General features: G+C 51.3%; 116 protein-coding genes, 1 other RNA gene, 1 pseudogene, 1 riboswitch and 1 other annotated feature (1 of these 120 running past the window's edge). Of the genes and pseudogenes, 91 read left to right on the top strand and 27 right to left on the bottom strand.

The window, feature by feature from the left end:
* The 11 genes from dnaJ to PGX44_RS00540 all read left to right on the top strand — a co-directional run.
* On the top strand, window positions 1-955 hold the 3' portion of the coding sequence (dnaJ, locus tag PGX44_RS00590; protein ID WP_186502166.1) for a molecular chaperone DnaJ. 272 nt of this gene lie to the left of the window's left edge; the window shows 955 of its 1,227 coding nt (coding positions 273-1,227); the start codon falls outside the window, past its left edge; the stop codon is at window positions 953-955.
* 125 nt (window positions 956-1,080) lie between these two features.
* Window positions 1,081-1,162: riboswitch (ZMP/ZTP riboswitch) on the top strand.
* 51 nt (window positions 1,163-1,213) lie between these two features.
* On the top strand, window positions 1,214-2,389 hold the full coding sequence (locus PGX44_RS00585) for a phosphoribosylaminoimidazolecarboxamide formyltransferase (RefSeq protein ID WP_498853822.1): 1,176 nt from the start codon (window positions 1,214-1,216) through the stop codon (window positions 2,387-2,389).
* Between the two features lie 187 nt (window positions 2,390-2,576).
* Window positions 2,577-2,897: a YlxM family DNA-binding protein gene (ylxM, locus tag PGX44_RS00580; protein WP_186502162.1), complete on the top strand. Its 321-nt coding sequence runs from the start codon at window positions 2,577-2,579 to the stop codon at window positions 2,895-2,897.
* Between the two features lie 27 nt (window positions 2,898-2,924).
* Window positions 2,925-4,277, top strand: coding sequence for a signal recognition particle protein (gene ffh, locus PGX44_RS00575; protein WP_498853821.1), 1,353 nt, complete (start codon window positions 2,925-2,927; stop codon window positions 4,275-4,277).
* A 46-nt stretch (window positions 4,278-4,323) separates the two neighbouring features.
* Window positions 4,324-4,590: a 30S ribosomal protein S16 gene (gene rpsP, locus PGX44_RS00570; protein ID WP_186502159.1), complete on the top strand. Its 267-nt coding sequence runs from the start codon at window positions 4,324-4,326 to the stop codon at window positions 4,588-4,590.
* A gap of 15 nt (window positions 4,591-4,605) precedes the next feature.
* Window positions 4,606-4,833, top strand: a complete 228-nt coding sequence (locus tag PGX44_RS00565; protein ID WP_186502157.1) for a KH domain-containing protein — start codon at window positions 4,606-4,608, stop codon at window positions 4,831-4,833.
* An 8-nt stretch (window positions 4,834-4,841) separates the two neighbouring features.
* On the top strand, window positions 4,842-5,249 hold the full coding sequence (locus PGX44_RS00560) for a YlqD family protein (protein ID WP_186502155.1): 408 nt from the start codon (window positions 4,842-4,844) through the stop codon (window positions 5,247-5,249).
* A 6-nt stretch (window positions 5,250-5,255) separates the two neighbouring features.
* Window positions 5,256-5,759 carry a ribosome maturation factor RimM gene (gene rimM / locus PGX44_RS00555; RefSeq protein ID WP_498853820.1) on the top strand — a complete coding sequence of 168 codons (504 nt, stop codon included), beginning with the start codon at window positions 5,256-5,258 and terminating at the stop codon, window positions 5,757-5,759.
* Window positions 5,756-6,493 carry a tRNA (guanosine(37)-N1)-methyltransferase TrmD gene (gene trmD, locus PGX44_RS00550; RefSeq protein WP_498853819.1) on the top strand — a complete coding sequence of 246 codons (738 nt, stop codon included), beginning with the start codon at window positions 5,756-5,758 and terminating at the stop codon, window positions 6,491-6,493. Before rimM ends, trmD begins: the two co-directional genes overlap by 4 nt.
* Entirely contained in the window at window positions 6,490-7,062 is a 573-nt protein-coding gene (locus tag PGX44_RS00545; protein WP_498853818.1) for an RNA methyltransferase, read from the top strand. Before trmD ends, PGX44_RS00545 begins: the two co-directional genes overlap by 4 nt.
* A 16-nt stretch (window positions 7,063-7,078) precedes the next feature.
* Window positions 7,079-7,819 carry a YebC/PmpR family DNA-binding transcriptional regulator gene (locus PGX44_RS00540; protein ID WP_498853817.1) on the top strand — a complete coding sequence of 247 codons (741 nt, stop codon included), beginning with the start codon at window positions 7,079-7,081 and terminating at the stop codon, window positions 7,817-7,819.
* A gap of 106 nt (window positions 7,820-7,925) precedes the next feature.
* On the opposite strand, the gene PGX44_RS00535 is transcribed toward PGX44_RS00540, so the two are convergent.
* The gene (locus PGX44_RS00535; protein WP_498853816.1) at window positions 7,926-8,621 is read right to left on the bottom strand and encodes a ferredoxin--NADP reductase; all 696 of its coding nucleotides are present in this window, start codon (window positions 8,619-8,621) and stop codon (window positions 7,926-7,928) included.
* Between the two features lie 338 nt (window positions 8,622-8,959).
* Here PGX44_RS00535 and PGX44_RS00530 point away from each other — a divergent pair, with 338 nt between their 5' ends.
* The gene (locus PGX44_RS00530) at window positions 8,960-9,595 is read left to right on the top strand and encodes a flavodoxin family protein (protein WP_498853815.1); all 636 of its coding nucleotides are present in this window, start codon (window positions 8,960-8,962) and stop codon (window positions 9,593-9,595) included.
* Window positions 9,596-9,668: 73 nt separating this feature from the next.
* Here the strand turns inward: PGX44_RS00530 and PGX44_RS00525 are convergent, their stop codons facing one another.
* Complete coding sequence (locus PGX44_RS00525; protein WP_498853814.1) at window positions 9,669-11,153, bottom strand: amino acid permease; 1,485 nt, start codon at window positions 11,151-11,153, stop codon at window positions 9,669-9,671.
* Window positions 11,154-11,843: 690 nt separating this feature from the next.
* Here PGX44_RS00525 and PGX44_RS00520 point away from each other — a divergent pair.
* The 6 genes from PGX44_RS00520 (at window position 11,844) to PGX44_RS00495 (ending at window position 18,467) form a co-directional block, all read left to right on the top strand.
* Entirely contained in the window at window positions 11,844-12,728 is an 885-nt protein-coding gene (locus tag PGX44_RS00520) for a LysR family transcriptional regulator (RefSeq protein WP_498853813.1), read from the top strand.
* Between the two features lie 136 nt (window positions 12,729-12,864).
* On the top strand, window positions 12,865-13,701 hold the full coding sequence (locus PGX44_RS00515; protein ID WP_498853812.1) for an SDR family oxidoreductase: 837 nt from the start codon (window positions 12,865-12,867) through the stop codon (window positions 13,699-13,701).
* Window positions 13,702-13,897: 196 nt separating this feature from the next.
* On the top strand, window positions 13,898-15,064 hold the full coding sequence (locus PGX44_RS00510; RefSeq protein WP_498853811.1) for an iron-containing alcohol dehydrogenase: 1,167 nt from the start codon (window positions 13,898-13,900) through the stop codon (window positions 15,062-15,064).
* Window positions 15,065-15,258: 194 nt separating this feature from the next.
* Entirely contained in the window at window positions 15,259-16,092 is an 834-nt protein-coding gene (locus tag PGX44_RS00505) for a pyridoxamine kinase (RefSeq protein WP_498853810.1), read from the top strand.
* A 72-nt stretch (window positions 16,093-16,164) separates the two neighbouring features.
* Complete coding sequence (locus tag PGX44_RS00500; protein ID WP_498853809.1) at window positions 16,165-17,271, top strand: MBL fold metallo-hydrolase; 1,107 nt, start codon at window positions 16,165-16,167, stop codon at window positions 17,269-17,271.
* Window positions 17,272-17,426: 155 nt separating this feature from the next.
* Window positions 17,427-18,467: a mechanosensitive ion channel family protein gene (locus tag PGX44_RS00495; RefSeq protein ID WP_186502131.1), complete on the top strand. Its 1,041-nt coding sequence runs from the start codon at window positions 17,427-17,429 to the stop codon at window positions 18,465-18,467.
* 176 nt (window positions 18,468-18,643) lie between these two features.
* On the opposite strand, the gene PGX44_RS00490 is transcribed toward PGX44_RS00495, so the two are convergent.
* A complete protein-coding gene (locus PGX44_RS00490; RefSeq protein ID WP_498853808.1) occupies window positions 18,644-19,057 on the bottom strand; it encodes a peptide deformylase in 414 nt (137 codons plus the stop codon).
* Between the two features lie 99 nt (window positions 19,058-19,156).
* Here PGX44_RS00490 and PGX44_RS00485 point away from each other — a divergent pair, with 99 nt between their 5' ends.
* The 18 genes from PGX44_RS00485 to PGX44_RS00400 all read left to right on the top strand — a co-directional run bounded on the left by PGX44_RS00485 (window position 19,157) and on the right by PGX44_RS00400 (window position 41,427).
* On the top strand, window positions 19,157-19,711 hold the full coding sequence (locus PGX44_RS00485) for an NAD(P)H-dependent oxidoreductase (protein WP_498853807.1): 555 nt from the start codon (window positions 19,157-19,159) through the stop codon (window positions 19,709-19,711).
* Window positions 19,712-19,955: 244 nt separating this feature from the next.
* A complete protein-coding gene (locus tag PGX44_RS00480) occupies window positions 19,956-23,351 on the top strand; it encodes a hypothetical protein (protein ID WP_498853806.1) in 3,396 nt (1,131 codons plus the stop codon).
* Window positions 23,352-23,690: 339 nt separating this feature from the next.
* Window positions 23,691-26,837 carry an autotransporter domain-containing protein gene (locus tag PGX44_RS00475; protein WP_498853805.1) on the top strand — a complete coding sequence of 1,049 codons (3,147 nt, stop codon included), beginning with the start codon at window positions 23,691-23,693 and terminating at the stop codon, window positions 26,835-26,837.
* Between the two features lie 303 nt (window positions 26,838-27,140).
* Complete coding sequence (locus tag PGX44_RS00470; RefSeq protein ID WP_498853804.1) at window positions 27,141-27,767, top strand: TetR/AcrR family transcriptional regulator; 627 nt, start codon at window positions 27,141-27,143, stop codon at window positions 27,765-27,767.
* 2 nt (window positions 27,768-27,769) lie between these two features.
* Window positions 27,770-28,777 (top strand): aldo/keto reductase, encoded by a 1,008-nt coding sequence (locus tag PGX44_RS00465; RefSeq protein WP_498853803.1) that lies wholly within the window; start codon window positions 27,770-27,772, stop codon window positions 28,775-28,777.
* Between the two features lie 73 nt (window positions 28,778-28,850).
* Window positions 28,851-29,300 carry a flavodoxin gene (locus PGX44_RS00460; RefSeq protein WP_186502113.1) on the top strand — a complete coding sequence of 150 codons (450 nt, stop codon included), beginning with the start codon at window positions 28,851-28,853 and terminating at the stop codon, window positions 29,298-29,300.
* Between the two features lie 44 nt (window positions 29,301-29,344).
* A complete protein-coding gene (locus PGX44_RS00455; RefSeq protein WP_186502111.1) occupies window positions 29,345-29,659 on the top strand; it encodes an ArsR family transcriptional regulator in 315 nt (104 codons plus the stop codon).
* An 81-nt stretch (window positions 29,660-29,740) separates the two neighbouring features.
* Window positions 29,741-30,625, top strand: coding sequence for a radical SAM protein (locus tag PGX44_RS00450; RefSeq protein ID WP_498853802.1), 885 nt, complete (start codon window positions 29,741-29,743; stop codon window positions 30,623-30,625).
* Between the two features lie 14 nt (window positions 30,626-30,639).
* Complete coding sequence (locus PGX44_RS00445) at window positions 30,640-31,611, top strand: NADH:flavin oxidoreductase (RefSeq protein ID WP_498853801.1); 972 nt, start codon at window positions 30,640-30,642, stop codon at window positions 31,609-31,611.
* A 438-nt stretch (window positions 31,612-32,049) separates the two neighbouring features.
* Window positions 32,050-32,844 carry an enoyl-CoA hydratase/isomerase family protein gene (locus tag PGX44_RS00440; RefSeq protein ID WP_498853800.1) on the top strand — a complete coding sequence of 265 codons (795 nt, stop codon included), beginning with the start codon at window positions 32,050-32,052 and terminating at the stop codon, window positions 32,842-32,844.
* A gap of 23 nt (window positions 32,845-32,867) precedes the next feature.
* On the top strand, window positions 32,868-33,611 hold the full coding sequence (locus PGX44_RS00435) for a CoA transferase subunit A (protein WP_498853799.1): 744 nt from the start codon (window positions 32,868-32,870) through the stop codon (window positions 33,609-33,611).
* Window positions 33,611-34,267 carry a 3-oxoacid CoA-transferase subunit B gene (locus PGX44_RS00430; protein ID WP_498853798.1) on the top strand — a complete coding sequence of 219 codons (657 nt, stop codon included), beginning with the start codon at window positions 33,611-33,613 and terminating at the stop codon, window positions 34,265-34,267. Before PGX44_RS00435 ends, PGX44_RS00430 begins: the two co-directional genes overlap by 1 nt.
* 165 nt (window positions 34,268-34,432) lie before the next feature.
* Window positions 34,433-35,308: a DMT family transporter gene (locus PGX44_RS00425; protein ID WP_498853797.1), complete on the top strand. Its 876-nt coding sequence runs from the start codon at window positions 34,433-34,435 to the stop codon at window positions 35,306-35,308.
* A gap of 214 nt (window positions 35,309-35,522) precedes the next feature.
* Window positions 35,523-37,001 carry a [FeFe] hydrogenase, group A gene (locus PGX44_RS00420; RefSeq protein ID WP_498853796.1) on the top strand — a complete coding sequence of 493 codons (1,479 nt, stop codon included), beginning with the start codon at window positions 35,523-35,525 and terminating at the stop codon, window positions 36,999-37,001.
* 286 nt (window positions 37,002-37,287) lie between these two features.
* Window positions 37,288-38,604 carry an S-layer homology domain-containing protein gene (locus PGX44_RS00415; RefSeq protein WP_498853795.1) on the top strand — a complete coding sequence of 439 codons (1,317 nt, stop codon included), beginning with the start codon at window positions 37,288-37,290 and terminating at the stop codon, window positions 38,602-38,604.
* Between the two features lie 291 nt (window positions 38,605-38,895).
* Complete coding sequence (locus PGX44_RS00410; protein WP_498853794.1) at window positions 38,896-39,021, top strand: hypothetical protein; 126 nt, start codon at window positions 38,896-38,898, stop codon at window positions 39,019-39,021.
* Between the two features lie 123 nt (window positions 39,022-39,144).
* Entirely contained in the window at window positions 39,145-40,464 is a 1,320-nt protein-coding gene (locus PGX44_RS00405) for an S-layer homology domain-containing protein (protein WP_498853793.1), read from the top strand.
* Between the two features lie 195 nt (window positions 40,465-40,659).
* Window positions 40,660-41,427: an EFR1 family ferrodoxin gene (locus tag PGX44_RS00400; protein ID WP_498853792.1), complete on the top strand. Its 768-nt coding sequence runs from the start codon at window positions 40,660-40,662 to the stop codon at window positions 41,425-41,427.
* A 101-nt stretch (window positions 41,428-41,528) separates the two neighbouring features.
* On the opposite strand, the gene PGX44_RS00395 is transcribed toward PGX44_RS00400, so the two are convergent.
* On the bottom strand, window positions 41,529-41,942 hold the full coding sequence (locus PGX44_RS00395; RefSeq protein ID WP_498853791.1) for a flavodoxin domain-containing protein: 414 nt from the start codon (window positions 41,940-41,942) through the stop codon (window positions 41,529-41,531).
* Window positions 41,943-41,962: 20 nt separating this feature from the next.
* A complete protein-coding gene (locus tag PGX44_RS00390) occupies window positions 41,963-42,520 on the bottom strand; it encodes a DUF3793 family protein (protein WP_289001756.1) in 558 nt (185 codons plus the stop codon).
* 313 nt (window positions 42,521-42,833) lie between these two features.
* Between PGX44_RS00390 and PGX44_RS00385 the strand changes: the two genes are divergently transcribed.
* From PGX44_RS00385 to PGX44_RS00375, 3 genes are all read left to right on the top strand, one after another.
* Entirely contained in the window at window positions 42,834-43,613 is a 780-nt protein-coding gene (locus PGX44_RS00385; protein ID WP_498853790.1) for a ZIP family metal transporter, read from the top strand.
* Between the two features lie 306 nt (window positions 43,614-43,919).
* Window positions 43,920-44,123: a hypothetical protein gene (locus PGX44_RS00380; protein WP_289001758.1), complete on the top strand. Its 204-nt coding sequence runs from the start codon at window positions 43,920-43,922 to the stop codon at window positions 44,121-44,123.
* A gap of 383 nt (window positions 44,124-44,506) precedes the next feature.
* A complete protein-coding gene (locus PGX44_RS00375) occupies window positions 44,507-45,238 on the top strand; it encodes a hypothetical protein (RefSeq protein WP_498853789.1) in 732 nt (243 codons plus the stop codon).
* Between the two features lie 82 nt (window positions 45,239-45,320).
* Here PGX44_RS00375 and PGX44_RS00370 read toward each other — a convergent pair whose 3' ends face one another.
* Both PGX44_RS00370 and PGX44_RS00365 read right to left on the bottom strand, forming a co-directional pair.
* A complete protein-coding gene (locus PGX44_RS00370) occupies window positions 45,321-47,426 on the bottom strand; it encodes a heavy metal translocating P-type ATPase (RefSeq protein WP_498853788.1) in 2,106 nt (701 codons plus the stop codon).
* Between the two features lie 34 nt (window positions 47,427-47,460).
* A complete protein-coding gene (locus PGX44_RS00365) occupies window positions 47,461-47,817 on the bottom strand; it encodes an ArsR/SmtB family transcription factor (protein WP_288200856.1) in 357 nt (118 codons plus the stop codon).
* Between the two features lie 453 nt (window positions 47,818-48,270).
* On the opposite strand from PGX44_RS00365, the gene PGX44_RS00360 reads away from it, so the two are divergent.
* The 8 genes from PGX44_RS00360 (at window position 48,271) to PGX44_RS00325 (ending at window position 55,217) form a co-directional block, all read left to right on the top strand.
* Window positions 48,271-48,486, top strand: a complete 216-nt coding sequence (locus tag PGX44_RS00360; RefSeq protein ID WP_186502083.1) for a 50S ribosomal protein L9 — start codon at window positions 48,271-48,273, stop codon at window positions 48,484-48,486.
* A gap of 78 nt (window positions 48,487-48,564) precedes the next feature.
* Entirely contained in the window at window positions 48,565-48,843 is a 279-nt protein-coding gene (locus PGX44_RS00355; protein WP_289001761.1) for an HMA2 domain-containing protein, read from the top strand.
* A 6-nt stretch (window positions 48,844-48,849) separates the two neighbouring features.
* Window positions 48,850-49,497: an HMA2 domain-containing protein gene (locus tag PGX44_RS00350; RefSeq protein ID WP_498853787.1), complete on the top strand. Its 648-nt coding sequence runs from the start codon at window positions 48,850-48,852 to the stop codon at window positions 49,495-49,497.
* A 1-nt stretch (window position 49,498) separates the two neighbouring features.
* Window positions 49,499-51,580, top strand: a complete 2,082-nt coding sequence (locus PGX44_RS00345) for a heavy metal translocating P-type ATPase (RefSeq protein WP_498853786.1) — start codon at window positions 49,499-49,501, stop codon at window positions 51,578-51,580.
* A 335-nt stretch (window positions 51,581-51,915) separates the two neighbouring features.
* Window positions 51,916-52,209 (top strand): DUF2325 domain-containing protein, encoded by a 294-nt coding sequence (locus tag PGX44_RS00340; RefSeq protein WP_186502079.1) that lies wholly within the window; start codon window positions 51,916-51,918, stop codon window positions 52,207-52,209.
* A gap of 86 nt (window positions 52,210-52,295) precedes the next feature.
* On the top strand, window positions 52,296-52,541 hold the full coding sequence (locus tag PGX44_RS00335; RefSeq protein WP_498853785.1) for a FeoA family protein: 246 nt from the start codon (window positions 52,296-52,298) through the stop codon (window positions 52,539-52,541).
* Between the two features lie 2 nt (window positions 52,542-52,543).
* The gene (gene feoB, locus PGX44_RS00330; RefSeq protein ID WP_498853784.1) at window positions 52,544-54,934 is read left to right on the top strand and encodes a ferrous iron transport protein B; all 2,391 of its coding nucleotides are present in this window, start codon (window positions 52,544-52,546) and stop codon (window positions 54,932-54,934) included.
* A 118-nt stretch (window positions 54,935-55,052) separates the two neighbouring features.
* The gene (locus PGX44_RS00325) at window positions 55,053-55,217 is read left to right on the top strand and encodes a FeoB-associated Cys-rich membrane protein (RefSeq protein WP_289001766.1); all 165 of its coding nucleotides are present in this window, start codon (window positions 55,053-55,055) and stop codon (window positions 55,215-55,217) included.
* A 180-nt stretch (window positions 55,218-55,397) separates the two neighbouring features.
* On the opposite strand, the gene PGX44_RS00320 is transcribed toward PGX44_RS00325, so the two are convergent.
* A complete protein-coding gene (locus tag PGX44_RS00320; protein WP_498853783.1) occupies window positions 55,398-56,639 on the bottom strand; it encodes a YkvI family membrane protein in 1,242 nt (413 codons plus the stop codon).
* A gap of 76 nt (window positions 56,640-56,715) precedes the next feature.
* Window positions 56,716-56,960: a binding site (T-box leader), on the bottom strand.
* Window positions 56,961-57,156: 196 nt separating this feature from the next.
* On the opposite strand from PGX44_RS00320, the gene PGX44_RS00315 reads away from it, so the two are divergent.
* From PGX44_RS00315 to PGX44_RS00270, 10 genes are all read left to right on the top strand, one after another.
* Window positions 57,157-57,546, top strand: coding sequence for an HI0074 family nucleotidyltransferase substrate-binding subunit (locus PGX44_RS00315; protein ID WP_498853782.1), 390 nt, complete (start codon window positions 57,157-57,159; stop codon window positions 57,544-57,546).
* A gap of 12 nt (window positions 57,547-57,558) precedes the next feature.
* Window positions 57,559-57,864, top strand: coding sequence for a rhodanese-like domain-containing protein (locus tag PGX44_RS00310; RefSeq protein WP_289001768.1), 306 nt, complete (start codon window positions 57,559-57,561; stop codon window positions 57,862-57,864).
* A 199-nt stretch (window positions 57,865-58,063) separates the two neighbouring features.
* A complete protein-coding gene (locus tag PGX44_RS00305; protein WP_186502072.1) occupies window positions 58,064-59,227 on the top strand; it encodes an alanine dehydrogenase in 1,164 nt (387 codons plus the stop codon).
* A gap of 40 nt (window positions 59,228-59,267) precedes the next feature.
* Window positions 59,268-60,653: a sodium/glutamate symporter gene (locus tag PGX44_RS00300; protein ID WP_498853781.1), complete on the top strand. Its 1,386-nt coding sequence runs from the start codon at window positions 59,268-59,270 to the stop codon at window positions 60,651-60,653.
* Between the two features lie 178 nt (window positions 60,654-60,831).
* Window positions 60,832-61,077 carry a DUF1858 domain-containing protein gene (locus tag PGX44_RS00295; RefSeq protein WP_186502070.1) on the top strand — a complete coding sequence of 82 codons (246 nt, stop codon included), beginning with the start codon at window positions 60,832-60,834 and terminating at the stop codon, window positions 61,075-61,077.
* A gap of 13 nt (window positions 61,078-61,090) precedes the next feature.
* Entirely contained in the window at window positions 61,091-61,684 is a 594-nt protein-coding gene (locus tag PGX44_RS00290) for a hypothetical protein (protein ID WP_498853780.1), read from the top strand.
* A gap of 17 nt (window positions 61,685-61,701) precedes the next feature.
* Complete coding sequence (locus PGX44_RS00285; RefSeq protein WP_498853779.1) at window positions 61,702-62,262, top strand: hemerythrin domain-containing protein; 561 nt, start codon at window positions 61,702-61,704, stop codon at window positions 62,260-62,262.
* 351 nt (window positions 62,263-62,613) lie between these two features.
* On the top strand, window positions 62,614-62,775 hold the full coding sequence (locus PGX44_RS00280) for a hypothetical protein (RefSeq protein ID WP_186502067.1): 162 nt from the start codon (window positions 62,614-62,616) through the stop codon (window positions 62,773-62,775).
* Window positions 62,776-62,974: 199 nt separating this feature from the next.
* Window positions 62,975-64,384 carry an MATE family efflux transporter gene (locus PGX44_RS00275; RefSeq protein WP_498853778.1) on the top strand — a complete coding sequence of 470 codons (1,410 nt, stop codon included), beginning with the start codon at window positions 62,975-62,977 and terminating at the stop codon, window positions 64,382-64,384.
* A gap of 64 nt (window positions 64,385-64,448) precedes the next feature.
* On the top strand, window positions 64,449-65,483 hold the full coding sequence (locus PGX44_RS00270; RefSeq protein ID WP_498853777.1) for an MmcQ/YjbR family DNA-binding protein: 1,035 nt from the start codon (window positions 64,449-64,451) through the stop codon (window positions 65,481-65,483).
* A gap of 39 nt (window positions 65,484-65,522) precedes the next feature.
* Here the strand turns inward: PGX44_RS00270 and PGX44_RS00265 are convergent, their stop codons facing one another.
* Window positions 65,523-66,419, bottom strand: a complete 897-nt coding sequence (locus PGX44_RS00265) for a hypothetical protein (protein WP_498853776.1) — start codon at window positions 66,417-66,419, stop codon at window positions 65,523-65,525.
* A 150-nt stretch (window positions 66,420-66,569) separates the two neighbouring features.
* Here PGX44_RS00265 and PGX44_RS00260 point away from each other — a divergent pair, with 150 nt between their 5' ends.
* The 34 genes and pseudogenes from PGX44_RS00260 to PGX44_RS00095 all read left to right on the top strand — a co-directional run bounded on the left by PGX44_RS00260 (window position 66,570) and on the right by PGX44_RS00095 (window position 101,085).
* A complete protein-coding gene (locus PGX44_RS00260; RefSeq protein WP_498853775.1) occupies window positions 66,570-67,400 on the top strand; it encodes an EFR1 family ferrodoxin in 831 nt (276 codons plus the stop codon).
* A gap of 39 nt (window positions 67,401-67,439) precedes the next feature.
* Entirely contained in the window at window positions 67,440-68,141 is a 702-nt protein-coding gene (locus PGX44_RS00255; RefSeq protein ID WP_498853774.1) for a tRNA (adenine(22)-N(1))-methyltransferase, read from the top strand.
* Window positions 68,117-69,235 carry a Nif3-like dinuclear metal center hexameric protein gene (locus PGX44_RS00250; protein WP_498853773.1) on the top strand — a complete coding sequence of 373 codons (1,119 nt, stop codon included), beginning with the start codon at window positions 68,117-68,119 and terminating at the stop codon, window positions 69,233-69,235. The genes PGX44_RS00255 and PGX44_RS00250 overlap by 25 nt, the downstream gene beginning before the upstream one ends.
* Before the next feature lie 21 nt (window positions 69,236-69,256).
* Window positions 69,257-69,919, top strand: a complete 663-nt coding sequence (thiE, locus tag PGX44_RS00245; protein WP_498853772.1) for a thiamine phosphate synthase — start codon at window positions 69,257-69,259, stop codon at window positions 69,917-69,919.
* A 47-nt stretch (window positions 69,920-69,966) separates the two neighbouring features.
* Window positions 69,967-70,313: RNase P RNA component class A (gene rnpB / locus PGX44_RS00240), an RNA gene on the top strand.
* Between the two features lie 202 nt (window positions 70,314-70,515).
* Window positions 70,516-71,739, top strand: coding sequence for an aspartate kinase (locus PGX44_RS00235; RefSeq protein WP_186501847.1), 1,224 nt, complete (start codon window positions 70,516-70,518; stop codon window positions 71,737-71,739).
* Between the two features lie 7 nt (window positions 71,740-71,746).
* Window positions 71,747-72,046, top strand: coding sequence for a hypothetical protein (locus PGX44_RS00230; RefSeq protein ID WP_186501846.1), 300 nt, complete (start codon window positions 71,747-71,749; stop codon window positions 72,044-72,046).
* A 58-nt stretch (window positions 72,047-72,104) separates the two neighbouring features.
* Window positions 72,105-72,464: a holo-ACP synthase gene (acpS, locus tag PGX44_RS00225; protein ID WP_498853771.1), complete on the top strand. Its 360-nt coding sequence runs from the start codon at window positions 72,105-72,107 to the stop codon at window positions 72,462-72,464.
* An 89-nt stretch (window positions 72,465-72,553) separates the two neighbouring features.
* Window positions 72,554-73,477, top strand: coding sequence for a M23 family metallopeptidase (locus PGX44_RS00220; RefSeq protein ID WP_288200869.1), 924 nt, complete (start codon window positions 72,554-72,556; stop codon window positions 73,475-73,477).
* A gap of 24 nt (window positions 73,478-73,501) precedes the next feature.
* A complete protein-coding gene (locus tag PGX44_RS00215; protein ID WP_498853770.1) occupies window positions 73,502-75,163 on the top strand; it encodes an NAD(P)H-hydrate dehydratase in 1,662 nt (553 codons plus the stop codon).
* Between the two features lie 205 nt (window positions 75,164-75,368).
* Window positions 75,369-76,529, top strand: a complete 1,161-nt coding sequence (locus PGX44_RS00210) for an N-acetylmuramoyl-L-alanine amidase family protein (RefSeq protein WP_498853769.1) — start codon at window positions 75,369-75,371, stop codon at window positions 76,527-76,529.
* A gap of 175 nt (window positions 76,530-76,704) precedes the next feature.
* Window positions 76,705-77,265: a shikimate kinase gene (locus PGX44_RS00205; RefSeq protein WP_186501841.1), complete on the top strand. Its 561-nt coding sequence runs from the start codon at window positions 76,705-76,707 to the stop codon at window positions 77,263-77,265.
* The gene (gene pfkA / locus PGX44_RS00200; protein WP_186501840.1) at window positions 77,262-78,224 is read left to right on the top strand and encodes a 6-phosphofructokinase; all 963 of its coding nucleotides are present in this window, start codon (window positions 77,262-77,264) and stop codon (window positions 78,222-78,224) included. Before PGX44_RS00205 ends, pfkA begins: the two co-directional genes overlap by 4 nt.
* Window positions 78,225-78,400: 176 nt before the next feature.
* Window positions 78,401-79,066, top strand: coding sequence for an amino acid ABC transporter permease (locus PGX44_RS00195; protein WP_186501839.1), 666 nt, complete (start codon window positions 78,401-78,403; stop codon window positions 79,064-79,066).
* Window positions 79,053-79,772 carry an amino acid ABC transporter ATP-binding protein gene (locus PGX44_RS00190; RefSeq protein WP_186501838.1) on the top strand — a complete coding sequence of 240 codons (720 nt, stop codon included), beginning with the start codon at window positions 79,053-79,055 and terminating at the stop codon, window positions 79,770-79,772. The genes PGX44_RS00195 and PGX44_RS00190 overlap by 14 nt, the downstream gene beginning before the upstream one ends.
* Window positions 79,773-80,099: 327 nt before the next feature.
* Window positions 80,100-80,582: pseudogene (purE, locus tag PGX44_RS00185) on the top strand (5-(carboxyamino)imidazole ribonucleotide mutase); the annotation flags it as partial.
* 135 nt (window positions 80,583-80,717) lie between these two features.
* Entirely contained in the window at window positions 80,718-82,136 is a 1,419-nt protein-coding gene (gene purF / locus PGX44_RS00180) for an amidophosphoribosyltransferase (protein ID WP_498853768.1), read from the top strand.
* Entirely contained in the window at window positions 82,123-83,184 is a 1,062-nt protein-coding gene (purM, locus tag PGX44_RS00175; RefSeq protein ID WP_186501835.1) for a phosphoribosylformylglycinamidine cyclo-ligase, read from the top strand. The genes purF and purM overlap by 14 nt, the downstream gene beginning before the upstream one ends.
* Window positions 83,177-83,791 (top strand): phosphoribosylglycinamide formyltransferase, encoded by a 615-nt coding sequence (purN, locus tag PGX44_RS00170; RefSeq protein WP_289001783.1) that lies wholly within the window; start codon window positions 83,177-83,179, stop codon window positions 83,789-83,791. Before purM ends, purN begins: the two co-directional genes overlap by 8 nt.
* A 12-nt stretch (window positions 83,792-83,803) precedes the next feature.
* Entirely contained in the window at window positions 83,804-84,409 is a 606-nt protein-coding gene (locus tag PGX44_RS00165; protein WP_498853767.1) for an IMP cyclohydrolase, read from the top strand.
* Entirely contained in the window at window positions 84,409-85,683 is a 1,275-nt protein-coding gene (gene purD, locus PGX44_RS00160; protein ID WP_498853766.1) for a phosphoribosylamine--glycine ligase, read from the top strand. The genes PGX44_RS00165 and purD overlap by 1 nt, the downstream gene beginning before the upstream one ends.
* 70 nt (window positions 85,684-85,753) lie before the next feature.
* Complete coding sequence (locus PGX44_RS00155; protein WP_498853765.1) at window positions 85,754-87,373, top strand: acyl CoA:acetate/3-ketoacid CoA transferase; 1,620 nt, start codon at window positions 85,754-85,756, stop codon at window positions 87,371-87,373.
* Between the two features lie 3 nt (window positions 87,374-87,376).
* Window positions 87,377-88,762, top strand: coding sequence for a class II fumarate hydratase (gene fumC, locus PGX44_RS00150; RefSeq protein ID WP_498853764.1), 1,386 nt, complete (start codon window positions 87,377-87,379; stop codon window positions 88,760-88,762).
* A gap of 112 nt (window positions 88,763-88,874) precedes the next feature.
* A complete protein-coding gene (locus tag PGX44_RS00145; protein WP_186501829.1) occupies window positions 88,875-89,744 on the top strand; it encodes a phosphoribosylaminoimidazolesuccinocarboxamide synthase in 870 nt (289 codons plus the stop codon).
* Between the two features lie 123 nt (window positions 89,745-89,867).
* A complete protein-coding gene (gene rpsO, locus PGX44_RS00140) occupies window positions 89,868-90,134 on the top strand; it encodes a 30S ribosomal protein S15 (protein ID WP_186501828.1) in 267 nt (88 codons plus the stop codon).
* A gap of 169 nt (window positions 90,135-90,303) precedes the next feature.
* Complete coding sequence (locus PGX44_RS00135; protein WP_498853763.1) at window positions 90,304-92,460, top strand: polyribonucleotide nucleotidyltransferase; 2,157 nt, start codon at window positions 90,304-90,306, stop codon at window positions 92,458-92,460.
* A 9-nt stretch (window positions 92,461-92,469) separates the two neighbouring features.
* A complete protein-coding gene (locus PGX44_RS00130) occupies window positions 92,470-92,919 on the top strand; it encodes a dCTP deaminase/dUTPase family protein (protein ID WP_498853762.1) in 450 nt (149 codons plus the stop codon).
* A 61-nt stretch (window positions 92,920-92,980) separates the two neighbouring features.
* Entirely contained in the window at window positions 92,981-93,541 is a 561-nt protein-coding gene (locus PGX44_RS00125; protein ID WP_289001789.1) for an NUDIX hydrolase, read from the top strand.
* A 14-nt stretch (window positions 93,542-93,555) separates the two neighbouring features.
* A complete protein-coding gene (locus PGX44_RS00120) occupies window positions 93,556-94,734 on the top strand; it encodes a phosphopentomutase (protein WP_498853761.1) in 1,179 nt (392 codons plus the stop codon).
* 4 nt (window positions 94,735-94,738) lie between these two features.
* Complete coding sequence (locus tag PGX44_RS00115) at window positions 94,739-96,046, top strand: thymidine phosphorylase (protein WP_498853760.1); 1,308 nt, start codon at window positions 94,739-94,741, stop codon at window positions 96,044-96,046.
* Window positions 96,047-96,063: 17 nt separating this feature from the next.
* Window positions 96,064-97,449, top strand: a complete 1,386-nt coding sequence (rlmD, locus tag PGX44_RS00110; protein ID WP_498853759.1) for a 23S rRNA (uracil(1939)-C(5))-methyltransferase RlmD — start codon at window positions 96,064-96,066, stop codon at window positions 97,447-97,449.
* Window positions 97,450-97,804: 355 nt separating this feature from the next.
* Complete coding sequence (locus PGX44_RS00105) at window positions 97,805-98,704, top strand: nucleotidyltransferase domain-containing protein (protein ID WP_498853758.1); 900 nt, start codon at window positions 97,805-97,807, stop codon at window positions 98,702-98,704.
* Window positions 98,705-98,713: 9 nt separating this feature from the next.
* Entirely contained in the window at window positions 98,714-99,298 is a 585-nt protein-coding gene (locus PGX44_RS00100; RefSeq protein WP_196595748.1) for a Cap15 family cyclic dinucleotide receptor domain-containing protein, read from the top strand.
* Between the two features lie 176 nt (window positions 99,299-99,474).
* Complete coding sequence (locus tag PGX44_RS00095) at window positions 99,475-101,085, top strand: AAA family ATPase (RefSeq protein WP_498853757.1); 1,611 nt, start codon at window positions 99,475-99,477, stop codon at window positions 101,083-101,085.
* A gap of 94 nt (window positions 101,086-101,179) precedes the next feature.
* Here the strand turns inward: PGX44_RS00095 and PGX44_RS00090 are convergent, their stop codons facing one another.
* The 18 genes from PGX44_RS00090 to PGX44_RS00005 form a co-directional block, all read right to left on the bottom strand.
* A complete protein-coding gene (locus PGX44_RS00090) occupies window positions 101,180-102,745 on the bottom strand; it encodes a recombinase family protein (RefSeq protein ID WP_498853756.1) in 1,566 nt (521 codons plus the stop codon).
* On the bottom strand, window positions 102,678-103,163 hold the full coding sequence (locus tag PGX44_RS00085; protein ID WP_498853755.1) for a hypothetical protein: 486 nt from the start codon (window positions 103,161-103,163) through the stop codon (window positions 102,678-102,680). Before PGX44_RS00085 ends, PGX44_RS00090 begins: the two co-directional genes overlap by 68 nt.
* Before the next feature lie 3 nt (window positions 103,164-103,166).
* Window positions 103,167-104,726, bottom strand: coding sequence for a recombinase family protein (locus PGX44_RS00080; RefSeq protein WP_498853754.1), 1,560 nt, complete (start codon window positions 104,724-104,726; stop codon window positions 103,167-103,169).
* A gap of 51 nt (window positions 104,727-104,777) precedes the next feature.
* A complete protein-coding gene (locus tag PGX44_RS00075) occupies window positions 104,778-105,011 on the bottom strand; it encodes an SHOCT domain-containing protein (RefSeq protein ID WP_444216059.1) in 234 nt (77 codons plus the stop codon).
* Between the two features lie 169 nt (window positions 105,012-105,180).
* Window positions 105,181-105,567, bottom strand: a complete 387-nt coding sequence (locus PGX44_RS00070; protein ID WP_456085503.1) for a phage holin family protein — start codon at window positions 105,565-105,567, stop codon at window positions 105,181-105,183.
* 5 nt (window positions 105,568-105,572) lie between these two features.
* On the bottom strand, window positions 105,573-105,890 hold the full coding sequence (locus tag PGX44_RS00065) for a phage head closure protein (protein ID WP_053078155.1): 318 nt from the start codon (window positions 105,888-105,890) through the stop codon (window positions 105,573-105,575).
* Window positions 105,890-106,165 carry a head-tail connector protein gene (locus tag PGX44_RS00060; RefSeq protein ID WP_022382094.1) on the bottom strand — a complete coding sequence of 92 codons (276 nt, stop codon included), beginning with the start codon at window positions 106,163-106,165 and terminating at the stop codon, window positions 105,890-105,892. Before PGX44_RS00060 ends, PGX44_RS00065 begins: the two co-directional genes overlap by 1 nt.
* Before the next feature lie 18 nt (window positions 106,166-106,183).
* Window positions 106,184-107,380: a phage major capsid protein gene (locus PGX44_RS00055; protein ID WP_498853753.1), complete on the bottom strand. Its 1,197-nt coding sequence runs from the start codon at window positions 107,378-107,380 to the stop codon at window positions 106,184-106,186.
* Window positions 107,381-107,394: 14 nt separating this feature from the next.
* Window positions 107,395-108,105 carry a head maturation protease, ClpP-related gene (locus tag PGX44_RS00050; RefSeq protein WP_498853752.1) on the bottom strand — a complete coding sequence of 237 codons (711 nt, stop codon included), beginning with the start codon at window positions 108,103-108,105 and terminating at the stop codon, window positions 107,395-107,397.
* Window positions 108,102-109,355 (bottom strand): phage portal protein, encoded by a 1,254-nt coding sequence (locus PGX44_RS00045; protein WP_498853751.1) that lies wholly within the window; start codon window positions 109,353-109,355, stop codon window positions 108,102-108,104. Before PGX44_RS00045 ends, PGX44_RS00050 begins: the two co-directional genes overlap by 4 nt.
* Window positions 109,352-110,953, bottom strand: a complete 1,602-nt coding sequence (locus PGX44_RS00040; RefSeq protein ID WP_498853750.1) for a terminase large subunit — start codon at window positions 110,951-110,953, stop codon at window positions 109,352-109,354. The genes PGX44_RS00045 and PGX44_RS00040 overlap by 4 nt, the downstream gene beginning before the upstream one ends.
* Before the next feature lie 77 nt (window positions 110,954-111,030).
* The gene (locus PGX44_RS00035) at window positions 111,031-111,258 is read right to left on the bottom strand and encodes a DUF4314 domain-containing protein (RefSeq protein ID WP_144269439.1); all 228 of its coding nucleotides are present in this window, start codon (window positions 111,256-111,258) and stop codon (window positions 111,031-111,033) included.
* The gene (locus PGX44_RS00030; protein WP_498853749.1) at window positions 111,242-111,946 is read right to left on the bottom strand and encodes a hypothetical protein; all 705 of its coding nucleotides are present in this window, start codon (window positions 111,944-111,946) and stop codon (window positions 111,242-111,244) included. The genes PGX44_RS00035 and PGX44_RS00030 overlap by 17 nt, the downstream gene beginning before the upstream one ends.
* A gap of 88 nt (window positions 111,947-112,034) precedes the next feature.
* On the bottom strand, window positions 112,035-112,310 hold the full coding sequence (locus PGX44_RS00025) for a prevent-host-death protein (protein ID WP_144269288.1): 276 nt from the start codon (window positions 112,308-112,310) through the stop codon (window positions 112,035-112,037).
* 1 nt (window position 112,311) lies between these two features.
* Window positions 112,312-112,860 carry an N-acetylmuramoyl-L-alanine amidase family protein gene (locus tag PGX44_RS00020; RefSeq protein ID WP_498853748.1) on the bottom strand — a complete coding sequence of 183 codons (549 nt, stop codon included), beginning with the start codon at window positions 112,858-112,860 and terminating at the stop codon, window positions 112,312-112,314.
* Entirely contained in the window at window positions 112,860-114,089 is a 1,230-nt protein-coding gene (locus PGX44_RS00015; RefSeq protein ID WP_498853747.1) for a site-specific DNA-methyltransferase, read from the bottom strand. Before PGX44_RS00015 ends, PGX44_RS00020 begins: the two co-directional genes overlap by 1 nt.
* A gap of 2 nt (window positions 114,090-114,091) precedes the next feature.
* Window positions 114,092-114,658 (bottom strand): P27 family phage terminase small subunit, encoded by a 567-nt coding sequence (locus PGX44_RS00010; protein ID WP_048514392.1) that lies wholly within the window; start codon window positions 114,656-114,658, stop codon window positions 114,092-114,094.
* Between the two features lie 132 nt (window positions 114,659-114,790).
* Window positions 114,791-115,168, bottom strand: a complete 378-nt coding sequence (locus tag PGX44_RS00005; protein ID WP_498853746.1) for an HNH endonuclease — start codon at window positions 115,166-115,168, stop codon at window positions 114,791-114,793.
* Between the last annotated feature and the right edge of the window lie 175 nt (window positions 115,169-115,343).

Below are 115,343 nucleotides of genomic sequence, written 5' to 3'. Positions count from 1 at the left end.
CGGCTTTGGCGGTTTCGGTCAGGGCGGCTTTAGCCAAGGTGGCTTTGGCGGTTTTGGCGATATCTTTGATTCCTTCTTCGGTGGCCAGGGCAGCCGTCAGTCTAACGGTCCGGAACGGGGGGCAGACCTCCGTTTCGACGTAGACATTTCTTTCAAACAGGCTGCTTTTGGGACGGAAATGGAAATCCAAGTACCAAAAGATGAAATCTGTGATCACTGCCACGGCGAAGGCGCCGAACCGGGCAGCAAGGTAGATACTTGCCCTGTCTGCCACGGCACAGGCCAGCAGCGGGTCGTACAAAATACGCCCTTTGGCCAGATGGTCAATGTCCGTACGTGTTCCCATTGCGGCGGCACAGGCAAGGTGATTCACGAAAAATGTAAGAAATGCCATGGCGAAGGCAAGGTCAATGTACGCAAGAAATTGCAGATCAAGATTCCTGGCGGCGTCGATAACGGCTCGCGGCTGCGCGTAGCCGGTGAAGGCGAAGCAGGGGTTCGTGGCGGTGGCTACGGCGACCTGTACGTCTATATCTTCGTCCGCGAAGATCCGAACTTTACGCGCCAAGGCAACGACATCGTATCGCGCCAGACCATCAGCTTTGCCCAGGCGGCACTGGGCTGCACCATCCGCGTCGATACGCTGGACGGCAAGGTAGATCTGAAAATCCCGGCAGGTACGCAAACCGGTACGGTCTTCCGCATCAAAGGACATGGCGTACAAATTCTCGGCAGCAGCGGCCGGCGCGGTGATCACCACGTACAGGTCAACATCAACACGCCAAAACGCATGAATGCCAAGCAGAAAGAGCTGCTTAAAGAATTTGCTAAAGCCAGCGGTGAAGACTGGGTGGGGGAGACTAAAGACGAAAGCATCGTAGACAAAATCAAGAAAAAAGTCTTAGATGTCATCCGCCGCATGCAACGCCCGGAAGCACTCGTCAACCGCACCTAACATACACAGCCAGGCTGTATTCCCAAAAGGATGCAGCCTGGCTTTTAGTATGCAAAAAACGTCCTTTCCCTCGTAACGACGAGGGAAAACGTTGACATAAGGGTATGTTACTTTGTATAATAAATACGGAAGCATGTGACTGACGGAGAGTGGACTAGAAACCACAGGGAGCATGCCGATGTAGAGCCGACCGTCTGGGCAAAGAGTCCGGAAGTGTCGGTATTTTTGTTTATTAGGGACAATATGGGAGGATTAATCATGAAAGAACTGCAATTAAAGTATGGCTGCAATCCCAACCAGGCTTCGGCCCGCGTATATATGAAAGACGGCAGTGATTTGCCCTTTACGGTACTCAACGGCCGTCCAGGTTACATCAATCTGCTCGATGCCCTGAACAGCTATCAGCTCGTAAAGGAACTGAAAGAAGCAACGAAGCTGCCGGCAGCAGCGTCCTTTAAACACGTCAGCCCGGCCGGCGCTGCCGTAGCCAATGAAATGAGCGATACGCTGAAACGCATTTACTGGGTCGACGATTTGGAATTATCCCCCTTGGCTACGGCCTATGCCTGCGCCCGTGGTGCCGACCGTATGAGCTCGTACGGCGATTTTGTCGCCCTTTCCGACGTATGCGACGTACCGACGGCAACGCTCCTCAAGCGTGAAGTATCGGACGGCGTCATTGCTCCGGGTTACACAGATGAAGCCCTGGCTATTTTGAAGACAAAGAAAAAGGGCAACTACTGTGTACTCCAGATTAATCCCGATTACGTACCGCAGGTTTCGGAAACGAAAGAAGTCTTCGGCGTTACCTTCGAACAGGACCGCAATAACGTAAAAATCACGACGGACCTTTTTGGTGAAATCCCGACACAGAACAAGACCATCACTGAGGCAGCCAAGCGGGATCTCATGATTGCCCTTATTACCCTTAAATATACCCAGTCTAACTCCGTATGCTACGTAAAAGACGGCATGACCATCGGCGTAGGCGCAGGCCAGCAGTCGCGCGTACACTGCACGCGTCTGGCCGGCAACAAAGCCGATGTCTGGTGGCTCCGCCAGAACCCGAAGGTATTGGCTTTGCCTTTCCGCGACGACGTACGCCGTCCGAACCGCGACAACGCGATTGACGTCTACATCTCCGATGACTACGAAGACGTCCTGGCCGATGGCATTTGGCAGGATCTCTTTACAGAGCAGCCGGCACCGCTTACACGGGAAGAAAAGAAAGCCTGGATTGCCCAGTTGCACGGCGTAGCTCTCGGCAGCGATGCCTTCTTCCCCTTTGGCGACAATATCGAACGGGCTCACCGCAGCGGTGTAGATTTCATCGCCCAGGCCGGCGGTTCCATCCGTGACGATAATGTCATCGAAACGTGTGACAAGTATGGCATTGCCATGGCCATGACCCATGTCCGCCTGTTCCATCATTAATACTCATAATACGTACTGGAGAGAAGGACTGCGTCCCTGGGACCACCGGTGGCGCAAGCCTTCTTTTTTTGCGTCCGTGTGCGGGAAAAAGAAAAGAAATTTCCAATCTGACAAGTAGAAGTACTTGACAGCGTTTTCCTCATAGGGTATACTATCACAGTACGAGTTTGCACGAGGTGGTGAAACCATGATTGAAGACGTAGTACGCAAGGGCCGGCTCCTCGATATATACGGGCCGCTCCTGACTGAACGGCAGCGCCGGTGCCTGGATATGTATTTCAATCTCGATCTCAGCCTCAGCGAAATCGGTGAAGAACTGCAGATTTCCCGGCAAGGCGCGTACGATATGCTCAATAGAGCTTCGAAAGCACTGGAAAGCTATGAAACACGACTGCAGCTGCTCACGCGCTTCGATAGCGTGCGGGCCCGTATCGACCAGGCCGTAAGCCTTCTCGATACAGGAGAAACAGCTAAGGCCCGGGAAACACTGGAACGTATAGAGTTGTAATTTCGTCATGACAAAGGAGGCTTCCTCATGGCATTCGAAAGTCTTTCCGAACGATTTCAGGCAGCCTTTAAAAAGCTGCGCGGCAAAGGCAAACTGACAGAAGAAGATGTAAACGAAGCGCTGAAAGAGATGCGCCGCGCCCTCCTGGAAGCGGATGTCAACTTTGCCGTCGCCAAGGATTTCATCAAGCGCGTCCGCGAAAAGGCTGTAGGCGAAGAAGTATTCGGCAGCCTGAACGCATCCCAGACGGTCATCAAGATCGTCCGCGATGAATTGACGGAGCTCCTGGGCGGTACGCAAAGCCGTATTGCCATGGCGAGCAACCCGCCGACGATCATCATGCTCGTTGGTTTGCAAGGCGCCGGTAAAACGACGACGGCAGCCAAGCTGGCCAAAAAATTGAAACAGCAGGGCAAGAACCCCATGCTGGTCGCAGCCGACGTATACCGGCCGGCTGCTATTACACAGCTGCAGGTGCTCGGCAAGGATTTGGACGTGCCGGTCTACACAGAAGAAGGCAGCCAGGATCCGGTCGCTATTTCCCAGCACGCTGTGCCGTACGCGCTCAGCCACTTGAAGGATGTCGTCATCATCGATACGGCAGGCCGTCTCCATATCAATGAAACACTCATGGATGAACTGGTTAATATCAAGCAGAGCGTCAAACCACACGAAATTCTCTTAGTCGTCGACGCCATGACCGGCCAGGACGCTGTTACGGCCGCAACGGCTTTTAATGAAGCCCTCGGTATTGACGGCATTATCATGACCAAGCTCGACGGTGACGCCCGCGGCGGTGCGGCCCTTTCTATCAAGGCCGTCACAGGCAAGCCGATCAAATTCATTGGCGTCAGCGAAAAGCTCGACGGTCTCGAAGAATTTCACCCCAATCGCTACGCGTCGCGTATCCTCGATTTAGGCGACGTCGAAACGATTATCGAACGGGCCCAGGAAGCCTTCGATGAAGAATCGATGGCCGAAATGAAACGGGCCATGAAGAGTAATTCCTTTACCTTCGACGATTTCCTTTCCCAGCTCAATATGGTCAAGAAAATGGGCAATATGAGCAGTCTGGTCAGCCTCATCCCGGGCATTGGCAAGTACAAGAAGGAAATAGATAAAATAGACATGGACGGCCGGGAGTTCAAACATATTGAAGCCATTATTCAGTCCATGACGGCGCAGGAACGCGCCAGCTCCAATCCGAAAATGCTGATTAAGGATAGCCGCAAACGCCGCATTGCCAAAGGCAGTGGCACGCGTGTGCAGGATGTCAACCGCCTGCTTAAACAGTTTACGGATATGCAGAAGATGATGAAACAGGCGAAGAAAATGCAGGGTAACAAACGACGGGGCTTCCTGCCGCGTCTGCCTTTCTAAGGGGCTCGTCACGAGCCGTGTATACTAACACAAGGAGGTGAAACTCATGATTAAAATTCGTTTAGCACGTTTAGGTGCAAAGAAGAAACCGGTTTACCGCGTAGTTGTTGCTGATTCCCACAACGCTCGTAACAACGGCCGTCCTGTTGCTACGCTTGGCCAGTACGATCCCGCTAAGGGCATCGAAAGCCTCTCTGTAGACACAGAAGCAGCTTTGGCTTGGCTCGGTAAAGGTGCACAGCCGACCGAAACGATTCGTTCTCTCTTCAAAAAAGCTGGCATCATGGCTCAGTTTGAAGCATCCAAAAAGTAAGTGAGGCTGGATACTATGGAAGAATTAATTGCTTGTATTGCACGGGCATTGGTAAAGTGTCCGGAAGCGGTTACTGTTACCAAGATTCAGAAGAAAGGCCTCGAAGTCTATCAGCTTCACGTAGCACCGGAAGACATGGGCAAGGTCATTGGCAAACAAGGTAAGATTGCCAAGGCTTTGCGTCTTGTCGTCAAGGCCGCTGCTGTGAAAGCTAATAAAAAAGTATCAGTGGATATCGTATAGGAGGAAGCATGGATCAGATTACATTGCGTGTCCCCGTGGTTGTAAAATCGAAGGTTACGCAGGCACTGAAAGACAAAATCATCAGAAATACTGACCAGGCATTGAGCGATATCGATCGTGAAGCTCAGAATCTGGAATTCCAGGCTAAGCGCATGATGACCGAACAGGCCAAAATCGACGCACAGGGCCTCATTTCGTTGCGCGCTCAGGTAGAAGAACAGAAGCAGCGCCTTGCCGCTGCCAAAGCGAAGGCCCAGAGCGACCGCGAAGCAGCCGAAGCACTGGAAATCGGTTCTGAAATCAGACAGGGAACTCTTGACCAAGCCGTTACCGTCAAAATCGGCGATGATTTGGGCAAGCTTATGGGCATGGAAATCTTGCTGGAAGATGACAAGATCGTTGCCTTCCGCCAGTAACATACGATGAAAGACATGGAGCTTTTTACCATAGGTCAAATAGTTGCCCCGCACGGCGTGCGGGGTGATGTTCGTATTTATCCGGAAACAGATTTCCCCAAACGGTTTCTCAATATGAAACATGCCTACATCGATGGCAAGAAATATGAGGTAGCTGCAGCCCGCCTGCACAAAAACGTCGTGCTCATGAAATTCGTCGGCGTCGACGACCGCAACGCGTCGGAAGCACTGGTCAAAAAACTGATTCAGGTTCCGCGCGAAGAGCTCGTGCCGCTGAAAAAAGGGCAGTACTACGTATTTGATATCATCGGCATTACCGTCTATGACTTAGATGGCCATGTCCTGGGCAAGGTGGCTGACGTCCTCAAGACAGGCAGTAACGATGTCTATGTCGTCCACGACGACTTAGGTAAGGAGCTCCTGTTTGCTGCCATCCCCGACGTCGTTCGCTCTATCGATATAGACGCGAAGAAAATGGTGGTAGATCCGCCAGAGTGGGTAGACGAATGAGAATCGATATAATTTCCTTATTTCCTGAGTTCATAGAAGCGTTTTATCAGCACAGCATTATTGGCCGTGCCCGTGCGGCAGGACTCCTCGAACTTGATGTTACCAGTCCGCGGAGCTTTGTCTACGACCGGCATCGCATGGCCGATGATACGGTCTACGGCGGCGGCTGTGGCATGCTGATGAAAGCCGGTCCCCTCTATGCCGCTGTGGAAACAGTGCGGCGGGATGTGCCCAAACGACGGGTCGTCCTCATGGGTCCGGCAGGCTCTACCTTCAATCAGGTCAAGGCCCGTGAGCTGGCAGAGTATGACCAGCTCATTTTGCTATGCGGCCATTACGAGGGCGTCGATTACCGCGTCGAAAAATACCTGGCTGACGAAACCATTTCCGTCGGCGACTATGTCCTTACCGGTGGCGAAATACCGGCCATGGCCATCACCGATGCCGTAGCCCGTATGCTGCCCGGTGTACTCGGCTCTGCAGGCAGTGCCGTAGAAGACTCGTTCTATGCGTCCCTCCTCGAATATCCGCAGTATACCAAACCAGCCAGCTTCCGCGGCCATGACGTACCGCCGGTCCTGCGCAACGGAGACCACGCGAAAATCGCTGAATGGCGCCGCACCCAGGCTCTGGCCCGGACACTCGCGTTGCGGCCAGATCTCCTCGCGCACAGCCAGTTGTCCAAAAAAGACAAGGAAATCCTGGCCAGACTGAAAAAGGAACTGGAACTATGAAATCATCACTCTATGTAGGGTTGGTGCATTACCCGATTTACGATAAAAATTTCAACGTCATTGCTACGGCCATTACCAACTATGACCTGCACGACATTTCCCGCTCGGCCAAGACGTACGGCGTGAAGAAATACTTCATCATCCATCACATCGAAGGCCAGCTCGATATGGTCCGCAAGATCACCGGGTTCTGGCATAGTTCTGTCGGTAAGAATTACAACGCCTACCGCACAGAAGCCTTTGATATTCTGGACATCCGCCCTTCCATTGAAGCGGCTGTGGCAGCTGTCACGGAGAGCGAAGGCAAGCGCCCTTACGTCGTCACGACAGATGCGCGGACCTATGCGAATACTATTTCCTACAAGGACCTGCGCGCCAAACGGGAGACCGAGGCTACGCCCATCCTGTTGCTGCTCGGCACAGGCTATGGCATGACTAAAGAAACAATGGAAAAATTCGATTATATCCTGGAACCTATCTACGGGGCCGGGGAATATAACCACCTTTCCGTCCGCTCCGCCGCGGCCATCATCTTAGACCGCCTGGCCGGCGAAGAATGGTGGCAATAACGAAGGAGGAACTAGCATGTCTGGACATTCCAAATGGGCGAACATTAAGCGCAAAAAAGGCAAAAACGACGCCATCCGCGGCAAGATCACGACGAAAATCTCTCGTGAGATCACCATTGCCGTACGTATGGGCGGCGCGGACCCGACAGGCAACATGCGTTTGAAGCTCGCTCTGCAGAAAGCTAAGGAAAACAACATTCCAAAAGACAATATCAAACGTGCTATCCAGAAGGGCGCAGGCGCTTCTGAAGGCCAGAACTACGAAGAAATCACGTACGAAGGCTACGGCCCGGCAGGCGTTGCTGTCACAGCCAACGTCCTCACGGACAACCGTAACCGTGCAGCAGCTGCTGTTCGTCATGAATTCAGCAAACACGGTGGTAACCTCGGTGAAACAGGCTGCGTATCGTGGATGTTCAAAAACCAGGGTATCTTCATCGTCAGCAAAGACAACGCCACAGAAGAACAGCTCTTTGAAGTGGCTCTCGATGCCGGTGCCGACGACGTCAAGACCGGCGATGACGAATTCGAAATCATCACGGCTCCTGACGTCTTCGACGACGTAGAAAAAGCCCTGGCCGACAACAACATCGAAACGGAACATGCCCAGATTACGATGGTTCCGGACAACACCATTTCTCTCAGTGTAGAAGATGGCAAAAAACTGGAAAACCTGATCGACGCCCTCGAAGATATCGACGACGTACAGGACGTATATCACAACGGTGAATTCCCGGAAGATATGCCGGAAGACTAATTCCTTACATAAAACAGCGCTTTTGCAGACAGTTCTGCAAAAGCGCTGTTTTTGCGTGGTAAAAGAAATGAGGGTACGCCTTGGCGCACCCTCACACATTATGTATTTAGTAGCCCATGAAAACGTCGGTCTTGATATTTTCGGCTTTGACACCTAAGCCTTCCAGCCGTTCTGTGAAAGCTTTGTTCATGCCCGGCGAACCGGCAACCAGATATTCTGCTTCATTGCCGTTAGCCTTGGCATAATCATCTGTACCGCTCATGAATTTGTCGCGGATAGAAATGAGCTGCAAATCGATGGCCGGAACCTTGGCTTTCATTTCTTCCCAGAAATCCTTGTAGGCGAATTCGCCGCGGTCATCCGAATAGAGGACCGTCAATTTATGGTCTGCAACGGGAGCTTCCATATAATGACGCAGGAGAGCCCGAATCGGCGTAATCCCGATACCACCGGCCAGGACAACGGTCTTCTTGTAATGTTCCGTATCAAAAGCAAACGTGCCCATCGGTTTGGCAACTTCCATGGGATCGCCTACCTTGATTTTGTGGAGTAATACTTCTTTGAAGCTCGTATGGGGATCGGCAATACGTGTTGTAAACATGAGATAGCCATCTTCCGGAGCCGATGCAATCGTAAATACACGCGTATCACGATCTTCTTCAGCCAGTTCAAAACCCGGTAATTTCCAAAGTACGTGCTGGCCGGCTACCCACGTAAAACCTGCGGGAACGTCGAGAATGAAGCTGTATGTGTCACTCGTTTCCTGAACAATTTTTGTAATTTTCGTCTTAGCAAAATCCATAGCAAAGAACCTCCTTGTAATATAATACGTTGAGAGATAATATCTGTTGGACGGAAAATGGGGTGAAGCGAAAACCCCTCACGTACTTCACACGCGCACGCTGAAGCACGGCTTTTCGCTTTTCCCACTTCTTAGTTATATAATAACACAAATTCTTACTTTGTGTTAGTTATTTCTTAGTATTATTTTGTGCAATTGCAGTTTCCGTATAACAAAATATGACGTATAATAATATAAAAAGCTTTCCCTGCGAGATAAGCGGGCCTGCAGGACTCAGCAGAGGCAAAATGCAAAGCCCGGCAAAGAAATTGACCAAACACATACAGGAGGTAATCACCATGAAAAAAACAATACTCATCAATGCCAGTCCCCGTAAAAAATGGAATACAGCCCATTTGCTGAAGGCTGCCGAAGCTGGCGCCTGCGAAGCCGGAGCAGAAACAGAATACGTCGATCTCTATGACGTTAAAGGTACAGGCTGTCGCAGCTGTCTGGCCTGTAAGAAAAAGGACGGCCGCCGCTGTCATTGTTTCTGGCCCGATGGCTTTTCGCCGCTCATTGATACCATCTTCGCCGCTGACGCCGTGATCATTGGCACGCCTATTTATTTTGGTGAACCGACAGCCCAATTCCGGGCCCTCGTAGAACGGCTTATTTTCTGTTCCTTCTCGTATGATGACTATTCGTCCTATGTAGATAAGAAAATCAACGTCGGCCTCATTTACACCATGAATGCTCCCTACGAATACTACGAAAAGACCTACAAGGAACAATTCAAACGGACAGAAGACCTCTTCCGCTACCTTAAAGGGACGGTCTCCATCTATGCGGCGTGCAATACGCTGCAAGTAGAAGACTACAGCAAATTCAATATGGCCTCTTTCAGCGAAACGGAAAAAAAGGAACACCAGGAATTTCAATTTCCTAAAGATATGGCAGCTGTCAAAGCCATGGCAGCCCGGTTGAGCCAGTAAAAATTAAATATATGCGAAAAGACCGCCTGCGGCGTATGTGCAGGCGGTCTTTTCATTAGTTAGGGATATGTGATTAATGATGGATATCGATGATATGACCTTTGTCCTGTACCGTTTCTGCTGTAGCTACGGGAACAGTGCCATCTTCAAGCGGTACGGTACTGCGGCGCAGTGTCGTTAAGATACTGTGATTGTAGCCGTAGAAGTAGTAAATGGCAAAGCCCAGAACGAGCCAGACGACGAAGCGGATCTGTGTGACTAAGGGCAGCATATAAATAAGGACGCCACAGAAGAGAATTGCCAAGGCCGGAATGACCGGAACGAGGGGGCACTTGAAGGCACGGGCCTGGTTCGGAGCCTTTTTGCGCAAGACGATAACTGCAGCGGAGACGATGATGAAGGCACAAAGCGTACCGATGTTGGTCATTTCGGCAACGATATTGATGGGCAGGAAGCCTGCTGTAACGGCCGTAATGATGAAGACCAGCAGGGAGCTGCGGGCCGGCGTCTTATATTTCGGATGAACGTGACCGAAGAATTTCGGCAAGAGACCATCACGGGACATAACGAAGAGTATACGGCTCTGGCCAAAGCTCATGACCAGGAGTACCGAAGAAAGACCGCAAATGGCGCCGACAGAAATGGCTGCGGCACCCCAGTGGTAGCCGACGCTCTGCAGGGCAAAGGCAACCGGAGCAGCTGTTGTCTTGAATTCAAGATACGGTACCATGCCGGTGAGGACAGCAGAAACGGCGATGTAAAGAACCGTGCAGATAATGAGAGAAAGAATAATGCCGCGGGGCAAATCACTCTGCGGATTTTTTACTTCTTCAGCTGCTGTGGAAACGGCATCAAAGCCAATGTAGGCAAAGAAGATGATCGAAGCGCCGGCAAAGACACCAGACCAGCCAAAGGGCATAAAGGGAACCCAGTTGGTCGTTTCTACGTGGCTCACGCCCAAGGCTAGGAATAAGGCAACGACGGCCAATTTGATGCCGACAATGATGTTGTTGACAGTAGCGCTCTGCTGTACACCATGAATGTTAATAAAGGCAATAAGAGCCAAAATAGCAATAGCCGGCAGATTGACGAGTCCGCCATCATAGGGAGCCATGGTCAGGGCCTGAGGCAGTGTAATACCCAAATTCATAAGGATATTGTTGAAATAGCCGGACCAGCCAATGGCTACAGCCGATACGGCGAAGGCGTATTCCAGAATCAAATCCCAGCCGATGACCCAAGCCCAGAATTCCCCCAGGGCTACATAGCCATATGTGTAGGCACTGCCGGCAACGGGCACCATGGCAGCGAATTCAGCGTAACAGAGAGCTGCACAGCCACAGGCAATAGCAGCGATAATGAAAGAAATAATCAGTGCAGGACCGGAATAATTCGCAGCTGCCACCCCTGTCAGAACGAAGATCCCTGTCCCTACGATGGCCCCAATCCCCAGCATTGTCAGGCCAAAGGTTCCGAGAACGCGGTTCATACCGCCGTCCTTCTTGGTTTCTAAAATGAACTCGTTGATACTTTTGGTGCGGAAGATATTCTTCCTCATAAGACATTCCCCCTCGAATAAGTTTTGTACATCCGTAACAACTGTAGATTATACACGTATTTGTTAATTTGTAAAGATATTTCGTGAAAAATATTTTGTTTTTATCATAAAACATGTAAAGTTCAAAAGTTATTAATGAAAAGACGACTATTTAATTTATTATTAAATGCAAATTAGAAATGACTAAAATGCATATCCGAATAGAGAAAATATGCGATACATAGGCTTTTCTGTATATACAAGAGACAATTTAGGTGTAAAATGAAGAGATAGGAAGAAAACCGGTTTTTTCTGTATCGTTCAGGCTGACGGTTTCTCTCGTATTACCTTTTCTCTGGCAGCCAGTAATCCAAATGGCAGCTTTGCCACTAGGGGGCACGTATATATTTCTTTTTGAGATATATAAAAAACTAAAAATCACAAGTAAAAAATGAATAACACAAAGGATATGATGGAAAAGAGCCAAAACGGGAAATAAGACTTGAAACTTAAAAGATGTATAAACCTTATCTTGAAACCCTTGACATTTTGTTAACATAAACGATAAAATAATTTATGAGTATAAAGGTAAACTATGGAAGAATACAAAAGGGCATTTGTGAAATATATCCTTTTTCCTATTCACCCGATTGAATAGGGCATCCATAGTTTTTTAATGTAATTAGAGAGAGAGTATGAAGGGTAAAAAACATGATTAAACAAATGCGATACTTTCAGGCAGTCGTGCGCTGCCGCAACTTTACTGAAGCTGCAGAAGAATGCAACATTTCCCAATCTGCCGTATCACAGCAGATTCAGGCGCTGGAACGGGAACTGGGCGTCAAATTACTCAACCGTGACAGACGAAAATTTTCTCTTACGCCGGCAGGTGAACATTTCTACCGCAAGAGCCTCATCCTGATCCACGATTTCGACCGCCTGTGCGAAGAAACGAAATTGCTCGACCAGGGTATTAAACAGGTATTTACCGTAGGCTATCCGCGCCAATATCACGGCACGGAATTGCAGCAGATCATCCCGGAATTTCGTCAGAAATATCCGCATTTGCCGCTCTACCTCGTAAGCGGTACACATGATGACTTATACAACCTTTTACGGGAAGGCAAAGCCGATCTGGTCTTTAATGACCTGCGCCGGCAGCCTGCCGATAAATATGTCAACCAGTTCCTCATCCAGGAAAAGGTCTACGTAGAATTACCGGAAACAAGCTATTTGGGCCAATTGTCAGATATTACGATGGACGATCTGAAAAATACGCCGTGCATCATCATTACGACGCCGGCCCAGCAGTCCGCTGATGAAGCCTTTTATCGCGACTATTTTGGCGTCCAGGGCGATTTTGTCCAGGCAGCCAACTTAGAAGAAGCACAGCTCTTCGTCTTGTCCAACCGGGGCTACTATCTGTCCGAATGCCGTCAGCCCGTCAACGCTGACAACAGCGGCATCCAGCTCTTGCCGCTCATGAAAGATGGCAAACAGGTAACGCGCGATTATTATGCCTTCTGGAATAAGGAACAGACAGAAGAATACATTGCTGACTTCGTCGCTATGTTTGAAGAAAAACTCGGGAAATAAGAATCCCTAATTGTATAGCACCGAAATTGGAATTGATTTGTCGCCGTATCTCCTATACAATATAGGTACAGGCATGAAAGATACTGCGCAGTATACGGAGCCTGGCTGATTGGGAAACAGAAAGGCGGTATAGTATATGGATAAGAAAATCATGCTGGTTGTCGGTGCCGGCCAGATTTCTCTGGCTATTACAAGACGCCTGGGGACAGGAAAAAAAATCCTCATCGGTGACCTGAAAAAGGACCATGCCGAAGCGGCAGCCACACTGTTGCAGCAGGCTGGCTTTGATGCGGAACCGGCGACGCTTGATGTGTCGTCCCGTGACGATATTCGGGCCTTTATTGAAAAAGGACAGTCCTACGGGCCCATTACAGGGCTGATCAACGGTGCCGGCGTTTCGCCGTCCCAGGCATCGATAGAAACCATTTTAAAAGTTGATCTGTACGGTACGGCCGTGCTTCTTGAAGAAGCAGGCCAGGTCATAGCTCCCGGTGGTGCCGGGGTTATCATTTCCAGCCAGTCCGGCCATCGTATGCCTGCCCTCACGGCAGCAGAAGACCGGGCCTTAGCTATGACCCCGCCAGAAGAATTGCTCCAATTACCGTTCTTGCAAACGTCACAGATTCGTGACACGCTCCATGCGTATCAGCTGGCGAAGCGGTGTAATGAAAAACGCGTCATGTACGAAGCAGTCCGCTGGGGAAGGCGGGGAGCCCGTATTAACGCCATTGCACCGGGGATCATCGTCACGCCCTTGGCATTGGACGAATTCAACGGTATTCGCGGCGATTTTTACAAGAACATGTTCGCAAAATGCCCGGCCGGTCGTCCCGGTACGGCTGACGAAGTAGCCGATGTGGCAGAACTCGTCATGAGCGAACGGGCCGGCTTCATTACCGGTTCGACCTTTTTAGTTGACGGCGGGGCCACAGCATCCTTTTACTATGGCCCCTTGCAGCCGGAAACAAAATAAGCAAAAAATGTAAAGGCCTTTCCGGTTTAGCGGAGAGGCCTTTTGGCATGGACGCAACTACGCGGGAAACATTGCAGGACTAAGGCAATTTTGCTATACTATGAGAAGAATAACCAATACTATATGAAATATTGAAATGTAGTAAGCAGGTCATTCAAAAGAATCTTTCCTTTTTATAGAAAGTGAGGCAAGTACTATGAGTTACACTTGGAATATTCCGACAAAGGTATTATTTGGCCCGGGCAAACTGGGCACGTTGCATAAAGAAGCCGCACCAGGCAAGAAGGCGCTCATTGTCATTTCCAACGGTAAATCCGTCAAGACCAATGGCAGCCTGGATAAGCTGCTCGGCGAATTACAGCAGTGGGGCGTAGACCACGTCATTTTCAATAAAATTCAGGCCAATCCGCTGGAACCGACCATCCAGGAAGGCGTAGAATTTGGCCAGCAGAACCAGTGCGATTTTGTCATCGGTTTAGGCGGCGGCTCCGTCATGGACTCGGCCAAGGTCATCGCTTCTATGATTCCCCAAAAAGGCGGCCGCGTCTGGGATTACGTTGCCATGGGCTCAGGCGGCAAGAAACCGCAGACCGAACCGGCCCTGCCCTTTATCGCCATTACGACCAGTGCCGGCACGGGCAGTGAAGTCGACGCCGGCGGTGTCGTGACCAACCCTGTGACCAATGAAAAGACGGCCTTCTTTGGCAAAATGCCTGTTTTGGCCATTGTCGATCCGGAACTGATGCTGACTGTACCGCCAAAATTCACGGCTTTCCAGGGCTTTGATGCCTTCTTCCATAATGCAGAAGGCTACATTTCCAAGGGCTGTAACGAAGCCGGCGAAATGGTAGAATTGACGGCCATTAAGAAGCTGGCCCACTACCTGCCTATTGCCGTCGCCGATGGCAGCAACCTCGACGCGCGTACACAGGTAGCCTTTGCTAATACGCTGGGCGGCTACTCCATGGACGTCAGCACCTGCACGAGCGAACACAGCCTGGAACACGCCCTTTCGGCGTACCACCAGGAATTGCCCCATGGCGCCGGCTTGATCATGCTCTCTCTGGCCTATTTTGCCACCTTTATCGAAAAACACGCCTGCGACGACCGCTTCATCGATATGGCCCGGGCCATGGGCGTCGTCGATGCCAATAAACCGGAAGATTTCCTGACAGCTCTCAAGGCTATGCAGGAAGCGTGCGGCGTAGCCGACCTGAAAATGAGCGACTATGGCATTACGCCTGACGAATTCCCCAAGATGGCCAAGAATGCCCGTGACAGTATGGGACCCTTGTTCCTCTTCGATCCGGCAGAACTTTCTGATGAGGATATTATTCACATTTATCAGGCATCGTACCGCTAAGCTGTGACCATATAGGTTAAAAGACTCCCTATAGTTGTTCGCATACTCGAAAGACTATAGGGAGTTTTTATATGCGAATATGGTGAAAGCGTATAGATTGTAGAAAATAGATAAATTTGGTATTCTATTTTCTATTCTTACGTTGTATAATAAAAGGACAAATAGAAGAGAATGTGAGTTAGGAGATGGTTCCCGTGACGATAAAACGTGTATTGGCAATTCATGATCTTTGTTCCTTTGGCCGCTGTTCCTTGACCGCAGCCATTCCTGTAATTTCTGCCTTAGGCTCCCAGGTCTGTCCCTTCCCGACAGCCCTTTTTAGCAACAACCTGACCTATGGGGAATTCGTTTCTAACGATTTGACACCCTTCATGGCCGATATGATGGCCAAATGGGAAAAATTAAATCTCCATTTCGACGCGATTTACAGTGGCTTCCTGGCTAACGCTGCCCAGACCGCTGTCGTCCGTGAAGCCGTTACGCGCTTTGCTAAAGACGGCCAGCTGGTTATCGTCGATCCGGCTATGGCCGATGACGGCCAGCTCTACGCTGTATTCGATCAGTCCATGGTAGAAGAAATGAAGAAACTCGTCGCCGTTGCCGGTCTTATAACACCGAACTACACAGAGGCCTGCCTCTTGACGGATACACCGTGGCGTGAAACGGCGCCAACGCGGGATGAATTGGAAACGCTCTGCCGCAAGCTTCTGGCGTTGGGGCCAAAACAGATCATCATCACCTCTGTACCGGGTGCAGCCAATGAAATCCAGGTCGTCAGCCAGAGTGCCGGCGAAGACGATTTCCAGATCTACGCTGTACCGCGTATTCCCTTTGGTACCTGTGGCACAGGCGATATCTTTACGAGCGTCATTACGGGCTGCGTACTCAAGGGCAAAGCCCTGGCAGAAAGCACGCACATTGCCGCCGATTTCCTAAGCGAAGTCATTCAGGCTACTCTCGATTCGGGTATCGACCCGCGTCAGGGTATTCAGCTGGAAGACAAGCTGCCGGCACTGCTAAAACTCTGATTTCTTAGCGATTCCTGCTTCCACGAGAGTCTCTTCTCCCGTGGAAGTTTTACGTATGGGGGAAGATACACTATGTTTGTTACTGTACTCAAATGGCTCGCCGCTATCATTGCCGTTATTGGCGCCGGCGCGTATTGGTTTGTCTCGCTGCCACAGATGGATCCGCTCATTACGCCTGAGTGCAAGGCCCGCATTGAAGCGTCACCACACTATGTGAACGGCCAGTTCGTGCCGGAGACGCCGCACACGCCTGTAACACCGTCGTGGTCTTTTTGGAAAGAATTTCTCTTTCCTACACCGGGCAAGACCATTCCTGCCGTGCCTATGGTTGCGGAAAAAACGGATCTCAAAGCACTGGACCCGCAGCAGGACGTCGTCGTCTGGCTGGGTCACTCGTCCTTTTATATGCAGCTGCACGGTAAGAAAATCCTCATCGATCCCATTGCCGCTACGTATGCGTCACCAGTGCCCTTCGTAGACAAAGCCTTTGACGGCAGTAACGTCTATGGTCCTGACGATATACCGGACGACATCGACGTTATGGTCCTGTCTCACGATCATTGGGATCACTTGGATTACGACTTCGTTCGTGCCATTGAGCCTAAGGTCAAGCACGTCGTCACAGGCCTGGGCAACGGCGGCTACTATGAAAAATGGGGCTACCCCTTGTCTAAGATCGCTGAAGAAGACTGGAATACGTCGGTCAAGATCGACGACGACCTGACTGTCTGGGTCTTGCCGGCTCGTCACTTCTCAGGACGCATGCTGCACCGCAACCAAACCCTGTACGCCAGCTTTGCCTTCATTACGCCGGACCGTAAGGTATTCTATAGCGGCGACGGCGGTTACGACGGCCGCTTCAGGCGTATAGGCGACCAGTTTGGCGGCTTTGACCTGGCTCTCCTTGAAGACGGCCAGTATAACGAAAATTGGGCCTCTGTCCACATGATGCCCGAAGAAACAGCCCAGGCCGCCGTCGATCTCCGGGCCCGCGAAGTCGTACCCTGTCACAACGGCAAGTACCCCTTGTCTATGCACGACTGGGATGAACCGTACAAACGCATCGTCGCTGCTTCAGCCGGAAAAGACTATTATTTAGCCACGCCGGAAATCGGCCAGGTCGTACGCATCGGTGATACACAGCAGACCTTTACGCACTGGTGGGAACAAATGCGGTAGTAATTGTTGCATTTTCGTGTCATTTTGTCTCTTTTTCTTGCTTTTTTTCTTCGAAACAGCTAATATAGAATACGTTCAAAAACAAGGGCAGCATGCCGTTTGCATGCTGCCCGTCTATTTTTTGCGGTCTTTTAGGACCCTTGGGGGAGAAGAGAATGGATTGGTTTGTTTCGGTTTATAATATGATGAGCAGAGAAATAGAACATGGCGGCCCGCACGTGCACATGCTGGCCTTTTTCCTGTTTATCGGCATCGGTATTTTTATTTTGCATTGGGTCTTCCGCGGCCTCATCGAGCTTTTGTGCCGTGTTACACCTGTACGCCGGGAAAGCTGGCGCAATACGTTCCGCTTCATGCCGACTCTCCTTGGGATTCTCCTGGGTATTCAGCTGACTAAGGGTATACTCAATTTGCCCGATTTTGTACAAAATATCTTAGAGCGCCATTATCACAGCGTCGTTATCATTACGGTGACCTTCTTCTTTGCCCACCTCCTGTCGAGCTATCTGAAAAGCAAGCTCATGAAGAGCGGCAATGAATCGGCCACGACATCCATCTTGACGACTATCGTCGACTTAGGTGTCTACATGGTAGGCCTCATCATCATCCTCGGTTCCTACGGCATTTCCATTTCGCCGCTCCTGACGGCTCTCGGTGCAGGCAGCCTGGCGTCGGCCCTGGCCCTGCAGGATACACTGGCCAACCTCTTTTCAGGTATTACGACACTCCTGTCCCGGCAGGTACATATGGGCGACTACATCCGCCTTGCTTCCGGTGAATCCGGCCGCGTAACGGACATGAACTGGCGTAATACGACTATCCGCACGGGCACAGGCAACATGGTCATCGTGCCGAATAAAAGCATCGCCTCGGCGACTCTCACGAACTACGAACAGCCCTTGGCAGAATGCACCATTTCCATTCCCCTGACTATTACGTACGACAACGACCTGCAGCACGTCGAAGATGTGACGCTGCGCGTAGCCCGGGACATCCTCGAAAGCAGTGAAAGCGGCGTCACAGGCTTTGAACCGTTGGTCCGCTTCGATACCATGGGTGATTACGGCATTACCTTCAACGTCGTCCTGCGGATCCGCAACATCGTCGACGAAGCCGTTCTCAGGCACGAATTCATCAAAGAAATCTTTACGGTCTATCAAAAGGAAAATATACAGCTCCTAATCCGGAAAGACTAAAAATAAGCCGGGCTGGCGTACTATGGGTATGACATAGTACGCCAGCCCGGCTTCGTTACACTTGGCCCGCTCATAGCATTCGCAGCTGCACGGACCATGACGTTTTCGGCCTGCGTCAGGTGCTGTATGTGACGCCTCTATCGGTTCCTTCGGACCCGCTTTCTTCCCGGAGAAAGCTAGATCAAAATGCCTTTTAAATGGTCCATTTCATGCTGAATCACTTCAGCCGTAAACCCGGTGAATTTCTTCCGTTTCTTCTTGAAATGGACATCCTCATACTGCACTTCAATCGTTTCAAAACGCGTACACGGCCGCGTCCCTGTCAGGGAAAGACAGCCTTCCTCCGTTGCGTAGGTGTTCTTTGACGTCTTCACGATTTCAGGATTATACATGACAATTGTCTTCTTATCATAGCGGAAGGCGATAATGGCCTTGTTGCTGCCAATCATATTTGCCGCCAGACCGGCACACGTTTCCAAATGCGCCTCCAGCGTATCCTGCAAATCCACAGCTACAGCCGCATCCTCCAGCGTCGCTGCCTCCGCATGACGCTGAAGGAAAATGATATCTCGCACAATTTCTCGTTTCATTTGTATTCAGACTCCTTATCGAGTGATATAATGTACTTAGCAGGTATAGAATAAACTGACTATACAACCATATCATATATGAAAGAAGGCAAGAACACAATGGCAAAAATATTACTTATCGCCGGTCATCCCCATCCGGAACAATCCTTGGCAAACGCCACTATCTTAAATGAAATCAAAAAATCCAATCTGGACATCACCATCGAAGATTTGGCTGAAAAAGGCTGGCACTTCGACATTCCGGCAGAACAGGACGCTGTCAAAGCAGCCGACGTCCTGGTTTTCCAATTTCCCTTCTACTGGTACTCCTACCCGGCCCTCCTCAAGAAATGGGTAGAAGAAGTCCTGGCCCACGGCTTCGCCTATGGCAGCCAAGGCACAGCCTTGCAAGGCAAAGACTTTATCATTTCCTTCACTGCCGGCGCGCCCTTTGACACGTACAAAGCAGGCAGCACGCAAAACCGCCCGGTGGCAGAATACCTCTACAACTTCCGGCAGCTCGCGGAATTCACGGGCATGAAACTCCATGATCCCATCGTCACCTACGGCTGTATGTACGTCCCTGGCGTCAGCACCGAAGAAGACAAGAAACGCATCATCAGCGACTGCAAAGCCAGCGCACAAGCGCTCATAGAAGAATTGAAGAAGTGCTAAGACAAGCCAAAAGACGTCCACACAGGGCGTCTTTTTTTGTCAATGTATATAATTATATGATTTGAATTATACAAAATAAAGAATGATTAATGACAAATCAGTATGCATGATGAATGAAAAACCATGCTATAATAAAATTAGATAAATAACGATGCGTGATTAGATAGGAATCGAGCCATTTCGTAAGGAAGGCGTGGCTAAGAGAGAGGGATAGCACCAACCATGTTGGTGGAGGTGGGGGAGTATGATTGGGAAGAGAAAATTGGCCTTTTACGTGCTTTTGGGCATCATGGGCTGTGGCCTGGTACCTGCTACACCGGTCCAGGCAGAGACGATTATTACAAGTGCAGAGGATTTGACGACCACTGCAAACGCACAGGTCATGGGCCGCAGCCCCTATGCGGTCTACGCTCCTGCGCAAGCGGCAGACCAGCTGAACATCAACTTATCAACGTTTACGCCGGCAAGCCCTTCAAAAACGGCACTGTTTGGCTCGTATACCGACACGGCTGCAGAACCGGTAACCGGTAAAAATGTAACTATTTCTGGTACGGGGACCACCCAGACTTTGGCATACCTTGCGGGAGCGTATGGTGACGCCGGTACTCTCGGTGCCTATACGGAAGGCAGTACGGCACCTAGCAATACCGTTACCGTGACAGGCGGCAGTGCTTCTGAACTGGCTGCGGCCATGAGCAATACCGGCACGGTGACAAATAATCAACTCAATATAAGCGATACCGCGCAATTTGATCAAGCCTATGGCGGCTACAGTCAAACTGGCAATGCCACATATAATGTGCTCCATATGAACGGTGTCAAAAAAAACGGCTCTGCCTTAGAATTTAGCCTTTACGGCGGCAAGTCCAACAGCAATACCGGTGTCGTTTCCCATAATACCGTAGAAGTATGGGACTCCACAGGCGGGGACATCTTTGGAGGCAGATCGGCAAACGACGGCAAGATAGACCACGGCGCCCGCTCGGATGATAATACGGTCATAGTGCACAACAGCAATTTCAGGTATATCTATGGCGGCTATGAAGGCTATACGGCAGACCGGAATACGGTCCAAATAGAAGACAGCACCATCAGCAATGTCCACACCGCCTATATCCAAGGCGGTACCAGTGCCAGCCATAATCAGACAATTATCACGAACAGTACCGTAAGCGGTGAAATCGTAGGGGGCTGGGTCTATAGCTCCAATTATGGAAACGCTACGGACAGCAAAGCCGATGAGAATATTATCACGCTGACGGATGTGACGCTGAATAACTCCAACTTAGGCATTATAGCCGGTATGAATAGTACCGACGGGGAAGCCAACGGCAATACCGTTCATTTGACCAGCGGCACGCTGACTCAGTTCAAGCAATTATATGCAGGGTTCTCTTCTGGTCCAGCCAATAACAACCATTTGATTATCGACCGGGGAGCTGAAATTTCTAATGTTTCTTACAATACGGCAAGTGGCCGCGGAACAACGGAAGCAAAAGGAAATACGGTACAAATTGATGGTACGCTGGGAGAGGGAATGAATCTCATGGCGGGCTCTACACAATACCCTAAGGGCATTACCAATGGCAATATGTTCACTGTGGGCAAAACCGGCCGTGTATACTCTGGTGACGTCATAGCCAGCGCCAGTGCAACCGGTCAGGGCGGAGAGGCCAATGAAAATGTCATGACTATCGAAGGCTATGTAGGTGAAGGGGCTCTGGTTGTGGGAGCCTGGAATTATGGCGGAGATAACACAGGTGATAAAAACACCGTGAATGTCTCAGGCACCTTGGACGCAGGCGTTCTCGTCTGCGGCTCTTCCGATTCTGTTTATGCCTATTATTATGGGCCGTTGAATGTGGAATCCAATGAAAATACCATCAACCTCCAAAAAGGCGCTAACTTGGGCGTCGGCACCGTCTTTTATGGCGGCCAAGGCACCGTAGCCGATGGCAATACGGTGAACATCGAAGATGGCGTTACCTTTGCTGCAGGCGATTCTGATGGTGATGACATCGATATCGTGGCCGGCGTCGGCCGTACGGAAGCCAAGGACAATACCATCAATCTATTAGGCACGGTTTCCGCTGCAGGCCTTCATTTGAGCGGTGGCCTGGTAAGTCAGGAATACGATAGCGGTACATATATTGTCAATGGCAAGAGCGGGACAAACAACACCATAAATGTTTACACCCTCAACAACAAGGTAAAAGAAATCACCGCTTTCCAAAACCTGAATTTCTACATCCCAGAAGAAGCGGTAAATGGCGATACCATGCTCACCATCACGGGCGGCGCAGCGACGGACCTTACGGGTGCCACCATCAAGGCCGGTGCCAGTGACGCGACCATCTTGAACGTAGGCGACAAGATCAACCTCCTCGTCAACGAAGCCGGTGTTACGACAGACGAAGACCAGTCGAGTGCCACGGCAACGAAATATGGCATTCTGACAGATGCGGGTTTTGCTCAGACGGGCGTCGAAGTCAAAAAAGACGGCACAAATAAGATCATCGTCACTATTATGAAGTTAGCGCCTAAACCGCCGGAACCAGAACCTGAACCAGAGCCGGAACCCGAACCAACGCCTGAACCAAAACCGGAACCCGAACCTAAGCCCGAACCGGCAGCTACACTGAATCCGGGTACGAAATCTCTTGCCGAAGGAAAAGTAGATGGCCTGGCAGGCCTGAAGCATAACGTCCAGTTCGTCGCTACAGATGGCGTCCAAAGCGCCATGGCAGCTGCCCAGACAAACGCTGTAGTCAACAGTCAGGACAGTAGCAAAGGCAGTAACAATGCCTCTGGCATGAAGCTCAATATGGATGCTATGGCACGCTTCACACCCTATGCCGTCATGGGCGGTGAATCATTGCGTCATAAGACCGGTTCGTATGTGCGCAGCCACGGCTTCAACGTCAACGTCGGCCTTGTCCGCTGTCTTCAGAGACAGGAGTATATCGACACAATCATGCCATTCGCGGAATACGGCAAGGGGAATTACTCGACCTTCGTCGACAGCGGCGCCCGTGGTGATGGGGAACATCAGTACCTGGGCGGCGGCATCCTCGTCCGAAGAGACAAAAGCGACGGTCTCTATTACGAAGGCAGTCTCCACGGCGGCCACATCAAAGGCGACTACACGGGCATCATCGAGGGTACCCGCGTTGCCTACAACTCGAATTCGCCATACGTAGCTATGCACGCCGGTATCGGTAAAGTACGGCCTCTCCAGAAGAACACCAGCCTCGATACGTATGCCAAGCTCTTTTGGACACATGAATGCAGCGATACGGTTACCCTGCGTAGCAGCGCTGGCCAGGCCCGATACCACTTCGATGCCATGGATTCTGTTGCTACCAGACTAGGTGTTCGTTGGAACCGTACCATTCGAAAACATCAAAAGGTATACATTGGCACAGGCTGGGAATACGAATTTAGCGGTGACGGCTGTGCTACCTATAACGGCCTGCGTACGCAGTCGCCGAGTCTCCAGGGTTCGAGCGGTTTCCTGGAAGCTGGCTGGCAAACAGAAGCTACCAAGGATGACCCGTACACGTTGGACCTCCACCTGACCGGCTGGACAGGCCTGCAGCACGGCTTTACCTTAGCAGCCCGCTTCAATTACCAATTTTAGATACAAAAAGACGTCCTTACAGGGGGCGTCTTTTTGTATCTATGAGATGGTTAACTGATACGCGCCAGATAAAGGAGGAAGATGGCGGAACTATATTTTAAAATTATGAGTTCATCCATAATGATAAATTTTTGAACAATGATAATTTTATATAGATAAATGCTATTGCATAATAAATAATAATTAATATTGATTAATTATTGTGATATGATATAATAAAAAAGAAGAATTGTTATTAATAAATAAATTCATTTATTTGACGAGTGCCTTTGATCAAAGAGGCACTGCATCATATAAGGGAAGAGACCAGTCATAATAGACGAAAGTGGGGGTGCTAGTATGACGAAAAATCAGAAATTAGTTCTTTTGGTACTCATTAGCATGATGGGCTGTAGCCTGGGAAGTGCTGTGCCTGTACAGGCAGCAACGACCATTACGAGTGAAGATCAATTGACAGTAGAAAAAGGTATAACTATGGGAGGTGCTACCTACAGTTACGATATTTACATTCCGGAATCGGGCTCAGAAAAGGTTTTAAAAATACAACTTGAAAGCTTCTCACCAAACCAAGTCGAACATAATGCTTTATTTGGTCATTATACCAATGAAGCTGATGCGCAGCCTATAACCGGTATCAACATGACCGTTGACAGTACAGGTGGGACTAGCAAACTGGAATTTATTGCTGCAGCCTATTCCGAAACAGGCAATGTTGGGTCCTATAGCGGCCCTACGGGCGATGATGAAAAGGCAGGAACGACAGATTCTCCCAGTAATATCGTCACTATAGCAGGAGGTACAGCCAGTAACGCTATGGGGGGGTATAGCTACAGCGGTGCAGTAACAAATAATGAACTGAATCTCAAAGACGCTGCGCAGGTTAACAATGCATACGGCGGGTACGGTGGAACGAACAGTGTTACGCACAATGTGGTGAACGTTGATTTACCAAATAACACGGAGAGCGTTAATCTGTACGGCGGACAAGCAAACTCTGGCGATGCATCTTATAACAAAGTGGAAGTTACAGCACTGCAAACAGGTGGTATTATCTATGGCGGCCTTGGAACAAATACTGGGCAAACTAATGGTAATACAGTAATTTTACACGATGGTTTGTTTTATCTGGTTTATGGTGGCGGAGGGGGAAATACTGCTGATGAAAATACGGTCACGATAGAAAAAGGAACCGTAACAAGTAATATCACAGGTGGTGATTCGCAATACGGAATCAGTGCTAGCGGCAATATGGTAACAATTGGAGATGTCGCTCTTTCCCAAAATGGATGGGTGATAGGTGGCAGAGCGCCTATGGGTAACAATGCAGATTCCAATACAGTTAAATTTATAGGCAGTACGGATAAAACCATAACGTATACACCGTATATGGTATACGGTGGTTCAAGTAATGGAACAGCCAATAACAATAAAGTAATTGTAGGGAAAAACAGTATTCTTAATGCGGTCTCCAAATGGGTTTTAGTCGGCAGAGGTGTAACAGAAGCCAAAAATAATGCTTTGGAATTAAATGGAACGCTGGCTGAAAACCAAAAAAATGTATACATTGGTTATGCTGAAAGCGGCGTGGCCGAAGGAAATACCTTCACTTCCAACGGTGGCACCATTGGCAGCGGTACCAATATTTATACAGGCGTAGCTCCTACGGCAAGCAGCAATACTGTAACTCTGAAGAAAGGTACTTCCATTGGCACCGGTGTTACCATCGAAGGGGGAGATGGCGCAGCAGTAGACAGCAATACCATCACCATCAATGATGGCGTCACTTTCTCTGAAGGAACAACGGCCGATGACGACATCAACCTCATTGCCGGGTATGGTACTGGCAGCGCCACCAACAATATAGTCAATTTGAACGGCACTGTTGCCTCATCAGGTCTCTGCCTATATGGTGGGTTATCTAATACCAGCACAGGCAACACCCTCAACGTCCACAGCCTGAACAACGAAGTCAAGGAAATCGGCTATTTCCAAAATCTGAACTTCTACATCCCCAAAGAAGCCGTCAACGGCAGTACCATGCTCACCATCACCAGTGGCGAACCTACAGACCTTACGGGCGCTACCATCAAGGCCGGTGCTAGTGACGCGACTATCTTGAACGTAGGCGACAAGATCAATCTGATTGTCAACAAAGCCGGCGTTACGACAGACGAAGATTCGGAGAGTGCTACGGCAACAAAATACGGCGTTCTGACGGACGCGGGCTTTGCCCAGACCGGCGTAGAAGTCAAGAAGGATGGGGCAGATAAGATCATTGCCACCATTACGAAATTAGCGCCCAAGCCACCAGATCCGGAACCTGAACCGAACCCGGACCCGAAACCTAATCCTAATCCTAATCCTGAACCTAACCCTGAACCTAACCCGAAACCCGAACCGGCGGCATCCTTGCATCCAGGCACCAAATCCCTCGTAGAAGGGAAAGTAGACGGCCTGGCAGGCCTGAAGCATAACGTCCAGTTCGTCGCTACAGATGGCGTCCAAAGCGCCATGGCAGCCGCTCAGGCCAACGCCATCGCCAACGGTGGCGGCCCCCATGGTCCAGGCCCGGGTGGGCCTCAAGGACCGGGTCCGGGTGGGCCTCATGACCCCGGTAAAGACGGCAAAGGCAGCAGTGGCAGCAATGGTGCGTCAGCTATGAAACTCAACATGGACGCCATGGCCCGCTTCACTCCTTATGCCGTCATGGGCGCTGAATCCCTGAAGCATAAGACTGGCTCGTACGTGCGCAGCCACGGCTTCAACGTCAACGTCGGCCTCGTCCGTCGTCTCCAACGCCAGGACTACATCGACACGATCATGCCCTTCATCGAATACGGTAAAGGCAATTACTCGACCTTCCTCGACAGCGGCGCCCGCGGTGATGGGGAGCATCAGTACCTGGGCGGCGGCATCCTCGTCCGTAGAGACCAAAGCGATGGCCTCTACTACGAAGGCAGCCTCCACGGCGGTCACATCAAAGGCGACTACACGGGCATCATCGATGGCACCCGCGCTGCTTATAACTCCAGCTCGCCCTACATCGCCATGCACGCCGGCATCGGCAAGGTTCTGCCCCTGCAGAAAAATACGAGTCTCGACGTGTACGCTAAGCTTTTCTGGACCCACGAAGGCAGCGACACCGTCACCTTGCGCAGCAGCCGCGGCCTGGCACAATACCATTTCGATTCCATGGACTCCGTAGCTACCCGCCTGGGCGCACGCTGGAACCGCACGGTCCGGAAACACCAAAAACTCTACATCGGTACGGGCTGGGAATATGAATTCAATGGTGACGGCATTGCCACCTATAATGGTTTGCGTACGCAGTCGCCGAGTCTCCAAGGCTCGAGCGGCTTCCTCGAAGCCGGCTGGACCACCGAGGCCACCAAAGACAACCCGTACACGCTGGACTTCCATGTCACAGGCTGGACAGGCCTGCAAAAAGGTATTACCCTGGCAGCGCGCTTCAACTACCAATTCTAATCCCGCTTTCTCAGGGAATGAGGGACGAACCTGCTTTCCTTGAGGGAGAGGACGTAGCCGCAAATGCGGCCGATAGAGGCAAAACGTAAAGTTCCGTAATGGAGAGAGGCAAAACGAGCCCCATTGCAAATTGCCAACACAATTTCCAAATGGGCAAATACAACTACAATACACTCCTCTCAGATACCGTGTCTTCACCAATCTGAAGGCACGGTATCTTTTTACAGAAATTATATTGACATAACGTCAGAAAAAATATAAACTGATAATATGACATGAAGTCAGAAAAAAGGAAGTGATCATGTGAAAGTATCGCGCGCCGTCGTAGCCCAGCGCCCTCAGGAAATTACCCGGGCCTGCCGCAAACTCTACGAAACGATGACCTTCCAGGAAATCTCCCTCAAGGACATCAGTAAAGAAACAAGCCTTTCCCGGCCGGCCCTCTATAATTATTTCCAGTCGAAGGAAGAGATTTTTTTGTCTATCCTGCGGGAAGAATACGACTTGTGGGCTGAGGCCTTGCAAGACATCCGCCAGCAGCACGATACCATGACCGTCACTGATTTTGCTGACGCTGTCGGACAGAGCCTGGAACAGCGGACGACCATGTTAAAAATTCAATGTATGAACCTCTACGAAATAGAAGAACACAGCCGTTTGGAACATTTGACGGCTTTTAAAGAGTCTTATGGTCATGCCCGGGACGTCATGGATGATTGTCTCAAAGCCTATGTGCCGGACCTGACGAAAGAGGAACGGCAGATTTTCCACTACACCTTCCTGCCCTTTATGTACGGCATCTACCCGTACGTCTATCCTACAGCGTGGCAGCTCGAATCCATGCGGTTAGCCGGCATAGATAGGCCGGACGTATCCATCCGCCAGCTGACCCGTCATTGTATCCGCAAACTATTGACCAAGGGGGATTAAAAATGAACACACGCACAATAGGCAAACTCACTGTCTCAGAAATCGGTATGGGCTGTATGGGCTTTTCCCATGGCTACGGTGCCGTGCCGCCGGAAGCGTACAGCATAGACGCTATACGCGCCGCCTACGACTACGGCTGCACCTTCTTTGATACGGCCGAAACGTACGGCCGGGAACAATTTTACCCGGGCCACAACGAAGAACTCGTCGGCAAAGCCTTGAAGGATATCCGTAAAAACGTCGTTTTGGCAACGAAGCTGCACATCACGACAGAAGAATACATTCCATCAGAACCGGTCTACAACATTCTGCGCAGCCACCTCGACGCATCTCTTAAACGGCTGCAGACAGACTATGTCGATCTCTATTACTGGCACCGCGTTAACGAAGACATCCCCCTTCAGGATGTAGCCGCCGCTATGGGCCGTCTCATCCGGGAGGGCCTTATCCGTGGCTGGGGCCTCTCCCAGGTACCTGTCCAGACCTTGCGCATTGTCCAGGATATTACGCCCTTGACGGCCGTGCAAAACCTGTACTCCATGGTCGAACGGGACTGCGAAGACGAACTCATTCCTTACTGCCGGGAACAGCACATTGGCCTCGTCGCTTTTTCGCCCATTGCCAGCGGCCTCTTATCCGGCAAGGTCACAGCCGATACGAAATTTACAGGCGACGACGTACGCAAATTCGTGCCTCAATTATCTCAGGAAAACATCAAGGGCAACCAGCCCATTGTCGACCTCTTAGCCGGCTGGGCCAAGCGCAAGAACTGCACGAGCGCCCAGATTTGCCTGGCCTGGATGCTGAAGAAATATCCCCACGTCATTCCCATTCCCGGCTCGAAGAACAAGGAACGAATCCTGGAAAATCTCAAGGCCTCGGAAGTCGTGCTTACAGACGCTGAGTTTGCTGAATTGCAGCAGGGCCTCGACGCCTGCCAGGTCTATGGTCACCGGGGGATCGATGAATCACAGCAGCGCTCCTTTAGCCGTAATTGGCGTAAGGAATAAGGGAAAAACAGAAAAGAAATGCATTTGCAATTATAACAAAAGAGATATACAATAATCCCAAGGGGTGATTAATATGAAAAAACTCGTAGCCTATTTTTCTGCCGGCGGCCGGACTGCCGGGAAAGCAAAAGAATTAGCCAAACTCGTCGGTGCTGACTTACAGGAAATCGTACCGGCCCAGGCCTATACGAAAGCTGATTTGGACTGGCTCGACAAAAAGAGCCGTTCGTCTTTGGAAATGAAAGACGATTATTCCCGTCCGAAATTGGTAGAAGACCACGTCAAGCCTTTTGAATATGACGTCGTCTACATTGGTTTCCCTATTTGGTGGTATACAGCCCCGCACGTCATCCTGTCGTATTTGGACAGCCATTCCTTTGGCGATGCCCAAATCGTACTCTTTGCTACGTCCGGTGGCAGCGGCATCGACAAGGCCGTACAGGACCTGAAAGGCAAGTACCCGGAACTCCATATCGTCAAGGGCACCATGCTCAACGGCAGTGTCAGTGGTGACATTCTCTAAGAAAAATGTATTGACATATCGAAAAATAACGATATAATAGAGCCATGAATGAGATAGAAATTTTTAAGGCATTAGCCAACGAGACAAGATTACAAATATTGAAATGGCTCAAACATCCGGAACAGTATTTCCCGCCCCAAGGGATTCATATCCCTGCAGGAGATACGTTTGAACACAGTGTCTGTGTCGGCGCTATTTGCGACAAAGCAGGCATTTCCCAGTCGACCATTTCCCATTACCTGGACATGCTGCAGCGGGCCGGTCTCTTAGAGTCACGGCGCTACGGCAAATGGACCTATTACCGGCGTAATGAGGAGATGCTCCGCCGTCTGGCTGTGTATATCCGCGAAGAACTGTAAGGGCAGGAGGCAGCTCCTGCCTTTCTCTTCACTCATTCATATCGATATTTTTAGAAATGTAAATCAAAAGGAGATGTTCCTATGCACTTTCATGGTCCTATAGTCCGGCCCCAGACCGATGTCGATAGCTTGTTTATTGAAGTCACAGCCGGCTGTTCCCATAATACATGTACATTTTGTAATTTTTACGAAGACACGCCTTTTTGGATAGCCCCTCTGGAACAGATCGAAGCTGACCTGCAGGAGGCCAAGCGCTACCAGCCGTATGTCAAAAATATTTGGGCCTCTGGCGGCGACCCCTTCGTCCTCAGCGCAGACAAGCAGATTGCCGTATGGGATCTCATGCGCCGCTACTATCCGGAAGCCCGCATTACGACCTACGCTACGATCAACGACATTAAGCACAAGACCGTCGACGACATCAAGCGTATTAAAGAACACGGCCTCGATGAAGTCATGATCGGCATTGAAAGCGGTGACGACGACGTCCTCAAAGCCGTCAACAAAGGCTATACGGCAGCCGATATTCTTACGGAATGCCATAAGCTTGATGCGGCCGGCATGACCTACCGCATGATCTACTTAGGTGGCTTGGCCGGTAAGGGCAAGCTTATAGAAAGTGCCAAAAAGAGCGCCGCCATCTTTAACCAGATTCATCCGTACTACATGATGTATACCAACGTGGCCATCCTGCCGGGCACGAAGCTCTACGAACAGACAAAGGCCGGTGAATTTGTCGAAGCGACAGAACGGGAACGGATCGAAGAAGTCCGTGAGCTCGTTGCCGACCTGACCATTCCCATTACGATCAATACCATGACCTCGACCAGCAGCGTCACCTTCGTTACGACCTTGCCTGAAGAACGGGACGTAACACTGCAGCGTCTCGATGCAATCCTGGCTGAGTTCAGTGAACAGGACGAACGGGTCCTGCAGGCCCGGCGCCACAGCATGCGCTACGTCTAAAAGGAGGAGTACCTATGATCCACGATACACTGCAAATCAAAAGTAAAACCTTAACCACACGCCTCGTATTTCCGCCGATGGCGACCCATTCATCTGCTAAGGGGCATATCAGTGCCGACCTCATCAATCACTATACGGCCATCGCCAAGAACCCGCTCGTCGGCACGATTATTACGGAACACGCCTATGTAGATCCTACGGGCAAGGTAGACGACAAGCAGGTCTCCCTGGCCAGCGACGACGTCCTGCCGGCCCAGCGCCATCTCGTTTCGTCTATCCACGCCGTCCGGCCGGAGCTCATCGTCATCGCCCAGATGAATCATTCCGGCGCCTGGACGAATGAAGACCCCGCAGGCTATGAACTCCTTTCATCGAGCGATGTCACCTGCCGTGGCAGAAAAGCCCGGGCCTTGACGAAGGAAGAAATCAAATATCTCGTCGGGCAATATGCCGCTGCCGCCCGCCGCGTCCAAGCAGCCGGCTACGACGGCGTAGAAATCCATTGCGCCCATGCGTACCTCCTGAACCAGTTCTATTCGCCCTTGCTCAATACGCGTACTGATGAATACGGCCCGCAGAGTCTGGAAAACCGTACGCGCTTCCTCTTAGAAGTCGTCGCCGCCGTCCGCGATGCTGTCGGCCCGGATTATCTCGTCGCCGTCCGCCTCGGTGGCTGTGACTACCAGCCTGGCGGCAGCACTATTCAAGACGCTGCCCAGACGGCGGTCCTTTTGGAAAAAGCCGGCGTCGACCTCATCGATCTTTCCGGTGGCGCTTGTCGCTATACCCGCCAGGGCCACCAGGAACCGGGCTATTTCTCCGATATGTCCGCCGCCGTTAAAGCCGTTGTTTCCGTGCCCGTCCTGGTTACCGGCGGCATTCAGACCCCGGCCGATGCGGAAGCCCTCCTGCAAGCCGGCAAAGCCGACCTCGTTGGTGTAGGCCGGGCCCTTTACAAGAATCCCCGCTGGGGCTTCGATCAATAAGAAAAAGCACATATAAAAGTACATATAATAGTATTATATAAAGAGCAGCCCTGTGCGAGGAATCCCTTCCTTCGTCACAGGGCTGCTTTTTGCCGGAGCCTGTTGGCACGGCGTGCCTCTTACTGATTTTTCGTGACAACGCTATAACAAAAATATTCCACTGAAGAAACACATTGTTTTGAGAAAACAAGACTATGCATAAAACGCATAACTTATCTGGAAAAGCTGCCTGTAAGACGGGAATAATCCTTGTTTTTATCGTAATCCTTGCGATTTAAGCATAAAGAATACAATAATAGTACAGTTTTACTTATTGTACATTTTGGAGCAAAATGGTATAGTATTTTCATAGAAAATCATTCTCAAATTTTACATAGCGTACATAGCAGACGGACAAGCTCGATGGCCTGTTTCAGGCTGACGCAAAGGAGAGAAACTATGGAATACAAAAAGATTCATTACAGCGTAGAAAATGGCATTGCCCAGATCACCATGGATTATATGAAAAACATGAACGCCATTGATGTCGAAATGGCCGATGAGCTCATCGATGCCCTGGCCATTGCCAAAGGCGATACTGCCGTCCGCACGGTCGTCCTTGCGGGTTCGGAGAAAGCCTTTTCTGCCGGTGGCGACATTGGCTATTTCTACAAACGCATTCAAAGCGGCGGAGAAGTCAACATGGACGAACTCCTGGCCAAAATCGAATACCTCACGGATTATATGAAAAAAATGGACACGATGATCGTTACCTCCGTCAGTGGTCCTGCTGCCGGTGCCGGCGTGAGCCTCGCCCTGAGCGGTGATTTCCTCATCTGCGCCGATAATGCCAAATTTATCCTGGCCTTCGTCAACCTCGGCCTCGTACCCGATACAGGCGCTACGTTCCTCCTGACGCGCAGTATTGGCGTACACCGCACGCTCGAGCTGGCCGCTACGGGCCGTCCGGTCAGCGCTGCTGAAGCCAAAGACTGGGGTCTGGTCTACAAGGTGACGACGCCGGAAGACCTGCACGACGAAACGCTGAAGCTGGCCAAACGCTTGGCTGCAGGCCCGCTCCTTTCGTACAAGAATATCAAACGCCAGGTCTATGCAGCGTCCTTTGCGACGTACAAGGAATGGCTCGCCCAGGCCGAAACGCCGGCCCAGCGCGAATGCATTGCTTCCGAAGACTTTAAGGAAGGCTGCAAGGCCTTTATCGAAAAGCGGAAAGCCCAGTTTAGCGGTACATAACTCTTGAAAGGTGGCATACCAACGTGAAAAATAAAGTATACAGCCTCGACGAAGTGCTGGACCAGTTCCATGACGGCCAGCGCATTATGTTTAGCGATCTCCACGGTGAAATTTCGGCCGAAGAAATCATTACAGGCCTCATTGAAAAGAACGTTCAGAACCTGACCGCCATTGCCATTGCCTCGGGCCAGCCCGACATGGGTGTAGGCCGTCTGGTAACGAGCAAGCAGATTACGAAATTTCTGACCTCTCACATTGGCCTCAACCCGGTCAGCATCGAACGCTATCTGAAGGGGGAAATGGAAGTGGAATTCATTCCCCAGGGCACCTTTGCCGAACGCATCCGTGCTGCCGGCTACGGCCTGGGCGGCATCCTTACACCCACCGGTGTGGGCACGGAAGTGGCTGAAGGCAAACAGGTTCTTAGCCTGGACGGGAAAGAATACCTCCTGGAAATGCCCATTCATGCCGACATTGCCCTCCTCAAAGCGACGAAGGCCGACAAAGCAGGGAACCTCCAATTCCGCCTGACCAGCCTCTGCTGCCAGGATTACATGGCTATGGCAGCGGACAAGGTCATCGTCGAAGTAGAAGAGCTGGTCGAAGTAGGCGAGCTCGGCCCTGATGAAATCGACGTACCGGCACCGGTCGTGGACATGCTCTACGTACGGCAAGGTGAAAAACGGCCTATGTACAAATCATGGCAGCGCAAACTCGATAAAATCAAAGCTGCTGAAGCAGCAAAAGCGGAAGGGGGCAAGGCATAATGGCTTATACAGGACGCGAACTCATTGCATCACGGTGCGCAAAATTTTTCTCTGACGGTGATTTCGTCAACCTCGGCATTGGCGTGCCCCTCATGTGCGTCAATTATTTGCCTGAAGGCGTACACCTGTGGCTCGAAGCCGAAGTCGGCATCGTCGGCTGCGGCGCTACACCCAAATGGCAGGACTGGGACCTGGACCTGGCCGATGCCGGCGGCCAGCCGACGAGCATCATTCCCGGCGGCGCCGTCGTACAGCACGATAAATCCTTTGGCTTTAGTCGCGGCGGTCACATTGACGCCACTGTCCTCGGTACGCTGCAGGTAGATCAGGAAGGCAATATTGCCAACTGGAAAATACCGGGCAAGCTCGTACCGGGGATGGGTGGCGCCATGGATCTCTGTGCCGGTGTCAAGAAGATTATCGTCGCTACAGACCACTGCGAAAAAAGTGGTAAGTCCAAAATCCTTAAGAAATGTACACTCCCACTGACAGGTTCTAAATGCGTGACGGACATCGTAACGGAGCGGTGCTACTTTAAAGTGACACCTGACGGCCTGGTTCTCCAGGAACTTGCTCCGGACTACAGCGTCGACGATATCCGCGCTTGCACAGATGCAGACTTTACCGTGGCCGCCGACCTCGGCGTCATGACCTGACGCAGATACCATCCTCCTGCTGCGTTTCAGGAACTGCCCAAAGACAGCCAGTCCCCCTGTTTTGTAAAAGATAGGGAAGGCTGGCTGTTTTTGCATTGTATTTTCTTCCTGTATTCCTTATAATGAAATGAATATACGCGAATACGCGAAAGGAAGAGATGTCTTATGCTGCATAACCCGTATGTCCTCTTTGCATTTTCCATGTTTGTTTTTGGCTCCAACGGCATCGTTGCCAGCCACATTCCCCTGTCGAGCTACGAAATCGTCCTTTGCCGGACCCTGATAGGTGGCTTTTGCCTCTTGGCAGTTGTATGTCTGCGTCATGAACTGAAGCAGCTCCTGCAACCTAGCCGTGACCTGGTATGGGTCCTTGTTGCCGGCCTGGCCTTGGCAGGCAACTGGCTCTTCCTTTACGAAGCATATCAGCAGGTCGGCGTCAGCCTGGCCACACTCCTATGCTATGCCGGGCCTATTCTGGTCATGATCCTGGCCCGTTTCATCTTCCAAGAAGCCCTCACCGTACCCAAGGTCCTGGGCATCATCCTTGTTACGCTAGGCATGGTCTGCATCAACGGCGTTGATGTAGAAGCTCATGGTCTTTCCTGGGGCATGGCCTGTGGTTTTCTTTCCGCGACCTGTTATGCGCTCTTAATTATCTCTGTCAAAAAAATCAAAAACATCACCGGCATGGCCCTGTCGGCAGCAGAACTCCTCATCGCCTCCGTCATCGTAGGTATTGTCAATCTCAGCGCACCGACGCCGGAATGGAACCTCAGCCTTTCCACCTTTGCCTGGATTGCCCTCCTTGGCTTCTTCAACACCGGCTTTGCCTGTTGCCTTTATTTTTCCTGCATCCAAAAGCTGCCAGCCCAATCCGTATCGATCTGCGGCTACATCGAACCCCTTTCGGCCTTGGCATTGTCGGCTATTTTCCTGGGTGAAACGCTGACCCTCCTGCAATGGCTCGGCGCTGTCCTGGTCTTAGGCGGCGTAGGCGTAGCAGAACTGCGCGGTCACCGCATTCATGTACAGCGAAATTAATATGGCAAGAAGTCTTGTGAGAAAGGCCTTCCTGAGATATACTATTTAGGCACAGAATATAGTGTATCTATGTAAAAAATAAATAGATAGTATGTAAAACTTCTTACACCTTTCACGAAAAAGGCATTGTTTTGTATTATTCTATAGATAAGAGATTGTGAAAAATATCATTTAATATGACGTACTAGTCTTAGCATAGAAAAAGGAGAAAAAAATGCCCGAATTCCAGTCCAGATTTAAAGAAATACAGCGCCGTGTACCCATTGATGAACATAATGTTTCGATCCAATTTGATGAAAGTAAGTGCAAAAATTGCACATTATGCCGTCGTACCTGTGCTGCAACGCAAACCGTCATGGACTACTATTATCTGCCTAGCACGAAGGATATGCCCATTTGCGTACATTGTGGCCAGTGTGCTGCCGTATGTCCCTTTGGTGCTATTACGGAGGTCTCCGACGTAGACCGGGTAAAAGCGGCTATTGCCGATCCGAATAAAGTTGTCATGATCCAGACCGCACCGGCTGTCCGCGTCGGCCTCGGTGAAGCCTTTGGTATGGACCCTGGCAGCTTCGTCGAAGGCAAGATGGTAGCAGCCCTCAAGAAATTAGGTGCCGACTACGTCTTCGATACGGACTTTGGCGCTGACCTGACGATCATGGAAGAAGCCATGGAACTCCTGCACCGCCTGCAGTCTGAAGAAATTCCTATTCCGCAGTTTACAAGCTGCTGCCCGGCGTGGGTTGAATTTTTGGAAACGTACTACCCGGACCTCATGCCGCACTTGTCGTCTACCAAGAGCCCTATCAGCATCTTGAGCGCCGTCATGAAGACGTGGTTTGTAAAACAGCAAAACCTCGATCCGAAAGACGTCGTCATCGTCGACGTCGCTCCCTGCACGGCGAAAAAAGCAGAAATCCGCCGTCCCGAATTGAATGCCTCTGCAGCCTACTGGAACCAGGAAGACCTGCGCGATACGGATATTTCCATTACGACGCGGGAACTGGCCGAATGGATCAAGTCTGAAGGCATCGACTTCGACCAGCTCGAAGACGATCATTTCGATAAAGTCTTTGGCGAATCTACCGGCGGCGGCCGTATTTTCGGCAACAGCGGCGGCGTCATGGAAGCAGCCCTGCGCGCAGCGTACTACTTTTTTACAGGCCGTAAAGCACCGGCCGACTTCATTCCCTTCGAACCGGTCCGCGGTCTCGAAGGCGTCAAGAAGGCAACCGTCGTCTTCGGTCACTTCGTCATCCACGTCGCGGCCATCAGCGGCCTCGGCAATGCCCGTAAATTCCTGGATGAACTCGTCGCAGCCGGCAACTTTGAAGACTATTCCTTCATCGAAGTCATGGCCTGCCCGGGCGGCTGTATCGGTGGCGGCGGTCAGCCGAAGGTAAAACTGCCGCAGGTGAAAAAGGTACAGCAGGCCCGTATGGATTCCCTCTACAAGAGCGATGTCGAAGCGGAGTACAAGGCCAGCTGGGAAAACCCGGAAATTCAGGACCTGTACAAGCAGTTCCTCGGCGAACCACTGTCGGAAACGGCAGAAATGATGCTGCACACGTATTTTACGGACCGCAGCGATGACTTGGGCGAAATGAAACACGTGACACCTGTGACAAACCCCATGTCGCCAAGCTATAAACCACCTGTCGATACAGCGGCAGACGCAGATAAAAAAGAATAATTTCACGTATAAGAAAGGGCTTCCGTCCCGTGACGGAGGCCCTTTTTGTATGTAAAATTTTCAATTAATATGAGAAAGACAATCGAATACAATTGACATACTTTATCAAATACGCTATAATCATAGCGTTCCGTACGTGTCCCTGTAATACGGAGCGATAAGGAGAACCAGTGCATCTTACGGGAGTAAAAGAGAGGAAACTAGGAAAACTCGCCAATGAAGCCGTGAGTATGTGAAAGTTCCTCCTTGTCACAATAAGATACTGTGTCAAAAGGAGAGATGTATAATGAAACGCAAAATCATGTTAACCCTCGCAACGACGATGGCCCTCGGTGCAACCTGCGCCTTTGCTGCCAACCCCTTCGTCGATGTACCGACCGATTCCTGGGCTTACAACGCCGTCGTAGAATTGGCCGATGAAGGCATCATCCAGGGTGTAGATGGCACGCATTTCGAAGGCAACCGTAACATTACACGTTACGAAGCAGCCGAAATGACAGCTAAAGCCATGGCCCACATGGACAAAGCCTCTGTGGAACAGCGTGCTCTCATCAACAAATTGGCTGATGAATTCGCTGATGAACTGAACAGCCTGGGTGTGCGCGTTTCTAACCTGGAAAAGAAAGTCGGCAACGTCAAACTGACCGGCGATGCCCGCGTTCGTTACCAGCATCAGAGCAACAACGCAGACTACCGCAATGATAATTCTTGGGATTACCGCGTTCGTATCCGCGCCAATGCCCAGGTCAACGACCGCACGACCGTTACCTACGGTATCAGCACAGGCGACCTGAACTTCGGTGCTGACGGCTCTATCGATTCGAAAAACGATAACGACCAGGACGTCTTCACAGATGACGCTAAAGTCGATTACAACTTCGGCGGTGACCGCTGGAACCTGAGCGTCGGCCGGACCGATACGTACATCCTCGGCGGTGACAATGCCTATGGTTACCAGTACGGCGACGTCTTCGACCGGGCTGAACTGTCCTACCACAACGACCGCTTCGGTGCTACTGCCGGTTATGGTAAATTTAAGCTCGGCGACATTGCCGGTTCCCTTGATGAAGGTACTAAAGGTGTGAAGACGGGCTATGGCGTCTTGGAAGGCTACTTTGGCGGCGGCCGTGCTGCTGATTCCAAAGTCGGCGTCTACTACAACGACTTCAACGGCCAGGAAGGCTTCCGCGCTGACGACCTCTGGGGCGGCTATGCCAGCTTCAACCTGGGCAAATGGAATGCCTTTGCCAACTATGAAAAGATCAACAGCATCAGCAAAAACCTCACTGATGGCGATACGAAGGATCCGGAAGTTTGGATCAGCAAGCTCACCTACGGCGGCGCTGACAGCGAAGTCCGCGGCTCCTGGGATGCCTGGGTAGAATACATCAACGCCGATAAGGGCGCCCTCCTCGGTGGTGCTACGAACTCCTGGCGTGATGACAGTGTCCTCGACAACGTAGAATCGTGGGGCGCTGGTATCGACTACACCCTTTCCAAAAACGTCATTCTCACAGCAGCCCAGACCTTTGGCACGAAAGCCAAACACGGCTCTGATGACCCTGATGAATTCACGGATGTTGAAATCAACTTCCTCTTCTAATCCATATAGCCATGTTGAGAAAAAGCGGCCCGATGGTCGCTTTTTTTCTGCCCTTTTTTCTGCTATTCCTAATTAGCATACTGTATACAAAACACAGGCAAATAGAGAATGATTACAATTAGCTATAGGTCGTGAAGGGCGTAACAATCACTTTGGCGGGGATTTTTTACACTTTCAAAGACACCGTTGTAGTGTTACAGAAAGATTACAATTTGAAGAAATTTACGGTAAGATTTAAGAAAATTTAAAGATTACATCTTGCTCTATCAAATTTGAGAGCCTGTAAAGCGCATGGTTGAGCCATTTTCGTCGTATTTTGACAAAAAAGCGAAGGTACGGTATAATGTCAACAAGGTTGTTGGTGAGCCGGTGGTTCAGGTGACAACCGAGAAAGAGCAACAGGCCTACAACGTATAGGGTAGTAAAAGAGAGGAAACTAGGGCAACTCGCCAATGAACCCCTAAGACGTAAGACCACCGCTCGACTGTGACGGATTGGAACATTCTTACAAACTATTTTTTAGAAAAGGGGTAATTCGCAATGAAAACTAAAGTATTAGCAGCATTAGTTGCAACCATGGCCGTTGGCGCTACTTGCGCTTTCGCAGCAAACCCGTTCGTTGATGTACCGACTGATTCCTGGGCTTACAACGCTGTCGTAGAATTGGCAGACGAAGGCATCATCCAGGGTGTTGATGGCACACACTTCGAAGGCAACCGTAACATCACTCGTTATGAAGCAGCTGAAATGACGGCTAAAGCCATGGCTCACATGGACAAAGCTTCTGTTGAACAGCGCGCTCTGATCAACAAATTGGCTGACGAATTTGCTGATGAACTGAACAGCCTCGGTGTTCGCGTATCCAACCTCGAAAACAAAGTTGGCAACGTTAAATTGACTGGTGATGCTCGTCTCCGTTACAAATACAACGATGCTACTAAAGACGTAAAAGGTACTGAAGACGTAAAAGGTACTGACAACGACAGCTCCTGGAACTTCCGTGTACGTGTCCGTGCAAATGCACAGGTTAACGACCGCACGAAAGCTACATTGGGCATCAGCACCAATAACCTGTCCTTCGCTGACAATGGCACAATCGATAACAAGGACAAGAACAGCGAAGACATCTACGCTGATCTCGCTAACGTAGATTACAACTTCGGCGGCAACAACTGGGATCTGTTGGTTGGCCGTTATAGCTACAACCTCGGTGATGGCGGCTTCGCTTGGCAGTACAGCGATTCCTTTGATGGCGCTCAGTTGAAATACAAGAACAACCACTTCGCTGCTACGGCTGGCTATGGTAAATTCAAGATCGGTGATACCGCTGGTATCAACGGCAAACTCTCCGGTGTTAAGACAGCTTATGGCGAATTGCAGGGCTTCTTCGGCCACCGTACATCTGCTGGCGTTTACTACAACAACTTCTCCGGCCAGAAAGATTTCACGACGGATGATATGTGGGGCGCTTATGCTAACTTCGGCCTCGGCCAGAAGTGGTCCTTGCTCGGCAACTACGAAAAACTCAATAATAACGGTTCTAACAGCGATGCTGATGTATGGCTCGGCAAACTCCAGTATGGTTCTGCTTCCTTCGCAGCTCCGAAATCCTGGGACGCTTGGGTTGAATATGTTAACGTTGAAAACAACGGCTTCATCAACGGCTCCACAGGTTCCTGGAGATGGAATGCTGATCTCCTCCAGAACATCGAATCCTGGGGCGTTGGCGTTGACTACACGTTCGCTAAGAACGCTATGTTCTCCGTTATGCAGTCCTTCGCTTCCGACTGGAAGAACGACAAAGACAAAGCGGAAGATCCTTCCGAACTCACACGTGCTCAGTTCGTATTCGTATTCTAAGAAATACCTTACGGCACATACAAAGACCACCCTTCGGGGTGGTCTTTTTTTGCGCCTATTTGGCCGTGAGAGGGCTTTTGGCAAACTGCGTGATAATTTGTACGTAGAGCGGGAAAACGTCGTATTCAGGTGGTAAATGTGGTATAATATAAGCATAAGTAACGGAAGAAAAACCTATATATTGGGGTGAGACTTATGATCCTTTATTTTACTGGGACCGGAAATTCCCTCAGCGTCGCCAGGCAGCTGGCGGCGGCGACAGGGGATACGGCTGTGCATATTGCCGACCTGACGAAGCATGGTACGTGTACGCTCATCCGGGACCGTGTCATCGGTTTTGTATTTCCTGTCTATTTTGGCGATATTCCCTGGCCGGTCCAGGAGTTTATCCGCAATACGAAATTTGCCCCGTCGGCCTATATCTATGCCGTCGCCACCTGTGGCAGTACGCCTGGCAATGCCTTGTACAACCTGCAGCAGCTTTTGGCGTGGCATCGCTGCCGCCTGGCCTATGCCGATTCCGTGTCCATGATCGCCAACAGTACGTCGACGTGGAAAAAGGGCGTTTCCTATGATTACCGCCGCCTCGATGCAGCCAAAGATCACGTCGCTGCCATTGCCCACGCCGTGACGGAACGGCGTGAATCCTTGCGTCACGTAAAACGCAGCCTGGCCGGATCTATTATGGGCCTGGGTGTCGTGCGCCAAGTAGGCAGCCGCCGCTTTACCATTACGGCCAATCCCGACGCCTGCGTAGGCTGCGGCCTCTGTGTGCGCCTTTGTCCCGTAGGCAACCTGACGCTCAAGGACGGCAAGGTCGTCGTCAGTGACCATTGTGCCATGTGTATGGCCTGCGTCCAGTGGTGTCCTCATGGCGGTATTTTCGTCCACGGTCACGCCATTGCCAGGGAAGATCAATATCATCATCCGGAAATTAACGCTGAAGATCTGTACCGCCGTTAGGCAGGTATATAAAAACCGCACGATACGGGGGAGTATCGTGCGGTTTCTGTATCTGTGGGAGATAAAAAAGAGTGTGAATTAAGAAGGGAATGTCTTACTGTTTATTGTGCTGCTGCAGCTTTGCCCAAGGCGGCGCATTCTTCGGCATTGTTCGGTGTTTCGTTGACAATGGCTGTACCGAAGACGATAGCGCCGGCGTCTTCAGCGCGCTGTTTCCACGCGTCCATCCATTCGCCGGAGCCCCAGCCGTAGGAACCAAAGAGGCCGACTTTCTTGCCACTCAGTTTGGGAGCAATGGCTGTAAAGAACGGTTCGACGACGCTGTCTTCGAGCTCTTCCGAGCCCATAGCCGGGCAGCCCAGCAGGATGACGTCGTTAGCGGCGACAGCATCGGCTGTCGTGTCTTCCATGCGGACTGATTCTACGCTGGCACCGGCGCCTTCTGCGGCGGCCTTGATTTCCTGTGCCATAGCTTCTGTGTTACCTGTACCACTCCAATATGCAATTTCTACCATGTGTCTTTGTCCTCCTTACGTTACGCAACGATAAGTTTTTCCAGCGCCGTTCCCGTTGCAAAACTGCTTTCGTAAGCAGCGCGGCAGCTGGAGTAGGCCTGAAACAGGGCGGCGGCCTGTTCGGCATCACCGTATACCTTCCACTCACCACAAAGCTTGGCGTCGTTGCCCTTGTGCCGGATAAAGCCGATGACATCGGCTAAAGGATAGCCCAGGAAAATACCTGACTCATGAGGGAAACACCCTCCGTTGGCAAAACGATCAGCCAGGTGATTCAACAAGACCGGTGCAGGTGCTTCGGGCGTATAGCCCAGGTTGGCGAGGAAGCGTGCTACATCAGCTTGGCGGAGATAGGCTTCTACCATGTCCGGCCGGTAAACGTAGAGCAGTGTACGCTGGGGGCATTGATAGAGAATGCGAAAATAGAGTCCCTTGTGGTTGTACTGCTCGTTATAACGGGCCACGCTGGCTTCGTATTGTTCTTTTGTGCCTGCGCGGTGCAGACACAGAAGAGCACCCATCTTCAGGCGGGCCAAGGTTGGCGCACAATAGGTGATAAGTAGTTGGTCGATGTTCACGAACAGACCTCCTTTCCTTTTGTGTTTCTGACAAGACATACTATACCAATTATGATAACAGTTGTCAATGTTTTATTGATATAAAATATCAAAATTGACATACAAGTGAAATTTATAATTAATGATAAAATACGTATTGCATCAGAGTTTTGCATAATTTTTTATGAGTGTGACGGAATAATTTTATAGCGATAGCTATATAAAATTATGAGATAGAATTTCGTAATACCCTTGTAAGAGAAAAGAACATGATTATTGATATTGACAATCGTTAGTTTTTCAGTAAAATAAAAAGAAAGGAAGGTTGTGTCATATGGAAGCAATGCTACAAAGTCTTGTCCTGCCTTTTCTGGGGACATCCCTCGGTGCTGCCTGTGTCTTTTTTTTGACTCATGAGCTGTCTCTTTCGGTACAACGCGTCTTGACCGGTTTTGCCGCCGGTGTCATGGTTGCTGCGTCCGTATGGAGTCTCCTCTTACCCTCTCTCGATCTCAGCGCTGCGTGGGGACAGCTGGCCTTTGTGCCTGTCGTCATTGGTTTTTGGCTGGGCATTTTCTTGCTCCTCGCCTTGGACCACATTATTCCTCATCTTCATTTACACAGCCAGCAGGCAGAAGGCCTGCACAGTCATTTACAACGGACGACCATGCTGGTTCTGGCTGTGACGCTGCACAACATTCCTGAAGGCATGGCTGTCGGCGTCGTCTGCGCCGGGTATTTGAGCGGTGAAAGCGGCCTCACCCTGGCCGGTGTATTCACCTTGGCGCTGGGCATTGCGATTCAGAATTTCCCTGAAGGCGCTATCATTTCCATGCCCCTTAAGAGTGCCGGCTTAAGCCGTTGGCGGTCCTTTGCCGGCGGCGTCCTCTCCGGTATTGTCGAGCCCATTGGCGCTGGCATTACCATCTTAGCGGCAGCCTTCGTCGTTCCGGTCTTGCCATATCTGCTCAGCTTTGCTGCCGGTGCCATGCTCTACGTCGTCGTCGAAGAGCTGATTCCGGAAATGTCTGCAGGACCGCATTCTGATCTGGGCGTCCTGTCCTTTTCCCTGGGCTTCACCATCATGATGGCTCTCGACACGGCCTTGGGATGATAGGTACATAGGTTTTTATTATAATGAGAGATGATATAATTTCTCATTTAATCCATCGTAAAGAGAATGCGCATGATAAAATATTAAGAATTATATTGACGTTTCATAAATATATTAATATATATTCTTAAAATGTCCCGTATTCCCGTCTCTTATATGAAATAAGTAAAAACCTATATAATGTGAAAAGAGTCTTTTTATCATTGACATTCTTTGATTTTGCTGTGTATAATGAGTAAGACCCATGTCGAGAGAGAAAACAAGGGCCCGCATATTATTGTTGCTAGTGGATAGGAGAGGATTTTCATGTTTCAGAACACGAATTTTTGGCTTGGTTTAGGTATTGGTGTAGTAGCTGGTATTTTTGGTTACAAAATGATCCAGCAGAGAGAACAGCAGCTTCTGGCCCTCCAGCAGCCCGCAGTTCCTGCAGCAGCACCTTCCTTGGAAGAATTACAGCGTCAGAAAGAAGCACTGGAAGACATGATCGCAGCTCAGTCTGTACAGTAATTAGAAAAACGGCATTATAAGAAAAAAACAAAAACCGGCGGCAGAGTGTATTCTGCACGCCGGTTTTTGCTTTCCCTGGGGGGAAAGTCCCGGCGAAGCCGGGGATAGAGGCGAAATTAGTAGTCATAACGTTGATTACACTTCATGTGGCCGCGATAAGGCCGCATGAAGGTGGTGACATGCCAGTGGCATGTCACGGTTCCGGTACTCATCCCAGGGAAGAGGAGTACCGGAAGGGGACGAAAGTACCCGTTGCTTTAGCAACGGGGATAGCGTAGCATGCCTGTGTGCATGCTACGCCGTTACTACTACAGGATTGAAGACATTTCAATCCTGTAGCCAATCTGCCATTCCAAAAGCCAACAAAAGGAGTTGAAAAAAACATGAGTGAAGATGTTCTTGTACCACGGGCCGTGTTGCCGCCCAAACTGACGCCGGCCGTTTCTGAACTGCCTGAGGTCATCGGGGCTATTTTCAAGGAGCTCCAGTCCCTCAAAGGGCAAGTACGCCGGGCCGGGCGCTATGCCGAAGCAGCCAAGAGTACAGCCGACAATGCCCAGCGCACGCGCCGGTCGTGGTTTATTTTCCACAATCACGGCGATGCCATCCGCCGTCTCCAAGGCGCCGTGAGCACCTTGGCCGATGCCCAAGTGACCACCGCCCAGGCCCAGCGCGTTTCCTTCGATTATCAGGAACGCGTCGGCGAGCTGACGAAGTATCTCTTTGCCTTAGGTGCAGTCGATGAAGAGTCCTGTCAGACTGTCTTGCACGAACTGGAAGAAAAACTCTATGGACCGGACGGCAAGGACCTGTCGGAACTCGTACGACGCGAACTCCTGGGCGTCGTGCAACAGCTGCAAAACCAGTTCCACCTCTGTGCCGGTCTGGCAGCGCAGGAAGAAAAGCAGGTATCCTTAGAAAAAGAAGTAGCGGCCCTCACGGCGGCTGTCAAAAATCTCCGTTCCCAAAATGCAGACCAGGAAAAACGTCTGGCAGCCCTGGAAGCGGCCCTAGAAGAACAGGAAAAAAAGGACCAGGCCTCACGTCGCAAATGGACCTTGGCCGGTATTATCGGCATGGGCGCCATCCTTTCGGTCTGTCTGGCCCTGCTCTAGTACAACAAAAAAGTGGCTTCGCGAATACAGGAGTTTCGCGAAGCCACTTTTTGTATGCGTAAAAGGAAATGCCGTACAGGAGTTATGCGCGCATAGCCCGCATGGAATTGAGGACGGCCAGGATGAGGACGCCGACATCACCGAAGACGGCTTCCCACATGCCGGCAATACCGAGAGCCCCGAGGAGAAGGAAGAGACCTTTAATGCCAATAGCGAAGACGATATTCTGCGTGGCAATAGCCCGCGTCGCTTTAGCAATGTTCATAGCTTCCGGAATCTTCGACGGTTCGTCCGTCATGAGGATGACGTCGGCGGCTTCGATGGCGGCGTCTGAGCCAAGAGCACCCATGGCGATGCCTACGTCAGCCCGGGCCAGCACCGGTGCATCGTTAATCCCGTCGCCGACGAAGGCCAGTTTTTTGCCGGGTTTCTTCGCCGCATCGAGTTCTTCCAAACGTTCTACCTTTTCTGCCGGCAAGAGCTGGGCAAAGCATTTGTCCAAGCCCAGCTTCTTGGCAATAGCCGTGGCGATGGCTTTGCTGTCGCCTGTGAGCATGACCGTTTGGGAAACGCCTTTTTTCTTGAGCTCTGCAATAGCCTTCTGGCTGTCTTCTTTGACTTCATCGGCAATGACCAGGCAGCCCATATAGGTACCGTCGACGGCTACATAGACCTTGGTACCCGTTTCTTCATTTTCCGTAAAAGGAATGGCTGCTTCCTGCAAGAGGCGGGCGTTGCCGGCGAGGATTTCCTTACCCTGCCAGGTGGCGCAAATGCCGCGGCCGCTCTTTTCGCAGTACGCTGCGAGTTCACTGCGGTCCGGTGTGCTGCCGTAGGCTTCCATAATGGATGTGGCAATGGGGTGGCGGGAGCCACATTCGGCAAGAGCTGCGTAGTGGAGGAGTGTATCCTTGCTGACACCTGCTGCAGTAGCGATATTTGTTACCTCAAAGGTACCCTTTGTAAGCGTACCGGTTTTATCGAAGACGATCGTATCGACCTGGGCTAAGGCTTCCAGGTAGTTGCTGCCCTTGACGAGAATGCCCTTGCGGGACGCTGCGCCAATGCCGCTAAAGAAGGTCAGGGGAATGGAAACGACCAGGGCACACGGGCAAGAGATGACGAGGAAGACGAAGGAACGCATGATCCAGTCTGTCCAGACGCCACCAAAGAAAAGGGGCGGTACGGCAGCCAGGAAGACGGCACCGATGACGACAGCCGGCGTATAGTAGCGGCAGAAACGGGTAATGAACCGTTCCATCGGCGCCTTACGGGCGGCTGCGTTTTCTACGAGATCGATGACCTTGCTGGCTGTTGATTCGCCAAAGCTGTGGGTCGTTTCGATTTCCAGCATGCCGTCTGTGGAAATGCAGCCCGACAGGGCTTCGTCGCCGGCTTCTACGCGGCGCGGTACGGCTTCCCCTGTCAAGCCCTTCGTATCGACCAAGGCTGTGCCGGCAAGGACCGTGCCGTCAATAGGAATTCGTTCGCCCGGCTGGACGACGATGGTCGAGCCGATGGCAACGCTGCCCGACGGGACCGTAACGATATCGTTCCCTTGACGGACGTGAGCCGTATCGGGGCGGATGTCGAGGAGGGACTTGATGGAGTGGCGCGAATTATCGACAGCCTGATCCTGGAATAATTCACCGACCTGATAGAAGAGCATAACCGCAACGGCTTCAGGGTATTCGCCAATGACGAAGGCACCGATGGTAGACAAGCTCATGAGAAAATGTTCGTCGAAGACGCGGCCGTGACGGATATTTTTCAAGGCCTGGAGCACGACGTCATAGCCGAGGATGACGTAGGCGGCGACGAGGACGGCCAGGTATAGCGTGTCAGAAAGGCCGAAAAAGGCATGGCCTACGAGCACGGCGGCGTAGAGGATAGCACCGGCGATGAGACGCTGCTTGCGCATCGGTCCTTCTTCCTCCTCTTCGTCGTCATCCTGAGCGGCGCTATGGGACGTGTCGATAATTTCGATGTCCGGTTCGTGCGTGTGGACGATCTTTTCAATCTGCGGCAAGACGGCTGCTTCTGCGTCGGCATCGACAGAAATGGTCAGGGTTTGACGCATGAGATTGACTGCCGACGCAGTAATGCCGGACAAACTGCCTACTTCCTCTTCGATCTTGGCAGAGCAGTTCGGGCAATCGAGGCCCTTTAATAAAAATGTTTTTTCCATGCTGAGCACTTCCTTTCTTCCTGTGGGCATTTCCTTATTCGTGCACGTGTTCCCGCGCCATATCGAGGAGGGTGCGCACGTGATCGTCGGCTAAGGAATAGTAGACGATCTGCCCGTCCCGGCGATACGTGACGAGCTTGCCCATGCGCAGGACCTTGAGCTGGTGTGATACAGCTGATTTGGTGACGTTTAACAGTACGGCTAAATCACAGACGCACAATTCGTGACATTCCAGGGCCGACAGGAGCTTTACCCGTGTGGGATCGCTGAAGAGCTTGAACAGTGCCGCCAAGTGATTATATTCTGCCCGTGGCAGCAGCTGGGACTGGACGTCATCGACTACGTCTTGGTGGATGACGTCGCAATCACAGACAGGAGCTTGGTTTGCCATGTTTGTTCCTCCCAATGTAACATATGAACAACTATTCATTTGTTTCTCTACCTATAGCTTACAAGGTTGTGAAAGAAATGTCAATGGGTGAAAGATCTTTTTGTTTTCCCTGTTTTCATCTATTAGAAAAAAGCACGAGAATAAAGAAGCTTTCACACAGGATTAAACGTTTTATACACAGAATATTATCAATAAATTTACCGGTTTTGATAAAACTATGTGTATATAGATGGTTAAATAAAAGTTTAAGAATTCCTTAAAAATTCTCTGCTATAGCCTGTAAACACTAGGTTTATAGATTATAACGAAAAAAGTAAATACAAGATCCTCAAATATTATTGACAATAATTCCTGCTTTCGGTTATAATAAATTTTGTAAGAGGTTATCAATACAAGAGACGGCTGACGTAATCTTTAGTATTAGCGCCAGCTCATCAAAAGGAGATGTACCGTATGTTTCAGAATCAGGATTTTTGGATCGGTTTAGGTGTTGGTGTATTAGCTGGTATTTTCGGTTACAAGCTCATGGTAGAACGGGAACAACAGCTTTTGGCTCTGCAGCAGCCTGCAGCCACAAGCGCGTCGGCTAACGTTCCTTTGGCAGAATTACAGCGTCAGAAAGAAGAACTGGAAGACATGATCGCCGCACAGGAAGCTGCAGCAAAATAACCGGAAACGTACAAAGGACTGTCTCGTAGCCGGGGCAGTTCTTTTTCTGTTCCTTTAGTACGAAAGGTAACTTACTCTATGCTATCATTTTCAAAATGGGATTTTATCCTGCGTTCTGTCCAGGTGTCGTCATACATCCCTGGCCGTATCCGCTTGCATAGTAAACGCCTCATTGGCAACCATGCCCTTTGCAAACAGGTACACGCGTATATCTCAGCGTATCACGAAATAGAATCTGTCGATATCAATGTGTTGACTGGCTCGGTACTCATTCAATACCAGCCTACACTGCTGCGGGCAAATCACGAACTGGCCCAGATGGAGCAGTATGTAGTCAAGCATCTTGAAAGGAGATAACATACTATGTCCTATGTTTCCGGTTTTATGATTGGCGCTTCCATCGGGAAGTCCATTCATCAGTTCTTTGACTCCCGCTATCCCCATGTGCCCAAGGCAGCCCGTCCCGTCCAGGCAGGCCGAGTTCGTACGGCCCCTGTCCGCCCGGCTGCACCGGTACCTGTTTTTACACGTGTATCGGCCAGCTTAGGCCGCCGCCGGTATCGCGCTGCCAGTCTCGTGCGCAACGCCGCACTCGATCAGCTCGTTGCCGAATCGCTCTATAAGATGTCCGGCGTACAGCGCGTAGAAGTCAATCCCGTCACAGGGAGCCTCCTCATCTTAGGCGATGAAGCGACACTGAATACGATTGAAAAGGTGCTCTCAGAAGAAGTCTTTGCTGTCAAACTGCCGGGCGAAGACCTTTTGAAGCAGCTCGATACACTGGCCGGCCAGGATAAAAAGCCGACCCCCGATTTCCGCAAGACCGCTACTGACGTATGTAATGAGTTCAGTAAGGTCATTTCCGGCGGTACGCATAACGTCCTCGACCTGCGCTCTCTTGTCGCCTTGGCTTTTATCGTCCGGGGTATCCGCAAGATCGTCATGATGGATCAGCGTGCGTCGGGCCCGCAAATGCTTTGGTGGGCTGCTAGTCTCTTAAGGGGGAAATAATATGTTCAATTGTGTAAAATTACGGCTCCGCGCAGAAATTCCCGTACGCATTCGTCCCTTCCTGGGTGCCCGCGTGCGGCAGCTTCCTGGTGTAGCCGCTGCGTCGACGGATGGCCGCCTGGTAACCATTTATTACCAAAAGCCTTTCCAGCCTCAGCAGGTGATGCCGCTTCTGCGCAGCTTTGAAAAGACCTATGGCAAAGAGGCCGATGAACATAAGGAACTCGACGTAGGCTCGTACAAACGTGAAGCCATCCTTTCTGTAGGCGGTTTTATAGCCATGAATATTGTGCGCAAGACGAACCCGGAATTTTATGAATCCATGCTCTTATTCCGCCGTCTCTTTACGCTCTTTATTGCCCGCCGCTTCATCCAGAATGGCGTCATGGGCGTCGTCCGCGACCATCAGGCCAACGCCGATACGCTCACGGCTACAGCCGTTATCGCTTCTGTCGTCGCCGGCAAGCCCGAATCGAGCCTGACCCTGCTGGCCCTTTCCAACAGCGCTGAAATGCTGACCGAATACGCAGCTGAACGGGCGCGCAAACAGATTTCCGGCCTCCTCAAGCTTGACCAGCGCGATGTCTGGCTCATTGAAAACGGCAAGGAACGCAAGGTGCCTGTCGAATCCCTGAAGGTAGGCGACCAGATTGCCGTCCATTTAGGCGAAAAGATCTGCGTCGATGGCCGTGTCCTGAGCGGTAACGCCGCTGTTAACCAGGCGTCCGTCACGGGTGAATCGAATCCGGCTATTAAGCAGAAGGGTTCCTTCGTCTACGCCGGCAGTGTCGTCGAAGCCGGTGCTCTCGTCGTAACCGTTGAAAAGGTCGGCGACGATACGTCCCTGGCTCAGATTATCCACCTCGTCGAAGAAGCCCAGACCCGCAAAGCGCCGGTACAGAACTTCGCCGACAAGATGGCTAATATGCTCGTACCTGTCTCCTTTATCGGCGCAGCTATCGTTTACGGCGCTACGAAGGATTGGCAGCGCGTACTGAACCTGCTCTTTATCGACTTCTCGTGCGGCCTCAAGCTCTCGACGGCTACGGCTATTTCCGCCGCTATCGGCGTCGCAGCCCGCAAGGGGATCCTCATCAAAGGTGGTAACTACATTGAAAACCTGGCTCATATCGATACGATCGTCCTCGATAAGACCGGTACTATCACCATGGGTACACCGCAGATTCAGCAGATCGTCACGGCTGAAGGCGTCGACGAAAAGGAACTGATCCTCTTGGCTGCTTCGGCAGAAATGCACTCCGTCCATCCCTTGGCTGTAGCCATCCAGAAATACGTCAAGGCTAACCACTGGACGACGCCGTCCCACAGCGATTCGGAAACCATCGTCGCCCGCGGCATGCGTGCTATCGTGCCGGATTTCGAAGGCTATACAGGCGGGGAAATTCTCGTCGGCAGCCGCCGCTTCATGCAGGAACAGGCGGTAACCGGCCTGCCGGAATTAACGGATAAACAAAACGGCAAGAACCTGCTCTATATTTCCCGTAACGGTGCATTCCTGGGTACCCTGGCTATTCTCGACCCCGTCCGTCCGGCCATGAAGAAAACACTCAATCGCATGCGCCGCCTGGGCATCGACGAAATCGTCATGCTTACCGGTGATTCGAAGGAAGTGGCAGCAGAAGTAGCCCGCAACCTTGATATCGATTCGTACCACGCAGAAATTCTGCCGGAAGATAAGGCCAACTACGTCATGAAGCTCCAGAAACGGGGCGACGTCATGATGGTTGGCGACGGCATTAATGATGCGCCGGCTCTGGCCTTTGCCGATATCGGTGTCAGCCTGGGTGGCAACAAGACCGATATTGCCGCTGAATCGGCAGCCATTACCATTCAGTCGGAAGACCCGGCCAAGCTCTACGACGCCTTGGCTATTGGCCGCCAGACCATGGGCATTATTAACCAGAACTTCACAGCCACGATTATCGTCAACTCGGCGGCTATGATCCTGGGAGCCTTAGGCCGTATTAGCCCGCTCTGGGCAGCCGTCATCCACAACACGGCAACCCTGGCTGTCGTCATGAATAGCGTCCGTATCTTGAAACCGGCAGTAAAACGGGTTTAACTTTCAATACGGATAATAATTATTAGTGCAAAACAATATGTTTAATAACAAACGGCACCGTTACGCGAACTAGTATGTTACGAATGGTGCCGTTTATTTTTATAGTAAATATCAATAATAGAAAAAGCAATGAGATATAGTAAACCATAAACATGCATATATACCTATTTCTCACATAAACGATAAACTAACGAGTGAAAATGAAAATAAGTATTGACATTTACTTTGTGATTTTATATACTAAATAACGTAATGAACAAGATTATCAAAATCTTACCAGGGGAAGGAAGTGTGAGTATTATTTACTGAGCACAAAGCAGAGGAGCGCGATGTAAATGAGTGTTGTCATAGTTGGCGGAAACGATTGTATGGTTTGCCAGTATAAGTCGATCTGTAAAGAGTTCGATTATAAGGCAAAGGTGTTTACCCAGGTACCGAGCGATTTCAAGTCAAAAATCGGCTCGCCTGACCTGGTAGTGTTGTTCACAAGTACCGTCTCTCACCGGATGGTACATTGTGCAGTGAAAGAGGCGCAGCGTAAAAACGTGGAGGTTATCCGCTCCCATACGAGCAGCTCCAGCGCCTTAAAGTCTATATTAGAGGCCCGCGCAGAGCGGTGCGCAGTCTAAAAAGCATGACCGACCTGAACTGCCTGGCAGTTTGGGTTGGTAGCATGAAACAGCAAAGGGAAACAAACAGAGGAGGTGTCGAAGAGATGAGCGTAGTAAAATTGGCGGATATGAAAGTAGGGTCCAGCGGCGTCGTAGAAGCCCTGGCCGGTCACGGCAATGTGCAGCATCGTCTCGTAGATATGGGCGTCGTCAAAGGAACCCATATTACTGTTGTAAAGGTAGCGCCCTTGGGCGATCCTGTTGAAATCAAAGTCAAAGGGACGGAACTGGCGTTACGGAAGAATGAAGCAGCTATGATTAGCGTAGCTGTAGAAGGAGGCAGACAGTAGTCATGGATAATGCAGCAACGATTAAAATTGCCTTAGCAGGCAATCCGAACTGCGGCAAGACGACGATATTCAATAATATTACAGGTGCAAAACAGCACGTCGGCAACTATCCCGGCGTTACTGTAGAAAAAAAAGAAGGGCGCTGCACGTACGAAAACAACAGCCTCTTATTTGTCGATTTACCGGGCACATACAGCTTGACAGCCCGTTCCCTCGACGAAGTAGTCGCAAGAAATGTTATTATAAATGAGAAACCTGATATTATCGTTAATGTCTTGGACGCTTCGAACTTGGAACGTAATTTGTATTTAGCTGCCCAGATCGTCGAATTAGGCCGGCCTGTAGTTATCGGCCTCAATATGATGGACATTGCTGAACGCATGGGTGCCAAAATCGATCTGGAAAAGCTTGGTAAAAAGCTGGGCGCTACAGTAGTTCCGCTCGTAGGCAGTAAGAACGTCGGTACGACAGAGCTCCTGCGGGCAGTCATGGAAGTGGCCAAAAAAGGCGACGTCATTGAAAACGCCGAAGTCGATTATGGCCCGCAGCTCGAACCGGCTATCCGCAGCCTCGTCGATATGATTCAAAAGAACGGCAGTATCCAGTACCCTGTACGCTGGCTGGCAGTCAAGTTACTGGAAAACGACCCGGATGTGCTTAACAAGGTGCGTGTTATTGAAGGTACTGAACCAATCTTGGCGATGGCCCAGACGCTGCGCGATTCCTTAAAGAACAAGGTGGACCTGGAATTCTGCTTTGCCGAATACCGCCACCGTTTTGCTGTTGAAGCGTACAACGAATCCATCGTCAGCACAGGCAGCAGCGATACCTTATCGGATAAAATCGACCGCGTGCTCACGCACCGCGTACTCGGGATTCCTATTTTCCTGGGTCTCATGTGGCTCATGTTTACATCTGTTATCGACTTGGGCGCTTACCCGCAGGATTGGCTCGATCAGGGCTTTAGCATGCTCGGCGATTATCTCGGTTCGGTCATTACCAATGACCAGCTCCGTTCCCTCGTAGTCGATGGCGTTATCGGCGGCGTTGGCTCCGTACTGAGCTTCGTACCGCTCATCATTATCTTGTATTTCTTTATCAGCCTTATTGAAGACACGGGGTATATGGCTCGTGCAGCCTTCCTAATCGACCGCGTCATGCGGGCTTGCGGTTTGCACGGCAAATCCTTCATCCCCATGATCCTTGGCTTTGGCTGCAACGTGCCTGGCATCATGGCTGCCCGTACGCTGGATAACGAAAAAGACCGCATGGTCACCATCCTGGCGTGCCCCTTCATGAGCTGCGGTGCCCGTTTGCCGGTCTACACCCTGTTCATCGCCGCTTTCTTTGGCGCTACAGGCTACGGCGGTACGGTTCTTACTGCCGTCTACATTCTCGGTATTCTCGTTTCCATTGGCGTCACTATCGTTTTGCGTAAGACGGCTTTCAAAGGCGAAACGGAACCGTTCGTTATGGAATTACCTCCCTATCATATTCCGACGGTCAAAGGCGTGCTCATGCACATGTGGGAACGTACCGTCCTCTATCTGAAAAAAGCCGGTACGATCATTCTCGGCGCATCCATCCTCGTTTGGTTCCTTACAGCCTACCCGATGGACGTTGAATATTCCCAGGACTTCGACGCTGCCAAAGAACAGGTAACGGCAACGATGGAAACCGAACAGGCTGCTATCCTGCAGTCCTATGGTATCCAGAGCCTTGAAGATGACGAAGCACTGAACAACATGTACGAATCGATGATCACTACAGCCGATGCAGCAGCCGAAGAAGCTGACGCAGAAGAACAGGATGTATCCGATGTTGCTCAGGCTCAGGCTCTTGAAGAAAAGCCGGAATATCCTGAAGCTTTTGCTGATCTCCAGGCTTCGAACCCGACGCTCTATGCCCAGGCTCTGCCGCTCTTTGATGCGAAAGTCAAAGCAGACGACGCGACGGCTGCTCTCGATGACCAGCAGAATTCGGAAAAACTGTCCCAGAGCTATGCTGCCCGCCTCGGCCACTTCGTCGAACCGGTCATTGCACCGCTTGGCTATGATTGGAAGATCGGTGTTGGCCTCGTAGCCTGCACGGCTGCTAAGGAAGTCATGGTTTCCACACTGGCTACGATTTACAGCGTAGAAGCCGATGACACGCACGAAGCCAGCCTCGTTACCTACCTGGCTAACGACGAAAACTTTAACCCGGCCGTAGCCCTGTCGCTCATGGTATTCAGCTTGCTCTACATGCCTTGTGTAGCATCCCTGGCTGTTATCAAGCGTGAAACGAACTCCTGGAAATGGATGTTCTTCTCTATGGGTCTTGGTGTTTGCCTGGCCTATGTATTTGCCTTTGCTGTGTACCATCTGGCTCTCCTCGCCGGACTTGGTGCGTAACAATATAACAGTAGGAAAGCCAGTAGCCCTTCAGGTTATTGGCTTTTCTCTGTAAATTGTATTATACTGAAGGTGTAGAAGAGACACTTCTACATCACCGCGAAAGGTCGTGAAGATTATGGATATTACTACTATCATCGTAGGCATTGTCGTATTGATTGCGGCGTTTTATATTGGCCGGCACGTACGCGGCCTCTTCAAGGGCACGGCCAGCTGCTGCGGCAGCAGTGGCGGCGGTTGCAGCGGCTGCTCGGGCGGCTGCGCACCGAAACCTAAGAAGTAGTGGAAAGCGTAGTCTTTCCCCCTTTATACAGACGACCAGACCTGCGGAGTGATATACTCCCAGGGATCCGGTCGTTTTTGTTTGTTTTAAAGAAGCTATATATATGTATTATATAAAGAAAAAAATCCCTGCTTCCTTACAGCTTAGGCCGTAAGGAAACAGGGAGACTGGGGAACGAAATCAGATCGTTTCTTTCATCGTTTCAGCGACCGGTGCATATTCTTCGGTGCTTTCAGGCTGGGCATTCATCTGATCGATACGGGCCTTGTAGGCTGCGTCCGTAGCGTAGCGTTTGTTTTTGTACCAGCCAACGGTCAGGAAGGGAACGATGATGATGGCAATGGCCAAGTAGCCACAGTAGCCGTAGCCATATTTGATGATGTTCGTCAGGCCGGCTAAGGAAACGGTCATAGAGAGGAGAATGATGAAGAAGGTTACGATAGCCGAGCGGATGACACTGCTGCGGGAGATTTTCTTCAAAGGCTGTACTTCAGAAAAACGGGCTGTGAAGCCAAAGACTGTCGTAACGCCTGTCGAAACGAGGCAGAGGAGCAGGCAAATGCTGTAGACAACGGTCAGCCAGGGCATACCCATGGCTTGGCAGCTCGTCAGGGTCGGCAAGGGTGATTTACCGTAGACGCCGGTCCAGCCCAAGAGCATGCAGACCGATAAGGTCAGGGCTACGGCGTTCATGGCAAAAGAGAACCACATGGACGTAGCACAATTTTTACGCGTTACCAAGGGCGTGCCTACGATGATCATGGTCGGAATGACGACGCACTGGAAGCCGGCGTAGGTTACAGCGTAGAGGATTGCCTGGGGCAATTTGGCAAAGCCATTGGCCATGAAGTCATTTTCCATGGCGGCCGTGACGGTCGTCGTACCGGCTACGTCGCCGGTCATGAAGATACCGATGGTGAAGATGAGGATGGATGTGACCAAGATGCCAATGCCCATGTAGGTCGTAGCCTTGCGGACCAGGTCGGCACCGAAAATGGTCAGGGCAAAGACGATGGCGCCGACGATGACGACACCAATGTAGTAATTGATGGCCAGCTGGTCAGCCAGGGCCGAAGCGGCACCGGAAATAGCTGCCGAGACGGCCATGAGAACCATGATATAGAAGAAAACTTCAAAGAGGACTTCTACGGCTTTAAAGGGACTGTACAAATTCATGAATAATTGCTTGTAGCTCGTTAAATGACGAGAATTGTACATGTTCATGGCTTCCTTGATGGTCAGCGTCAGGAGCAGCATGGTGACGATGGCCGTAATAGGCCCAAGCCAGCCCAGGCTGATAAAGTAGACGTTGGCTTGGTTACCAGTGGCAAAGCCGCCGCCAGCGTGGGAGCTGAACAGGACGGCACCGACGGAAAAGCAAAGACTCAATGAAGCTGTTTTTACAGCAGATGCAGATGGCATACTAGATTCCCCCTTAGGATACGAATAGAACTTTCAGAGAGAATCGAAAACGCCTTTCGTCTCTCTGCGTTTATACGTAAGAGACGAAAGGCGTATATTCCTTCCGCGGTACCACTCTTATTCACCTGCCGTGCAGGCGCTCTCTCGGATACGGCCTGGTGGCGATATCCATGCTCTGTAACGGGAGTTCCCGGGAAGGCCTACTTGCTTCAGCCCTGCCGCTCGGCAATGAGTTCACTCTGCTTCCTGTACTGTCTCGCACCGACCGACAGCTCTCTGCAACATTTCGTCAGACCTACTAGTTTGCTTCATCGCGTTTGTGTGACGTTTGATGTGGCAATGATAGCATGTCAGGCAGGGCCTGTCAAGGAAATTTATTGAAAAATATTAAAAAATTAAAGTAAACGTTTCAGTAAAACCTTTAAGTTGCTAGTATATAGGAAATAAAAAAACACAGAAAAACATGGTGAAATATGGACAGTTGTGGTATACTTAGGAAAAAAGGAGGGATACGACTATGCCTGAATTAAAAGAACGATACCTAAAGCAGTTACAGCTCCTTACAGCCGCCTTGGGGACGGAAGAGCCTGCGCCCTTGGCCATACACGGTACGATCCACTTGTTTGAAGTCCAGTTTGACCTGGCCCTGGCCTTGCTCTCCCAGCTTCTGGATCATCACGATAGCGGTGCTTTCTTCTCGTCGGGACCGCGGGAAATCATTATGGAGGCCTACGATGAATATGCCTTTATGGATGACAGCCTGTGGCTGGAAATGATGCGCGAACGGGATGACAGGAGCAACGAAGACACGCGCTGGCCGGCCCTCATCGAACGGATCCGCACGGCCTACATGCCGGCCTTCCGGGCCTTGGCCAACGAAGTGATTTATGAACCGACATTTATTTAGGAGATGAGCAGTTTGAAATTATTTGATACGAAGGAAGCAAAAGCCCTGCTCGATGCAGGTAAAGCCATTGCCGTCGACGTACGCCACGCCGGCGAGTACACGGAAGGGCATATTGCCGGCGCTATTTGGCTGGAAAACGAAAAGATTACGGCAGAAACAGCTGCTGCGGCCTTGCCGGATAAAACGCAAAAGTATCTCATTTATTGCCATTCCGGCATGCGTGCCGAACAGGCGAAGAAGAAACTGCGTGACTTGGGCTACACCGACGTAGAAAATTTCGGTGGTGTCATCAACTGGCCCTACGGCCTGACCAAATAGGGGAGTGCCCGGGCAATCGATAAAACGAATTATCGCATTTTGCATAAAGAATCAAAGGCTTTGTGTATAGTGAACATGTTTGTATACACTATACATAAGGCCTTTTGTATTGACAAGTACTGTAAATGTCCACTATAATTGTACAGGACATTATATATTTTCTTTATATACACCTTAGTTGTTCGAGGAGGAATTATTCATGAAATTTGGTATTTTAAAAGATATTAAAGCCGATGAATACCGTGTCATCGCCACACCAGCAGAAGTAGCTATGATTGCCCGTACAGGCAGTGACGTGCTGGTACAAAAAGGCGCCGGCGAAGGGGCCGGCTTTGCTGATGAAGCCTACGTGGCTGCCGGCGCCAAGCTGGCAGATACGATGGAAGATATTTACGCAACCTGCGATTTCGTCGCCAAAGTAAAAGAATTGGAAGAACGGGAATTCCCTCTCATCCGGGAAAACCAGATCATCTTCACGTGCATCCATCCCGCTGCCCATCCGGCAGAAGTCGATGCCCTCTTGCAGCACAAGGCCATTTCTTTTGCCGCAGAAGATTCGCACCGCTACGGTTCGCCGAACTGCGAAGCTGCCGGTAAGATCGGCGCTATGATGGGCCTTACAAGCCTCATGTCCTGCAATGGCGGTAAAGGCAAATTCGTCAACGGCTTCGGTGGTGCTCCCGGCATTCACGCCCTGGTCATCGGTGCCGGTACGGTTGGCCGTGCCTGTGTCGGCGTGTTGCAGCAGCTCGGTGCCCGCGTCACCGTCATGGATATCAATATCGGCGTCCTGCGCAGCCTGGGCCAGCAGTTCCACGAATCCATCGATACGATGATTTCCAACCACTACAACCTGACAAAAATTCTCCCTACGGTAGACGTTGTCTATAACTGCGTCCGCTGGCCGAAGAATGCAACAGAATACATGATCGACCGCTCTATGGTTGCTTCCATGGAAAAAGGCTCGGTTATCGTCGATATCAGCAATGACTACGGCGCTATCGAAACGTTCCACGAAACGACCCATTCCAACCCGACGTACATCGAAGAAGGCGTCGTTCACTACTGCGTCAGCAACATTCCTGCTGCCTGCGGCCAGTCTACATCCCAGGCCTATGCTGCTTCCGTATTGCCGCACTTTGTGAGCATCATCAACAACGGTGTTGCCCAGGCTTGCGCTAAAGACGGCTTCCTGCGCCGTGCCATGGTTACCTACAAGGGTTACCTGACGCACGAAGAAACGAGCGCCATCCAGGATAAACCGTGGATCCAGCCGGAAGTCATCTTGGGCATCAAGGACCAGGCTATCGACCCGGCACCAGCTGCTACGACTTCCAAATCGACGAACTTCATCAAATTATAATTATTGAGCAACGCACACTCTGACAAAGGGGGACACCGCTGTGACCGTTACTAATTTTCTCATCGACTTCTTTATTGCCTCCGTATTTATCCTCATTGGACAACTCCTGCGCAGTAAAGTAAGCTTTATTCAGAAATTCTTCATGCCGTCGGCCATGGTTGCCGGCCTCTTGGCATTGGCCGTCCGGTATACGGATCTTTTGCCTTTTTCCAAGGGTCTGGGCAGCTATCCCGGCACGCTGATCATCCTGATCTTTGCTGCCATTGGCCTGCAGGGCTTTTCCATCCGCAAGAACGATATGAAAAAGGAAGTAGCCCGTCTCGGTTCGTACTTCTGCTATAAGACGCTGGCCCAGGCCATTCAGTTCAGCCTGCCCGTCATTTTCTCCATCGTCGTCATTTCCCAGCTCTTCCCGGATATTAACTATTCCTTCGGCCTCCTTTTGGCGTCGGGCTTTTCCGGCGGTCACGGCACGGCAGCTGCTGTCGGCTCGGCCTTGGCAGAAATGGGCTTTGAAGATGCCAAGGACATTGGTATGACCTGTGCTACTGTCGGCCTTTTAGCGGGTATTTTCGGCGGCCTCATCTATACCAAGATTGCTGCCCGCAAAGGCTACACGGCGTACATTAAGGATTTCTCCTACATTTCCGGCGATTTGCGGACCGGCCTTATTCCGAAGAACCACCGTCAGTCCATGGGTGATGAAACTATCTCCTCGACGACCTTGGATACGCTGGCCTTCCACTTCGCCCTGCTTCTGACGTGCTCCGGTGCCGGCTGGTTTATTATGGACTTCGTCTATAAAAAGACAGGCCTCGACCTGCCGAGCTACCTCTTTGCCTTCCTCTTGGGGATCGCCTTGTTCCTCATTTTGAAGCGCACACCGGCGTACGACTACATTGACAACCGCGTCATCAGCCGTATTTCCGGTACGGCAACGGATTACCTCGTCTTCTTCGGCATTGCCTCGATCAAGCTTGACGTCGTCGTAGAATACGCCATTCCGCTGCTCATGCTGCTCATCGTCGGCATGATTATCGTTACGTACATGCTCTGGATCGTTGGTCCGCAGATGAACAACGAAAGCTGGTTCGAACGGTCCCTCTTCGTCTATGGCTATTCTACAGGTGTCTTTGCCATCGGCTTCGTACTTCTGCGTATTGTCGATCCGGCCAACAAGTCCAAGACCCTGAACGATACGGCTATTGTAGGCTCTCTCAATACGCCTTTTGAAATGTTCGCCTGGTCCTTCGGGCCGATTATGCTCATGCAAGGCCAGCACTGGCTCTTCTGCGGCCTCTACCTGGCGCTCACCATTGCCTGCTTTGTCGTTTGCAAAGCCTGCGGCTGGTGGTGGGGCGGTACGGACAAGCATCGTCCGGGCCTCGGTACAGAAGCAGCAGAAACAGCAGCTATCAAAGAATAAGTTTTTCCGTTCCTCTCCTGTCTTTGGCAGGGGAGGAATTTTTTTTGAGAAATTTTGTCAGGTGTTGTGATTACAACGGAAAAGGTGGCCTTATCCATGCTATACTGTGTTCAGAAAGAGAAAAGAAATACCCATTACTACTGAATATACAATTTCCATTATATAGGAGGCACACACGATGACACTGAAAAACGTATTAAACAAATTTGCTGCTAATGAAAAAGTTACACAGGATATGCTCATGGGCGACATTCTCCGCCAGCACCCGGAAGTAGCTGATACACTGATTGCACAGGGCATGCATTGCCTGGGCTGCCCGTCGTCGCAGGCTGAAAGCCTGGAAAATGCGTGCCGTGTCCACGGCCTCGATCCGCAGCAGGTAGCCATGGCTGTTAACGTTGCCATTCAGGCTGGCAAGCAGTAAGGAGGAGACGAAGATGAGCGCATTTTTGGGACCGATTCATTTTTGGCTGTACAAAAAAATCCAGTTTCAGGAAGCCCTGATTGATGAACTCGTGGCGTACGCCCGCGTACACAACTGGTCTGCAGAAGACTTGGCTGATAAATACTGCACGAAGGACCGCCGGGAACTGGAAGAAGTGATTGACGAAGCCAACATTCACGGCTGGCTCCAGGCCCGCATTCACGATGCAGAAGGCCGCTATGCCGCCTTCGTCAACGCCATGGTCGAAGGCCATGCGGAACGTTTAGAAAAACTGAAACAGGCTGCTTACGATTTTGGCAAGAACCAGGGCGTCAGTGGGGAAACGGCCCCGGCTGTATACCATCAGCTCGATGATCTCTTGTTGGACGGTATGCCCTGCGATATGGTCAACCAGGTCGTCGACAGCACAGACGAACGCTTTGTCTGGCAGCAGGCCATGGATATTCACAGCTCCTTCTGGGGTGAAAACGGCGCTTACTACTATGCCCTGCGCCAGGCCATGATCAAAGGCCTCCTGGCTGGTACGGACTTTGCCTTTACGCAGGAAGCAGACGGTGCTTTCGTCATTTCCCGTAAAGCCGCATAAGGAAAGGAAGAAAAAACATGTATAGCATAGATGTCATGGTTGAACAGCACAGAAATATTTCCCGCATGCTCCGCATCATTAAAGCGGCGTGCTGTTCCATCCTCGAAGGGGCTGACGTAGACCAGGCAGAATTTGCCGATATCGTCGATTTCGTCCGCAACTACGCCGATGCCCATCACCACCAGCGGGAAGAACAGGTCCTGTTCCCGGAAATGATCGATAAGCTCGGTCCTCTGGCTAACACGATCATTACCCACGGCATGCTCGTCGAACACGACTTGGGCCGGGCCCATATCCGCTCCCTCAACGAAGCACTCAAGCTTTACGCTGAAGATCCGCAGACCGAATACAAGCTGCAGATTCTGACGGAAGCTATGGGCTACGTAAACCGCTTGCAGGTCCATGTAGAAAAAGAAAATAACGTCGTCTATCCTATGGCAGAACGGGAACTCCCGGCTGACGTAAAGGAAAAGATTGACGCGGCTGTACGGGACCTGGAAACCGAAGACAGTGCCTCCTTTACGGCCCAGTCTTTGGCCCTCCTGGACAAGCTCGAAGCAAAATATCACTTGGCATAAGTAAGGCGGCGCAGGACCGGTGGGGGACTGCGCCACATTACTTTTTGAAATGCATGCATTTCTGTTCTACGTGAAAAAAATCTCTCCCTTAACTATGTACTGCCTGCATGTTGTAAATTTCAAGTACAACGTTTTTCCACCCTTTAGGATTCTTCCGGGAAGGGTAGAAAAAGCGCGATTCTACGGAACCGGCCAGGCACTGCCCCTTTCGTAAACGATATTAGATTTAAGCCCTCATATATCTTATAATTAATCTCGTTACGAGGTGAAAGATAAGGGAAACGCCAGCAGCAACACGTACCATGAGGGGCTGGCGGCACCTGTGTTTTTAGGTAGAGGAGAGAGCTTGCTATGTATATTATGGGAATGGAAAAGGTACTGAGCCGGACCTATGCGGCTTGGAAAAAAGCACAGAAAGACAAGGATGACAACGATCACCGCCGTGGTCCCCGCAAGGGCTTGCCCGTCGGTATTTGTCTCAGTTTGTATAGCAGCCTGCCTGCTATGGGGTAAAGAAAAGATGATCAATGGCAGATGAAAGCCGCAGTGAAGGGAAGGTTCCTCGCTGCGGCTTTTTGTATGTCTTTGCTTATAGAAAAAGTGTAGCACATATACGCGGCCGTTGCCTCTTTTCTTTGCCGTACACTGTGCTATAATAAGGCCTATCCTTAATTATTTTAATATGTGTGCCACTGGCAGAAGAGGAGAGATCATGGACGAAATCCAACGAGAGAAACGGGTACAACACAAACAGCGGCAGCTCGATATGCTGCATGGGTCCTTATGGGATAAATTGACGCTTTTTGCCTTGCCCCTGGCTTTGACGGGGGTCTTGCAGCAGCTCTTTAATACGGCCGACGTCGCCGTCCTGGGCCAGTTCGTCAGTAAGGAAGCTATGGCTGCCGTAGGCAATAATACACCCATTATTTCCCTTTTTGTGACGCTCTTTTTGGGCCTTTCCTTAGGGGCCAACGTGGTCATTGCCCAGCTCTTGGGGGCACGTCGTCCGGATAAGGCCAGCGAAGCCTTGCACACAGCCCTGCCTATGGCTCTCGTCGTCGGCGTAGCCCTGGCCCTTATTGGAGAAATCACGACGGGGCCTATGCTGGCTTTTCTCAGTGTGCCGGAAAACGTCATCGGTCCGGCTGAGGAGTATTTGCGTATCTATCTCATTGGCCTGCCCATTATGAGTCTCTACAACTTCGAAGCGGCCATTATCCGCAGCCGCGGCGATACGCGGACGCCGCTCATGGCTTTGGCTGTGGCCAGTGCTGTCAATATTATCCTCAACCTGGTCTTTACCCTCGTCTTTGCTGGCGGTGTCGCTGGTGTCGCCATTGCCACGGTCCTGGCCAATGTCGTCTGCGCCGGTATTCTCTACGTCTTCTTGCGCCGTGATACAGGTGTCCTTCATCTCGATCCCAAGGCTCTCCATATCCGCCGTGCCTACGTGTCGCCTATCGTGCGCATTGGCCTGCCGGCTGGCCTGCAGGGCATGGTCTTTTGCATTTCTAACGTCATCATCCAATACGCCATTAACGGCCTCGGTGCCGATGCCATGGCAGCGTCGGCTGCGGCCTATACGATCGAAATCAACGTCTACTGCATTATTAATTCCTTCGGCCAGGCAGCGACGACCTTTACGAGCCAGAACTTCGGTGCCCGCAACTTTGCCCGCTGCCGCCGCATCCTTTGGGAGTGCATTGGCCTCAACATTTTTTATATGGGCCTCTTAGTCATTGTCATCTACATCTTTGCCACGCCTATGCTCGGCTTTTTCAGCAAAGACCCGGAAGTCATCGCCATGGGCAATACGCGCCTTTTCTACGTTACGTACATGCAGTTTACCAATATTCTCATAGAAATCATTTCCGGCGTCCTGCGGGGCTACGGCTTTTCCCTGCCGCCGGCTATCCTGGCCCTGGTCGGCATTTGCGGCGTCCGCCTGACCTGGATTTGGACAATCTTTCCGGGCAACCCGACCTTTACGAACATCATGGTCTGCTATCCCGTAAGCTGGATTGTTACAGCAGCCCTCCTCATCGTCCTCTATTTCTGGTACTTAAAGCATTTGCGCTCGCTCCTTTCCCAGGAAAGAAAGTACCGGCAAAGCCAGGCGTAGAGGAGGAACGAAACGCCTTTTGAAGTGGCGTGCCGGACCAGACAAAGACGAAAGGAGGAATTCCATGGATGTATCCTATCTTTTAGCGCGTTGCCATTTCGTGCCGGAAAAACTGACTGCTTTTGGCTTCCAGGCAGACCACGGCGTCTGGACCTATGCGGCGCCCTTAGGCGATCTGGGCGTCGAACTTCACGTAACCCTCACAGAGAATACACTCACGCTGCACGTGTACGATCCCGATATGGGTGAAAATTACTTGCCTTTTGAAACGCCTAACGATACGGGTGCCTTTGCCGCCGCCGTACGTGAAGCGGCAAAGGCCGTCGTCCGGCGCCTGCAAGACGAATGCACCGTCCAGGCCGGCGGGACGTCCCGCATCGTGGCGTACGCCCGAACGCAGTATGGTACAGAAACGGAGCAGCCCTGGGAGAAGTATCCCGGCTTTTGTACCTTAAAAACACCGGAAAATAAGTGGTACGGTCTGGTCATGCCTGTGCCCGCCAAGGTGTTAGGCTTGGCGGGGACAGATACGGTTACGGTCCTCAACGTCAAGGCAGCACCGGAAAAGGTAGCCTCTTTGCCTGACGGACGTCATTATTTCCCGGCCTACCATATGAACAAAAAGCACTGGCTCAGTATCCTCATCGACAGTGACCTGCCTGATGCGGCCTGGCAGGCGCTCCTTCAGGAAAGCTACAGCCTGGCCGGGGGCAAGGACTGGCGCGGTACATCCTGGATCATTCCGGCCAATCCCAAATACTACGACTTTCGCAAGGGCCTTGAAGAAAATCCGTGGATTACGTGGAAACAGACCGGTACGGTCCGCAAAGGCGAAACGGTCTATCTCTACAGTGCCGCACCGGACTCGGCTATTCTTTATAAGTGCCGCGCCGTCGCCGTCGACCTGGCACCGGAAGCAGGTCTCAAGGCTAAGCGGATGATGACCATCGCCAAGGTCGAAGCCTATCCGGATGATCTCCTCACACTGGAACGGTTAAAGCCATACGGCTTTCATGCCGTGCGCAGCGGCCGCCGCCTCACAGCCGGCATAGTAGCGCATATCGAAGAGCTTGCCGCTGCCTATAAAACCGGGCACTAACGAAAAAACCGCCTCCTTGTGGAGACGGTTTTTGTTTTGTCAGCGCCGTGGCGGCGGTGGCCCCATGGGGTGATGACGCGGCGGTGGTGGCGGTGCCGGGTGATGATAGTAAGGCCTGAAGCCCCAGCCGTAGGGCCAGGGGTCATAGCGCCAGATCGTGTTCCAGTACACCTCGTTCATATAGACGTTAGCCCGCAAGCGTTCCATATCCTGCTGGGTAATGACGGAAATTTCCTGTACGGCTGAGCCCTTCTGATCGCCAATGACGTAATCGACGAGAATATTGGCCTTGCCCGTCGTCAGCGGTTCAATGACGCCGTTGTCCTGCACGCGGGCAATATTTTCATTGAGACTTTTGGCGTCTATTTCATAGGGGACGTTGCCGGGAATATCCATGCGCACCAGGCCTTGGGAACCGAGAACCAAGTAGCGCGGATAAACGATGAGTTTGCTCTTTTTGACGAGATTTTCGGCACTGCCGTAGATCATGCCGGGGTCCTTGCCGTCGAGACGCCAGACCGAACTTTGGTCTTTTGCGACGTAGTAATCGCCTAGGAGCTCGTGCGTTTTTGTGCTGTAGGCCCGGACCTGGCGGAAGTATTTATCGGTCAGATCCTTGCTGACGCGCAGATAATACGGATCCTGCTTGGCGTTGAGGCCTGTCAGGGCCGGGTTCAGATTATTGATGAGGCCTGTCGTCTTGTCGTACGTGCCGCCGTCGAGGAGATAAAATTTCTTCAAGAGCGACGTGTCGCGGCCCGTTAACGGATCGACGACCTTCTCATTCTGCGCCTGGCTGACAGCGTTTTTTTGCGCTGTTGTCTGCGTCGTCTTAGCCGGAGCTGCTGCCGGTGCTGTGTCTGCCGCCAGGGACAGGCTGGCCGTGCAGAGCAGGGCTGCTACGAGCGGGGCGAGTAATGTCTTGCGTACATGCATAGGAGTGCGCCTCCTTCTATCGAAAAAAGTAGTAATGTTTTTATACCTTATATAGTATATTATATAGTATATTATAGGGAAGTTTGCCACTTCTGTCACGGAATGTGCTAAAATTGTAACAGAACTGAAAAGAAGGCAGGTGACCGGATCATGCAAGTAGATAACGTGTATATCATATATTTCAGTCCCGTTGGGCATACGCGCCGCGTGGCTGAAACCTTAGGCTATGCCTTAGCAGAACGGCTGGGCGTACCGGCGTTCAGCCTGGATATGACCAAGCCGGCTAAACGGCGGGGGACGATGAGCTTCACCCCGGCCGACGTCGTTCTTTTGGCCGTACCGACCTACGCCGGACGCGTACCGAATAAGCTCTTGCCGGACCTGAAGGCTTGTTTTCGCGGCGACCAGACACCGGCTGTAGCCGTTGTGACCTTTGGCAACCGCAACTTCGACAGCTCCCTTACAGAGCTGCGCGACGTCCTCGAAGACGATGGCTTTTGCGTTACTGCCGCTGCGGCCTGTGCCTGTGGTCATGTCTTTTCCAAGCGCATTATGCCCAACCGGCCTGATGGGACCGACCAGGAACAGCTCGTCGAAATGGCCCGGCAAATGGCCGTGAAAATCAAATCTGTACGCAGTGCCGCTGTCTGTCCGCGCCCGGTCATTCGTGGCGACGAACCAGTAGGGCCGTACTACACGCCCTTAAAGGCCGACGGTACGCCGGCTCATTTCCTCAAAGCCAAGCCACTCACAGAGGAAGATCAATGCGACCGTTGCGGCCTGTGCGTTACAGCCTGTCCTATGGGTGCCATTGACAGACGTAATCCCCTGAACGTACCGGGAACATGCATTAAATGCCAGGCCTGCGTCCACATCTGTCCCCATGGGGCCAAATATTTTGACGACGCCGATTTCCTTTCCCACGTGGCCTATTTGGAAGCACACTGTAAGGCCCGGCAGGAAAACGAATGGTTCCTGTAGAAAGAAACAAAGACTATATCATACAAGGATGTGCCTAGATTGATCAATTTAACCAAACGCCTGTCTGCCGTAGCAGAACTGGTGCCGCCTGGCGCCGTCATTGCCGATATCGGTACAGATCACGGCTATATACCCATTGCCCTCTGTGAGAGCGGCCGCTGTCCTAAAGCTATTGCTTCAGACGTCGTGCCCGGCCCCTTGACGGCGGCGAAAGAACACGTACGCCGGGCGGGCCTGACAGCAAAAATCGAATGCCGCCTTGGCAGCGGTCTTGAAACGCTGCAGCCTGGCGAAGTAACAGGTGCCCTCTTTTGTGGCATGGGCGGTCCGCTTATTCAAAACCTCCTGCGCCAGTCGCCTGGCGTCGTAGAAAAACTGGAATTTCTCATCTTCCAGCCGCAGAGCGACGTGCCCGTCCTGCGCCGCCACATTTACGATATGGCCTGGCATATTGAAGACGAACGGCTCGTCGAAGAAGACGGCCGCCTTTACGAAATCATACTGGCCCGTCCTGGCCGTGCCGACGTACCGCCGCGCTGGCTCTGTGAAATCGGCCCGTGTAACTGGGCCCGTCACGACGAACTCGTACCTCGCCTCATTGCCGAGCTGCGGCAAAAGGACGAACGCGTCCGCGCAGGCCTCTTGCGTAGCCAGAAAGACCAAAGCCAGCGCCTGGCCCTGCTGGACCGGCACATCAACGAATTGGAGGAACTCCTATGTCAATACAACTCAGCAAAATAATCAAGGTCATGGAATCCTTCGCGCCGCCCTATTTGGCAGAAAAATGGGATAACCCGGGCCTTCTCGTAGGCAGCCCGAAGCAGGAAATCCGCCGTGCCCTGGTGACCTTGGACGTAACCAAGGAAACGGCCGCCTTTGCTGCTGAAAAAGGCTACGACCTGATCATCAGCCACCACCCGGTTATTTTCTCTAAGCTGGCCAACCTGCGTACAGACCGTTATGACGGCCAGCTTTTCCAAAAGCTTCTGAGTCATAATATTGCCGTCTACAGTGCTCATACGAACTGGGACAGCGCCGCCCGCGGCGTAAACGATATTTTGGCTGAAACTATCGGCTTGACGAATATTCGTGGCCTTGTGCCGGTCCATACGGAGCAGCTCTATAAGTTTGCCGTCTACGTGCCGGCAGATTATGCTGAAGCAGTACGGACAGCTATGGGCGATGCCGGTGCCGGCTTTATCGGAGGCTATAGCCACTGCATGTTCAGCGTCGCCGGCGAAGGGCAGTTCAAACCACACGCCGGTACCCATCCCTTCATCGGTACTGTAGGCGAACTCGAAAAAACGCCGGAAGTACGCATTGAAACGATCATCCCGGCGAGCCGCTTGAATTTGCTCTTGTCGGCCATGAAAATGGCCCATCCTTACGAAGAACCGGCTTTTGACATCTATCCTGTAGCCAATGAGGGAACGGCCTACTATTGCGGCCGTATCGGTACGCTGCCCCAGCCGGAAACGGCGCGCAATGTCCTGCGCAAGATCAAACGGGCCTTAAATCTGCAGATCCTGACCTATGCCGGCAATGAAGACCTTGTTGTCAAAGAAGTCGCCCTCTGCGGCGGTGCCGGTGCGTCCTTTATTGCCGATGCGGCAGCAGCCGGTGCCCAGCTCTATCTTACGGGTGACGTAAAATACCACGAAGCCCAGGATGCCGTAAAACGAGGCATGGTTATTGCCGACGGCGGCCACTATGGCACGGAAATCATTTCTATTCCCGTCCTGGCCCAGCGCCTCCAGGCGGCAGCGAAGGAACGGGACTGGCAGGTCTGCTTCCAGGTAGATCCGACGAGTAAGGATATGTTTGGCCATTGCTAGAAGGAAAGAGGAGAACATCACATGACAAGAGAAGAATGTGTAGAAATTTTCAAAAATGAACCGGTATACGCTATTTTGGGGGAAGCTCTGTCCTTAGGAAGAGACAACGTAGAAACGGCACGGCAGGTCCTGGCGGCAGGCGTCAAAATCATTCAGTACCGGGAAAAACATAAATCGTGGCGCGAAAAATACGCCGAGGCCAAGGTCATTGCCGACCTGTGCCGCGCTGCCGGTGCTGTCTTCATCATGAACGATTCAGCCGATCTGGCTATTGCCTGTGGCGCTGCCGGTATTCACGTCGGCCAGGACGATGCGCCGTGCACCTTTGTGCGCCGCTTAGCAGGGCCGGACATGTTCATTGGCGTTTCCACCAATACCATTGCCGATATTCAGGGAGCCATCAGGGACGGCGCCGATTATGTCGGCTTTGGCCCTATGCATCCGACAGAATCGAAGAAGGACACACACGACCTGGTCACGGCCGAAGCCATTGGCTACGCTACAGCCCAGACGCAAATGCCATTGACCTGCATTGGCGGCGTCGGTCCCGAAACGATTCCCGAACTGTATAAGGAAGGCTTCCGTTCCTTTGCCATGATCAGTGCCATCGTTTCCCAGCCGGACATTGCCGCTGCCGTAGCGCATATCCGTCAGGTTATCGCCCAGGCCGCTCATAAAGGCTGAAAAGTTTTTCTTGACGGCATCTCTGATTTATAGTATTCTAGAAAAGATGAGTATGAATGACAATCGCTGGCCATAGGTCAGAGGAAAGTCCGAGCTCCATAGGGCAGGATGCCGGATAACGTCCGGCGAAGGTGACTTTAGGGATAGTGCCACAGAAATGTGTACCGCCGCGCAAGCGGTAAGGGTGGAACGGTGCGGTAAGAGCGCACCAGCAGTACAGTAATGTGCTGGCTAGGTAAACCCCATCTGGAGCAAGACCGAATAGGGAAGGGATGAGGCGGCCCGCTGATCTTCCGGGTTGTGTCGCTTGAACATGCCGGCAACGGTATGTCTAGATAGATGATTGTCGCTGTCTCCGGACAGAACAAAACTCGGCTTACTGATTACTCATCATTTTTTGCACGTGCAGGGATTTCCGATAAGGGAATCCCTTTTTTATGGAAGCGGCTAGGCCGCCCGGGCCGTGCAGACCTTATTTTTTTATGTATACACGGCGAATGTCTTTACAGCGCGCCTTGCGCATGCTATTATTGCATAAGATAGTCGTAATGTTACGTTATTACAGACAACTTTTTTCTAAAAGAGAGGGATATACGTTGGCCTTAATTGTTAAGAAGTTTGGCGGCAGCTCTGTTGCCACGCCGGACAAAATACGCTCCATCGTGCAGCGGGTTTTGCAGGGTTCACAACCGGATGATAAAATCGTTATCGTAGTATCTGCTATGGGTAAATCGACAGATAAACTGATCGAATTGGCTAGCCAGATTACGTCGAAAACGTACGGCCGCGAAATGGACATGCTCCTTTCGACGGGTGAACAGGTTTCGATCGCCCTCATGGCTATGGCGTTCCAGGCAGCAGGACACAAGTCGATCTCCTTTACAGGTGCCCAGGCCGGCATCAAGACGAGCGATGCCTTTAATAAAGGCCGTATCCTCGATATTCAGCCTGATCGTATCTTGAAAGCCCTCGATGCAGGCAACATCGTCATCGTCGCCGGGTTCCAGGGCATTACCGGTGAAGGCGATATTACGACGCTGGGCCGCGGCGGTTCTGATACGACAGCCGTTGCCATTGCCGGTGCTATCCATGCCGATGTGTGCGAAATTTATACGGACGTGGAAGGCATTTATACAGCCGATCCGCGTGTCGTTCCCAACGCGCGTAAAATGGACCAAATCACGTATGGGGAAATGCTTGAAATGGCTAAGCTGGGTGCGGGCGTCATGCAGCCCCGGGCAGTTGAAATGGGCAGCCGCTTCAACATGCCAATCCATGTGCGTTCTACATTTTCCGACAACGAAGGTACTATCATACAGGAGGCTTATTCCATGGAAATCAAGCAGTATTTAATTCGCGGCGTAGCCGATGATAAAAATGTAGCTAAAATTACGGTACTTGGCGTTCCCAACAAACCGGGCAATGCGTATAAAATCTTTGCTGCTCTGTCCGATGCCAATGTCAGCGTCGACATGATCGTCCAGAGCGTACGCTATGCCAACGAAGGCGTGACAGATATTACCTTTACCGTAGCCCGCGATGAATTGGCTGCTACGAACGATGTCCTGGCCAAGATCAAGGAAGAATTGGGCCTCGAAGAAATCCTCGTCGATGACAAAATGGCCAAGGTTTCTGTTGTCGGTGCCGGTATGGCCGGCCACCCGGGCATTGCCTCTGGCATGTTCGGTGTTCTCGGCGAACATGGCATTAATATCGAAATTATTTCTACGTCCGAAATCAGCATTACCTGCCTCATTGCCGAAGAACATGTAGAAGAAGCCGTCCGCGCTATTCACGCCTATTTCCTTGACGAAGCCTGAGGCACCTATGTCTGTATTGGATAGCTTTGTCGAAGAAATGTTACAGCCTGAAGTACCCAAACGGGTTCTTCTCGAACGCCTTTTGCAGGGCCTGGAGAAGGAAAAGCCGCCGCAATTTAAGATTCCGGCGCCAGCCTACACCTTTGAATCGAACTTACACGGTCTGATCTATGACTATCAGAAGAAAGAAGTAACCATTCACTATAAGGTAGCCCCTGCCGTTTATGAGGACCTCACTGTTTCGTTCATGACGTTTAAGGCGTTGCTCGAAGGCATTGCCATTTGTATCCGCATGCAGAAATGGTAACTACGTACAGCCGTGATTCCCTTGGGAATTGCGGCTGTTTTTTTAGAGGAGGGATTCTATGACCTGCGGTATTGACATCGTAGAAATTAAACGCATTGAAAACTGGGCCGTTACGCGGGGAAACTCCCTGAGCCGTTTTTATACGGAAGGAGAGCTTGCCTATTGCGAAAGCCGTGGCCCCGGTAAGTACGCCTCCCTGGCCGGTATTTTCGCCGCTAAGGAAGCCTTTTGGAAGGCTGTCGGTACGGGCTTTCGCCAAGGCAAGTGGCAAGACGTAGAGGTTGTCCATGATGATCTGGGTGCGCCCCGCTTTATCCTGCACGGCCCGTATTGTGCTGTCGCCGAACTGCGCAGCCTGCCGGCTCTTTCCATTGCCCACGACGGGGCCTACGCCATTGCCCAAGTCGTGTGGCCTTGAATCTCCTTTAAATGAAAAGCCGATTTTGTGGTATAATAAGAAAGTTAAATGTGTCAATTTCGTATGCTTCATTTGAAGGAGAAATTAGGGTGAATAAGAAATATTTCGTACTGCCGCTCCTCGTCCTGTCAGGCTTTTTGCCACTAGGTATGACAACGGCTCAGGCGCGCACAGACGTGACGGCTGTCCGCGTCGTAACGCGTAATGATGCGGACGTTCCTTTTGTCCGTACTGTCGTAGAAACAGAAGAGCCTGTCAAACCGACGGCAACCCTTTCCGCCGACAGACGGACGCTCATCGTCACTATCCCCGGCACGGAACTGGAACGGGATGTAGACAAGCAGCCCCAGGCGGACCGCCATGTCATCAGCAAGATAGAAATTAAAGAACGGGGCTCCCGGACGGAAGTGCGTATAGACGTGCCGCAGGCGCTCACAGCAAAGGACTACAAAATCTTTACCCTGCCGGGCAATGAAAAGAAGCATATCGTCGACCGCGTGGTCATCGATATTAACGATAAGTCCGGCAAGATCCGCCAGTGGAACCATTGGCATGACGCCAAGGACAGTATTTCCAAGCCCTTCAATGATGCCATCAATAAGGACTTTAAAGGCACGCCGGTCATCGGTAAAGGGGAAATGATCTGGCCCGTCAAGGGCGTTATTACGTCGCCCTTTGGCTACCGCATGCATCCCATTTACGGCCGCCAGATCCTGCACTCGGGCATCGATATCGGCGTCGATTACGGTACGCCCGTCAAGGCTGCCTTAGGCGGCGTCGTCCTCGAAGCAGATTGGATGAGCGGCTATGGCAACACGGTTGTCATCGACCACGGCAAGGGCCTCATGACCCTCTACGGTCATAACCAGAAGCTCGCCGTCAAGCAGGGCGACCAGGTCAAACAGGGCGATATCATCGCCTATGCCGGCTCGACAGGCAACTCGACAGGGCCGCACGTACACTTTGAAATCCGCGTCAACGGCGAAGCCGTCGACCCGACGTTATACTTATAAGGATAGAGAGAAAAGGGGAAGCACATGCAGAAACTTAACACAGCCGCCCAGATGCGGCACATGGATCAAACGGCTATGCACGGTATCTACGCTATTGCCCCGGCAATCCTCATGGAAAATGCCGGCCACGCTGTCGTAGAAAAGGGTGATGCCTTCGTTGGCGGCTGGGGCGGCAAGGACGTTGTTATCCTGTGCGGCAAAGGCAATAACGGTGGCGACGGCTTCGTCATTGCCCGCCAGCTCCTGACGGCTGGCGCCCGGGTTTACGTTTACATCTTGGGCCAGCCCGAAGACTACAGCGAGGAAGCGTGCAATCATTTGACGACCCTGCGCCAGCTCGCCGACGACGATCTGTGTATTCTCGAATTTTTCCAAGGCCGTCCTTGTGACTGGGGCCTCCTGACGAAACGCCTGGAAGCAAGCCAGGTCGTCATCGACGCCCTCTTGGGTATGGGCTTTCACGGTGATTTGCGGGAGCCTATGAGCCGCATCGTAGCCATCGTCAACGCCGTAGCGGCTACTGGCTCCCTGCAGGTCATTGCCGTCGATATTCCAACTGGCGTCAACGCCGATACAGGTGCTGTCAGTGGTGCCGGCAGTGACGAAGAAAACGGGCCCCTTTTTGCGGACCTGACCGTCACCTTTGGCGCTCTCAAACGAGGCCTCGTATTCTATCCCGGCCGGGCCTGTGCCGGCCAGATCGAACTGGACGCCATCGGCATGCCCTGGCCTCTCCTGCAGGCCCAGGAAGATGACCCGGCGTATCTTCTCATGGAACAGGATATTGCCGAAGTCCTCGTACCGCGCCGTCCCGATTCCCACAAAGGAACCCACGGGACCATTGCTATCGTCACAGGCAGCAGCGACATGGCCGGTGCTGCCCTCATGGCTGTCCGCGGTGCCATCCGCGGCGGTGCCGGCAAGGTCTTTTTGCGCGTCCCTAAGGAAACGGCAGACTATTGCATCGGCAAGGAAATAGAGGCCATGGTCCACGGTGCCGGTACGGGCGATCATTTCACGGCTGCCGATGCTGGAGAAATCCTCGCCGATTACCGGAATAAACGCTGGTCTGTCATTGCCATGGGCCCCGGTCTCGGCGTCCACAAGGAAACGAAGGACTTCGTCAAGGCCGTCATTGCCGGCACGACCTGTCCCCTCGTCCTCGATGCAGACGCTCTCAACGTACTTGCAGACGAACGGGAATTCCTGGCCCCCTATGGCAGCCGTCTCATTCTGACACCTCACGTAGCCGAATTCAGCCGCCTGAGCGGGTTCTCTATGGCAGATATCGAAGCTGATCCCATTGGCAAGGCAAAAGAATTCGTCCGCCAGTGGCATGTCAACCTGGTCCTCAAGGGCGCACCGACGGTCATCGTTTCGGCCAAGACCTGCCATGCTTACGTCAATCCTACAGGCAATGCCGGTATGGCTTGTGGCGGTATGGGCGATATCCTCACGGGTATGACCGCTTCCTTTGCCGTCCACGCCGGACTGCCCGACCTGTGCAGCGCTGCCTGCGCAGCCGTCTATGTTCACGGTGCTGCCGGAGATTACTGTCACGACGAATACGGCCCTTACGGCTTTTCGCCTGTCGACGTAGCCGATGCCGTGCCACGCGTTATCCGTCGCCTCGAGGAAAACATGGAACGGCCGGTACTGCAGCGTCCCTTAGTAACGGAAGACTGAATTTGAATATATTTCTCACAGACTGCCTGAAACGTAGCTGTTCAGGCAGTCTTTTTTTGTCCTTTTCCCGTGGACGGTTGTAACAAAACTGTCACCGTTCCGGGCCGCTCATAACAGAAAAAAAGCTTAATTTACAGGGAGAGGTATGTTATAATAGTAACGTTCAAGTGAAAAGGAGTAGATAACAGTGTTCAAAAAATTACTTATGATACCGTTACTGGCCCTGGCGTGTGTCCTGCCGCTGGCTTCTGCTGCCGCCGCCAGTACGGAAATTTCGAGCGTCCGCGTGGCCACGCGTAATGACGCCAACACGCCTTTTGTGCGTACTGTCGTAGATGTATCGCAAAAAGTGACACCGCGGCTGTACCTCGATAAGTCCGGCCAATATGTGACCGTTACCCTGCCCAATACGAAAATTGACAAGAACGTTCAAAAACAGTATGACGCCAATAAAAACGTCATCTCCCGTATTTGGCTCACCCAGCGGTCGTCCGCTACGGATGTCAACATCAAGGTACCGCGCAAGATCACGGCTAACGACCTCAAGGTCTTCACCTTACCGGCTAACGCCAAGGCAAAGACCAACAACCGTGTGGTCATCGACATTAACGACAAATCAGGCAAAGTAAAACAGTGGAGCCATTGGGGCGACACGAGCATTGGTATTCATCCCTCGCAGCAGACGAAAACGTCCTGGAAATCCCGGACGGATAGCGGCAGTGCAGCCGGTGCGGCTACGGTAACCATCCCGTCGTATGGTAAGAGTGCATCGTACAGCCTGACGAAAGGTCTCAAAGGCAAAACCATCTGCATCGACCCGGGCCACGGCGGCACGGATACAGGCGCCATCGGTTCCATGAGTCAGGAAAAGAACATTACCCTGGCCATTTCCAAAAAGGTCCAGCAGCTCTTGCAAGAAGCCGGGGCCAACGTCATTATGACCCGCACGACCGACGTCGACGTCTATGCACCGAATGACGGCGCTGTAGAAGAACTGCAGGCCCGTTGCAACATTGCCAACGCGTCCAAGGCCGACGTCTTTGTCTGCATTCACATCGATTCCTTCTCGTCGCCTGATGCCATGGGTGTCACGGCGTATTACAACCCAAAAACCCAGTATGATTTGGGCCTGGCCAAGTACATCCACCAGCAGAACATGAAAGCAACGAGCTTCCCGGACCGCGGTGTCGATACGGCAAACTTCTACGTGCTCCTGCACACGAACATGCCGGCTACGCTCCTGGAACTGGGCTTCATTTCTAACCCGGGTGAAGAAAAGGCCCTCAACACGGAAACCCAGCAGGATAATTTTGCTGAAAGTATCGTCAAAGGCCTGGCTGATTATTTTGATCACAACGGTCTCTAATCTATTCTTTTTAGGCAAAGCGGCACGCATCTTTACGGTGTGTGCCGTTTTTACGTATGTAAAATTGAGCAAGTGCCTGTCTTTTTCTAATATTCGTTATATGCATGATACGTGTTTTTTGATATAATGTTTTAATAGAATAAGTGCAGAATAGCTGCAGGAGGGGAATAGACTTATGATGAAGCGCAACATTGTCCTGGTGGGCATGATGGGCAGTGGCAAAAGTCATATTGGGCGCAAGATCGCTGTGCATCTGGGCTGGCAGTTTGTCGATACGGACCGGCGTATGGAACGCCAGACAGGACAGTCCATTGCGGACTTTTATGAAACAGCAGGGGAGAAGGCCTTTCGAGAGCGAGAAATCAACGTCTTACAGCAAGTAAGCCGCTATCACGAAGCGGTCATCTCGTTTGGTGGCAATTTCCCTATGAATATCGATACGTATCGTATTTTGCACCGTCATGGCTACATCGTGGCCCTGCGTTCGGCTGCCTTTCGCGTAGAAGAACGCGTGAGCCGTCACATAGGGAAACGGCCGACAGTCGATTACGATCATCTCCACGAATTCGTGCAACACATGGACGAGCAGTGGAAGCACGTCTATCCGTACTGTGATTACGTCGTCGATACGACCAACCACAGTGCCGAAGAAATCGTAGAGATCATTATTGGTCAGCTCGGACGCGACAAGGTGCAATTTGCATCGAGGGAAAGAAAGGGGACTGAGCAAAAATGATTACAAAAATCGGGGTTTTGACGAGCGGCGGCGATGCGCCGGGCATGAACGCAGCTATTCGTGGCGTAACGCGTTATGCCATCGAACAAGGCTTATCCGTAACGGGTATCATCCGCGGCTATGAAGGGCTCTTGAGCCATGAAATCATGCCACTCGACCGGCGTGATGTAGGCGGTATTATCCACCGTGGCGGCACGATGCTGCGCACGGCACGCTGCTTGGAATTCATGGAAGAAAAGACACAGAAGGAAGCCGCTGCCTATATCCGCGAAAATGACATTGACGCCCTCGTCGTCATCGGCGGTGACGGTTCTATGCGCGGTGCCCAGGCGCTGAGCAAGCAGGGCATTCCGACTATCGTCATTCCCGGTACTATCGATAACGACATGGATGGCACAGAATATACGATTGGCTTTGATACGACCGTCAACACGGTCCTGCAGTGCGTCAACCGCATTCGCGATACGGCGTATTCCCACGACCGCGTGGCTGTTATCGAAGTCATGGGCCGTCACGCCGGCTTCATCGCCTTGCACGCCGGCCTGGCTGCCGGTGCCGAAGCGGTTCTCGTACCGGAACACGACGTGTCACTGGAAGATCTGTGCATGCACCTCAACGAATCGCACCGCATGGGCAAGATGAGCAGTATCGTCATCGTCGCAGAAGGGGCCATGAAGGGCTCTGATGTATATGATTATATAAAGGAACACACCTATCTCGAACCGAACCTGACCGTCCTCGGCTACGTCCAGCGTGGCGGTTCGCCAACTGCCAGGGACGCCATCATGGCCAGCCTCTTTTCGGAAAAGGCCATCGACTGCCTCCTGTCGGGGACGTACAACTGCGTCATCGGCCAGATCGGTGAAACTATTGCGGCTACGCCCTATACGGAAGCACCGCGGTACCATTTCCCCTTGGACGAAAACATGTACCGCCTGGTTCACCAGCTGGGCCGCTGAGCGAAAAAAACAGGAAAATAATAAGAAAAGCAACTCTGTGCCGGCACCTATGAGGCATTTTACTCTGCCGGCACAGAGTTTTTTTCGTTAACATGCATTGACATTGAATATTGATACACTTATAATGACAAGTACTGATGAAATTATTTTTACCGCCATCTAAAGGAGTGTTTGGCATGACCTTTGATTTTCAGTTGATTCTGAATTCCTTGCCGTTATTGCTGCAAGGTGCAGCCGTAACCATTGAAATTACGGCTATGTCCGTCGGCATCGGCCTGGTACTGGGCCTGATCACCAGTATTTGCCGCCTGTCGCATATGAAAGTTTTGAATATCCTCGCCGTGTGCTACGTCAACGTCATTCGTGGCACGCCTATGCTGGTACAGATCTTCCTTATTTATTTCGCCCTGCCTATGCTCATTGGCGAACGGATCAATCCCTTCGTCGCTGCCGTCGGCGCCTGTTCCATCAACAGTGGTGCCTACGTATCGGAAATTTTCCGTGCAGGCATTCAGTCTGTCGACCGCGGACAAATGGAAGCCGGCCGTTCCCTGGGCCTTTCGTGGGGACAGACCATGCGCTACATCATTTTGCCCCAGGCCTTCAAGCAGGTCATTCCGCCCCTTGGTAACGAATTCATTTCCATGACCAAGGAAACGTCCCTGGTTTCCGTTATCGGCTTTGAAGAATTGACCCGCCGTGGCCAGCTGATCATTGCCAAGACCTATGGCTCCTTTGAAATCTGGCTCACAGTAGCTGCAATTTATCTGATCATGACGCTCGGCATTGCCCGGCTCGTAAGCTATTTGGAAAAGAGGTATGCAACGGATGATAGAAATTAAAGGCTTAAAGAAAAGCTTTGGGACGCACGAGGTACTGAAGGGCATCGACCTGACCATTCAGGATAAAGAGGTAGTCGTTATTATCGGCCCGTCGGGCTCCGGCAAGAGTACCATCCTGCGCTGCATCAACTATTTGGAAGTGCCTACCGGCGGCGATATCGTTGTCGACGGCATCAGCATGAACGACGCCAAGAGTATCAACGCTGTCCGTATGGAAGTCGGTATGGTATTCCAGCGCTTCAACCTGTTTCCGCACATGACGGTCTTGGAAAATATCATGCTGTCGCCTATGAAGACCCGTCATATCAGCCGTAAGGAAGCCGAAGAAACGGCTGTCAGTCTCCTGCGCAAGGTCGGCCTGGAAGAAAAAAAGGATGCCTATCCCAATACCCTTTCCGGCGGCCAGCAGCAGCGTGTGGCCATTGCCCGGGCTCTGGCTATGAAGCCGAAATTCATGCTCTTTGACGAACCGACGTCGGCGCTCGACCCGGAAATGGTCCGCGAAGTACTGGATGTTATCAAAGCTCTGGCTAAGGATGGCATGGCCATGGCCATCGTCACGCACGAAATGGGCTTTGCCCGTGAAGTAGCCGACCGGGTTCTCTTCGTCGACGGCGGTTACATCGTCGAAGAAGGAAAACCGGACGACGTCTTCAGCCATCCGCAGGAAGAACGGACGAAAGAATTCCTGTCGAAGATTCTCTAATAGCAAAACGTAAACCCTTGTAGTGGCTGCTGCAAGGGTTTTTATTTTTTTGTCCACATAAAGCGTCAGAACCTAAGGAAACAGGCCCTTGTGAAAAAACTTTGTAAATTTTCCATCATTGACACGTACAGACCTTTTTGTTACAATCATGTTGTATTTATATTTAGATATAGTTATGAGGAGATGCAGAATGTTCACAGGTTTATGGGCTGGCCGTAGTCGTAAACAGTTTGTAGATGTCTGTGCTATCCGTATGTCTAAATGAAAAACCCAAAGGGGGCCTTGTATCCCTTTGGGTTTTGTTTTTTTCTAAGGAGGGGTTCCGTTATGAAAGTTGGTTTGGTTATGGGAAGCGACTCTGATATTCCCGTAATGAAAAAAGCCTTGGAAGTATTTCATGATTTTGACGTAGAATGCGAAGTATTACTGGCTTCAGCACACCGCACGCCGGCAGCTGTCCAGGAATTTGCTTCAAAAGCCCGGGACAGAGGTTTGAGCTGCATCGTTGCCGGTGCCGGCATGGCCGCTCATCTGCCTGGTGTTATCGCCAGCTTTACGACATTACCGGTCATCGGCGTGCCCCTCGAAAGCGGCAGCCTTAAAGGCATGGACGCACTCTTAGCCATCGTCCAGATGCCGTCGGGCATGCCTGTTGCGACGGTTGCCATTAACGGCGCTAAAAACGCAGCCCTCCTGGCTGTCCAGATCGGCGCTACGAGCGACCCTGAACTGGCTGCCAAGTACAAGGCATACCGCGAAAAGATGAGCCGCGACGTCATGGAAAAGAATGACAAGCTCCAGCAGCATCTCAATACGGCCGCGTCGGTTTACAACAAGGTACAGGACACTGTTGAATCCGTCGTCCGTACTGTCAGCGACGCCGTAGAAAAGAACAAGTAATACCATTAAAAACGTAGATTTCACACAACAGGGAGGTTCCCACTAATGTACGACTCGATTTGGGACAAGCAGCACGAAGAATGCGGTGTCATCGGTATTCTCGACCGGACACTGGACATACCGAGATATTTGTATTGGGGCTTGTTTGCTTTGCAGCACCGCGGCCAGGAAAGCGGCGGTATTGCCCTTACAGACGGCCACGATATCTTTACCTATCGCGGCATGGGGCTCATTAGCACCGTCTTTGAAAAAGGCTTGCCTGACGATTTAGGCGGACACATCGGCATTGGCCACGTCCGTTATTCGACGACCGGGTCCAACAACCCGCGCAATATTCAGCCTCTCGCCGTATACTCGGCCTTCGGCCAGATTGCCCTGGCACACAACGGCAACCTGACGAACACGCGCGAACTGCGGGAAGAACTCGACGCCAACGGCGTTACCTTCCAGACGACGATGGATACGGAAATCATCGTCAACCTCATTAGCCGCAGCCGGCAGACGACGGTCATCGACCGTATTAAGGAAAGCATGAACCGTTTGGAAGGCGCTTTTTCCGTTACCATTATGACCAAGGACCATCTCTATGGTGTGCGCGATAAGTTTGGCTTCCGTCCCCTTTGCATTGGCAGAACGACGACCGGCGGCTGGGTGCTCGCTTCGGAAACGTGCGGCCTCGACGCCTTGGGCGCAACCTACGTTCGTGACGTACAGCCCGGCGAAATCGTCGATATTACAGAAGCCGGTATGAAATCCATCATGTATACAGAGCCCCAGCGCAAGCAGGTCTGCTCCTTTGAATATATTTACTTTGCCCGTCCGGACAGCGTCATCGACGGCCAGGATATTTACCAGGCCCGCCTCAATATGGGTAAGGAAATGTGGAACGAAACGCAGTATGATGCGGACCTCGTCATTTCCGTCCCTGATAGCGGCACGACAGCTGCCATCGGCTATTCCATGGCCTCGGGCATTCCTTTCAACCACGGCCTCATCAAGAACCGTTACATGGGCCGTACGTTCATCAAGCCGACGCAGAAGGAACGCGAGCTGGCCGTACGCATGAAGCTCAACGTCGTCAAATCCGTCGTCAAGGGCAAGCGTATCGTCATGGTCGACGACTCCATCGTCCGCGGCACGACGAGCGGCATCATCTGTAAGATGCTCCGCGAAGCCGGCGCCAAGGAAGTCTATATGTGCGTATCCGCACCGCCGATTATGTATTCATGCTTCTACGGCATCGATACGTCGGTCCGCAAGGAACTCATCGCTTCGGCCCTGAGTGTAGAAGAAATCCGCAAATACATTGGCGTTGACAAGCTGCATTTTATCAGCATCGACGGCCTCTGCCGCGCCATCCCCAACATTCCTCGCGAAGACCTCTGTCTCGCCTGCTTTAACAACGACTATCCTACTGCTGTACCTGTGACCAACGAGGAAGGAGAAAAATATGCTCTCGAATAAAAAAGGACTCACTTACGCCGACGCCGGTGTAGATATTGATGCCGGCAATAAAGCCGTAGAACTCATGAAAGACTCCGTAAAAGCTACGTATCGCCCGGAAGTACTCGGTGACCTCGGCGGCTTTGGCGGCCTCTTTTCGCTCATGAACAGCAACATCAAAAAACCGATCCTCGTCAGCGGTACTGACGGCGTAGGCACGAAGCTGCGCCTGGCCATCATGATGAACAAGCACGACACGGTCGGCCAGGACTGCGTTGCCATGTCCATTAACGACGTTCTCGTCCAGGGCGCAGAACCGCTCTTTTTCCTCGATTACATTGCCGTAGGCAAACTCGATCCCGTCCAGGTAGCGACTATCGTCAAAGGTGTAGCCCATGCCTGTGAAGAATCTGGCTGTGCCCTCTTAGGCGGCGAAACAGCTGAAATGGCCGGTTTCTATGCCAAAGACGACTACGACCTGGCTGGCTTTGGCGTCGGCATCGTCGACCGCGACAAGGTCATTACCGGTGAAACCATCGGTGCTGGCGACGTCCTCATCGGCCTGCCGTCTACAGGCGTTCATTCCAATGGCTTCTCCCTGGTCCGCAAAATCGTCTTCGAACGGCAGAAGATGCAGCTCGACCAGTACGTGGACGAACTGGGCATGACCATTGGCGAATGCCTGCTCACGCCGACGCGCCTCTATCCCCGTCCCTGCCTGCCCCTCATCCGCAACTTCGACATTAAAGGCATGGTCCACATTACAGGCGGCGGCTTTTATGAAAACATTCCCCGCGTCCTGCCTAAGGGTATCGGCGTAGAAATCGACGTCACTACGTGGCCGCAGCTGCCTATCTTTGGTCTCCTCCAGAAATGGGGCGATGTAGCCAAAGAAGAAATGTACCGTACGTTTAACATGGGTATCGGTATGATCCTCATCGTCAAAGCTGACGACGTAGATGCCATCATGGCCAACCTGTCCGAACGCGGCGAAAAAGCCTATATCATCGGCAAGACCGTCCAGAGTGACGTCCGCGTGACGCTCAAAGGGGGCGCCTTCGATGACTAAGAAAAAAATCGTCCTCTTTGCTTCCGGCCGCGGCTCTAACGCCGAAGCCATTCATGACGCCGTTGTAGAAGGGATGATCAACGGGGAAATTATGGCCCTCGTCTGTGATATTCCCGGTGCCGGCTGTATTGATTTGGCCAAAAGCTGGGATATTCCCGTTATCGTCGCTGACCGCAAGCAGTTCGACAGCAAGGATGCCTTTGAACAGTTCATTCTCGACGCCATTGCGCCTTATGAAGCAGACCTCCTGTGCCTGGCTGGCTTCATGCGTCTTTTGAGCGGCAAGTTTATTTCCCATTACGAACATAAAATTATCAATATTCACCCGGCCCTCCTGCCCAGCTTCCGCGGCCTCCACGCCCAGAGACAGGCAGTAGAAGCCGGAGTCAAGATTGCCGGCTGTACGGTTCATTTCGTCGTAGCCGATATGGATGCCGGCCCGATCATCCTGCAGTCAGCCGTACCAGTCTACGAATCGGATACGGAAGACACGCTGGCTGCCCGCATCCTGACTAAAGAGCACCCGACGTATGTCCGTGCTGTAGAGCTCTTTTGCGAAGATAAGCTGACCATTGAAGGCAACCTGGTAAAGGGTACTGAAGACTAAGGAGGAATTCTCATGAAAGTAAAACGCGCACTGCTCAGTGTTTCTGATAAAACAGGCATCGTCGAACTCGGCAAGGCTTTGGCTGAGCTCGGCATTGAAATCATCTCCACAGGCGGCACCATGCGGGCCCTCCGCGATGCCGGTGTCCCCGTCATGGCTGTACAGGACGTAACAGGCTTTCCGGAAATGATGGATGGCCGCGTCAAGACGCTCCATCCGAAGATCCACGGCGCCATCCTTGCCGTCCGCGACAACCCGAGCCACGTACAGGACATGAAGGATCACGATATTACACCTATCGACTTAGTCGTCGTCAATCTCTATCCCTTCCAGCAGACCATTGCCAAGCCGGACGTTACGCTGCCGGAAGCCATCGAAAACATCGACATTGGCGGCCCCTGCATGGTCCGCGCATCGGCTAAGAACAATAAATACGTAGCCATCGTTACGAACCCTAAGAAATACGGCGAAATCGTCGATATCCTCAAGAAAGATGGCGAATTCACCGATGCCTATCGTCTGGAACTGGCCCGTGAAGCCTTCCAGCATACAGCTCAGTACGACACGGCTATTGCTGCCTACCTGACCGAACAGGTCGAAAAGGGGGACGCAAAATAATGAAAGTAGCTGTCATCGGTGGCGGCGGCCGGGAACATGCCCTGGCCGTAACGCTCGCCAAGAGCCCGTCTGTAGAAAAGCTCTACGCTCTGCCTGGCAGTGACGCCATGGCCTCTGTGGCCCAGTGCGTCCCCGTTGGGGTAGAAGACCTGAGCGGCATTGCTGCCTTCTGCGAAAAGGAAGGCGTAGACCTCGTCGTCGTCGGCCCGGAAGTTCCCTTGACGGAAGGTCTGGCCGACGTATGCCAGGCCAAAGGCATTGCTGTCTTCGGCCCTAATAAGGCTGCAGCCCAGATGGAAGGCTCCAAGGTCTTTGCCAAGAATCTCATGAAAAAATACAACGTACCCACAGCGGCGTATGCGTCCTTTACGGATGGCGCTGCTGCCAAGGACTACATTACAGCCCAGGGTGCGCCTATTGTCGTCAAAGCCGACGGTTTGGCTGCCGGTAAAGGCGTCGTCGTTGCCCAGACTGTAGCCGAAGCTTTGGCTGCTGTCGATGCCATCATGGAAGACCGCATTTTTGGCGAATCCGGCGGCCGCATTGTCATTGAAGAATGCATGGTCGGTGAAGAAGCGAGCCTCCTGGCTTTCGTCGATGGCAAGACAATTGTGCCCATGATTTCCGCCCAGGACCACAAGCGCATTTTCGACGGTGATAAGGGCCCCAACACAGGTGGCATGGGCGCCTACGCACCGGCTCCGGTCATGACGCCGGAACTGACCCGGACCGTATACGATACGATTCTCGTACCGGTCGTACAGGGGTTGGCTGCCGAAGGCATTACCTATCAGGGCTGTCTCTACGCAGGCCTGATGATTACGGCTGACGGCCCGAAGGTCGTCGAATTTAACTGCCGCTTTGGTGACCCTGAAACGCAGGCTGTATTGCCCCTCCTTGACGGCGACCTGGCCCAGATCATGCTGGCCTGTGCTAAGGGCACACTCACAGCCGATATGGTGCACTGGAAACAGGCTTCTGCGTGCTGTGTCATCATGGCTAGCAAAGGCTATCCTGAATCGAGCCACAAGGGCGATGTCATCAGCGGTCTCGACAGCGTCGCTCCGGATGTACAGGTATTCCATTCGGGTACCAAGGTCGTAGACGGCCAGTACGTCACAAACGGCGGCCGTGTCCTCGGCGTCACTGCCCTCGGTGCCACCCTGAAGGAAGCAATTGACCAGGCCTACGCTAACGTACGGCGCATTTCCTTTGACGGCCAGCAGGTCCGTCAGGACATTGGCGCCAAGGGTCTGCGTCATTTAGGAAAATAACAATAAAGGGCAGACCCGGAATGGCTATCTGATTTCGCGCCTGCCCTTTCTCTTTTACCATCTCTTGGAGGTGATCCCTTTAACGGAATTTATTACGCCGGCTGAAGCTGCTGACCTCTTACTGGACGGTCAGCGCCTGGGAATTAGCGGTTTTTCCGGCTTTGGCACGCCTGAAGCCATACTGGCTGCCTTAGGCGAACGGTATAAGCGGGAACAAAAGCCGCGGGACCTCATTCTTTGTAAGGCTGCCGGCGTTGGCGATTACCACGAACGGGGCGTCAATCACCTGGCTTTGCCGGGACTCGTAAAAAGCATTATTACGAGCTATATGGCCCAGGAACCGTCTCTGCGGGCCTTAGCTGACGCCAACGAGCTCAGTGTCCACATGGTACCCTTAGGCACGCTCACCAGCATGTACCGCGCGATGACCCGCAAGGACCCCGGCGTCTGGACCCGCGTTGGCCTTCATACCTTCGTCGATCCCCGCCTGGGCTGCGGCAAAGTAAATGAACGGGCCCGGCAGGAAGCAGATTTGTGTGAAGTCCGGTCCCTCGAAGGCAGGGAATATCTCTTTTACACGGCCTTTCCGTATTTCAACATGGTCTTTCTCCGCGGCACCTACGCCGATGCAGACGGCAATATTTCCTTTGAAAAGGAAGCTCTCCTGGGTGAACAGCTCGAACTGGCTGCAGCCTGTCGTTCCGGCGGCGGTACCGTCGTCGTCCAAGTAGAGAATATCGTTCCCAAGGGCAGTCTCGACCCGCGCTATGTCAAGCTACATCATGTGCTGGTAGATTACGTCGTCAAAGCGGACCCGGAGCAGCATCCCCAAAGCTTTGGTCACGATGGCTACTGGCCGGAACTGTGCGGCGAAGCTCGCAAGCCCCTCGTCGGTCTGGACCTGCTGCCCTTAGATGCCCGCAAGGTCTGCGCCCGCCGGGCAGCTATGCGCCTGGAAGAGGGCATGTTTGTCAACCTGGGTATCGGTATGCCTGAAGGTGTCGGCTCTGTTGCTGCTGAAGAAGGCATCGGCGACGTCGTCCTATCGACCGAATCAGGCGTCATTGGCGGCGTACCTCTGACGGGCCTCGACATGGGCGCCAGCATCAATCCTGAATGTATTAGCAGTATGCCGGCTATTCTCGATTTGTACGACGGTGGTCTCCTCGATATGGCCGTCCTCGGCCTGGCTGAAGTAGACCGGCACTGTAACATCAACGTTTCCCGCTTCCACGGTAAGTTTACGGGCCCGGGCGGCTTCATCGATATTTCCCAAAACGCCAAGCGCGTCCTCGTCATCGGCACCTTTACGGCCGGCGGACTGCAGGAAACCTTCCGCGATGGCAAGCTGGTCATCCTCAAGGAAGGGAAGTATAAGAAGTTCAAAAAGGAAGTCGAACAGATTACCTTCTCCGGTCCCTTTGCTTATGCACGCACGCAGGAAGTACAGATCATTACAGAACGGGCTGTCTTTAACAATACCAAAGACGGCCTGACACTCATGGAATACGCCCCGGGCATCGATATCGAACGGGACATTATAGGCCAGATGGAATTCCGGCCAAAAATTTCAAAGGATCTGAAAGAAATGGACAGCCGCCTCTTTAAAGAACCGAAGATGGGCCTTGGCTGCCACCACGTAGCAGAGGAGCTGCACAACTTCTTCTATTCAGATAAAGGAATGGAGTAAATTATGGAATATCGTATAGAAAAAGATTCAATGGGTGAAATCAAAGTACCGGCAGACAAGCTGTGGGGTGCCCAGACCGAACGGAGCCTGGAAAATTTCCGCATCGGTACGGAAAAGATTCCTCCGGAAATGGTCACGGTCTTTGCCTATTTGAAAAAAGCCGCCGCGCTGACCAATAAAGAGCTGGGCGAACTGACGCCCGATCTGGCCGACGCTATTGCTGCCGCCTGCGACGACGTTCTTGCCGGCAAGCTTGATGGCAATTTCCCTCTCGCCGTCTGGATGACTGGCAGCGGCACGCAGTTTAACATGAATATGAACGAAGTCGTCGCCCATCGGGCAGCCCAGATCCTGGCCGCAGCAGGGAAGGAAGCGAAGGTCCATCCGAACGACCACGTTAACCATTCCCAGAGCTCGAATGACACGTTTCCGACGGGCCTGCACATGGCAGGTGTATTACTCATCGAACAGCGCCTCTTTCCGGCTATAGATGCCCTCTACGGCGCTCTGCATGACAAGGAAGTAGCGTTTAAGGATATCGTCAAGATCGGCCGTACGCACCTCCAGGATGCTACACCTCTGACACTGGGCCAGGAATTTAGCGGCTGGGCCCGTATGCTCCAGCGCGACAAGGAAATGCTCACGCAAGGCATCGAGTACCTGCGGGACCTTGCCATGGGCGGTACCGCCGTCGGTACAGGCATCAATTGCCCGGCCGGCTACGACGTACGTTTTGCTGAAATCGTGAGCGCGCTGACAGGCACGACGTTCCACACGGCGCCCAATAAATTCCAGTCCCTTACGAGTAAGGATGAGCTGGTCGTCGTCCACGGCATGCTCAAAGCCCTGGCCTGTGACCTCATGAAGATTGCCAACGATATTCGCTGGCTTTCGTCAGGCCCTCGCTGCGGTATTGGCGAGCTCCTCATTCCGGAAAACGAACCGGGCAGCTCCATTATGCCGAGCAAGGTCAACCCGACGCAGTGCGAAGCTGTCACGATGGTGGCTGTGCAGGTCATGGGCAACGATGCCACTATGGGCATTGCCGCCAGCCAAGGCAATTTCGAGCTGAATGTCTTCATGCCCGTTATGGCCTATAATCTGATCCAGTCCATCCGTCTTCTCACAGACGCTATGGATTCCTTCCGCGTCCACTGCGTGACGGGTATCCGCCCCAATAAGGAACGGATCGACTACAACCTGCATCAGTCCCTCATCCTGGTCACGGGCCTCGTGCCCGTCGTAGGCTACGATAAGGCCTGCACCATCGCTAAGACGGCTGCCAAGGAAGGGAAGACCCTGCGCGAAGCAGCGATTGCCAGCGGCTGGGTCACGGCAGAAGAATTTGACGCCCACATGGACCCGGCCCGGCTTGCCGGCGTCCGGTAAGCAGTAAAAAACGCATTTTTCTCGTATCTTTGCTAGTCTATAAGCAGGGTTTGTGCTATGATAAACCTGAGCTTTGAAAAATTTCATTTCCCATCTTATGGAGGCGCACATAATGAAAGAATACAAACCATTTAAATCCGGTAAGGTCCGCGAAGTCTACGATATTGGCGACAGCATCATCATGGTCGCAACCGATCGTATTTCTGCATTCGATCACATTCTGAAAAACAAGATCACCCAGAAAGGCGCCGTGTTGACGCAGATGTCCAAATTCTGGTTTGATTTCACGAAAGACATTATCCCGAACCACATGCTCTCCGTAGATGTCAAGGATATGCCTGAATACTTCCAGCAGCCCCAGTTTGAAGGCAACAGCATGAAATGCCAGAAGCTGACCATGATTCCTATGGAATGCATCGTCCGCGGCTACATTACCGGCTCCGGCTGGGAAAGCTACCAGGAAAACGGCACTGTATGCGGTATCCAGCTGCCGGCAGGCCTGAAAGAATCGGAAAAACTGCCTGAACCGATCTTCACACCGTCCACCAAAGCTGAATTGGGCGAACACGACATGAACGTCAGCCTCGAAGAAGGTGCTGCCTTCCTCGACCAGACCTTCCCGGGCAAGGGCAAAGAATACGCCGAAAAGATTCGCGATTACACCATTGCCCTCTACAAGAAATGCGCCGACTACGCATTGTCCCGCGGCATCATCATTGCCGACACGAAATTTGAATTCGGCCTCGATGAACAGGGCAACATCATCTTAGGCGACGAAATGCTTACGCCGGACAGCTCCCGTTTCTGGCCCCTGGCTGGCTATGAAGCCGGCAAATCCCAGCCGTCCTATGACAAGCAGTTCGTCCGCGACTGGCTCAAAGCCAACCCGGACAGCGACTACCTCCTGCCTCAGGAAGTCATCGACAAGACCATCGAAAAGTACAAGGAAGCCTACGAACTCCTGACAGGCAAGAAGTTCTAAGCCTTTACAAGGAGAGCGTACTTATAGTATAATAAATGTTGTCGTACGGGCGCCGGGTGTCTCGAATCTCCGACGATCACGCAGCGCTTTGCGAATAGTATTTAAAAAAATGGAGGCATTACAATGTTAAGTGTTGAAGAAAAGAAAGAAATCGTAAGCAAATTTGGTGCAAATGAAAACGATACGGGTTCCCCGGAAGTACAGATCGCGCTCCTCACGAGCCGCATCCTTTACCTGACGGAACATCTCCGTAGCCACAAAAAGGATCATGCATCCCGTCGTGGCCTGCTGAAACTGGTTGGCCAGCGCCGTAACCTGCTCGCTTACCTGCAGAAACATGACCTCGATCGTTATCGCGCTATTCTCGAAAAACTGAACCTGCGTAAATAATCGCATACGTGTGAGGCTGATGTGTTGCACATCAGCCTCTTTTTTCAGAACAATTGTACGTGCATCAGGTTGGTAGGTTATAGGCCAGGAGCCCAGTGATGCGGCTTTTGACCTATGACCTACAGCCTGCATATAGATTGCAAGAACATTGCAAGGAGGATTTAAAAATATGGAAAAACAAGTATTCCAGATGGATTTTGCCGGCCGTCCCCTCGTCATCGAAGTAGGACAGCTCGCCAAACAGGCTAGCGGTGCCGCTTTGGTACGTTATGGCGATACAGCCGTATTCGTCACGGCAACGGGCTCTAAGGAAGCCCGGGAAGATGCAGATTTCTTCCCCTTGACTGTCGATTATGAAGAAAAAATGTACTCCGTAAGGAAGATCCCTGGCGGCTTTATCAAACGGGAAGGCAAACCGCCTGAATCGGCTACGCTTTTTGCCCGCCTCATCGACCGCCCGATTCGTCCGCTCTTCCCGAAAACATACCGCCACGACGTACACGTCGTCGCTTATGATTTCTGCGTAGACCACGACAATGCCCCGGAAATCGCTGCCATGATCGGCGCTTCCGTTTCCCTGTGCATGTCTCACATTCCCTTTGCCGGCCCGATCGCCGGTGTCCGCGTCGGCCGCGTTGACGGTAAGCTCGTTTGCAATCCGACTGTAGAACAGTCCGAAGCAAGCGATATGGACATTTGCGTTGCCGGCACGAAGGACGCCATCCTCATGGTAGAAGGCGGCGCCAAACAGGTTCCTGAAGCCGACATCCTCGATGCCATCATGTTTGCCCATGACGAAATCAAGAAGGTCGTTGAATGGCAGGAATCCTTCTTGCCTCAGATCAGCGTGCCGAAACAGGAGTTCGTCGAAAAAGAACCGCCTGCTGACATCGTCGAAGCCGTTCACGCTTATGGCGAAGACAAGATGAAGACGGCTATTTTCGACGCCGATAAGGTATCGCGCGAAGAAAAGATGAACACCGTCGAAAATGATATTTACGAACACTTTGCCGACATTTACCCGGACAACCAGGCCGATGTCGTTGAAATTACACAGAAAATGATCAAGGAAATCGTCCGCCACATGATCGCCGTCGACAAGATCCGTCCTGACGGCCGTAAAGTAGACGAAGTCCGCCCGGTCAGCTGCGAAGTTGGTCTCTTCAAACGGACGCACGGTACAGGCCTCTTCACGCGTGGCCAGACACAGGTCCTCAGCTTCTGCACGCTGGCACCGCTTTCGGAATGCCAGCACATTGATGGCGTAGGCCTGGAAACAGAACGGCGCTACATGCACCACTACAACTTCCCGAGCTTCTGCGTCGGCGAAACGAAATCGTCCCGCGGTCCTGGCCGTCGTGAAATCGGCCATGGCAAACTGGCTGAACGGGCACTCACACAGGTTATGCCGAGCGAAGAAGAATTCCCGTACGCTATCCGCGTCGTCTCGGAAGTCCTCGAATCGAACGGCTCGAGCTCCATGGGCAGTACCTGCGGCAGCACGCTGGCCCTCATGGATGCCGGCGTACCTATTAAAGCACCGGTTGCCGGTGTGGCTATGGGCCTTGTCACCAAAGGCGACGACTTCACAATCCTCACGGACATTCAGGGCATGGAAGATGCCTTGGGCGATATGGACTTCAAGGTTGCCGGTACGACGACTGGCGTCACGGCCATCCAGATGGATATTAAGATCAAGGGCCTGAGCCGGGAAATCCTTGAACAGGCTCTGAAACAGGCCCACGAAGGCCGTATGTTCATCATGGGCAAGATGATGGAAGCCATTGACGCACCGCGCCAGAATCTTTCCCAGTACGCACCGCGTATCATTACTATCCACATCAACCCTGATAAGATTCGCGATGTCATCGGGCCGGGCGGCAAGATGATCAAACAGATTACGGAAGAAACAGGCGCTAAGATCGATATTGATGATTCGGGCCTTGTATACATCGCTTCTGTAGAAGCAGCAGGCGGCGAAAAAGCCAAAAAATGGATTGAAGACCTGACCAAGGATGTCGTCGTTGGTGAAACCTACGTCGGCAAGGTAACACGCCTCATGGCCTTCGGCGCCTTCGTCGAAGTCCTGCCTGGCAAGGAAGGTCTCGTACATATTTCCCAGCTCGCTAAGGAACGCGTCGAAAAGGTAGAAGACGTCGTCAATGTAGGCGATGAAATCATGGTCAAATGCATCGAAATCGATGAAAAAGGCCGTATTAACCTGTCCCGCAAAGCACTCCTCGGTGGTGGTGACGGACCGGCCCACCACGGCAACAACCATGGCGGCCACGGCAACCGTCCCCGTCGTGACGACCACAAGCGCTAAGGTGACGCTATGCAGACACGGGGATTTGAAGTAGTGTCAGCCTATGCTGACCAAAATATACAGCTGCCTGTACGCAAAACTGCCGGCAGTGCAGGCTACGACTTGGCAGCGGCCCGGGACATCATCCTGGCGCCCCATGCTGTCACTGTCGTGCCGACAGGTCTGAAGGCTTTTATGGCTAAGGATGAATACCTTTCCATTTTCATTCGCTCCAGCCTGGCCTTTAAGAAGGGTATTATGCTGGCCAACGGTACGGGCATTGTCGATAGCGACTACTACAACAATGCCGATAATGAAGGCCACATTATGATTGCCTGCTACAACACGACAGATACGCCGTGCGCCCTGGAAAAAGGGGAACGCGTAGGCCAGGGGATTTTCATGGCCTATCTGACGGTCAACGATGACGCAGCCGACGGAATCCGCAGTGGCGGTATTGGCAGTACAGGAACGAAATAGACAAAAAAGGGCGCCGGCAGTGCAGACTGTTGCGCGCCTTTTTCGTTAGGGGGTAATACAGATGAGTATCAGCACAGAAACTTGTATCGAACGGAAAGAAATCATGAAAGGCCACGTCCTGCACGTGACCGTTGACAAGGTCTCCATCGACGACGGCCAAGGCGGCGCCCAGACGACATCGACGCGGGAAGTCGTTTGGCATAACGGCGCCTGCGCCATCGTCCCTGTCACGGACGACGGCAAAATCATCCTCGTACGGCAGTACCGCTATGCTGCGGCCCTGGCCATGCTGGAAGTACCGGCTGGTAAGATCGAGCACGACGGCGAATCGCCTGATCTCTGCGCCGCCCGCGAGCTAGAAGAAGAAACGGGCTTTAAAGCCGGGAATATGAAATCCTTAGGCTTTGTCTACACGTCGCCAGGCTTTTGCAACGAACGGATTTACCTCTATTTGGCAACGAACCTGCAAAAAGGGGAGCAGCACCTGGATGAAGATGAATTTATGAACCTCGAATACTACACGCCGGAAGAAGTGGAAGACCTCATCGACAGCAATGAAATCGTCGATGCCAAGACTATTGCCAATTTCCACAAGGCCATGAAATACTTGGCCAAACACTAAGAGGAGGGATTCTCATGCAATACAAGCGGATTATCGTCATTGTAACGGACAGCGTCGGTGCCGGCGACGCTCCCGATGCGGCAGCCTTTGGTGACGCCGGTGCCGATACACTGGGCCACATCGATGCCCATGTGCCCGGCGGCCTGCGCGTACCTCACCTGCGCAGCCTCGGCTGGGGTCAAATCGCCCATATTCATAGAGAAGACACGACGCTGCGCGGTGCCTACGGCCTCATGGAAGAACAGTCGGCCGGCAAGGACACGACGAGCGGCCATTGGGAATTTATGGGTAATATCGTAGAAACGCCCTTCCCGACCTTTGCCCATGCCTTTCCGCCGGACCTCCTCGCCGCCTTTACAGAAAAGACGGGCTACGATTACTTAGGCAACGAAATCGCCTCGGGCACGGAAATCATTGAACGCCTGGGAGCCGAACATTTCCGCACGAAGCTGCCCATTGTCTATACATCGGCAGACAGTGTCTTTCAGATTGCCGCCCATACAGATGTCATTCCCCTGGACGAGCTCTACCGCATTTGTGAAATCACACGTAACGAAGTATGCGTCGGCCCTTACGAGGTAGGACGCATTATTGCCCGGCCCTTCGTCGGCACCTTGGGTCACTTCGTACGTACTGGCGACCGCCGCGACTACAGCCGTCTGCCCAAGAAAAAGATGGTCTTTTCCTATCTTTCTGAAGCCGGCTACAGCGTCGTCGGTGTTGGCAAGATTGGCGATATTTACGCTCACATCGGCCTGACCGAATCGTATCACACGCCGGATAACGCCGCCGACATGGCCATGCTCACAGAGCAGCTCTTGGCCCACCGCGATAAGCAGGGACTCCTCATGGTCAACTGCGTCGATTTTGACAGTCAGTACGGTCACCGCCGCAACACAGCCGGCTACGCCCAGTGCCTGGAAGACTTCGATGCTATGCTCGGCGAACTCCTGCCTAAGCTCCAGGATGATGAACTGCTCATCATCACGTCGGACCACGGTAACGACCCGACCTGGAAGGGGACAGACCACACGCGTGAACGGGTACCCCTTGTGGCCTGGAGCCCGTCCTTTACGGGTCCTGTCGACCTGGGCATCCGCAGCACCTACGCCGATCTTGGCCAGACGATTATGGAAAACTTCGGCACAGGGACCCTCCCGGCCGGTACGAGTTTCTTGAAAGAATTGAGGTGAGACTATGTGGCCCATCGATTGCATCACACATAAGCGGGACGGCCTCGTCCTGCCCAAAGAAGAAATAGAACGTTTCATCGACGACTACGTCCACGGCCGTGTCGCCGATTATCAGGCGGCTGCTTGGTGCATGGCCGTCTACCTGAAGGGCATGACCGAAGAGGAAACAGCTGACCTCACCCTGGCTATGGCTCACAGCGGCGATATGGTCGATCTGTCGTCCCTTCCGGGCATTACCGTCGACAAGCACAGCACGGGCGGCATTGCCGATACGACGACCCTCATCGTAGCGCCCCTCGTGGCCGCTGCCGGCGTCCCCGTCGCCAAGATGAGCGGCCGCGGCCTGGGCTTTACAGGCGGCACCATCGATAAGCTCGAAGCCATTCCGGGCTTTCGCACGACCCTGACGGAAGACGAATTCCTGACTCAGGTCCAAAACGTGGGCATGGCCATCATGAGCCAGTCTGCCGACATTGCCCCGGCCGATAAGCTCCTCTATGCCTTACGCGACGCCACGGCGACAGTTGAAAGCCTGCCACTCATTGCCAGCTCCATCATGAGCAAGAAAATCGCTGCCGGCGCTAAGGCTATTGTCCTCGATGTCAAATACGGCGAAGGAGCCTTCATGAAAACCAAAGAGGATGCCCGTCATTTGGCTCATACTATGGTGCGCATCGGCCACCTCGTCGGCCGGCCGACTCATGCGGTTATTTCCTCTATGGAAGCGCCCTTGGGCACGGCCATTGGCAACAGCCTGGAAGTCGACGAAGCCATTGAAGCCTTATCCGGTAAAGGCGGCCGCCGTCTCATGGAAGTTGTCATGGCCATTGGCTCACAAATGCTCATCCTGGGCGACAAAGCCAAGGATGATGCGGACGCACGACACCAGCTGCAGGCACTCATCGATTCCCGCAAGGGCCTTGCCGTCTTCAAAGCCTTCGTCAAGGCCCAGGGCGGCAGCTACACGTGGATTGGCAAGCAGCCCCTTACGAACGCACCTGGCGTCTACACGGCAGTCTGCACAGATCAGGGCTGGATCAGCGCCGTTGACGGCCGCGGCCTCGGTGAAATCGCCATGTCTATGGGCGCCGGCCGGGCCCGCAAGGAAGACAGCATCGATCCTATGGTAGGCATCCGTCTCTACAAGGAATTGGGCGACCCGGTCCGTCCGGGCGAACCGCTCTTTACGCTTTATGGCAAGAGTGACGCCGACCTGCCGGCTCTGGCACAGCAGGCTGCCGGCCTGATCACGGTGACGCCGCAGCAGCCGGCCCACATCGATCCCGTCGTCAGCGAAATCATTACGGAATAATTTAAACGGAGACTTACATGAACGAGAAAAAACAACTGCCCGTCCAAAAGGGAAAATCCTATGAAATCGACATTGCCCGCCTGGGTACAGGGGGAGAAGGCATCGGACGCTATGAAGGCTTTACGGTCTTCGTGCCCTATGCCCTGCCGGGCGAACGCGTACGGGCCCGCATCGACCTGGTAAAGAAACAATACGCTACAGCCGCCCTGGAAGAAGTCATCAAACCTTCGCCGGACCGCGTCAAACCAGAATGTCCTGTCTACGACCGCTGTGGCGGCTGCCAGCTCCAGCACATGACCTATGAAGGCGAGCTGAAGGAAAAACGCCAGCAGGTACAGGATGCCATCGAACGCATCGGCCATCTCAAGGAGGTCACTATCCTGCCTACTCTCGGTGCTAAGACACCGTGGAACTATCGCAATAAAATGCAATTCCCTGTCGCCGCCGTAGGCAAACACAACGTCGCCATTGGCTGCTTTGCCGCAGCAACACACCAGGTCATCGACGTCAAAAATTGTGCCATCCAAAAAGAGCAAAACAACGTCATTGCCGGTGTCGTACGCCAGTGGATGAAGGATTTCAAGATTCCCGCCTATAACGAAGACCTGCGTACGGGCATCGTGCGCCACGTCATGGGCCGCGTCGGCGTCCATACGGGCGAAATCATGGTCTGCCTGGTCACAGCTGTCGATCAGGTACCGCACATGAAGGACCTGGTCCGCATGCTGCGCAGCCAGATTCCGGGCCTCACGAGCGTCGTCCAGAACGTAAACACGCGTCATACAAATGTCATCCTGGGACCGAAGACGCGCCTCATCTACGGCAAGAACACGATCCACGACTCCATTGGCCCCTTGACCTTCCACATCTCGGCCCAGTCCTTCTTCCAGGTCAACAGCGAACAGGCCCAGCGCCTCTACGAAACAGCCCTGGAATTTGCCGACCTCAAAGGCGGCGAAACCGTCGTCGACGTCTACTGCGGCACCGGCACGATCACCCTCTTTTTGGCCCAAAAAGCCAAAGAAGTCTTCGGTATCGAAATCGTCGCCCCGGCCATCCGCGACGCCGTCCGCAACGCCAAGGACAACCACGTCAAAAACACGCAATTCATCCTCGGCGACGCCGTCTACAAGCTGCCCGAGCTCATCCGTAACGGCATCCGCCCCGACGTCATCGTCCTCGACCCGCCCCGCGCCGGCTGTGGCGAACCCGTCCTCGCCGCCATTGCCCAAAGCAAACCCAAACGCGTCGTCTACGTTTCCTGCAACCCGGCCACCCTCGCCCGCGACCTGGCCTACCTGGACGAACACGGCTACAAGACAGAAAAAGTACAACCTGTCGACATGTTCAGCCGTACACACCACGTTGAGTGCGTATGTTTGATGTCTAGGACAGGGAAGTAAAAATACTGGAAAGTGTAGTAAATAAGCTGTTTCCGCGATTTTGAGATTGAAAATGAGAAGTTTAAAATCGGAGTTTCATCACTCCACGGGAACATATCGACGAAAGTTATTTTTTGATAGTTTAGACTGTGGATTGGATAAGGGGTTCATGAGTGTATGAGTTGGATGTTTTGAAAAAAATTGCCTGGTGAGTGAGTAGGTTGAATGTTGGTATAAAAAATTGCAAAATAAGATAACTAACATATCTGAAATATGTTAATATTTTTTTAGCCATGGTCTCGAATGTAAAAATGAATTAACAACGATAAAGAGATAAGGAGCAAGTGGAAATGTACAGAAAGGGGAGATTGCACCAATGAAATATACCGAAGAAATTTTGAAATCATGGACTTCACCGCTTTCTCAAACGGAAGAGCAGCGCGTGGAAAATACAGTCCTAATGATTAAAGATGCTGTCACATCGTATGACAAGTTGTCGGATTGTACGATGGAAATTTTTGCACAGGGATCTTATGCTAATAACACTAATGTTAGACAAAATAGTGATGTGGATATTTGCGTTATGCTGACGTCTACGTTTTTTTGCAATTATGTTGATGGCAAGACTGATATAGATTACGGATATACAGCTGGCTCAATTACATATTCTGATTATAAGTCCTATATTGTCGAAGCATTAAAGAAAAAGTTTGGAAACAATGTAGTTGCAGTTGGAAATAAGTCTATCGATATTAAATCGAACAGTTATCATGTAAATGCAGATGTTGTTCCTACTTTCCAATATAGAGATTTTAAAATTATTAGTAGCACAGATCCTATAAAATATGTAGAGGGCGTTAAGTACGTTGCAAGGGATGGTACAGAAGTAATTAATTACCCTAAAGACCACATCATTAATGGCAAGCAGAAGAATAATAACACTAACTATGAGTACAAGAAGCTCGTCCGAATTATGAAACATATACGCGATGATATGGTTGATGATGGAAAGACAGATGGAGATAAAATCACATCGTTTCTGATTGAATGCCTCGTTTGGAATGTGCCGAATGATACAATTACGGGTAGCAATACATGGGCAGGAACCGTTCAAAATGCTATCAGTCATTTATGGAATGACATTAAGGATGATAAGCACAAGGAATGGGGAGAAGTTAGTGAGAGATTGTATTTATTCCATTTTGCACGCAAATGGACGGCTGAAGGAACGAAAGATTTTCTTTACAACATGTATAATTACCTAGAGTTCAAGTGAGGTTAATCTATGAATAACAATGCTAGGAAATTTATGAACATCAATATTCGGCTCACAACAATTCTTTTATTAATTCGTTGCCTTGTTTCATGGACAGATGTAAAAAACATGTGGGAAGCGGGTCATATATTTAGTCTCGGTTATAATTTCCTTGGCTTTATCGGTGAGGCTATTGGTATTGCGGCAATTGTAATGGCAGTATTCAATAAATGGGCATGGAAGTGGAAATGGCTACATTGGATACATGATGTGCCTGTACTTGCAAGGAATTATAATGGGACATTCATATCGGATTATGATGATGTAAAGCGCTTCGGAATGCTTGTAATTAACCAGACATTCTTAACTGTGACAGTACAGTTAAAAACAGATGAGAGCAATAGCAGAAGTTTGACAGCCTCGTTTATCGAGGTGCAGAGTGTCAAACATTTAATCTATAATTACCAAAATGATCCACGAGCAGAAATTCAAGACCGAAGCCCAATGCATTATGGAACAGCAATGTTGAATGTAAGCAATCCCATGATACTTGAAGGAAACTATTTTACTGGAAGAAAGTCAAGAGGCTCGATGAAGTTTGAAGCTGTGAAATAAGAGGTCAGGATAGATTACAAACCCGCTTAAACATAGCTACTAAAACCATTTTTTGATAGTTTAGACGGTGAATTGAATAAGGGGTTCATGAGTGTATAAGTTGGATGTTTTGTGGAAAAATGGCTTGGTGAATGAATGGGTTGGATGTGGGAAAGTGAAAATGGAGGTTATTACATATGCACATTAAAAAAATTCATATGTCAAAATACAAACGTTTTTTTGATCTAACCATTGATCTAGGAGAAAATCCTAGACGTATTGTTGCTTTAGTTGGTCCTAATGGATGTGGAAAAAGCAGTGTGTTTGATGCTATGCTATATGCGATGAAAGCATTAGCACCAATAGGTAATACTAATAGTCACCAAGATGTGCAATATCATTCTTTAGAAGGTAAGCCTTTATATGATTATCAAAACATACAAATTGAAATTGACCAAGGAGATTTTTTAACGGTTTATAGAAGTAAAAGAGCACAAGGATTAGAAAAAACGATTTTTTCATTTCGTAGTTCGTTTCGATATAACAGTGGGCTTCATATTTCAAATGTACAGGCTGTAGATGAAATACAATTAAATAATTATGGGGCATCAACTGCTTCCGATATTGATCAACGAATCGAGCAAAACTACCGAAGATTAAATGCGAAATTCTGTCATTATCGTGATGAAAATGATTTGCGCCCAAGTGAAGCAAAAGATGCTATTGTTAAATATTTAAATGATGCTATAAAAAATTGTTTGGATTTAGAAATTACAAGTATGGGCAACATTGAATCCAATGAAGGAACGTTATATTTTAAAAAAAGTGATTCTGATATTGTTTTTGATTATAATGTTCTTTCGGCTGGAGAAAAGGAAACAATTGACTTATTACTTGATCTTTATTTGCGTAAAGATATCTATAAGGACTCAATATACATAATTGATGAACCTGAATTACACCTAAATACTTCTATTCAACGATCATTGCTTATGGAAATAAATAAAATGATTCCAGATAATTGCCAAATTTGGATTGCTACACACAGTATTGGCTTTTTACGTGCGTTACAAGAAGAATTACAAGATGATTCTCAGATTATTGAATTTGATTCTCATAATAAATGGGCATCTGATACATATGTTCTTACACCTGCTATTTTAAGTCGAAGTATGTGGCAAAAAATTTTTGCTACAGCTTTAGATGATTTAGCAAAATTAGTATGTCCTAAAACGATAATTTATTGTGAAGGACGAGCAGATCCAAGACCGGATGGTACAGAACGTGGATTGGATGCAACTATCTATAATCAAATATTTGCTTCAAAATATCCAGATGTTTTATTTGTATCAAGTGGTGGAAATACAGAATTGGATCAACGTAGCGATATAGCATTGGTTGTACTTTCTAAAATTTTTCCTGAAATCACAATATTTGTACTAAAAGATCGTGATATGGCATCTGGAAAAGTAGTTACAGAGGAACAACGGCAAGAATATTTACGGAATAATCCTGATAATCATAGAGTGTTAATACGTTATGAAATAGAAAACTATTTATATGATAAAGAGATTTTAAAAAGATATTGTAATAAAAATAATAATTCCTTTGATGAGGGATCATATTCTTCTTTTGTTACTGATATTGTAAATCAAAATTTAAAAGATTCTACTGGAAGAATAAAAAATATTTGTGGTATTACTACAAGCGTTAATCAAGAAAGATTTAAAATTAACTTGGCAGAATTTATAACACAGGACACTGAAATATATAAAGAACTCGAAAAGGTCATTTTTGATAGAGTATAACAAATCTATAATCCTATAAAAAATATACTTCAATTTAAATTATTTGGATATTGTAAAATACGTTGGCTTACAAAAACTTAAATAATTTATAGTGTTATTCATCTACATCCACTGTCACACCCGATTTGAATTCTACGGTACAGCTATCTTCAAACACCGTAATGGTTTCAATTAGCTGCCGGACAAGGTGCTCATCAAACTGGGTAATGGCAGTGGATTGTGTTTTTAGGAAGGCAGCCATGTCCTCTATGCGGCTACGGATTTCATCCTGATTGGCACTTTTCGCCAATGTTTGCTGTTTTTGTTCGCGCAGGTGGTAGATTTCTTCGGCAACATCGTCGTAGCCAGCCTTGGAACTTGCTAACTTTACAAGCTGTGTTTGCAGTTCTTCCAATCGGGTATCGATAGTTGCCAGCGTTTCATCATTGTTATGGCTGAGAACGGTTTCGATATTATGCTGCAGCATGGCAAGAAAATCCTTCTTTCCGCATAGCACCTGATTGATGGCTGTTAGACAGACCTGCGCAAGTGCTGGCTCAGATATGGTACGGGCATCGCATTTGCACGTATGGTCTACTCGATTGACACAGCGCCAGACGATGGATTTCTTTCCTCGATTGTTCCAGTGTATCCGGCGGAATATCTCGCCACATTTACCACAGCGTATCCGTTGGGAAAAACAATGGTTGCTGCTGTAGGTCAACTTCCTCCCGTTTTTCAAGTGAATAGAACTTCGCCGTACCATTTCTTCCTGCACCTGCAGAAATATGTCGCGGGGGATAATGGCTTCATGGTTATCTTTTACATAATACTGTGGCATGATGCCAGTATTCTTGACGCGCTTTTTGGTAAGGAAATCCACCGTATAGGTTTTTTGCAAGAGGGCATCACCCATATATTTTTCATTTTGCAAAATCTGTCTGATATTACTGTCTCGCCATTTGGTGTGACCAGCACCGTTTTTTAACCCGTCCGCTGTTAAATTGCGGGCGATTTTTAGCATACTGGCACCCTCAAGATATTCCCGGTAAATGCGTTTTACGATTTCTGCTTCCTCCGGAACTACGACCATGCGTTTATTTTCATCCTTGGCATACCCAAGAAAATGATTGCAGTTGATTTGTACTTCACCCCGTTGGTAGCGGTACTGCAGGCCCAGCTTCACATTCTGGCTTAGGGACTGGCTTTCTTGTTGGGCTAGGGATGCCATAATGGTAAGCAGCACCTCGCCTTTAGAGTCCATCGTATTAATATTTTCCTTCTCGAAAAAGACGGGAATGTGTTTGTCCTTTAATTGCCGGATGTATTTCAGGCAATCCAGCGTATTCCGGGCAAACCGGCTGATAGATTTAGTAATAATCATATCAATCGTACCTGCCATGCAATCTTCGATCATGCGGTTAAATTCATCCCGCTTTTTAGTATTGGTACCGGATATCCCATCATCAGCATAAATTCCGGCCAGTTTCCAATCTGGATGATTGTGGATGTAGGTGGTGTAGTGCTCGATTTGTGTTTCATAACTGGTGGCCTGTTCGTCGCTGTCGGTAGAAACCCGGCAATATGCAGCCACACGGCATTTTGGCTTTTCTTCAGTATGGCTTCGGTGTAGATAAGTTCGTGCTGGAATGATCGTGACATTCCGCGTCTGTAATTCCATGTATGGATTCCTCACTTTCTATTAAACTGTATGCATATTCGGCTTGCTGAAACGGATCAGTATAGGTTTGTGTTTTTTCTGCAAGGGAGAAGGTGGTGGGGTATATAACCGGTGACGCTTTTTTAGGTTCCCGGATACGCCCCAGTTTTTTGGCTCGGCTGGTGATTTCCTTTTGTGCAGCAGTAAACGTATCGGCATCAATAATAGCCGGATAATAATCATCACCGATATAATGCGTCGTTTGCAGGATATGGCGGATACCACTGTGGAAGGCGTGGATCGCGGCCTCTTTCGCAGCCGTAGCCAGTGCAGCCCCGGCAAGATAGGCTTGGAACAGCACTCGTATTTTTTCGGCTTCCTCCACATCCACTATTGCTTTGCCATTTTTAATCCGGTACCCAAACGGTGTATGGCTCATAGCTTACACCAGCCTTTCCCGTAGCGTAATGCCGCATTTTAGCTTAAAGCCGATGTTCGTTCGAGAGTAGACCAGAATTTGTTCTACAAATTGTTGGAATACTGCTTCGTCAAAGCCCGTTAGCATTTTCGCCTTACAAGTATACTGCAGTAATTCTCTCGTTTCATGGACCGTTTTATTATCATCATTCAAAAAATCTACAAGGGAATCTTTTTGGTGCTGCCATTGTTCAGCTTCCTGCAGTAGCTCGTTATTTCCTTTCTGGTACATCGCAGGCTCTAGATATTTTTTCGTCAGCAGGTACGCCAGTGTTTTTTGATGCTCGGCATTTTCCGCCAGCTTTGTGTCTAGATCTTGAATGACTGTGATGCTGTCGTCCGAATGGAGGGTACGCAAACTGGCAAGCAATGGTTTTAAAACAAAGGCATGACCAAAGATGAGCTTATTCATCATCGTAACAAAGGCGTATTTCAGTGCCGTTTCCTTGATGTATTTTAATGAGCATTTTGTGGCATCTGTTAAATGGGTGGCGCAGCACCATGTTACATAGGAATTGTGACCGCCTTGGATACGCCGCTTGAAGGTAGCGCCACATTGATGGCATCGAATGATACCAGAAAACGGATAACGGTTCTGGTACTTTTTATCCTGTGGCAGCGCACCTTTTTCTTTGCCACGCTGCCGAATGACCTGCTGGGCCACTTCAAATATGTCTTTGGTGATGATAGCTTCGTGGTGGTGTTCCACCCGGTATTTATCTTTCTCGCCATGGTTATGATGGCGATTAAAATGCGAATCGGTATAGGTTTTCTGGAAAATAGCATCCCCAGTGTAATTCTCGTTTTTCAATATGCCACGAACGGTTGTTGCAGTCCAATGGGTACCGCGTTTAGCCGGAATTTTCTTTGCATTTAATTCCTTGGCAATGGCATCCGTCCCGATACCGGCGAGCGTTTGATCAAACATGGCTTTTACAATTGTAGCCTGCTCCGGCTGCAGTACCAGTTTTCCTTCTATTACATCATATCCATATGGGGCGTAAGCAAGTTTAAAGGTGCCATTCTGGAAACGGCTCTGTATGGACCAGGTGCTGTTTTCGGCAATCGATACCGACTCGTTTTCTGCCAAGCCGCTCAGAATCGATAGCATGAGCTCGCTTTCCATCGAACCGGTATTTAGGTTTTCCTTTTCAAAATAGATATAAACGGTAAGCTCCAGTAATTTACGGACCAGTTCCAGACAATCGGTGGTGTTGCGGGCAAACCGGCTGATAGACTTTGTCACAATGAAGTCTATTTTTTTATGCTCGCAATCATCTATCAGGCGGAGTAGGGCTGGGCGCTTTTCTTTTTTCGTGCCGGTAATACCTTCATCATAATAAATACCGGCAAACTCCCAGTCTGGATTTGCCGTAATATAGGCTTCATAGTGCTTTCGTTGTGTGGCAAGGCTGACTAATTGCTCCTCGCTATCAGTGGATACCCGGCAGTAGGCCGCTACCCGCAGTTTATGTTTTTGCGTAGGAAATACAAGCTGGCCTCCGATTTTTGTCACCGTTTTCATGGATTTTCACCTCCTTGTAGTGTGACATAGTACCTCTATATGCCGGATATATCAAGGAATAGAGGGCAATATAGCCGCTAATACCGGCGAAAATGTTTTTCGGTTTACTGCCGTTATTTTAGAAAATTCATCAGCAGAAAGCAGCCCTTTATGGAATAGGGACTGCAGTATGTGTTGGGCACGGACATAATCGACTTCGTGCTGCAGTTGTTCCTGTGATATTGGCTTTGCTTCGGCTTGTAGCTTATTTGCTTCGAGTGTATGGTTGCTTAGTTGTTCGTTCATGGCAAATCATCTCCTTACAGATAGGCCATGAAATAGGGGAAAGTAAACCTATTTTGTTAGCCCTTATATCTGTAGTCGATAAAACAAACTGCTATTCGAACCCAAGACATAAAAAAAGACCTGCCAGAGTGATGAGACTCCAGCAGGTCCATGGTATATATTCTTGTTTTTATTTCCGTAGCTGCTTCAATGCTTCCTGCAGCCGGTCCGGTATGGGAAGTCCCATCCGCGCGGCATTTTCCACAATGGAAAGTCCTTCATTGGATAAGTAGAATAAGATGGTAGCGGTTCGTAACGCGCTGCCGGACCCGAGCATCGTCGCATCCAGCGTATGGGCCACACCGACGAGCACAAAAAGAAGCACCTTCCGGCAGATGCCCATAAAGCCAATCTCGCTGGATAACTGCCGTTCCCGGCAGGCGCATAACACGCCGGTGATATAATCCAGGCAGACAAACGTCAGCAGGGCATAGAGCAGATTGTCAAATCCGCCGATGAACCAGCCAAGCCAGGCACCGACTGCCGCACACCCGATTCGTATTTCATTCCAGGTCATTCTCATCACCCCGCCAGGGTAGCCTTGATTTCAAGATACTGGTCCCCATATTTTACATTATCGATAAACTGGATATTGTATTTCTGATTGCGGAACTTAATAATCCATTTTTCTAAGATATCCGAACGGTACCGAATGACAAACGACACATCCTTTTCCAGATGAACGGCTGCCGCAAAGAAATACTGCCCGCCGTGGATATTGGTCACTTTGGCCCAGGTACTTCCCTTGCTGACCAGGGTGGTGTCATAACCACCTTGTCCATCAGAGACATTCTCCTCCACCATAAACTCGATCCGCTGCTTCATTTCCCCGATATCCATCAGAACACCTCATCCCGGTAGGAAAACAGCATGGCCCGCATGAGCTTGATCATGGCATCGAAGTCCGCCGTATCCCGGTTTTCGTACAGATAGGCCACGCCATACAGGATAGCCGTCTTGATGTCCTCTGGCAATGTTGTGTAGTCGCTTAACGGATGCCGCAGTACATTTTCCACCGTCGTCGTGGAGGACTGGATCAGACTGTCGATCAAAGCATCCTCCACATCATTATCAATACGCAGGTATAATTTAGCTTCGTCCCGTGTTACTGCCATGCTGCCACCTTCCTTCTGTTATTTGCTGGCCTGTTTGAGCGTCTTGATGGCTTCCGGCAATACGATCTTGGCATCGACGCGCTGGGAGCCGAGAAAACCGACCTGACCAGTAACCGCGTATAATTCGTTCAAACGCTTAAAGGTGCGGCCCTGCCGATCGGCAATCCAGTAGTAGGAGAAGTCACCGAACAGCACCGTCTTGGCATCGGCTGCCATCTGCGGCATATACCGGCTGGTAACAACCGGGCAGTTCAGAATCTTATCCGGCACATCGGCGCTGACGGAAGGCTGCCAGATGTACTGGCCCTGCGTATCCTTCAGCTTCCGGATGGCTTTGACAGTGCTTTCATGCAGCAGCAATGTAGCCGACTTGCGGTACGGTTCGCGGAGCGAATAGTACAACTCAATCAAATCGTCAAAGGTAATCGCCGTAGCAGAGGCGGCAGTCGAGCCATCCGAAGCACCGGCGGCATCGACGAGGATGCCGGACGGACGATCTGTTCCGGTGCCGGTGAGGAAGGCTTCTTCTTCGGCATTGCCAAGCCTTCTGGCAAATTCCTGCGCCATATATCCTTCCAGGTCGAAGGCGGAATCGTTCAACAGCTCCTCGGATACCTTAACGAGCGTACCCAGCTTATGCGCCCCGATGGATACCTGGCCGAAGGTGGTGTTGCTTTCGGTGTAGGCGGCTTCTTCATCCGTCCATGCAGCGGTTCCTTCGCTGGCAACGACCGGAATCTTATGGTCGCCGCTTGCAGTCTGGATCACATGGGCAAGGGAGCGCAGCACATTTTCTTCTGCCAGCATCTGGATCAGCGTCCGTTCAAATTCGTCCGGTACCAGGTAGCCGCCCTGAGGATCGGCCCCTTCCTTTAAGGTGTTTCGGATTTCCGGACGGGACTTGCCGCGCATGCTGTCCCAAAATGCGGGGGCATAGGCATCACTGAACCTGCCATGCTTAGTTACATCCTGTTTTGCAGGCTTGTTCACAATAGCGGTTGAAGTCGGCCTGCTTAATTCAAGATCAATGGCAGCCTGCGTTTTCAGTCGGTCGATTTCCTTGCCAAGTGCCATGACATCGGCTTCCATTTTGTCATAGGTGGCGGCATCTTCGGTGGAGAGCGTGTCACCGGCTGTCTGCTTTTCATCCAGAAAGGCCTTAGCCTGTTCCCAGATATTGGCGCGTTTTTCCTGCAGTTCTAATAATTTACTCATGTTGGTACCTCCATTTAATGTATTAAGAGCGACAGTCGCTGCTGCAGCGACGCTACGGATATATGTGGCTCTGTTTTCGTTCTTGATTTCTTGGCGATGGCCTTGTTCAATAATGCATTGGTGACCTGCCGTCGGGAAAAGGAATAACTTCCCATACTGGCAGCATCATGCATTGGTGTATTGGCATCGTTCGTCAGTACAGTATCGGCAAAGCCGAGTTCGATTGCTTTTCCCGCATTCATCCAGGTCTCGGCATCCATCAGATGGGATAACTGGGTGCGGGAGAGTCCGGTCTTTAATTCATACGCATTGATAATTGATTCCTTGACCTCGGACAGCATAGAGATGGCCCGTTCCATTTCATCAGTATCACCCATGGCGATCGTGAACGGATTGTGGATCATCATCAGTGCGGTCGGTGCCATATTGACGGTTGTGCCTGCCATAGCAATCACGGAGGCAGCCGAAGCCGCAATCCCGTCGATATTGACATGGACCTGCCCGGCATAATCCATCAGCATGGCATAGATCTGGCTGGCTGCTACGCAGTCGCCGCCGGGCGAGTTCAGCCATAAGGTGACATTGCCTTGTCCGGATGCCAGCTCGTTTTTAAACAGTTTCGGCGTTATGTCGTCATCAAACCAGCTTTCCTCGGCAATGGTACCGTCAATGGTAAGGATGCGTCCGGTATCGTCATCGGTATTCCAGTTCCAAAACTTCTTCATGGGGTTTTTCCCTCGCTTTCGGTATAAAATTTTCCTGCCTTGTCCAGCGGCAGCATATTACCGTTGACCAGATACGTATCGCCGCCCTGCTCGGCAGGAATACGGTTCATATCCTCAAGTTCCCGGATGTCGTTGGCGGAGAGCCAGCCGTTCTGCCTGCCGATGGCATACCCGTTCATGCGGCTCTGGTAGTCGCCGCGCAGCAGACCGTCCACATTAAATTTTGTAAAGATTTGTGCGCGTTCCGATGGCAATACCAACTGCTGGTTCATGGTCTGTTCCCAGCGGACGCACCAAGGATTGAGGGTATATTTGACAAATTCCAGCGACTGCTGCTCGATATTGGAGAAGGTGGACTTTTCCAGATCCCCGACCATATGCGGCGGCACCCGGAAGATACGGGCGATTTCGTCGATCTGGAACTTCCGCGTTTCGAGGAACTGCGCCTGATCCGGCGGGATGGATAACTGCTGGAAGGTCATGCCTTCCTCCAGCACGGCTACATTGTGCCGGTTCGTGCCGGAAAATTGGGCATGCCAGCTTTCCCGCAGTTTGACCGGATCTTTCACGATGCCCGGATGTTCTAAGATGCCGCCCGGTGTAGCACCGTTGGCAAAGAATAACGCACCGTACTGCTCGGCTGCCAGCGACATGCCGATGGCGTTCTTGGCCATGGCAATTGGACTGTAACCGATAAGTCCGTCAAACCCGAGACCCGGAACATGCAGCACCTCATCCTGCGACAGGAAAATCTGCTGGCAGCGGTTATCCGCACCGAACTCGTCCGAGTCCTTGGAGTAGGTATAGATAAGCTGACCGTTTGCGGCCCTACTGACATCCATCTTGCTGGGCAGCAGCGGGTACAGTGCAATCGGCTGCCCGGTGCCGTTCCGGATGATCTGTGCATAGGCATTGCCCCACAAGAGAAGATGACTCATGAGCGTTTCCCGGAAGATAAAGCTCGTCATCTCCGGATTGGGGGCATCATGAAGCAACCTATACAGCGGATGATTGATGGTCTTTTCCTTGCCGCCATCTGGTGTATACCGGTATAGATTAAGCGGCAGTCCGGCGATAGCCTCTGACAACACCCGGACGCAGGCATAAACTGCTGTTGTCTGCATAGCTGTCCGTTCCGTCACCACATTTCCGGAGGAGGTCGGGCCGAACAGGAACGTAAAGGCCGTAGACAGGTAGTTCTTCGGCTTGTCGCGTGACTTTTTTCCCCATATACGTTGGAATATACTCATAAAATCAATAACCCCCTTTGGTCATATACACTTTCGCTGTTGTCGTTGCCGCAGCGGATGGCACGGTCGAGTGCCATGACCGTAGCCACGACACCGTCGATCTTTTCGGTGGATTTCTCTTTATCCGGCTTGATATTGCCCGCCGGATCGGATTTGATGAAGATATTATCCATCATCCAGCGCAGTACTGGATGGCCGCCGTGGGCGATCTTTTTTTCCAGCGTCAGCTTCATCAGTTCCTTGGTGGGAGGACTCATATCTTTGAACCCCTGTCCGAATGGGACGACGGTAAATCTCATACCTTCGAGATTCTGCACCATCTGCACCGCGCCCCAGCGGTCGAAAGCGATCTCGCGGATGTTGTACTGTTCGCCCATGGTTTCGATGAACTTTTCGATGTAGCCGTAATGGACGACGTTTCCTTCCGTCGTGTGCAGGAATCCCTGTTTTTGCCATACGTCATAGGGAACATGGTCCCGCCGGACACGCAATGATACGTTTTCCTCCGGCATCCAGAAGTAAGGAAGCACAACATAGTTGTCTGCTTCATCCTGCGGCGGAAACACCAGCACAAAGGCCGTAATATCCGTGGTGGAGGATAAATCCAACCCGCCGTAGCAGACGCGGCCTTTTAACTCATCCGGCTGTACGGGAAACGCGCAGGCATCCCATTTGTCCATCGGCATCCAGCGGATCGCCTGCTTAACCCATTGGTTCAGGCGAAGCTGCCGGAAGGCATTCTCCTCGGCAGGATTCTGTCTGGCGGATTCGCAGGCCGCCTTGACCTTATCCATGCCGACCGTAATGCCAAGCGACGGGTTGGCCTTCTTCCACACTTTGACATCCGTCCAGTCGTCGGTGTCCTTGGCCCCGTATATCACCGGATAGAAGGTGGCATCAATCTTCCGGCCTGCGATAATATCCAGTGCCTTTTGGTGGGTTTCATAGCAGATAGAATGGGTGTCCGTCCCGGCTGTCGTAATAAGAAAATACAGCGGCTGCGTACGGGCATCGCCGGAACCTTTGGTCATGACATCAAACAGCTTCCGGTTCGGCTGCGTGTGCAGTTCGTCAAAGATCACGCCGCTTACATTAAAACCATGCTTGCTGTAGGCATCAGCAGACAAGACCTGGTAAAAGCTGTGCGTGGGCAGGTAAATGATTCGCTTCTGCGAAGCCAAGAGTTTCACCCGTTTGGATAAGGCCGGACACATCCGCACCATATCCGCCGCTACTTCAAAGACAATGGATGCCTGCTGGCGGTCGGCAGCGCAGCCATACACTTCGGCGCGCTGTTCTCCGTCGCCGCAGCATAAGAGGAGTGCTACCGCTGCCGCCAGTTCCGACTTGCCCTGCTTCTTGGGAATCTCGATGTAGGCGGTATTGAACTGCCGATAGCCGTTCGGCTTTAAGATGCCGAACACATCACGGATGATCTGCTCCTGCCAGTCGATCAGTTCGAACGGTTTACCTGCCCAGGTGCCCTTGGTATGGCAGAGACATTCGATAAAGGACACGGCATAGTCCGCCATGGTCTTGTTGTATTTGGAATCTTTGGCCCTGAACTTCGTAGATCGATAGCGTTTCAACTTCCGCAAGCAGCGTCACCTCCTTTGCGGCAACAAAAAAGACTGCCGAAGTGGGCAGTCTTGGTATACAAATATGATATGTGTAATTATTTCTTTCTGATTATAAGGCAGCGGTCTATGCCGTACAATACGTTCAACGTGCTGCCGTTGTCCCAATGCACCAGCAGGCTGCCGGTGTCATCCACACCGACGACTGTTCCCTTGGTGCCGATCGGCGGAGCCTGGGCGTCGTCCATTTGCACCAGTACAATCCGCGTCCCGGCGGGATATGTGCTGCGCAGTTGCTCCAGCCTTTCCTTATTCGGATATCTCATCAGGGTGTTCTTCCTTTCTGCCATTTTTAAAGGCCGAGGAGCCGGAAAGGTGCTGCAGGAGCAGCTTCCGTTCGTCCTTGTATTCCTTGCCAATAAACCCAAGCCGGAGCAGAAAGCAGCGGAAATCGTATTTCTCGTTGGTGGATGGGTGCTCCGTTGCCAGCACCCGTTTTTGCTTCTTTGCTAGATGGCAGAGTGCTGTAATGAAATGGGCGTAGGCTTTGACCGTATCGGCATTCGGGCAGCCGGTAAACCAAGGAAATAGCACTTTATCCTCCGTTACCTGCATGCGCAGCACATCAGTTTGGAAAACTTTTAACATAATGCTGCTCTTGGCCTGAATCAGCTTCTTCAGGTTTTCCAACGCCGTATCGGTGAAAAAGGAGCGTGGCATGGCAATCACCAAATCGTCTATGTTCTCCTGCTTAGACGCCGAATCGTCAGGTTCTTTCTCTATTGGTTCGGCTGGATCGACATGGAATCCCATGCTGTCGAGTTTCTCGAGTAAATTCTTAATGTCTGTACTGTCATCAAAATTAAGATTGCCGTCGCGGTCGACCGTGAAGCAGTCAATCTCATAGGCATAGCTGGGAATCCCCTGATACACTTTGGCGGCTCCGGTAATGGTGCTGATGGCATCCGCCAGTTCCTTACGTGTTTTTCCTTGTGCATGGTACAAAATTTTCATGGTAGAAAACCCCTTTCTTTTTTGTCATGTACATATATCACTCTAACCGGCAACTATAGCAAGGGGTTTATACCACAAATTACACGTATTATTCTTGTACTACCACCATTTTACCGAGCAACTTTCCGGTCAGCCACAGACCGCTGTCAATCAGCGTCGGCAGAAAGCACTGGTCGCGGAATTTGTTCCAGCCGGTTTCCTTGCCAGCGGATTCCTGCAAGGCTACTGTGTAGGCATCTGCTACTTCCTTTACTGCCGGAAGCACCGTTGTATGGAGCCAGGAAATAGTGGCATTCTTGGCATCCTCCTGCACCGAGTCCAGAATGTGTTCCTTGAGTTCGTTCTTAATTGTTTCGATATCCATATTAGTATCTCCCTTCAAAATCTGTTATGCCGCGGGCAATGGCCCGGGCGAAATCATCCGCGTTATTCGTGAGCAGCGCGGCATCATCCTCATTATCAATAAAAGCTGTTTCTACTAAGACGGCGGGCATCGTGGTGTCCTTCAACACGATGAGGTTGGGCCGTTCCTTCAGGCCGTGATCCACTGTGCCGAGACTCTGCACGATCTGCAACTGGATGCAGGCGGCAAGCTGTGGGGACGAGCCGCTGTCGTTAGTATAGACCAGCGTTTCCGTACCGCGGGCGCAGCCGCTGTCGGCATTGCAATGCAAACTGACGAATACATCGGCAGGCCAGGCGTTTGCCGTATCCACCACGCAGGGCAGATCCGGTGTTTCCCCAGCCAGATTATCACTTTGCAGGAGCTGCACCTCGCAGCCTGCCGTCTCCAAATATGTTTGGACGAGACTGCCAATCGTAGCAGCCACATCACATTCCCGCAGTCCGGTGTTTGGGTTCACCGCGCCGCTGTCCCGTTCCCGGTCATGCCCGGGGTTGATACATACACGCATTATGTTGCCTCCATTTCAGTATAGGTATACGTTTTCCCGTTCCGTGTCACGGTTACCCGTTCGTCCGAGCCGACCTGCTCAATGTAACGTTTCACGATCACATCACAGAACTTTTCATCCAGCTCCACCATATAGCAGCGTCGCTTCGTCTGTTCGCAGGCCAGCAGCGTTGAGCCGCTGCCGCCAAATGGATCCAGCACGGTGCAGCCGGTCATGCTGGAATTTAGGATGGGATAGGCCAACAGCGGGATCGGTTTCATCGTGGGATGGTCCGTATTCTTTTTCGGCTTATCAAACTCCCAGATAGTGGATTCCTTCCGTCCGGTGTACCATTCGTGCTTTCCTTTCTTCTTCCAACCATAAAGCACCGGCTCGTGCTGCCACTGGTAGGGAGAGCGTCCCAGCACCAGCGACTGCTTCTTCCAGATGCAGCAGCCGGACAAATAAAAACCGGCATCCGAGAAGGCTTTTCTGAAGTTCAGCCCTTCGGTGTCGGCGTGGAATACATAGATGCTGGCATCGTCTGCCATGACGGTGTGCATGCAGGTGAACGCATCATATAAGAATTGGTAGAATTTGTCGTCCTGCAGATGGTCATTCTTGATTTTTCCGGCCCGGCCTTCGTAGTTGACATTATATGGCGGATCGGTGACCACCAGATTGACCGGTGTTCCCTGCAGCAATCGCTGGTATGTTTCCGGCTGGGTGCTGTCGCCGCAGAGCAGGCGATGGATTCCCAACTGCCACACATCACCGGCCTTGGAGAATACCGGTTTCTTAAGCTCGGCATCCACATCAAAATCATCATCATGTACACCATCCTTTATATCGGCCTTGAACAGGTCGTCCAATTCTGCCGGATCAAACCCGGTAAGCGACACATCAAAGTCGCTGCCCTGTAGATCGGTAATGAGCAGCGCTAATTTATCTATATCCCAGTCGCCGCTGATTTTATTGAGGGCGATGTTTAAGGCTTTTTCCTTTTCGGTGTCCATGTCAATGACGACGCAGTCAATTTCCGAGATGCCCTCCTGCTGGAGCACCTTCAAACGCTGGTTCCCGCCGACCACATTGCCGGTGCGCTTGTTCCAGATGACAGGCTCGACGTAGCCGAACTCGTCCAGCGAACGCTTCAGCTTTTCATATTCCGGATCGCCCGGCTGCAAATCCTTTCTCGGATTATAGGCTGCCGGGATGAGGTCTTGTATGTTCTTTTTAATCAATTCCATAATTATTTTCCTTTCCGTGCCTGCAACAGGTGTTCCATCATCGTATCCTGCGGACTTCCTACAAATGCTGTGGTACAGTTCTGCTTGACGATATCGAAAATCTCATACCAGAGCAGGTTCGCCTGCTTCTGGAATGACTGGCTCATCTGCACAAATGGACTGGTAATCGCACCGCCGGTCGTGGGGTGCTTGCCGAGCAGTCCATAGGTGCTGATGGCTTCCTCGCACTGGATATACCGGGCGAATGCCTGGGCATAGGCTTCCAGCAGCCGGGGATTGACGAGCCGTTCGCAGCCGCGGTCCTTCAGCCATTGCCAGGTCTGACGGAACAAGTCGTCCGCACCGAGCGGCTTGCCGTCCCGCTGCCGGGCCGACAAATAGTCACTGGGATTCGGCATATCCTCGCCGGTGAGATCTGCGGCATCGTTTAACTCGGCACCTTCTAAGGCAGGCGTCGGCAGGTCGATAATGGTGGCTGCTTTTCCCTTGTCGATTTTATCGGCCAGCGCCTCCGGCTTGTCCCCGGCGCGGATCCGTCTGCCGCCGCGATTGGTTCCGTCCTTGGCCATGGCTGTTCAACTCCTTTCCCATGCGGTAAATCCCCCGTTTGAACTGCAATTTTTGTGCGTGTGACCCCAGCACCGGTCTAGCATTTGGGCGCGCCAGCGATTTTGACCGCCCCTCCCAGTGGAGCATAGTCATTAGTAACGGTATTCCTTTTTGGCATGATGCCAGCGGTCGTCCATCTCGGCGGTTATCTTCGAGTGGCACGGCTTGCACAGCGCCATAAGGTTATCCTCGTCGTGAGTGCCGCCGCGGGAGAGGGGACGGATATGGTGCACCTCCGTTGCCGGTGTGGTTTTGTGGTTCTTCAGGCACATCTCGCACAAGGGATGCTTTCCAATGTAGCGGTCCCGGATGCGTTTCCATGCTCTGCCGTATCGTTTCTTGCTGACGGTACTGCGCTCGTACGTGTCATAACGTTTGTCCATTAATTTTTGATGCTGCTCGCAGTACCGGTTCACGGTCAGCTCCCTGCAGCCGGGGTAGGCGCACGGCTTTTTGGGTTTCCAAGGCAAAGCACTCATCTCCAGACATAGCAAAAGCCTTCAAGGGATTGCTCCCACGAAGGCTTTTCACATTCTTTCATGCTATTAGTATACCATGTAAAGCAGACAAATGCGTCCGCGATTTTGGACATCAGGTCTTCCCAAATAAAAGCAAGGCAAGGTTCTCATCTCCAGACATAGCAAA

The sequence above is a fragment of the Caecibacter sp. AF58-12pH5A genome (assembly GCF_027681725.1).
GTDB classification, from domain to species: Bacteria; Bacillota; Negativicutes; order Veillonellales; family Megasphaeraceae; genus Megasphaera; species Megasphaera hominis.
This window is presented reverse-complemented; position numbering and strand designations above follow the sequence as displayed.

Bases quoted from the DNA above. Each gene is read 5' to 3' on its own strand.
- PGX44_RS00585 (WP_498853822.1), top strand. From the start codon at position 1,214: ATGAAAGAACTGCAATTAAAGTATGGCTGCAATCCCAACCAGGCTTCG.
- ylxM (WP_186502162.1), top strand. From the start codon at position 2,577: ATGATTGAAGACGTAGTACGCAAGGGCCGGCTCCTCGATATATACGGG.
- ffh (WP_498853821.1), top strand. From the start codon at position 2,925: ATGGCATTCGAAAGTCTTTCCGAACGATTTCAGGCAGCCTTTAAAAAG.
- rpsP (WP_186502159.1), top strand. From the start codon at position 4,324: ATGATTAAAATTCGTTTAGCACGTTTAGGTGCAAAGAAGAAACCGGTT.
- PGX44_RS00565 (WP_186502157.1), top strand. From the start codon at position 4,606: ATGGAAGAATTAATTGCTTGTATTGCACGGGCATTGGTAAAGTGTCCG.
- PGX44_RS00560 (WP_186502155.1), top strand. From the start codon at position 4,842: ATGGATCAGATTACATTGCGTGTCCCCGTGGTTGTAAAATCGAAGGTT.
- rimM (WP_498853820.1), top strand. From the start codon at position 5,256: ATGAAAGACATGGAGCTTTTTACCATAGGTCAAATAGTTGCCCCGCAC.
- trmD (WP_498853819.1), top strand. From the start codon at position 5,756: ATGAGAATCGATATAATTTCCTTATTTCCTGAGTTCATAGAAGCGTTT.
- PGX44_RS00545 (WP_498853818.1), top strand. From the start codon at position 6,490: ATGAAATCATCACTCTATGTAGGGTTGGTGCATTACCCGATTTACGAT.
- PGX44_RS00540 (WP_498853817.1), top strand. From the start codon at position 7,079: ATGTCTGGACATTCCAAATGGGCGAACATTAAGCGCAAAAAAGGCAAA.
- PGX44_RS00535 (WP_498853816.1), bottom strand. From the start codon at position 8,621: ATGGATTTTGCTAAGACGAAAATTACAAAAATTGTTCAGGAAACGAGT.
- PGX44_RS00530 (WP_498853815.1), top strand. From the start codon at position 8,960: ATGAAAAAAACAATACTCATCAATGCCAGTCCCCGTAAAAAATGGAAT.
- PGX44_RS00525 (WP_498853814.1), bottom strand. From the start codon at position 11,153: ATGAGGAAGAATATCTTCCGCACCAAAAGTATCAACGAGTTCATTTTA.
- PGX44_RS00520 (WP_498853813.1), top strand. From the start codon at position 11,844: ATGATTAAACAAATGCGATACTTTCAGGCAGTCGTGCGCTGCCGCAAC.
- PGX44_RS00515 (WP_498853812.1), top strand. From the start codon at position 12,865: ATGGATAAGAAAATCATGCTGGTTGTCGGTGCCGGCCAGATTTCTCTG.
- PGX44_RS00510 (WP_498853811.1), top strand. From the start codon at position 13,898: ATGAGTTACACTTGGAATATTCCGACAAAGGTATTATTTGGCCCGGGC.
- PGX44_RS00500 (WP_498853809.1), top strand. From the start codon at position 16,165: ATGTTTGTTACTGTACTCAAATGGCTCGCCGCTATCATTGCCGTTATT.
- PGX44_RS00495 (WP_186502131.1), top strand. From the start codon at position 17,427: ATGGATTGGTTTGTTTCGGTTTATAATATGATGAGCAGAGAAATAGAA.
- PGX44_RS00490 (WP_498853808.1), bottom strand. From the start codon at position 19,057: ATGAAACGAGAAATTGTGCGAGATATCATTTTCCTTCAGCGTCATGCG.
- PGX44_RS00485 (WP_498853807.1), top strand. From the start codon at position 19,157: ATGGCAAAAATATTACTTATCGCCGGTCATCCCCATCCGGAACAATCC.
- PGX44_RS00480 (WP_498853806.1), top strand. From the start codon at position 19,956: ATGATTGGGAAGAGAAAATTGGCCTTTTACGTGCTTTTGGGCATCATG.
- PGX44_RS00475 (WP_498853805.1), top strand. From the start codon at position 23,691: ATGACGAAAAATCAGAAATTAGTTCTTTTGGTACTCATTAGCATGATG.
- PGX44_RS00465 (WP_498853803.1), top strand. From the start codon at position 27,770: ATGAACACACGCACAATAGGCAAACTCACTGTCTCAGAAATCGGTATG.
- PGX44_RS00460 (WP_186502113.1), top strand. From the start codon at position 28,851: ATGAAAAAACTCGTAGCCTATTTTTCTGCCGGCGGCCGGACTGCCGGG.
- PGX44_RS00455 (WP_186502111.1), top strand. From the start codon at position 29,345: ATGAATGAGATAGAAATTTTTAAGGCATTAGCCAACGAGACAAGATTA.
- PGX44_RS00450 (WP_498853802.1), top strand. From the start codon at position 29,741: ATGCACTTTCATGGTCCTATAGTCCGGCCCCAGACCGATGTCGATAGC.
- PGX44_RS00445 (WP_498853801.1), top strand. From the start codon at position 30,640: ATGATCCACGATACACTGCAAATCAAAAGTAAAACCTTAACCACACGC.
- PGX44_RS00440 (WP_498853800.1), top strand. From the start codon at position 32,050: ATGGAATACAAAAAGATTCATTACAGCGTAGAAAATGGCATTGCCCAG.
- PGX44_RS00430 (WP_498853798.1), top strand. From the start codon at position 33,611: ATGGCTTATACAGGACGCGAACTCATTGCATCACGGTGCGCAAAATTT.
- PGX44_RS00425 (WP_498853797.1), top strand. From the start codon at position 34,433: ATGCTGCATAACCCGTATGTCCTCTTTGCATTTTCCATGTTTGTTTTT.
- PGX44_RS00420 (WP_498853796.1), top strand. From the start codon at position 35,523: ATGCCCGAATTCCAGTCCAGATTTAAAGAAATACAGCGCCGTGTACCC.
- PGX44_RS00415 (WP_498853795.1), top strand. From the start codon at position 37,288: ATGAAACGCAAAATCATGTTAACCCTCGCAACGACGATGGCCCTCGGT.
- PGX44_RS00410 (WP_498853794.1), top strand. From the start codon at position 38,896: ATGGTTGAGCCATTTTCGTCGTATTTTGACAAAAAAGCGAAGGTACGG.
- PGX44_RS00405 (WP_498853793.1), top strand. From the start codon at position 39,145: ATGAAAACTAAAGTATTAGCAGCATTAGTTGCAACCATGGCCGTTGGC.
- PGX44_RS00400 (WP_498853792.1), top strand. From the start codon at position 40,660: ATGATCCTTTATTTTACTGGGACCGGAAATTCCCTCAGCGTCGCCAGG.
- PGX44_RS00395 (WP_498853791.1), bottom strand. From the start codon at position 41,942: ATGGTAGAAATTGCATATTGGAGTGGTACAGGTAACACAGAAGCTATG.
- PGX44_RS00385 (WP_498853790.1), top strand. From the start codon at position 42,834: ATGGAAGCAATGCTACAAAGTCTTGTCCTGCCTTTTCTGGGGACATCC.
- PGX44_RS00380 (WP_289001758.1), top strand. From the start codon at position 43,920: ATGTTTCAGAACACGAATTTTTGGCTTGGTTTAGGTATTGGTGTAGTA.
- PGX44_RS00375 (WP_498853789.1), top strand. From the start codon at position 44,507: ATGAGTGAAGATGTTCTTGTACCACGGGCCGTGTTGCCGCCCAAACTG.
- PGX44_RS00370 (WP_498853788.1), bottom strand. From the start codon at position 47,426: ATGGAAAAAACATTTTTATTAAAGGGCCTCGATTGCCCGAACTGCTCT.
- PGX44_RS00365 (WP_288200856.1), bottom strand. From the start codon at position 47,817: ATGGCAAACCAAGCTCCTGTCTGTGATTGCGACGTCATCCACCAAGAC.
- PGX44_RS00360 (WP_186502083.1), top strand. From the start codon at position 48,271: ATGTTTCAGAATCAGGATTTTTGGATCGGTTTAGGTGTTGGTGTATTA.
- PGX44_RS00355 (WP_289001761.1), top strand. From the start codon at position 48,565: ATGCTATCATTTTCAAAATGGGATTTTATCCTGCGTTCTGTCCAGGTG.
- PGX44_RS00350 (WP_498853787.1), top strand. From the start codon at position 48,850: ATGTCCTATGTTTCCGGTTTTATGATTGGCGCTTCCATCGGGAAGTCC.
- PGX44_RS00345 (WP_498853786.1), top strand. From the start codon at position 49,499: ATGTTCAATTGTGTAAAATTACGGCTCCGCGCAGAAATTCCCGTACGC.
- PGX44_RS00340 (WP_186502079.1), top strand. From the start codon at position 51,916: ATGAGTGTTGTCATAGTTGGCGGAAACGATTGTATGGTTTGCCAGTAT.
- PGX44_RS00335 (WP_498853785.1), top strand. From the start codon at position 52,296: ATGAGCGTAGTAAAATTGGCGGATATGAAAGTAGGGTCCAGCGGCGTC.
- feoB (WP_498853784.1), top strand. From the start codon at position 52,544: ATGGATAATGCAGCAACGATTAAAATTGCCTTAGCAGGCAATCCGAAC.
- PGX44_RS00325 (WP_289001766.1), top strand. From the start codon at position 55,053: ATGGATATTACTACTATCATCGTAGGCATTGTCGTATTGATTGCGGCG.
- PGX44_RS00320 (WP_498853783.1), bottom strand. From the start codon at position 56,639: ATGCCATCTGCATCTGCTGTAAAAACAGCTTCATTGAGTCTTTGCTTT.
- PGX44_RS00315 (WP_498853782.1), top strand. From the start codon at position 57,157: ATGCCTGAATTAAAAGAACGATACCTAAAGCAGTTACAGCTCCTTACA.
- PGX44_RS00305 (WP_186502072.1), top strand. From the start codon at position 58,064: ATGAAATTTGGTATTTTAAAAGATATTAAAGCCGATGAATACCGTGTC.
- PGX44_RS00295 (WP_186502070.1), top strand. From the start codon at position 60,832: ATGACACTGAAAAACGTATTAAACAAATTTGCTGCTAATGAAAAAGTT.
- PGX44_RS00290 (WP_498853780.1), top strand. From the start codon at position 61,091: ATGAGCGCATTTTTGGGACCGATTCATTTTTGGCTGTACAAAAAAATC.
- PGX44_RS00285 (WP_498853779.1), top strand. From the start codon at position 61,702: ATGTATAGCATAGATGTCATGGTTGAACAGCACAGAAATATTTCCCGC.
- PGX44_RS00280 (WP_186502067.1), top strand. From the start codon at position 62,614: ATGTATATTATGGGAATGGAAAAGGTACTGAGCCGGACCTATGCGGCT.
- PGX44_RS00275 (WP_498853778.1), top strand. From the start codon at position 62,975: ATGGACGAAATCCAACGAGAGAAACGGGTACAACACAAACAGCGGCAG.
- PGX44_RS00270 (WP_498853777.1), top strand. From the start codon at position 64,449: ATGGATGTATCCTATCTTTTAGCGCGTTGCCATTTCGTGCCGGAAAAA.
- PGX44_RS00265 (WP_498853776.1), bottom strand. From the start codon at position 66,419: ATGCATGTACGCAAGACATTACTCGCCCCGCTCGTAGCAGCCCTGCTC.
- PGX44_RS00260 (WP_498853775.1), top strand. From the start codon at position 66,570: ATGCAAGTAGATAACGTGTATATCATATATTTCAGTCCCGTTGGGCAT.
- PGX44_RS00250 (WP_498853773.1), top strand. From the start codon at position 68,117: ATGTCAATACAACTCAGCAAAATAATCAAGGTCATGGAATCCTTCGCG.
- thiE (WP_498853772.1), top strand. From the start codon at position 69,257: ATGACAAGAGAAGAATGTGTAGAAATTTTCAAAAATGAACCGGTATAC.
- PGX44_RS00230 (WP_186501846.1), top strand. From the start codon at position 71,747: ATGTCTGTATTGGATAGCTTTGTCGAAGAAATGTTACAGCCTGAAGTA.
- acpS (WP_498853771.1), top strand. From the start codon at position 72,105: ATGACCTGCGGTATTGACATCGTAGAAATTAAACGCATTGAAAACTGG.
- PGX44_RS00215 (WP_498853770.1), top strand. From the start codon at position 73,502: ATGCAGAAACTTAACACAGCCGCCCAGATGCGGCACATGGATCAAACG.
- PGX44_RS00210 (WP_498853769.1), top strand. From the start codon at position 75,369: ATGATACCGTTACTGGCCCTGGCGTGTGTCCTGCCGCTGGCTTCTGCT.
- PGX44_RS00205 (WP_186501841.1), top strand. From the start codon at position 76,705: ATGATGAAGCGCAACATTGTCCTGGTGGGCATGATGGGCAGTGGCAAA.
- pfkA (WP_186501840.1), top strand. From the start codon at position 77,262: ATGATTACAAAAATCGGGGTTTTGACGAGCGGCGGCGATGCGCCGGGC.
- PGX44_RS00195 (WP_186501839.1), top strand. From the start codon at position 78,401: ATGACCTTTGATTTTCAGTTGATTCTGAATTCCTTGCCGTTATTGCTG.
- PGX44_RS00190 (WP_186501838.1), top strand. From the start codon at position 79,053: ATGATAGAAATTAAAGGCTTAAAGAAAAGCTTTGGGACGCACGAGGTA.
- purF (WP_498853768.1), top strand. From the start codon at position 80,718: ATGTACGACTCGATTTGGGACAAGCAGCACGAAGAATGCGGTGTCATC.
- purM (WP_186501835.1), top strand. From the start codon at position 82,123: ATGCTCTCGAATAAAAAAGGACTCACTTACGCCGACGCCGGTGTAGAT.
- purN (WP_289001783.1), top strand. From the start codon at position 83,177: ATGACTAAGAAAAAAATCGTCCTCTTTGCTTCCGGCCGCGGCTCTAAC.
- PGX44_RS00165 (WP_498853767.1), top strand. From the start codon at position 83,804: ATGAAAGTAAAACGCGCACTGCTCAGTGTTTCTGATAAAACAGGCATC.
- purD (WP_498853766.1), top strand. From the start codon at position 84,409: ATGAAAGTAGCTGTCATCGGTGGCGGCGGCCGGGAACATGCCCTGGCC.
- fumC (WP_498853764.1), top strand. From the start codon at position 87,377: ATGGAATATCGTATAGAAAAAGATTCAATGGGTGAAATCAAAGTACCG.
- PGX44_RS00145 (WP_186501829.1), top strand. From the start codon at position 88,875: ATGAAAGAATACAAACCATTTAAATCCGGTAAGGTCCGCGAAGTCTAC.
- rpsO (WP_186501828.1), top strand. From the start codon at position 89,868: ATGTTAAGTGTTGAAGAAAAGAAAGAAATCGTAAGCAAATTTGGTGCA.
- PGX44_RS00135 (WP_498853763.1), top strand. From the start codon at position 90,304: ATGGAAAAACAAGTATTCCAGATGGATTTTGCCGGCCGTCCCCTCGTC.
- PGX44_RS00130 (WP_498853762.1), top strand. From the start codon at position 92,470: ATGCAGACACGGGGATTTGAAGTAGTGTCAGCCTATGCTGACCAAAAT.
- PGX44_RS00125 (WP_289001789.1), top strand. From the start codon at position 92,981: ATGAGTATCAGCACAGAAACTTGTATCGAACGGAAAGAAATCATGAAA.
- PGX44_RS00120 (WP_498853761.1), top strand. From the start codon at position 93,556: ATGCAATACAAGCGGATTATCGTCATTGTAACGGACAGCGTCGGTGCC.
- PGX44_RS00115 (WP_498853760.1), top strand. From the start codon at position 94,739: ATGTGGCCCATCGATTGCATCACACATAAGCGGGACGGCCTCGTCCTG.
- rlmD (WP_498853759.1), top strand. From the start codon at position 96,064: ATGAACGAGAAAAAACAACTGCCCGTCCAAAAGGGAAAATCCTATGAA.
- PGX44_RS00105 (WP_498853758.1), top strand. From the start codon at position 97,805: ATGAAATATACCGAAGAAATTTTGAAATCATGGACTTCACCGCTTTCT.
- PGX44_RS00100 (WP_196595748.1), top strand. From the start codon at position 98,714: ATGAATAACAATGCTAGGAAATTTATGAACATCAATATTCGGCTCACA.
- PGX44_RS00095 (WP_498853757.1), top strand. From the start codon at position 99,475: ATGCACATTAAAAAAATTCATATGTCAAAATACAAACGTTTTTTTGAT.
- PGX44_RS00090 (WP_498853756.1), bottom strand. From the start codon at position 102,745: ATGGAATTACAGACGCGGAATGTCACGATCATTCCAGCACGAACTTAT.
- PGX44_RS00085 (WP_498853755.1), bottom strand. From the start codon at position 103,163: ATGAGCCATACACCGTTTGGGTACCGGATTAAAAATGGCAAAGCAATA.
- PGX44_RS00080 (WP_498853754.1), bottom strand. From the start codon at position 104,726: ATGAAAACGGTGACAAAAATCGGAGGCCAGCTTGTATTTCCTACGCAA.
- PGX44_RS00075 (WP_444216059.1), bottom strand. From the start codon at position 105,011: ATGAACGAACAACTAAGCAACCATACACTCGAAGCAAATAAGCTACAA.
- PGX44_RS00070 (WP_456085503.1), bottom strand. From the start codon at position 105,567: ATGACCTGGAATGAAATACGAATCGGGTGTGCGGCAGTCGGTGCCTGG.
- PGX44_RS00065 (WP_053078155.1), bottom strand. From the start codon at position 105,890: ATGGATATCGGGGAAATGAAGCAGCGGATCGAGTTTATGGTGGAGGAG.
- PGX44_RS00060 (WP_022382094.1), bottom strand. From the start codon at position 106,165: ATGGCAGTAACACGGGACGAAGCTAAATTATACCTGCGTATTGATAAT.
- PGX44_RS00055 (WP_498853753.1), bottom strand. From the start codon at position 107,380: ATGAGTAAATTATTAGAACTGCAGGAAAAACGCGCCAATATCTGGGAA.
- PGX44_RS00050 (WP_498853752.1), bottom strand. From the start codon at position 108,105: ATGAAGAAGTTTTGGAACTGGAATACCGATGACGATACCGGACGCATC.
- PGX44_RS00045 (WP_498853751.1), bottom strand. From the start codon at position 109,355: ATGAGTATATTCCAACGTATATGGGGAAAAAAGTCACGCGACAAGCCG.
- PGX44_RS00035 (WP_144269439.1), bottom strand. From the start codon at position 111,258: ATGAGATATCCGAATAAGGAAAGGCTGGAGCAACTGCGCAGCACATAT.
- PGX44_RS00030 (WP_498853749.1), bottom strand. From the start codon at position 111,946: ATGAAAATTTTGTACCATGCACAAGGAAAAACACGTAAGGAACTGGCG.
- PGX44_RS00025 (WP_144269288.1), bottom strand. From the start codon at position 112,310: ATGGATATCGAAACAATTAAGAACGAACTCAAGGAACACATTCTGGAC.
- PGX44_RS00020 (WP_498853748.1), bottom strand. From the start codon at position 112,860: ATGCGTGTATGTATCAACCCCGGGCATGACCGGGAACGGGACAGCGGC.
- PGX44_RS00015 (WP_498853747.1), bottom strand. From the start codon at position 114,089: ATGGAATTGATTAAAAAGAACATACAAGACCTCATCCCGGCAGCCTAT.
- PGX44_RS00010 (WP_048514392.1), bottom strand. From the start codon at position 114,658: ATGGCCAAGGACGGAACCAATCGCGGCGGCAGACGGATCCGCGCCGGG.